Below are 115,343 nucleotides of genomic sequence, written 5' to 3' on the forward strand. Positions count from 1 at the left end.
GAAGTGGCGGAATTGGTAGACGCACCAGATTTAGGTTCTGGCGCCGCAAGGTGTGAGAGTTCAAGTCTCTCCTTCCGCACCATTATCGGAAAACCCAGCATGATTTTGCTGGGTTTTTTCTTTTTTTGGTTCTGGACTCGGGAAATCATTAGATTTGCCGAATTAAAAAAGCGAGCTCATGGCTCGCTTTTTTTCTATCTGTGGATTGAGTAACTTACTACATACCTAAAGCGTATTTCAGTACTTGAGCCTTGATCGGTCCTGAGTTTTCAGCAAACTTCAATGCAGCATTACGTACAAACTTCAATGGCCCAAGATCGTTGCTAAAACTTTTATAGAAAAAGTCCATGCCAGTCTGCATGAGTAAGTTGTCAGGTCGACGTGCACGTTCGTATTTCGCGAGTAAGGTATCTTCCAGCTTTTCTTGTTGTTCTGTTACCGAAAGGAGAACGTCTACATCTTTGAAGCCTAAGTTTACCCCTTGCCCTGCAAGCGGATTGATCGTATGAGCAGAGTCACCCACTAATACGCAATTTTTGCTTGAGTAGCTTTGCGCATGACGACGAGTGAGTGGAAATGAGCCAAACTGTAAAACTTCAATATCGCCCAATTCAGCAGGGAAATGACGTAAGATTTCTTCCCTTAGTTGAGGCTTACCCATCGCACACAGTTGTTTAATGCGTTTTGGCGAGTCATACCAAACCAACGAACCTTGGCCTACTTCTTGACCGTCTTCATTAGTCAAAGAGCACAAAGGTAAAAATGAACGCGGGCCTGAAGGAGTAAATTGTTGCCAAGTGATATCTTGCTGTGGCAATTCTGTTTTCACGTTAATCAACATGCAGTGTTGTCGGTAATCCCACGCAGTCACACCAATTCCAGCCAATTGACGAACTTTAGAGTTTGCACCATCAGCACCAATTACCCAGTTAGCTTCAAACTGCACCCCACTTTCTAGTGTCACAAGGTTTACATCTGCAAACTCAATGTCTTTTAATCGCTCGGGACACATCACGGTTAGATTGTCATACTGAGAGAAGACTTGCCAAAGACCTAATTGGACTAGGCGGTTTTCAACGATATAACCTAGTTGCTCCAATGACAGTTCATCAGAGTGAAAACGAGTACGGCACTCCGGGTGCTCCCAAGTCTCTAAACGCCGATAAGGGCAAACTCGCATACTTTTAATTTCTGACCATGCGCCGAGTGAATCAAGTAACTCCACCGACTGGTGCGAAATCGCAGATACGCGAATATCCATCACCTGAGCGGCATCAAAAGCTTTGGGTTTTGCACCTTCAACCAAGACAACGCTTCTGCCCTGCTTGGCAAATCCAACAGCGACGGCTGCCCCAACCATACCGCCACCGATCACGGCGATGTCATACTTGTTCATTTTTTACTCTTCATCGTGCTGATTAATTGGCGTTTTTTATTGTACTTTCCATGGCTATTTTTACAAAATTGTTTAACAAAAAACCTTGTTCTGCATAGGGCGAAAAACTAGATTTCATCAGGCTTTGCAGAGAATTAGCCAGATCACTAGTCAGGTGCTTTTTAAAGCAGTACAATACGCCGCTTACCGCCGTGATGGCGGCTATAATTTGAGCAATAGCTCTCCAATTTAAGTACAACTGAACGAGCGAAAGTGAGATGAGTAAGAAACTGCTAATTAAAACCTGGGGCTGCCAGATGAACGAATACGATTCATCAAAAATGGCCGACCTGCTTAATGCTGCAAACGGCTACGAGCTGACGGAAGAGCCAGAGGAAGCAGACGTACTTCTACTTAACACCTGTTCGATCCGTGAAAAAGCGCAAGAGAAAGTTTTCCACCAGCTTGGCCGCTGGAAAACACTAAAAGATAAAAAACCTGGCGTAGTTATCGGTGTAGGTGGTTGTGTAGCAACGCAAGAAGGTGACCATATTCGTGAACGTGCACCATACGTCGACGTTATTTTTGGCCCACAAACTCTGCACCGCCTACCTGAGATGATCAAACAATCTCAGTCGGATGACGCACCAGTTATGGACATTTCGTTCCCAGAGATCGAAAAGTTCGACCGCCTACCAGAGCCTCGTGCGGAAGGCGCGACAGCATTCGTTTCTATTATGGAAGGCTGCTCGAAGTACTGTACTTACTGTGTCGTACCGTACACTCGTGGTGAAGAAGTAAGCCGTCCAATGGATGATGTGCTGTTCGAAATCGCACAGCTTGCTGAACAAGGCGTACGTGAAGTAAACCTACTGGGTCAAAACGTAAACGCGTACCGCGGTCCAACACACGACGGTGAAATCTGTTCATTTGCAGAACTGCTTCGTTTGGTTGCGTCTATCGATGGTATCGACCGTATTCGTTTCACAACGAGCCACCCGCTAGAATTCACTGACGACATCATCGCGGTTTACGAAGATACGCCAGAGCTTGTGAGCTTCCTGCACTTACCTGTGCAAAGTGGTAGTGACCGTATCCTAACTATGATGAAACGCCCTCACACCGCTATCGAGTACAAGTCGATCATCCGTAAACTGCGTAAAGCTCGTCCTGATATTCAAATCAGTTCAGACTTTATTGTTGGTTTCCCTGGTGAGACAGACAAAGACTTCCAAGACACAATGAAGCTAATCAAAGATGTAGACTTTGACATGAGCTTCAGCTTCATCTTCTCTCCACGTCCAGGTACGCCAGCAGCGGATTATCCTTGTGATATATCAGAACAAGTGAAGAAAGAGCGCCTTTACGAACTACAGCAAACTATCAATGCTCAAGCGATGCGTTACTCTCGCTTAATGCTTGGCACAGAACAACGTGTTCTAGTTGAAGGTCCTTCGAAGAAAAACCTAATGGAACTGCGCGCTCGTACAGAAAACAACCGTGTAGTAAACTTTGAAGGTAGTGCAGACCTAATTGGTCAGTTCGTTGATGTGAAGATCGTAGACGTATTTGCGAACTCACTGCGTGGTGAGCTAGTACGTACTGAAAAAGACATGGATCTTCGTAGTGTGATTTCCCCAACGCAGATGATGGCGAAAACACGTCGCGAAGATGAGCTGGGTGTAGCTACTTTTACGCCATAAGCTCGTATAAATAGCCATGGAGAGCCTGGTCGTTATCAGGCTCTCACTAAGTGGCAAAAAATGAGAGGCAACATTGAGTAATAAAATCGTAACTCTAGAAATTAACCTAGAACCTTCCGACAACCGCCGACTTGCTAGCCTGTGCGGTCCATTCGATGACAACATCAAGCATTTAGAACGTCGTCTAGGCGTTGAAATTAACCACCGTAGTGACCATTTTACAATTGTCGGTAAACCTCATACCGCATCAGCTGCGCTGGATATCCTGAAAACTCTGTATGTTGATACCGCGCCTGTACGAGGTGAGATCCCAGACATTGAGCCTGAACAGATCCATCTAGCAATTAAAGAGTCTGGTGTTCTTGAGCAGAATACTGAGTCTAATATCGAGCATGGTAAAGAAGTCTTCGTCAAAACCAAGAAAGGTGTGATCAAACCACGTACGCCAAACCAAGCACAGTACTTGGTTAATATGGTCACGCATGATATTTCTTTTGGTATTGGCCCAGCTGGTACAGGTAAAACTTATCTTGCTGTTGCAGCAGCAGTTGATGCACTAGAGCGCCAAGAGATCCGTCGTATTCTATTGACGCGCCCTGCGGTTGAAGCCGGTGAGAAACTGGGCTTCCTACCTGGTGACTTAAGCCAGAAAGTCGACCCATACCTACGTCCGCTATACGATGCCCTATTTGAAATGTTGGGCTTTGAGCGTGTAGAGAAGCTGATTGAACGTAACGTGATTGAGGTAGCCCCTCTTGCTTACATGCGTGGTCGTACTCTAAACGACGCTTTCATCATTCTTGATGAGAGTCAGAACACCACGGTTGAGCAGATGAAGATGTTCCTAACGCGTATTGGTTTTAACTCTCGCGCAGTTATCACTGGTGACGTCACGCAAATCGACTTACCTCGTGGTGCAAAATCGGGTCTTCGTCATGCTATTGAAGTACTAAGCGAAGTCGACGACATCAGCTTTAACTTCTTTTTAGCAGACGACGTTGTACGTCACCCAGTGGTTGCTCGTATCGTTAACGCGTATGAGAAGTGGGAAGCACAAGACCAGAAAGAGCGTAAAGAGTTCGAGAAGCGTCGTCGTGAAGAACGCGATGCGAAGTTATTAGAAGCAGCGAAAGCCGAACTGAATGCACAAGTTGCTTCCACTAAGGAATAATCATGGCGATTGAACTTGATCTGCAACTGGCAGTCGAAAATGAAGAAGGGCTGCCTTCGCAGCAAGATTTCCAATTGTGGCTAGATAAGACGATTCCTCTCTTCCAGCCACAAGCCGAAGTCACCATTCGCATTGTGGATGAACAAGAAAGTCACACGCTTAACCATGAGTATCGTGGTAAAGATAAACCGACCAATGTGTTGTCTTTTCCATTTGAAGCCCCTCCAGGTATGGAAATAGATTTACTTGGCGACTTAATTATTTGCCGCCAAGTCGTTGAAAAAGAGGCAATTGAACAGAACAAGCCTCTGTTAGCACATTGGGCGCATATGGTTGTACATGGCAGCTTGCATCTGCTAGGTTATGATCATATTGAGGATGACGAAGCCGAAGAGATGGAGTCCCTCGAAACCGAAATCATGCAAGGTATGGGCTATGAAGACCCTTACATTGCTGAAAAAGAGTAGCCATTGGCTATTCAGCAGGGAAAGGCGAACCACCAAAATGATTCTCGTGTTCGCCTCTCTATGTGTGCTATCACACTTCTGATAGCGTTACTTAATTGAGAAACAATGAACGAAGATAATTCTCCCTCTTCTAACGAAGATAAGAAAGAAAAGGCAGAAGGTCCGAGTAGAAAGTCCTTCTTTGAACGTCTAGGTCAATTATTTCAGGGCGAACCAAAAGATCGCCAAGAGCTTGTGGATGTTATCCGTGACTCTGAAGTCAATGACCTGATTGACCATGACACCCGCGATATGCTTGAAGGTGTTATGGAAATCTCCGAAATGCGCGTGCGTGACATTATGATCCCGCGTTCGCAAATGGTTACGGTTGAGCGTACTCACGACCTTGATACCTTGGTTGCCTTGATTACCGATGCTCAACACTCTCGCTACCCTGTGATCAGCGAAGATAAAGACCATGTGGAAGGCATTCTTCTTGCGAAGGACTTACTTAAATACTTAGGCTCAGGCAGTAATCCATTTGATATCGAAGAAGTTATTCGACCAGCCGTTGTGGTACCGGAAAGTAAACGCGTTGATCGACTGCTGAAAGAGTTCCGTGAAGAACGTTATCATATGGCCATTGTTGTCGATGAATTCGGTGGTGTTTCTGGTCTTGTGACCATTGAAGATATCCTTGAAGAAATCGTCGGGGATATCGAAGATGAATTCGATGAAAGCGAAGAGACAGACATTCGTAAGCTTAGCAAGCATACGTTTGCTGTCAGAGCGCTGACAACCATCGAAGAGTTTAATGAGACATTTGGAACTAACTTCAGCGATGAGGAAGTAGATACCGTTGGTGGCATGGTCATGACTGCCTTTGGTCACTTACCTTCTCGTGGTGAACTGGTTGAAATTGAAGGTTACAACTTCAAAGTCACCGCTGCCGATAACCGTCGTGTCATTCAACTCCAAGTGACGATCCCAGACGAAGAAACCCTGGTTGAAGCCACTCAAGAGTAACGCGATACCCATTGGGAATCTCAGAAAATTATAATGATGAATGAACTCTTTCATCGCCTCAAGCGGCCCTTAGTGGCCGCTTTTGTTGGCGCCTCTACTACGCTCGCTTTTGCACCTTACCAGTTGTGGCCTATTGCCATTCTTAGCCCAGCTATTCTACTGATTCTTCTTGCTAACCAAACACCGAAACGCGCACTGTGGATTGGCTATGCTTGGGGGTTAGGTCAATTTGCAACTGGCGTTAGCTGGGTGTACGTCAGTATCTCCGGCTTTGGTGGCATGCCACTGATTGCCAATTTATTTTTAATGGGCTTGCTTGTCGCCTACTTGGCTGTTTATTCAGGCTTATTTGCTTGGCTCAACAACAAGCTATTTCCTCAATTCACACTCACAAAAGCGCTTCTCGCTGCGCCCGCTTTATGGCTAATCAGTGATTGGTTGCGTGGTTGGGTGATGACCGGCTTCCCTTGGTTATGGCTAGGTTACAGCCAGATTGATGCTCCACTAGCAAGCTTTGCGCCTATCGGTGGCGTGGAACTGCTCACTCTGTTTGTCCTTATTAGTGCGGGGGCATTAGCCTATGCTTGGGTTCATAAACAGTGGCTGATGGTGGTTATTCCCGCGGTATTACTCAGCACAGGCTTTGGGATTCGAAACTACGATTGGGTAACACCTCGGCCAGAAGACACGACTAAGCTCGCGCTGATTCAAGGTAACGTTGACCAAAACCTTAAGTGGCTGCCAAGCCAACGTTGGCCAACCATCATGAAATACGCCGATCTCACTCGTGAAAACTGGGACGCTGATATTATCGTCTGGCCAGAAGCTGCAATTCCTGCTTTTGAAATTGAAGTGCCTTCATTTTTGAGCAATATCGACAGCGCAGCAAAAATGAATAACAGCGCAATCATCACTGGTGTCGTCAACCAAGCTGAAGATCGACAGTTCTACAACAGTATCCTATCCCTTGGCATCACACCATACGGTGACTACAGTTTCGACTTGAGCGAACGCTACCATAAGCATCACTTGTTACCGTTTGGTGAGTTTGTTCCATTTGAAGATATTTTGCGCCCATTAGCGCCATTCTTTAACTTGCCGATGTCGTCGTTTAGCCGGGGAGCTTTTGTGCAGCCCAACATCGTTGCGAATGGCATGCACATGGCACCAGCGCTTTGCTATGAGATCATCTTTAATGAACAAGTGCGTCAAAATGTGACTGACGAAACGGACTTCATTCTAACGTTATCAAACGACGCATGGTTTGGTCACTCTATCGGCCCTCTTCAGCATATGGAGATCGCCCGTATGCGTGCCTTAGAATTAGGTAAACCGCTCATCCGCTCGACTAACAACGGATTAACAGCGGTAACCGATCACAAGGGAAAAATCGTTGAGCAAGTACCGCAGTTTGAAACTGCAGTGCTACGCGCAGAGCTCACCCCAACCAATGGGAAAACGCCATATCGAATCGTAGGTACTTGGCCATTGTATATTTGGGTTGGGTTAAGTTTAGCGCTGGCTTTCGGTTTAAGAAGAAAACAGAGTTATACCAATCACAGTAAATAAGTGCTCAGAAATAGCGTAGGAAAAATGCTTGAGAACAAGGCAAAAATTTTCGATAAGTAGTTATTCTACAATCAAAATTTTTAACGCAGTTATCGAGTATTTTAACAAGCTAGAATTACCAGTTATTTACTACGATTGGTATTAAGAGCAGCTTGAAAGTAGAAAAGACAAAAAAGAGGCGACCAAGCCTCTTTTTTATTCATTGCATTATACAGTCGTTACGCGCCATTTATGGCTTTAATGACTGGCGAGTAAAGCCTTTGTGACCACATTTAATACACGGAATGATTACAGTTGGGTGGTTATACGTTGTCTTGTGACCACACTCATCACAGACCAAAGTGCCTAAGCCTATCACCTCTCCTGCTTCATATAGCCCTTGATGCTCTAAGTCATCGAACAACTCAACCCACTCAACTTTAGTTCGGTCTGTAATCTCTAACAGCCCTTGCCATATCGAATCCGCAATCGTTAAGTAAAACGGGCCGCTTTTACTGTCCTCGTAACTCTCTGAAAACTCTTTTAAGTCTGCTTTAAGGTACGCTTTGATTAAAGCCAATTCATCTTTGGTCAAGTCATTAGCAGCATCCACCACTTTGCCCGACGTCTCAATCGCTTTGTTAACTTCTTCCGGACTGTGCTTCAAGGTTTCAATCACATCCTCGAGCATTTCCTCATAACCTGTTTTACGTTTAGGCATAACTGACCTCCATCTTTCTCCTACCTGCGTCACTTAAGGGCGCATGGGTACAGATTGGCTATTGTTGTGATCCCTAGCTTTAGGTATTCTATGACGATCTATTTAAGTCTGTTCTAACCGAACTCACAAATTCCAAGATAACGGATACCATCGATGCAAGAACAATACAACCCACAAGATATTGAACAAAAAGTTCAAAAGCACTGGGATGACAACAAAACCTTTGTTGTAAGTGAAGACCCAAATAAAGAAAAATTCTACTGTCTATCCATGTTCCCATACCCAAGTGGTCGACTGCACATGGGTCACGTGCGCAACTACACTATCGGTGATGTAGTATCTCGTTTCCAACGCCTACAAGGCAAAAACGTGATGCAACCAATCGGTTGGGACGCATTCGGTCTACCAGCAGAAAACGCAGCAGTAAAAAACAAAACTGCGCCAGCACCTTGGACTTACGAAAACATCGAATACATGAAGAACCAACTTAAGCTTCTAGGCTTTGGTTACGATTGGAACCGTGAATTCGCAACTTGTACACCGGAGTACTACCGCTGGGAGCAAGAGTTCTTCACTAAGCTTTACGAGAAAGGTTTAGTTTACAAGAAGACTTCTTCTGTTAACTGGTGTCCTAACGACCAAACTGTTCTTGCAAACGAGCAGGTTGAAGACGGTTGTTGCTGGCGTTGTGATACGCCTGTAGAGCAAAAAGAAATCCCTCAATGGTTCATCAAAATCACTGAGTACGCTCAAGAGCTACTAGACGACCTAGACAAGCTTGAAGGTTGGCCTGAAATGGTGAAAACCATGCAGCGCAACTGGATTGGCCGCTCTGAAGGCGTTGAGCTGAAGTTTGAAGTTAAGGGTCAACAAGACCTAGAAGTTTACACAACACGTCCAGATACGCTAATGGGTGTGACTTACGTGGGCATCGCAGCCGGCCACCCTCTTGCAGCTCTTGCTGCAGAGAACAATCCAGAGCTTGCAGCGTTTATCGACGAATGTAAGAACAACAAGGTTGCAGAAGCTGAGCTAGCGACAATGGAGAAGAAAGGTATGGCTACTGGCCTTACTGCCATTCATCCATTGAACGGCCGTGAAGTTCCTGTTTACGTAGCAAACTTCGTACTGATGGACTACGGTACAGGCGCGGTAATGGCAGTACCTGCACACGACCAACGTGACTACGAGTTCGCAACGAAGTACGGTCTAGACATCGTGCCAGTTATCAAGCCTGCTGATGGCAGCGAGCTAGACATCTCTGAAGCAGCATACACTGAGAAAGGCGTACTGTTCGATTCAGGTGAATTCGACGGCCTAGAATTCCAAGCGGCGTTCGATGCAATTGCAGCGAAGCTAGAAGCAGAAGGCAAAGGCACTAAGACTGTAAACTTCCGTCTACGCGACTGGGGTGTATCTCGTCAACGTTACTGGGGCGCACCAATCCCAATGGTAACGACTGAAGACGGTGAAGTTCACCCAGTACCTGCTGACCAACTACCAGTGATTCTTCCAGAAGACGTGGTAATGGACGGCGTAACCAGCCCAATCAAAGCAGATAAAGAATGGGCGAAGACCACATTCAACGGCGAACCTGCTCTACGTGAGACAGATACGTTCGATACGTTCATGGAATCTTCTTGGTACTACGCGCGTTACTGTTCACCGCAAGCAGACGACATCCTAGATCCAGAAAAAGCAAACTACTGGCTACCAGTAGACCAGTACATCGGCGGTATCGAGCACGCTTGTATGCACCTACTGTACTCTCGCTTCTTCCACAAGTTGCTACGTGACGCGGGCTACGTAACGTCTGACGAACCGTTCAAGCAGCTACTGTGTCAAGGCATGGTACTGGCAGACGCGTTCTACTTCGAGAACGAGAAAGGCGGTAAAGAGTGGGTAGCTCCAACAGACGTAGCCGTTGAACGTGATGGTAAAGGCCGCATTACTTCTGCTAAAGACACTGAAGGTCGCGATGTAACGCACTCAGGCATGATCAAGATGTCTAAGTCTAAGAACAACGGTATCGACCCTCAAGAAATGGTAGACAAGTACGGCGCTGACACAGTACGTCTATTCATGATGTTCGCGTCTCCAGCGGACATGACACTTGAATGGCAAGAGTCTGGCGTAGAAGGTGCGAACCGCTTCCTAAAACGTGTTTGGAAACTAGTGAAAGAGCACACAGCGAAAGGCGCAGCAGAAGCAGTAGATACAGCCGCGCTTTCTGGTGATCAAAAAGCACTTCGCCGTGACGTTCACAAAACTATCGCGAAAGTGACGGACGATATCGCTCGCCGTCAAACATTCAACACCGCGATCGCTGCGATCATGGAGCTGATGAACAAACTAGCGAAAGCGCCTCAAGAATCTGCGCAAGATCGTGCAATCCTTGACGAAGCACTGAAAGCTATTGTTGTCATGCTTTACCCTATCACTCCGCATATCTCATACGAGCTATGGGCAGCACTAGGTGAAACAGACATTGATAACGCAGCATGGCCGACGTTTGACGAAAAAGCGCTAGTTGAAGACGAAAAAACTATCGTTGTTCAAGTTAACGGTAAGCTACGTGCGAAGCTAACGGTACCAGCGGATATCTCTAAAGACGACATCGAACAACTTGGTCTAAACGACGAAAACGTGGTTAAGTTCACTGATGGCCTGACTATTCGTAAAGTCATTTACGTTCCAGGTAAACTGCTGAACATCGTTGCAAACTAATCACAGCTTGCAATTTGTCTCTGTTTAGCGAACTTATTTGTTAACCAAGAGTCATTAAACAGGGTAGTTCGCTACCCTGTTTATTTACCTCAAACCATTCACATGAGTGGTTTAAGGTAAATAACCCCTTCAATTTAGGATGAATACAATCAATGCGCTTTTTCTCTTTGATTAAACTACCAGTGGTATTGGTATTAGCGGGGCTTCTTTCTGCCTGTGGTTTTCACCTTCGCGGTGAGTATTCCGTACCGGAAGAGCTGCACACTATGTCTTTCTCCAGCTACGATGAATACAGTGAATTGACTCGCTATGTACGCTCTCAACTCGAACTGAACAAAGTTGAACTTGTTCAACCATCATCGACTGTACCCAACCTTCATTTGACGGAAGCGACTATCGATGAGCGTACACTGTCTCTGTATCAAAATAGCCGTGCAGCAGAAAAAGAGCTGACATACGTAGTAAAATACCGTGTGACGATTCCTGGCTATGGCTCTAAAAACTTTACGACAACAGTAAACCGCAACTACCTAGACAACCCGTTAACGGCACTTGCAAAATCTGTTGAACGTGACGTAATTGAAGACGAGATGCGCTTGCAAGCTGCAAAACAAATGATGCGCCAGTTGGGTCGTATTCGTGCCGAATATGAAGCAGGACAAATCTCTGAGCCAGCGAACACAAACTCTTAATCACTATGCGTATTTATGCCGATAAATTAACGGATCATTTAACTAAACACGTTAAACAAGTTTACCTAATCTTTGGGAATGAGCCGTTACTGATTCAAGAGAGCCGCCAAGCAATCCAAAAGGCAGCGTTTCAACAAGGTGTTGAGGAAAAACACCGTTTTGCGGTAGACGCAAGCATCGACTGGAATCAAGTTTACGATTGCTTCCAAGCGATGAGCCTGTTCTCAAACCGTCAATTGATCGAGCTTGAAATTCCAGAGAGTGGCGTGACAACCGCCGTCAGCAAAGAGCTGCAAACACTGTGTGATATGCTGCATGATGACATCATGCTCGTCATTGTTGGTAGCAAACTGACCAAAGCCCAAGAAAATGCGAAATGGTTCAAAGCATTAAGCTCAAAAGGCGACTGGGTAAGCTGTTTGTCGCCAGATCTACAACGCTTACCTATGTTCATTCAGACACGTTGCCGCACGTTGGGACTAAAACCCGATCAACAATCACTGCAAATGTTGGCTCAATGGCATGAAGGTAACCTATTTGCATTGTCACAAAGCTTAGAGAAATTGGCCCTACTCTACCCGGATGGTGAGCTGACTATCATACGTTTAGAGGAAGCCCTAAGTCGCCATAATCACTTCACTACGTTTAACTGGATCGACGCCTTACTGGCAGGTAAAGCAAACCGTGCACAACGTATTCTTCGCCAACTTGAGGCGGAAGGGGTCGAGACCGTGATCTTGATTCGAAGTGTACAAAAAGAGTTGAGCCAACTTTTAAATATGCATCAAGACTTAACTCAAATGGGAATGAACCAGGTATTTGAGAAATATCGAGTTTGGCAAAACAAGCGTCCACTCTATAACGCAGCACTGACCCGCTTATCGGCGAGTCGTATTTGTGCATTGCTCTCCTTGTTGGCTCAAGCAGAGATAAAAGCCAAAACTCAATATGACGAGTCTGTATGGCCAACTATTCATCAGTTGAGCTTAGAAACCTGCTCTCCTGATATTAAGCTGGCAATTTAAAAATCAAAGCGTGATATAGTGCGCGACCTGTTTTGCAAGCAAGAATGTAAAACACTGTAGAGATAAGAGACAAACCGAGGAAAACCGAGTGCTTCGCGAAGAACTGAAAGACTTTTTAGCTGATAAAGCCGACGACATGAAAGCGGAAGACATTATCGTCCTAAATGTGGAAGATAAATCAAGCGTTACAGATTACATGATCATCTGTACTGGCACATCCAAACGCCACGTTTCATCCATCGCTGACCACGTTGCAACAGAAGTGAAAAAAGCCGGTCTTGAGCCACTAGGAATGGAAGGTGAAAACGAAGGTGAATGGGTAGTCCTAGATATGGGCGACGCCATGCTTCACGTGATGCAAGAAGAGCACCGCGAACTCTACCAGCTAGAAAAACTCTGGGGTTAATCTTTTGAAAATTCAACTAATTGCTGTTGGCACAAAAATGCCAAAATGGGTTGAGGAAGGCTTTCAAGAATATCGTCGCCGTTTCCCACATGATATGCCATTGGAGTTGATTGAAATCTCTGCTGGCAAACGTGGAAAAAATGCCGATATCGCTCGTATCCTGCAAAAAGAAGGGGAAGCGATGCTCGCTGCGGTACCAAAAGGCAACCGTATCGTCACGTTAGATATCCCAGGTAAAAAATGGGACACTCCTCAACTCGCTGAGCAGTTAGAAGCTTGGAAATTAGATGGCCGTGATGTATCAATCTTAATCGGCGGTCCTGAAGGACTCGCTCCTGCATGCAAAGCTGCAGCAGACCAAAGCTGGTCATTGTCTGCCTTAACGCTACCCCACCCTTTAGTGCGTATCGTAATGGCAGAAAGCTTGTACCGAGCGTGGAGCATCACCGCGAACCATCCTTACCACCGCGAATAATCGTTGTTTAACTTTAGAGCCAAGCGTTAATGATTCGTAAGCGCCGCAGTCAAATCCGAGATTATCAAGCCGAAGCGCGTCTGTTTGCCAGCCGCGCTATTGTCGCTTTTATCGGCATTGTTCTCTTGATGGGAGCTCTGGTCGCCAATATGTACAACATTCAGGTGAACCAGTTTCAAGATTATCAAACCCGCTCGAACGATAACCGTATCAAAGTGGTTCCTATCGCGCCCAACCGAGGTCTGATTTATGACCGAAATGGTGTTTTACTGGCAGAGAACCGTCCCGTCTTTAACTTAGAACTGACTCCAGAAAAAATTAAAGACATTGATGCAACCATCCAAGAACTACAAACCATTCTGGAAATTACCCCAGATCAGATTGAACGTTTCCACCAAGAGCGTAAACGGACTCGTCGATTTAAGTCAGTCCCACTGCTTACCCAACTGAACGAAAAACAAGTAGCGGTATTCTCCGTCAATCAGTACCGCTTTCCTGGTGTAGAAATAAGTGCGACCTTAAAGCGCTATTACCCTTTCAGCGAAGTCTTAACCCACGTGATTGGTTACGTTTCTCGAATCAATGATCGCGACATGCAGCGCCTGATCCGTGAAGAAAAAGACGCAAACTATCAAGCTACTCGCGACATTGGTAAGCTGGGTATCGAAAAATACTACGAAGACCTCTTACACGGTACGGCCGGATATCAAGAAGTCGAGGTAAACAGCCGCGGCCGAGTAATTCGTACGTTAAAGTACGTTCCACCTGTACCCGGAAAAGACATCGTTTTAAACCTTGATATCAACTTGCAGCTGTACGTGCACCAATTATTGGATGGCCGCCGAGGCAGTGCTGTAGTGATCGATCCTAGAGACAACGGCGTACTGGCTATGGTTTCAAGCCCTAGCTACGACCCTAACTCGTTCGTGCACGGAATCTCGGGTAAAGACTACCGCGCCCTTTTGAACGATAAAAACCGTCCTTTGGTCAACCGTACTACACTTGGCATTTATCCACCCGCGTCTACCATCAAACCATTTATGGCGGTAGCCGCGCTACAAGAAGGTGTCGTCACACCGAACACTACGCGAAATGATCCAGGTTATTGGCGCATACCAAACTCCAACACACGCCCATTCCGTGACTGGTTGCGTTGGGGACACGGACGCGTCGATATCATTAAGTCGATCGAAGAGTCTGTTGATACCTTCTACTATCAAATCGCTTATGACATGGGCATTGACCGTATTTCAAATTGGATGATGATGTTCGGTTTTGGTGATTACACTGGCATCGATATCTACGAAGAAAGTAAGGCGAATATGCCGACTCGTGACTGGAAAATGTCTCGCCATAAAACCCCGTGGTACAAAGGCGATACGATCCCTGTGGGTATCGGCCAAGGTTATTGGACAGCAACACCAATGCAAATCGCCAAAGCGACCTCCGTATTAGTAAATGAGGGAGAAGTGATTGCACCTCACTTACTAAAAGCGACGATAGAGAACGGCAACGACTTCGAAGAACAACAAACAACAGAATACGTGACTTACCCGCCAATCAAGAATGTACCGAAAAAGTACTGGGATATGGCGAAAGAAGGCATGCGTCGTGTAAACCATGGCACGCGCGGAACAGCTCGCCGCTCATTCTACAAAATGAGTTATCAAACAGCGGGTAAATCAGGTACTGCGCAGGTCTTCGGTCTGGGTGAAAACGAAGAGTACAACGCAGATGAGATCGCCGAACACTTACGTGACCATGCGTTATTTACTGGCTTTGCACCATTTGATAATCCTAAAGTGGTCGTCACTGTAGTGCTAGAAAACGCCGGCGGTGGTTCTAGCAACGGAGCCCCGGTAGTGAGAAAGATCTTTGATCGAGTCGTACTTGGCCTAGAAGAAATTGAGCCTGATAACAATGCGAAGAAAGAGGTAAAACAGTAATGAAGATGGATCCCTCTACAGGTAAAAATCGCGCCCTGTTTGAACGCTTCCATATCGACTTACCACTCCTACTTGGCATATTGGCCCTGATGGGGTTTGGCCTAGTGATCATGTACAGCGCCAGTGGCCAAAGTTTACTGATGATGGATCGCCAAGCTATGCGAATGGTGCTTTCACTCGTTGTGATGATCGTTCTTGCGCAGCTTTCTCCACGAACCTACGAGAGCCTAGCACCTTTGATGTTCGTCGGCGGCGTCATACTGCTCTTTGGCGTGCTGTTTTTCGGTGAAGCATCTAAAGGCGCACAACGTTGGCTTAACCTCGGTTTTGTGCGCTTTCAACCTTCCGAGTTATTGAAGCTCGCGGTGCCATTAATGGTGGCACGCTATGTTGGTCGACAGCCCCTTCCGCCAACGCTAAAAACACTCATCGTTGCACTGATTATGGTCTGCTTGCCAACCATCCTCATTGCAAAACAACCTGACTTAGGGACCTCTATTCTAATCGCCGCTTCCGGTATTTTTGTTATCTTCCTCGCGGGCATTAGTTGGAAAATCATCACTGGTGCTGCGATTGCACTGGGTGGTTTCATTCCGATTTTGTGGTTTTTCTTGATGCGTGAGTATCAAAAAGTACGAGTTCGTACTCTGTTTAATCCAGAGTCTGACCCGCTAGGTGCGGGCTACCACATTATTCAGAGTAAAATTGCGATTGGCTCCGGTGGTATTTCCGGCAAAGGCTGGTTGCAAGGCACTCAATCACAACTGGAATTTCTTCCTGAACGACACACTGACTTTATCTTTGCAGTAATTGCTGAAGAATGGGGTATGATTGGCTTCCTTTGCCTTTTAGCCATCTATCTATTTATTATTGGACGAGGTTTATACCTCGCCAGCCAAGCGCAAACCGCATTTGGACGAATGATGGCAGGCAGTATTGTACTCAGCTTCTTCGTGTATATTTTTGTAAATATTGGCATGGTAAGTGGCATCCTACCTGTAGTAGGTGTACCGTTGCCACTCATTAGTTATGGCGGCACATCAATGGTAACCTTGATGGCTGGCTTTGGTATTCTGATGTCAATTCATACGCACCGAAAAGCATTCTCTAAGGCGACCTAGACATGCAAAAACGCGCTTTATATTCCTTGGTTTTCTCTGCTCTTATTTTGGCAGGCTGTTCATCAACTAGCCAAAAAGAACAAGAAGGCCGTTACGAACTCGAATCCGATGTTGCACCGGATACACCGCTTTCAGTCGAACACATCGAGGATGCGCACCCTAAATATGAACCGTACAGCCTAGGTGGGAACAAAGATTACCACTTGCGTGGCAAAGACTACAAAATAGTTCGCGATGCCAAAGGCTTTAAAGAAAAAGGCCGCGCATCTTGGTATGGGAAGAAGTTCCAAGGTCATTTGACTTCTAATGGCGAAATCTATGACATGTACTCAATGACAGCGGCTCATAAAACGCTACCGTTACCGAGTTACGTAAAAGTCACCAACACTGACAACGGCAAAACTACCGTAGTACGAGTTAATGACCGAGGTCCGTTTCACGATGGCCGTATTATCGATTTAAGCTATGCCGCAGCACATAAGTTAGATGTGATAAAAACAGGTACAGCTAACGTGGAAATTGAAGTAATCAGTATCAATCAGCCCACGGATAAAAAATCTTTAGAAGCGCACCCTAAGTACGTTATTCAGGTGGCATCATCAAAAAATGAAGAACGCGCACGAACTTTAGGGACAGAGCTTGGTCAAAAACTGGATACAGAAACTTTCCTAGAAAATGCGAAAGAGTCTTATCGCTTGTTGTTAGGGCCATTTACTGACTATTCCCTGACGCAAGCCACTCTAGATAAAGTAAAGTTGCTCGGCTATTCGTCTGCATTTATTAAAAAACACAACACTGGCAAATGACCTAGTGTCATGAATTTCTCCTCGATCCCCTCTTACATAGCTGGGGATTCTGATAAGATGTCCGCAGTTAACCCAAAAATTTGAATTACCATGAATAAAAATAAGTTTGTGAAATCTATTCTCGTTTCTTCGGTTGCCCTTTCTGCAACTTTCGCTCAATCTGCTCTTGCATCACCTATCGTTGTTCCAGATGCCCCTCAAATCGCTGCGAAGGGCTACGTTCTGATGGATTACCATTCAGGTAAAGTACTGGCAGAGAAAGAGATGAACACAAAGTTGTCTCCAGCCAGTCTGACTAAGATGATGACCAGCTACGTAATCGGCCAAGAACTAGCGCGTGGTAATATCTCAGAAGATGACGATGTCACCATCAGTAAAAATGCATGGGCGAAAAACTTCCCTGAATCATCAAAAATGTTCATTGAAGTGGGCACAACTGTAAAAGTACGTGACCTAAACCGCGGTATCATCGTCCAGTCTGGTAACGATGCCTGTGTAGCAATGGCTGAACACATTGCAGGCTCAGAAGATGCGTTTGTTGACCTAATGAACGCTTGGGCCAACACACTAGGTATGACGAACTCGCACTTTGCCAACGTTCATGGTCTAGATAACGCCGAGCTGTACTCGACACCATACGACATGGCATTGCTAGGTAAAGCCCTGATCCGTGACGTACCAAATGAGTACCGCGTGTACTCAGAGAAGAAATTCACTTACAACGGCATCACCCAATACAACCGTAACGGTCTACTTTGGGATAAGAGCATGAACGTTGATGGCATCAAAACGGGTCACACAAGCAATGCGGGTTACAGCCTAGTAAGTTCTGCGACTGAAGGCCAAATGCGTTTGGTTGCGGTCGTAATGGGCACGAAAGATGCCAATGCTCGTAAGTCAGAAAGCAAAAAGCTACTAAGCTACGGCTTCCGTTTCTTCGAAACAGTAGCGCCGCACAAAGCGGGTGAAACGTTCGTTGAAGAAAAAGTGTGGATGGGTAACAAAGACACTGTAGCGTTGGGCCTTGATCAAGATACTTACGTAACACTACCACGTGGTGAAGCGAAAAACCTAAAAGCCAGCTTCGTCCTTGAAAAAGAGCTAGAAGCCCCAATTAATAAAGGTGATGTAGTTGGTAAGCTATACTATCAGATCGATGGTGAAGATATTGCCGAATACCCACTAATGGCACTAGAAACCGTAGAGCAAGGTAGTCTATTTAGCCGCATGTGGGATTACATCGTATTGTTATTCAAGAGCTTCTTCTAACAGTCGCTTCTGACCAACAAACAAGTCTGCAAAGCCGCCAACTATGGCGGCTTTGTTAATCTTGAGTTCACCCTAATTTGACTGTACTATTTCTCACCGCAACGAATACCAACTGGAGTTACCGATATGCTAACCATCAACTCTGATGCAAAATTGAAAGACCTGCTTGAGTTCCCTTGTTCATTTACATACAAGGTAATGGGTCATGCAAAGCCTGAGCTTCCAGAGCTAGTTCTAGAAGTTATCCAGCGCCATGCTCCAGGTGACTACAGCCCAACAGTAAAACCAAGTGCTAAGGGCAACTACCACTCGGTGTCTATCAACATCACTGCAACGTCTATCGAGCAAGTTGAGACGCTATACAAAGAGTTAGGTGAAATTGACATCGTGCGCATGGTTCTATAATTTTTTGATAGATTAAATTTTTTTTGAAAGCAGCTTCGGCTGCTTTCTTTTTATTTATCAACCAGATAACAAAACTTTACATCGCTTTCAGTTAAAAATCTGTTACTCAGCGGTAGAGCATCAGGGTTATCCGGTTTATAATCCAAAAACTTTATATATTAGCAACAGGAATTCCCATGCAACACCAACTTGTTGTAAAACGACTTGGCCGCCAAGACTATGAGCCTGTATGGAAGGCGATGCATGAGTTCACCGACCAACGCACAGAAGAAACCCCTGATGAAGTCTGGTTGGTAGAACATAACCCAGTATTTACGCAAGGTCAGGCAGGTAAAGCTGAGCACCTTATTAACACTGGTGACATTCCTGTTGTACAAAGTGATCGCGGAGGCCAGGTTACGTATCATGGCCCTGGTCAGTTGGTCGCCTATTTCTTGATCAACCTACGCCGCAAAAAATTAGGTGTACGAGATCTCGTTACCACTATCGAGAACCTCGTGATCAACACGCTAAAAGCATACAATATCGATTCGGCCGCGCGACCTGACGCACCAGGCGTTTACGTTGACGGTAAAAAAATATGCTCTCTCGGTTTACGCATTCGTAAAGGATGCTCGTTTCATGGCTTAGCCTTGAACGTAAATATGGATTTAACACCGTTTCTGCGTATTAACCCTTGTGGTTATGAAGGTATGGAAATGGTTCAGGTCAGCCAATTTGGCGGCCCAGACAATGTAGAAGCCGTAGAAAAACAATTAATAGAAGAACTCGTTACTTTGCTCGACTATGAGCAAGTAGAATTCAGCACAGAAGCACCTTCTCAAGGTAATAAAGCATGAGCAAACCAATCCAGATGGAAAAAGGCGTTAAATATCGTGACGCCGATAAAATGGCATTGATTCCCGTAAAGAACATGCCTACAGAGCAGAAAGAAGTGCTACGTAAGCCTGATTGGATGAAGATCAAGCTACCAGCCGACAGCCAACGAATTCAAGACATCAAGGCGGCGATGCGCAAGAATAAACTTCACTCCGTATGTGAAGAAGCATCTTGCCCTAACCTAGCGGAATGTTTTAACCACGGTACAGCTACCTTCATGATCCTAGGTGCAATTTGTACTCGTCGTTGTCCTTTCTGTGACGTTGCTCATGGCCGCCCATTACCACCGGAAGCAGAAGAGCCTCAAAAACTGGCGAAAACCATCGCCGATATGAAGCTGAAATACGTAGTAATCACTTCTGTAGACCGTGACGATCTGCGTGATGGTGGTGCACAGCACTTTGCCGATTGTAACCGCGAGATCCGTGCGTTGAACCCTCATATTAAGATTGAAACTCTGGTTCCTGACTTCCGTGGTCGTATGGACGTAGCGCTTGATCTAATGAAAGATAACCCGCCAGATGTCTTCAACCACAACCTAGAAACAGCGCCACGTCTTTACCGTAAAGCTCGCCCAGGTGCAAACTACAAGTGGTCGCTGGAGCTTCTTAAGAAGTTCAAAGAGCAGCATCCAGATGTACCGACCAAATCTGGTTTGATGATGGGTCTTGGTGAAACCAAAGAAGAAATCATCGAAGTACTGAAAGATCTACGCGCACACGGCGTAACGATGCTGACTCTAGGTCAGTACTTAGCGCCAAGCCGTCACCACTTGCCAGTAGAGCGTTACGTTCCGCCATCAGAGTTTGACGAGCTAAAAGAAGTTGCACTAGAGCTTGGCTTCACGCACGCAGCGTGTGGTCCATTTGTTCGCTCTTCTTACCATGCTGATATGCAGGCTCAAGGCATCGAGATTAAGTAAGCTCTCGTTTGTTTTCAAAAGAAAGGTTGGCTCAGTGCCAACCTTTTTTGTATCTGTCAAATGATGATAAAAAGCCATTCTACCTCCGTCATTCTGAACAGCGAGGAACGAGCGTGATTGAGAATCAGTTTCCAACGTACTGATGATTTTTTGGGAAACGCTGAGTAAAAGAGTGTGCCTCAACAAGATTCCTGATCTCGCCTAGGCTCGTCGGAATGACGCGGTTGGGATATATTGAAAGGGACAAGTGTTGGTAGCCATCTCCTTATCACACACTCTTCGCTATATCTCATTCCAAACGCCAGACAAACAAAAAGGCCCTCAATTGAGGACCTTTAGTATATCAATGTTCAAAATAGACGAGTCGAGTTCTAGGAGAACACACGGAGTTTGCGCGAGCAAATGAGTATGTTCGACACCGAAATCGACTCATTCTATGAAGAACAGTTAGGCGTAAACCGGTAGACGCTTACAAATTTCGAGCACTTTCTGTTTAGTCGCTTCGATAACTTCTTCGTTGCCGATGTTATCTAGAACGTCACACATCCAGTTTGCTAGCTCTTTTGCATCTTCTTCAGTGAAGCCACGGCGAGTGATCGCTGGCGTACCTACACGGATACCAGACGTTACGAATGGGCTGCGTGGGTCATTTGGTACCGAGTTTTTGTTCACTGTGATGTTTGCTGCACCTAGTGCCGCGTCTGCATCTTTACCAGTGATGTCTTTGTCGATCAGGTCCACAAGGAACAAGTGGTTTTCTGTGCCGTTAGATACGATTTTGTAGCCACGCTCTTGGAATTGACCAACCATTGCTTTTGCGTTTTTCACTACGCGAGCTTGGTAAGCTTTGAACTCTGGCTCCATCGCTTCTTTGAACGCTACTGCTTTACCAGCGATAACGTGCATTAGAGGGCCACCTTGACCACCAGGGAACACTGCTGAGTTCAATTTCTTGTACATATCTTCGCCAGCATTTGACAAGATAAGACCACCGCGAGGACCTGCTAGTGTTTTGTGCGTCGTTGTTGTTACCACGTGAGCGTGTGGAACAGGTGTTGGGTATTCGCCTGCTGCGATAAGACCCGCTACGTGCGCCATATCAACGAAAAGGTAAGCATCTACTTTGTCAGCGATTTCACGCATGCGCTTCCAATCAACGATTTGCGAGTAAGCAGAGAAACCACCGATGATCATCTTAGGCTTGTGCTCAAGCGCTAGCTGTTCCATCTCGTCGTAGTTAATTTGACCCGCTTCATCGATACCGTAAGGGATAACGTTGTAGTGCTTACCAGAGAAGTTAACTGGAGAACCGTGAGTCAGGTGACCACCGTGCGCTAGGCTCATGCCTAGAACTGTATCGCCTGGGTTAAGAAGCGCCATGTAAACTGCGCTGTTTGCTTGAGAACCTGAGTGAGGCTGTACGTTCGCGTATTCACAACCGAACAGTTTGCATGCACGGTCGATAGCAAGTTGTTCCGCTTTATCTACGTACTCACAACCGCCGTAGTAACGCTTGCCTGGGTAGCCTTCAGCGTATTTGTTCGTTAGCTGAGAACCTTGCGCTTCCATTACACGTGGGCTTGTGTAGTTTTCAGAAGCGATAAGTTCAATGTGTTCTTCCTGGCGAAGAGTTTCTTCCTGGATAGCTGCGAACAGTTCCGCATCGTAATCTGCGATGTTCATATCACGCTTAAGCATCTGTATCTCCTGACTCAGATTAGTACTGAAAGTTGCAAAAAAACTGTCGAATGACCCTACGCAAACGTTTTCGTCACCCTAATGGCGCGCATTCTACATAATTTGATCTGGGTCATAAAGAGAAATTTACAATTTTTCTCATGCAGTTTTTTCATGATGGCAAGCAATCTGTATCACGCCCGCATTGCAATTGCATAACGACGCTCTATTGCCTGTCAATTTTGTGCTTTACACCCTGTAAAACAGCAATTACATAGGTTTACCGTAAATTTTACCCTCTAGCTACCGAAAAGATCATCTTTTTACTACTATGCACGCCTTATTTATCACTAATGACTGCAATATTGATGGAAAAACACTCATTAAAAGAAGACTGGATAGCGATTCTCACGGGTACCTTTTTGGTAGCTCAAGGCGTTTTCTTTCTCCAATCCGCAAACCTCCTAACAGGGGGGACGACAGGATTGGCTCTGCTTATTAGCCAATTTACACCTTTTACGTTTGGTGTGCTGTACTTTTTAGCAAACAGTCCCTTTTACTTGCTAGCATGGAAACGCTTCGGCCGTCATTTCGCCATTAATAGTGCCATTTCTGGCGCTTTGGTTTCTATCTTTGCCGATCATCTTTATTTGCTAATCTCGCTCGAATCGGTAAATGAAGTTTATTGTGCCGTCGCAGGTGGGCTTTTAATGGGACTCGGTATGCTGATCTTGTTCCGACATCGCTCCAGCTTAGGTGGCTTTAACGTGCTGTGTTTATTTATTCAGGACAAATTTGGCATTTCAGTTGGCAAAAGCCAAATGGCAATCGATGCGTGCATCCTGTTTGCGTCATTCTTCTTTGTCACTCCAGAAGTAATTGGTCTTTCGATTTTGGGCGCGTTTGCACTGAATGTCGTGTTAGCGATGAACCACAAGCCTCATCGCTATTCCGTGACCTACGGTTCATAAACTTTTGATGATAATTGGAGCGCAATTTATAAGATTTCGCGCTCCAATCGCTATATAATATTTCGCCATTTCCAAATAACGCGGTGCGGTATGCGCGATTTTTTGCAACAAGCCAAACAAACTCACAGTTGTATTGCGATTGGCGAGTTGGTCTATAATCCGAAGACACAAACTCTTCATCAAGACACTGTCGCGATTGATCTCGAACCTCGTACCATTGAGTTATTAGAGCAGCTGCTAACAAGCGTGGGACATCCGCTCTCTGCCGATACCATTATCGAAACCATTTGGCAGAGCAAATTCATCTCTAAGAATGTACTCACTAACCGCATTAGCACCTTACGTGCGCTGCTACAACAGCATCTCCCCGAGTACGATGCGACTAAGCTCTTGGTCACTTATCCTCGCAAAGGTTACTTTCTAAACCCAGCGAATATCCGTTTAGTGCCACCAGCGAAAAACCATCGACGTGCTATTACAGCTCAAGTTGAGAACCGTAAGAACATCAAGCTGATTTTGGCTTATAGCTTATGTGCCGTACTTGTGGTTTGTAGCGTGACGCTCGCAAGCTTGTTATGGCAACGCCAAGAGATTTCAACGCAGCAAACGCGTCATCAGTTACTTATCCCCAAAGTCGAGTTGCTGCTCAACCGTGTCGATGCAATCGGCTCTCAGGCGCGAAAATACCGCATACTGGTCAAAGCCGTCTTACTGCAACAACAGGTCGAATATCCATACACCGACATCGCCAACCAAGACGCTCCCAGTTACTTTCTTGATCCTATCGGTCATACGCCGTATTTCCCTGGCGCGCGAAACATGCAGACCAGTGATTACGAACTCAACATAGAGTTAAAAGACGGCGCAGAGCAAGGCACCTTGAAAGCTCAGATGAACCTTATTTATCCTGCGACAGGGAAACTGGCGTTTCGCAACGAATACACACTGCGCTTATCCGACCTACAATCGGATATCTTCCAAATTCACTCAGATGTCGCGCAATACTTCAACTTGCCTGCACCTTCGGCAAGCACATGGCAGCTGTCAGACGTTCACCAAAAAATGCTGTTTGAGAATGTCTTTTCTAACCAGCCTCTCCAACAAGCTGATGAGTTTGCAGCGATCACAACCGCAAGGCATCTCGCTTTGTACGAGCAAGAATCTCAAAAGCTGGAAGCGTATTTGACGCAAGTGCAGTCGTCGTTCGATGTTTTGCCAGATGAGCTAAGCCTCTGGTTGGGCGTATTGCATTTCAAACTAGGTAACCTAGACCGAGCAAAAGTTCTGCTGACCACTCCAGATGGCGACTCACGTATTCAAAACGCGCTGATTTATACGTTTGTGTCTCACATCGCTTATAAACAAAACAAACTCGAACAGTTCCGTCTCAACTACATGGAATCACTGGTGGCACTGCTGCGCGTTTTACCTTCCGAGACATTGTTTGAACGTCTTTCTCAATCTGAATCGAAAGAAACTTGCCTTCAACCATGGAAAACGTTGCATGTCAGTTTGACCGATCAAGAAATTATCAGCCGATGGAAAGCGCTCATCAACGAGTATTGCACCAACGTAGCTAACGAAATAAGCCCAAATAAAACAAAGACCTAAATATAAAATTAAGCTTTCGTTAAGCCCTATTAGCTTTTGTTTTTTGCCCTTTTTAGCTCACTAAACTTAGCATGCTCGCATTCAAGCAACGGCCCAACATGAAACGGCCTAATCAATCAGGAATGTAAACCATGCTAAACAAAATGACGCTTATCGCAGCAGCAACTCTGGCTCTTTACGGCTGTGGCGGCGGTTCATCTTCTGGCAGTGCTAATCCAAACAAAGTGCCTCAAGAAAGTTTCGACATCGCGATTCAAAACTCAATCTTCGCTCCCACGCCAAGCACACAACTAAACTACGCGTTTAGCCTGGATGGCCAACCTGAAGGCGAGATGAAACTGAGTTTCCAAGCGATGGATAACGAGCAATTGTTGGCAGCATTGGCACAAATCCCAAACAGCGAAGCAATGGTCCAGTTGGTTAATGACTTGGTGAACTACGGCGCCAAACAGTTCTACTATTCTGACGAACAGTACAACGACGATGAAGAGGGCAATACGCTTTATTTTGCAGGCTCTGATGGCACACTTCATGAAGTCACCGACGCTTATTCCATTAACCAGCAGTTTGTTGCCATGCTGATGCACAGCAGCCCTATTTTCCGTCTCAACGGTGACGACGTAAAAGAGAAAAGCCCGAACACTGATATCGGTGAAGAGACCATATCTCTGCAAACCACTCTAACAGGCTACGCAGTTCACAACCTACTAGACAGTTTTGAAGATCATGAGTGGGTGCAAAACCTGCCAATGACAGCATCTTGCCAAGTGGTTTGGCAGCAGCAAATCCGAGAGACTGGCGTACGTAAAACGTTCTCAATTTCAAGCAAGAAAATTGAAGCGGCGTACCTGACGGAAGAGAATACTTACAACCTAAACTGCGATGATATGGACTCAATGGAGTTCGCCACTTCGGCAGAACGTTGGTTTAACCCGAGCTTAGGTCTGATTGAGCAAATCGAGCTGCTAAAAGTACAACAAGTACAAATCAATGAAGAGAAAGTGCTGCTAACAGCAATTGAAACAAAATAAGCCTGTACTCCACAAGTATCTCGCATCTCAATAAAAAAGGCTTTGTGGAGCACACCAAAGCCTTTATCTCGAACATCAATCTTAGGGGGTGACACCCGAGTTTATTCTTCTATCAATAAAATACGAGTTTCGTAAGGTCGTAATACTTGATGGTTTGACGCGACTGCACTCGCTGAGTTTTGATAGTTGGATAGCAAGTTTTTCGCTTTATTCATATCAAAACGCTCTGGCAGAACGCATTCCACCTCTTCAGCGTAGTAGTTGTTGATACACAGCAGCGTTTGTTTGTCGTTCTGGCGAGCGTAAGCAAAAATGCGTTGATGCTCTGGCAATAAATCTTCATAACGGCCATCGGTGATCACCGGAACCTGTTTACGTAGCTCAATCAAACGTTTGTAGAAGTAGAACACCGAGTTCAAATCAGCAACCGCTGCTTCTGCGTTGATTTCAGAGTAATTCTGCGCCACTTCAAGCCACGGTGTGCCTTCGGTAAAACCAGCGTGCTTTTGGCTATTCCATTGCATTGGCGTACGTGAGTTATCACGCGACTTCTGCGCCAAAATCGCCATCATCTCCTCGTGTGATACACCATCGCGGTTAACCATGATGTCGTACATGTTGGTGCTTTCTACGTCGCGGTACTGGCTGATCTCAGTGTAACCTGGGTTGGTCATGCCAATCTCTTCCCCTTGGTAAACATAAGGTGTGCCTTGCATCATGTGTACAGACGCCGCCAACATTTTGGCTGATTCGACGCGGTATTGTTTATCATCGCCTAAGCGGCTGACCACACGAGGTTGGTCGTGGTTACACCAGAACAGCGCCCCCCACCCTTTGCCATTTAAGCCCGTTTGCCAATGGTTGAAGATCTGCTTTAACTGAATGAAATCAAAAGGCGCTTTAGTCCATTTTTCACCATTCGGATAATCCACTTTCAGATGATGGAAGTTGAACACCATGGATAGCTCTTTGCCGTCTAGCGAAGAATATTGCTGGCAGTGCTCTAGTGTGGTGGAAGACATTTCTCCCACCGTCACGCTGCCGTACTTTTGAAACACGGCTTCGCTGATTTCTTGCAGATATTCGTGCACGCGAGGACCATCAGTATAGAAACGGCGGCCATCGCCAATATCATCGCTTGGGAAATCTTGTTGTTTAGAAATCAGGTTGATGACGTCGAGACGGAAACCATCCACGCCTTTGTCTGCCCAGAAGCTGATGACTTCTTTGACTTCTTCACGCACTACTGGGTTTTCCCAGTTCAGATCCGCCTGCTCTTTAGCAAACAGGTGCAAGTAGTACTGGCCTGTTTTTTCATCCAGCGCCCAAGCGTTGCCACCAAACTTTGATTGCCAGTTGTTTGGTTCAGCACCATCTACCGGATCTTTCCAGATGTAGTAATCACGGTAAGGGCTGTTTTTGTCCCCTAACGCCGATTGGAACCACTTGTGTTCTGTCGAAGTATGGTTGACCACGATGTCCATGATGATTCGAATGCCCAACTGATGAGCCTCTGCCAACAGGGTATCGAAATCTTGCATCGTGCCGAACTCGGGGTTGATCGCGTAGTAATCGGAGATGTCATAACCGTTATCAACCATTGGAGACTGATACACTGGCGTCAGCCAAATCGCATCCACACCGAGATGTTTTAGATAATCCAGTTTAGAAATGATCCCTTTAATATCGCCCGTGCCTTTACTGCCGCTGTCACAAAAGCTTTTTGGGTAAATTTGATAAATGGTTGCGGTTTTCCACCAGCTCTCATCATGCTTGGTCATAGCCATTTCTAACACTCACTTACCAGTAATCGGAAACTTAAAATTTGAAAAGAAAAATAGGAGGAGGCAGCCAAGTCACTGCCTCAAATTGAATTACGCGTTTGCCGCCTCAAGCTCACCTTTGGCTTGTGCACGCTTATAAAGAATTAATGTTAATGCGGCAGGTACCACCATCGCGACTAACATCGCCAGAGCAAAGATGCCCCAGAACTGCGGCTGGATAGATAAGATACCCGGCAAGCCGCCCACACCGATACCGTTCGCCATGACGCCCGCACTACCACAGATAGCAGCAGCACATGCACTACCGATCATCGCACTCAACATTGGGAACTTGTATTTCAAGTTGATGCCGTACATCGCCGGCTCTGTTACGCCAAGGTAGGCAGAAATCGCTGCTGGCACTGAGATTTCACGCTCATCCTGCTTTTTACTGATGATAATGATGCCAACCACTGCCGATGCTTGAGCAATGTTCGATAGTGCAATCAAAGGCCAAATCGGCGTGCCACCCAATTCTTGCATCAACTGCAAGTCAACGGCGTTGGTTGTGTGGTGGATACCTGTTATCACAAGTGGCGCGTATAAGAAGCCGAAGATGGTTGAACCAATCATCGCGAAGTCACCCGTCATGGCTACTTTTGCTGCGAAAGCAACGCCGTCACCCAACATACGACCGAATGGGCCAATGATAGAGTGCGCAAGAATCACAGACACAATGATAGAAACAAACGGTACTACTACTAGGTAAAGGTAAGATGGAATGATACGTTTTAAGCGTGTTTCGATAAACGCTAGTGCGATACCTGCTAACATCGCGGGAATCACCTGCGCTTGGTAACCGACTTTCTCAATCGCAAACAACCCAAAGTCCCACACTTCAGGTACTTGCTTACCAATCAGGTAGGCGTTCATTAACTGAGGCGAAACCAATGTCACGCCAAGCGTGATACCCAGAATCGGTGTACCGCCGAGCTTTTTCACGGTCGACCAACACACACCAACGGGTAGGAAGAAGAAAATTGCTTCACCAATTAACCATAGGAATGAATGAACAGTCGCCCAAAACTGACTGATTTCCGTTAGGGTTTGACCATCAAACATCTTGATGTCGCCAATCACATTACGGAAACCAAGAATCAAACCACCAGTAATGATCGCAGGCAACAGTGGTACAAAGATTTCTGCAAGGTGGGAAATACCACGCTCAACGATATTCATGTTTTGGCGAGCAGCATTCTTGGATTCGTCTTTGCTCGCTTCACTTTTACCGCTAAGCTCGATCAGTACTTTGTAAACCTCATCAACTTCAGTGCCGATGACGACTTGGAATTGACCTGCGTTGGTAAAGCAGCCCTTCACCATCGGTAATGCTTCTAACTGTTTCGTGTCTGCTTTGTCCGTATCGTTTAGAACAAAACGCAAGCGAGTTAAACAATGGCTTACACTGGCAATATTGTCCGGCCCCCCGACCAGCTCAATAAGACGCTCCACGTCTTTACGCGCAATCTTACTCATAACTTTGTCCACCCTGTATTGGATACATTCGATTCATCATTTTATTTTTATAAATGGGAACATTCCCACTTCTTGATTTTAATATTGCCATTCAAAGACAAAAAACAAAATGGGAACAGTCCCATTAATTGAGAATGATCACAGTATAATTTTAGAGCAAACCGTTGTAGTGTGGATTAGCGGCAAATAGGTTGTTGAGTGAAGTGAACGACTTCTTCATCGCCATTTAATTGATTAATCAGCATTTTAGCGGACTTTTCCCCCGCAAGGGTATAACCTGGATCGACACTAAATACTTTAGGGAAAAGGAAAGAAAGCAACTCGTTACCACCCACGCCTGTCACGACCACGTCTTCACGACCTAACTCTTGAAGACGCTTGATTACGCCCAATGCAATGGTATCGCTGGCACACACAATGGCTTGCGTGTCTGCTTTCAGAACGTGGTCCACCAGCTGATAAGCACTTTCATGGCTAAGCTTACCGGTTTGGAAGCAAGGCGTAAGTTGCTTGCGCTGACACCAAGCTTTGTAAGCATTTAAACGCGCTAAGCCTGTGGTTTTATCTTCGGGATCAACACCAATATAAGCAATGCGAGATAAAGATTGCTGCTCAAGGTGAGACAAAGCCATGTCTATCACGCCTTGGTTATCATAATTGATGGAAGAGACGTTATCGGTATCCATCGCAATCACCACAATGCGATTGCCCCACTCGGCTAAGGCTTGCTCATCGCACCCAGTAAAGCCAAATACAATCACGCCATCCACATTGCGACGCTTAAGCACACTCAAGTGCTCATTGGTTTTGTCGCGGTCAAACTGACTCTCCATGATCACCGCATCATAACCAGCGGAATACAACGCATTGAGCATTGTACCAACGGCGCGATTTTCTGATGGAGAGTCTAGACGGGAGATGATAACACCAATGACTTTTTGGCTACCGCCACGCATTGATTGCGCAGATTTGGACGGTACATAACCAGATTCACGAATGATTTGCTCTACTTTCTCTCGCGTTTGAGGTTTCACTTTTGGATCGTTAGTAAGCACACGGCTTACTGTTGATTTGCCAACGCCTGCCAATTTCGCGATATCAAGAATGGTGAGTTTTTTGCTCATAAGTGATCAAACTAGAATGGATGAATGCTTAGGTGACTGAACTTTAACAGTAATAAGAGAAAAGGGAAGCAAACGCTTCCCTTAAATATGCGAATTGTGCAGATTATTTCTTTAGATATGCAGGCACGTCAGCAACACTATCAAGCACAACCGTTGCCAATGCTTCACCTTGCTCGGTGATTGGCTTACCTGTGCGAACCAAAATCTTGGTGCCAACGCCCGCTGCTTCTGCTGCCATCATGTCTTCGGCTTTATCACCAATCATCACAGATTTTTCCATGTCGATTTTCAAGAAGTCGCGAGCAGAGATAAACATACCAGGCTTAGGCTTGCGGCAATCACAATCCTGCTTGTAATCCCCAATGCCATGCTCAGGGTGATGTGGACAGTAGTAGATACCATCAAACTCAACACCATGATCAACAAAGTTCCAGTCCATCCATTGAGTCAGAGACAAGAAACGGTCTTCACTGAATTTACCACGTGCGATGCCCGATTGATTCGTCACTAGCACTAAGAGGTAACCTTGATCTTTCAGCGCTTTCGTCGCTTCAAATACACCATCAATGTACTCAAAATCATGTTCGTCATGAACGTAGCCGTGGTCAACGTTTATCACGCCATCACGATCGATAAAAACAGCAGGTTTTGCCAAAACGTATTTCTCTATTAACTCGGTTTAATCAGATTATTACATACCTTATAAACTTCAACACTATCTAATTCATTCTAGGCCTCGACAAAACAGTTGATTTGTTGGGCAAGAATCGGTAATTCTGAGTGGGCTCTCCACTTATCTTCTCCTCGTAACTTACTCCTCATTCTCTTCAAAACAGAACATCTATACATTTAGACGTCTAGACGTAAAAATATCTATTGACTTCATTCTGGTTAACCCATAGCATCAACTGAGAAGTGAGATAAAGCTCAACATTAAGTTCTGTCAAAGGCCGTTTTTGACAGCGAAGTTCCCCGTATCTTTGGGCAGGTTGAAACATGATAGAAATAAAAAACGTTAATAAAGTGTTCTACCAAGGCAGTAAGGAAATCCTTGCCCTGAAAGACATTAACCTACACATCGCCAAGGGCACCATCTTCGGTGTTATCGGTTCATCTGGTGCTGGTAAAAGTACGCTGATCCGCTGCGTAAACATGTTAGAAGCACCAACATCTGGCTCCATCATCGTTGATGGCATTGATTTAACAAAACTCAGCAAAAAGCAGTTGGTCGAAACGCGCCGTAACATCGGCATGATCTTCCAGCATTTTAATCTGCTCTCGTCTCGTACTGTGTTTGATAACGTGGCGCTACCACTGGAACTGGCAGGCAAAGACAAATCGCAAATCACAACAAAAGTCACTGAGTTACTAAAACTTGTTGGCTTAGCCGACAAACACGAAAGCTATCCGTCCAACCTAAGTGGCGGCCAAAAACAACGTGTGGCGATTGCTCGCGCATTGGCATCCGATCCAAGCGTACTACTGTGTGACGAAGCCACTAGCGCACTGGATCCTGCAACAACTCAATCTATCCTTGAGCTATTGAAAGAGATCAACCGCAAACTCAACATCACGATTCTACTGATCACCCACGAAATGGAAGTGGTAAAAAGCATCTGTCACGAAGTGGCGATCATCGGTGGTGGTGAGTTGGTGGAGAAAGGCACCGTTGGCGATATTTTCGCGCACCCTAAAACGGAGCTGGCGCACCAATTCATTCGCTCAACGTTGGATCTATCCATTCCTGAAGATTACCAAGCACGTCTGCAAGCAGAGCGTGTTGAAGGCAGCTACCCATTAGTTCGCTTAGAGTTTACCGGCGCAACCGTCGATGCACCGCTAATGTCGCAAATTTCTCGTAAATACAATATTGATGTGAGTATTTTGAGCTCCGATCTTGATTACGCTGGCGGAGTGAAATTCGGCATGATGGTCGCAGAGCTATATGGTAACGAAGAAGATGACAACGCAGCATTGGAATACCTGCGTAAGCACAACGTAAAAGTAGAGGTACTTGGTTATGTCCTTTAATACAATTTCTGAATGGCTGAGTTTAAACAGCAAACTACTTTTAGGTGCAACGTGGGAAACGCTTTACATGGTTGCGGTTGCCGGATTAGTCGGCTTTGCCGTGGGTATTCCATTAGGCGTAATCCTCCATATTACTAAGAAAGGCGGCCTACTTGAAAACACCAAACTAAATAGCAGCTTAGGCGCTGTCGTTAACATTGGTCGTTCTGTGCCATTCCTCGTCCTGATGGTTGCGATTATTCCAGTGACAAAAATGCTAGTTGGAACCTTTATCGGTACAACCGCAGCAATCGTCCCACTGACTATTGGTGCCATTCCGTTTGTTGCACGTCTTATTGAAGGTGCTTTGTTAGAGGTACCAACAGGCTTGGTGGAAGCGGCACAATCAATGGGGGCGACACCAACACAGATCATCACAAAAGTTCTACTACCTGAAGCAATGCCGACTATTGTTAACTCAGTAACGATCACCTTAGTCACTCTCGTTAGCTACTCGGCCATGGCGGGTACGGTAGGCGGCGGCGGACTCGGCGACGTAGCCATCCGTTACGGTTTCCACCGCTACGATGTAACTATCATGGCTGTGACTGTCGTGATGCTGATTGTTCTAGTACAGATTATTCAGTCTATCGGTGACGCAGTGGTGCGCCGTGTAGACCACAGATAAGCATTGAAAATACAAATTATAAGGAGATAAAGATGAAATTTAGCCTTAAAGGTCTTTTGACTGTAGCAACGGCCGCTTCTGCTCTTGTTCTAGCGGGTTGTGGCGACAAAGAAGTAGACGTAAATAAAGTAAAAGTTGGCGTTATTGCTGGTGCTGAAGCACAAGTTGCCGAAGTTGCAGCTAAAGTAGCAAAAGAAAAGTACAACCTAGACGTTGAATTAGTAACATTTACCGATTACGTAACGCCAAATGCCGCTCTGGATGATGGTTCAGTAGACGCGAATGCGTTCCAACATAAACCATACCTAGATCAACAAGTGAAAGACCGCGGCTACAAACTGGCTATCGCGGGTAACTCATTCGTTTATCCGATTGCTGGTTACTCTAAGCAAGTGAAGTCAATCGATGAAATCCAAGATGGCGCACGCATCGCAGTTCCAAACGATCCAACGAACCTAGGTCGCTCACTACTGCTTCTTGAGCAACAAGGTTTGATTACGCTACGTGATGGCGTTGGTCTACTCGCTACAGTACGTGACATCGTAGGCAACCCTAAAAATATCGAAATCATTGAGTTAGAAGCGCCACAACTTCCACGTTCATTGGATGACGTAACGCTATCTATCATCAACACCACTTACGCAAGCTCTATCGACCTATCGCCAGAGCGTGACGGCGTGTTCGTTGAAGATAAAGACTCACCATACGTAAACCTAATTGTTGCTCGCGAAGAAAATGTTAATGCGCAAAACGTACAAAACTTCGTAAAAGCTTATCAAACGGAAGAAGTTTACGAAGCGGCAAAAGAGCTATTCAAAGGCGGCGTAGTGAAAGGTTGGTAATCCCACTTTTCTAAACCGTACTGAAAATAATAGTCTGAACATAAAAGGGCTGATGTGAAAACATCAGCCCTTTTTATTTCTCTATCTAACCATTTAACTAACCTCAATTAGTTACTTTAGGTGGTCCCAAGAGATATTCGACACGATTCGGCAGTCATCACACTTAAAGTGAAATATGTCATGTAGTGGCTCATCGAGTAGCCACTCTCCACCGCATTTTGGGCACTTGCGCGCTTTCTCGCTCTCCAGCGACTGACCGCCCACGCGATACTGGTAATAGTATGTTGGAACCTTGGTGATGTATTCGATACGACCTCGCAAATCCCAACCTCTGCGGAACAACACGCTGTCTACATCGCAAATCTCGTGCAGCGCCGCATGCTCTGCACGGCACCCGCCAGCCATTTGGATTTCATCGCACGCTTGCCATTCTGTCTGCCATTTGATGACGGCTTTATGGTCACCATTTAGCGTCGGCTCATTGCGATACAAAGGAATCGGCAACAACGTTTCCCCACTGCGCAATGGCGAACACGTATGAACATAAGTCGTGTACAACACTTGCCAGCTAGGTGTCTCTTCTTCGGCCGCTTGTTCTGAATTTAAATCACGGCCAAGCATACGCATTTTCGGTGCAAGCAAAGACGCGTCTGACAAACGGTTCATGCACACTTTGACAAAATCTGAGTGATAACGTGGATGCAAACTGTCTTGCTCTGGGCAAACGACACGAACATAAAACTCGCCATCTCCCATCACTATCGGGAATTCACGGCCTAGTACTTGGCCGTTGTAACGCAACGCATCCATCAAGCCATTAATGGCTTTGTCTACCGCGCTGACGGTGGTGTTATCAAAACACTCAAACTGCAACTCAACAACGTACATATTTAGACAGCGGCCTCTAACTTGCTCAAGAACTCAGCCAATGAATCCGCCAGCACATCGCGTTTAGACGTACCTAAACGCTCTAAAATCACATTACCGGTGAGGTTACAAATAGAGATTACATCCATTTCCTCATCTGTCGCCGCGATAAATACCGTTGGTTTAAGTTTCAGGCGACGTTGCGTCACCAAATGACCAAGAATATTTTCTTGTAGGCGCACAAAATCATCATCGCTCCACACTTGCAGCAGCGTCAACGAATTACCTTGCCAAGTTGCCTCCATATCGGCGCTGTATTGAGAACCATAAAAGGCTTTTACATCATCTTGCAGTGACAACTCAATCGCATTTTCCACATTAGTGAAATCGGCCATTTCATCACGTGCGACCGCTTTCCAAAGCACCTTTCCATCACGCTTCTCTTCGACACAAGGAGAAACAAGATCTGCAAGCTCTTCACTGCTTGGCAACTCATTATATTTAGCTTGCCAAGCTTGTTGGTAGCGCAGGCTGAACTCTTGTAGCGCCTGAGTAACGTTTTGGGTCATGAAGGTCTCCTCATTCCTTATTTATCAGATAGCCGTGTTTGCCGGATGGCAATTGACCAGCGGATTCAGTAAAATTCTCGCCATTCTAATCGAAAACGACCACAAAGTATGAGCAAATATTCTGACGCTAAAGAGCTTGCTGGCCTAACACTAGGTAAAAAGACCGAGTATGCGAACCAATACGACCCAAGCTTGCTGCAACCAGTTCCTCGTAGCCTAAACCGAGATGACCTTCAGTTAGGCGACAGCCTTCCTTTTATGGGCCACGACATTTGGACGCTGTACGAGCTATCTTGGTTAAATAGTAAAGGCTTACCACAAGTGGCCGTTGGCGAAGTATACATTCCAGCCACCAGTGCAAACTTGATTGAGTCGAAGTCTTTCAAACTGTACTTAAACAGCTACAACCAAACCCGTTTTTCAAGCTGGGAAGAAGTTGAAGAGCGTTTAACGCAAGACCTATCTGAATGTGCAGGTGAAAAGGTGTTGGTCGAGGTGAACCCGGTTACTCACTACACCAATCAGCCTATTGTGACAATGGAAGGCGAATGCATTGATGACCAAGACATTGACATCACCAGTTACGATTTTGATGCCGATTTGCTTGAAGGCGCAGCAGGTGAAGAGCAAGTGGAAGAAATCCTACATAGCCATCTATTGAAGTCAAACTGTTTAATCACTAACCAGCCTGACTGGGGCAGTGTAGAAATTCGCTACCAAGGTGCGAAAATAAATCGCGAGAAATTACTGCGTTACTTGGTATCTTTCCGCGAGCACAACGAATTTCACGAACAGTGTGTTGAGCGTATTTTTACTGATCTAATGAAATACTGCCAACCAAGCAAACTGACCGTATTCGCCCGCTACACGCGCCGTGGTGGCTTGGACATCAACCCGTACCGCTCAACGGAACAAGACAAGCCAGATCACAACCACCGCATGGCTCGTCAGTAATCGCGTTAGTGACAGAAATAAGTTCGGTAATCTAAAGGGTTACCGGACGTTTTTATTGTCCAAGCATGTTACTATATCAAATGGCTTCAACCTGCATTTAAGAGGCTTGTTGAGGTCTTTTACCGTTATCCGCCATATCTAAAAACAGTTCGAGGGAACGAAAGGATGTTTTGGGACAGTTCGCGTCTATTCAAGTTGATTGGCTTTCTTTGCTTGCTGTTTGTACAGCCGCTTCACGCGACCATTTTATCGTCCGCGTTACTCAACGAAGCACAACAATTGGCGGAAATAGAGCCATCACAAGCAAAACAAGCGGCAACCAACTACTTGTCACAACGTGAGCTAACGGAACGCAAAGAGAGTGACAGCCCTTCTGCGATGTCTCGTGACGAGACCGATCGTAGCGTTCGCACACCAAGCAGCACCATCGAAGCACACAAGATTATCGCTCAGGCAGACTACGCCATGGGTAACGTTCGTTCGGCTATCGAACACCTAAACAAAGCCGAGCGCTTAGCGCAAGAATATCAATTGCCGTACATGGACTTAGATCTCCAGCTGATGCGCAACCAAATGATTTGGATGTACGACAAAAACTATTCAAAAGCGGAAGATACGCTTAACCAAATTGAGCAGCAACTCGATGAAGCCGATGCGGTATTGCAACGTACCGACAGCGTCCGCTATCGATTAGTGATGCAAAGAGCGCTCCTCGCTTCACATAGTGGCGATCTGATTAAAGCGGAAAGTTTGTATTCTCAAGCCAAAACTATGCTTGAAGACAGCCGATCTGACTTAGCCTTGATCGACTATTACACAGCCGTCGGCGAGTTTTATCTGAATAGCAAGAAATACAATTTGGCTTTGTCGGAACTGCTTTACGGTTATTGGCAATCTATTGAGAGTGACAGTGGCGCAAGGTTAGCAAAAGTTAATCGCCTGTTGGCGAGACTCTTCCAAGAGCGTCGAGTTTACGACAAAGCGATCGAATACTTATCTCAAGCCGCAGACTTCTATGACTCCTACCCTAGCTCTCCCATCCTAGCGGATGTCCTTGAGCAAATGGGTGACATTTATTTTTACCAAGGCAAGTTTAACCTTGCCTTGGTGCACTACTTCAACGTGCTGGACCATGAAAGCACCAGTAAGAACATTAATCGGATCATTAAGATTCGCTTAAGCTTAGCGGCTACCTATCTGCAACTCTACAACTACGCGCTAGCTGAACAATACCTAGACCGTTCTAAAGAGCTTTTAGAATACACTGACATTCCTAAGCTTGAAGCAAAGGCTGCGTTGCTTCAGTCAGGCCTGGCTTATCATCAAAACGACAGTAAAAACGTCATTACCAATGCAAAGCTGGCGTTAGCACTTGCTGAAAAGTCACCTGAAAATAACAACTTCATTAAGCAGCAGTCTTACCGCTTACTCGGGCTTGGTTACGAGCAGGCAGGCGAATACCAACTTTCTCTGCAGGCTTATAAGAAATACACCAACCTTGTGCGTTTAGAGCAAAAACAGCTCAACCAAATCAGTGAGGATGCATTCCGCCAACAAAAAGAGTTTGCTGAACAAACCATCCACTATATCGGCCAATCGGAACGCCTTGAGCAAGTGGAAAGGGAACACCGCAAATTCCAGAAAATCTCATTCGCATTGTTTATTACTGTGTTGGTGATGTTTTTGTTCATTATGCGCCGCGGCGTGATCATGCAGCGCCAAGCAAGTGAAATCGAAAAACTGCGTAATGATCTCTTCACTCACTCTCGTTCCCGTTTACGTAACTTGCGTATGCTGAACGTAAAGCTGTCTCGCTCATTGAAAAAGTCGAGCGAAACTTTCGAGCAATGGCAAATGGGCGAATTGATCCACGAGCCACTTAACGATCGCCTGCGCTTTGTCATGATCGACTTGCCATTCCTACGAAGCATGTACGTCCACAACGGTTATAAAGCAGGTCTAGAGCTGGAGCGCGCATTTGGCGACTTTCTAGCGGAAAAGATAGAAAAGCCATCGCGTCTTTACCATTTCTCAGATGCAAACCTACTCTATATCGAGCCGAACGCTGACCGTGATGCATCTGCCGAAGTCATGTTCGAGAAATTCCAGACTTGGGTGGATGAGTTCGCTCAGCAGCACAACGTCAACCGCATTATTCGCATGGGCATCAGCGATTATCCGTTCTTACCACGAGCCTACACTGCAATTAACGACGAGGAATTACTCGATCTGTTGCTGCTTGCGACTCACATTGCGCGAGAAGTCAGCTTGAAGGATAAGCAAAGCCACTGGGTTTTCTTGAAAGCCATCGATAACGCACCCGCCGCGAGCTTTGCAACGGGTAACATAAGAACCGCCTGTCAGCATGCCATTAGCCAAGGCCTGATTAAGATCCATTCGTCCTACAAGAATGAGGACGACATCAAGAAAATATTAAAAAATGGATAATTAAACGCCTGTTAGACATAATAACTAATGACGCTATAACGTTTTTTGTTATTATCGGATAATTGTCAGTAGTACATGGACTTAACCGTAGTCACTTCATGGGAATCTTGGAATCCGATATTCAGTCGCAGCTTCATCAGCTGAGTTGTCAACTTGACCAACTCAGACTGACACATCGTGATACTTCACTCAAATTCAAACGTGAACAACAAGTTCTTAAACGCGTTGTGGCATCATTGTCTTCAGCTTGCCAGGGTTCGAATACCCAGGTATCCAATTACCTGTTTGAAATCCAACAAGAGCTGCAACATCAAAAAGATATCAGTACTCTTATCCCACGTTTAGCGGTATTAGAAAGAATGCTCAAACAGCAGTCGAAGACGATGGACAAACAGAACGGCTACCTAGACGAACAAATCAAACACAGTGGTGAAACACTCCAACGTGTCACAGGTTTACCTGCGCAGTTAAAACGTGAACTACGGAACTTAATGAATTTCTCAGAAGCTCATGCCAGCAATAAAGCCGATCAAGCCACTAAGCTACTGAGCATTTACGAACGCGCTCTGAAAATCATCACTTCCAACTCGCGTTTGCATCTCAGTGAGTTTGAGAATAATCCTGATAAGTCTCAACTTGAGTGCTTAGCCAGCGATCTACAACATACCATCACCGAGCTGGATTTTGAGGGAGAAACGGGAGATCGATTGCTCGATATTCGGGCTAAGCTGCTTCTTGGCGTGAGTGCAGAGTCTCTCATTGAGCTTACGCTCTCAACGCTGAAATTGGTTGTCGAAGCAACCAAGTTTGAGCGCGAAGCGTCTAGCCAATTCCTTGATCAGCTGAACACTTCTCTCGCAAATAACCTAAAAACCGTTCATCAGAACGTCGACCAACATCATACCTACTTTGAGCACCGCCAAGAGCTCAACACAGAAATGAACAGTCTGGTTGAATTGAGTCAACTTTCGCTCGACCAAGCTCAAGATCTAGCGGATGTAAAAAAAGAAATCGCCCCGTTACTTGCGAAAATGGCGTCGCTGACAGAGCGACTTAAAATGACGGAAGAACGAGAACAAGCGCTGCAAGAGCGTTTGAATTACAGTAAGAACCAGCTCGAAGCCGTGTTTGAAACCACCCAAGATCATCGTCGACGCTTAGATGACCAAGCTCAGCGCATGTTGCTAGACCCTCTGACTAAAGTCTATAACCGCACCGCATTTAATGACCGACTAGAGCTAGAGTATCGCCGTTGGATTCGCTCTCAACAGAACCTGCGTGTAGTGTTGTTTGACGTTGATAACTTCAAAGCGGTGAATGACAGCTATGGCTATACGGCTGGTGATAAAGCGTTGAAGATCATCGCTCGCACCATTAATAAACGCGTATCAGAAACTGAAACGGTAGCTCGCTTTGGTGGTGAAGAGTTTATTTTACTCGTTCCAGAACAATCTGAAGAATACACACTGGATCTCATTAAACATATCCAGCGTGATATTAGCCAATTACCATTTAAGTTTCGTGAGCAAAATATCATGATCACCCTAGCGGCTGTGTCGACCTCTTTTAAAGAGTCCGATACGCCAGAGTATGTACTCGATCGACTCGGCAAGATGCTTGCGGACGCTAAAAAACGTGGAACAAATCAACTTAACTGGAGCTAGATTTCGTACAAAAAGCGAACAAACAAACCAGAATTGGCGAAATTTACGCTTTATAACCACCCATTTTCAACGAGTTATCACATTTCTTCCCTTTCAGTCTGCTAAGCTGTAAAAACCCAAGTCACTTCAAGATGATGCATTTACAGAACGCGAATGTACCATCTTGAGGTTGCTTGGGAGTCAATAACCATAAAACCAAATCGGCCAACTGCCTTTCATCAAACCATACGTATAACCCAAAAAGGTGAGTTGGTACTTTCCCTCAAAATAATGCAACACAAGGAGGCGTTATGATTACCCATATAAGCCCCGCTGGTAGCATGGACTTGCTATCTCAATTAGAAGTAGAGCGCTTAAAAAACACGGCCTCGAGTGAACTTTATCAACTGTACCGCAACTGCACGTTAGCGGTGTTGAACTCCGGCAGTCATACCGATAACTCGAAAGAGCTGCTCGATAAACACCAGTCGTTTGATGTCAACGTAGTGCGCCGCGAGCGTGGTATTAAGCTTGAGCTGACTAACCCACCTGAGCACGCCTTTGTCGATGGCGAGATAATTAAAGGTATCCAAGAGCATCTGTTCTCCGTGTTACGCGATATTGTTTATGTCAATATGCATTTAGCAGACGCACAACGACTCAACCTGACGAACCCGATTCACATCACTAACCTCGTGTTCGGTATTCTGCGTAATGCCAGAGCACTCACACCAGGTATCGAGCCAAACCTCGTCGTGTGTTGGGGTGGTCACTCTATCAATGGCGTGGAATATCAATACACACGTGAAGTCGGTAACGAGCTTGGCTTGCGTGAACTTAATATCTGCACGGGTTGTGGCCCTGGTGCGATGGAAGGGCCAATGAAAGGTGCCGCTATCGGACATGCGAAGCAGCGTTATACTCAGCAACGTTATCTTGGTTTAACCGAACCTTCGATTATTGCAGCCGAGCCACCAAACCCAATCGTGAATGAGCTGGTTATCATGCCGGACATCGAAAAGCGTTTGGAAGCCTTTGTACGTATGGCGCATGGCATTGTGATTTTCCCTGGTGGTCCGGGCACTGCAGAAGAGTTGCTGTATATTCTTGGCATTATGATGCACCCAGACAACGCCGATCAGCCAATGCCTATCGTGTTAACTGGACCAAAAGAGAGTGAAGAGTACTTCCGCTCTATCGACGATTTTGTTCGCGATACACTTGGCGAAGAAGGTCAAAAGCATTACGAGATCGTCATTGACGATCCGGCAGAAGTGGCACGTATCATGAAGCGCTCCATGGACTCTGTACGCCTTCACCGAAAAGAAAAAGGCGATGCTTATAGCTTTAACTGGTCATTAAAAATCGAGCCTAACTTCCAGTTACCATTCGATCCAACTCATGAGTCGATGGAGCAATTGGATTTAAGCTTAGATCAAGAACCTCAAGTCTTAGCGGCCAACCTGCGTCAAGCCTTCTCCGGTATCGTGGCTGGTAACGTAAAAGCCGAAGGCATTCGAGAAATCGAACGTCGAGGCCCTTTCACTATTCACGGTGATCCTGTGCTAATGAAAAAGCTCGATAAGTTACTACAAGACTTTGTCGAACAACACCGAATGAAATTGCCTGGCGGTTCAGACTACGAACCGTGTTATCGTATCGCTCACCCAGAAATTGGTGGTCGATAGTCAGGCTAGCATTCGTTACACTAGGGGCATTACGCCCCTTTTTTATTGCTAAGTCATTATGTCTATTCATCTTGTTATTATTGATGCCCTAAACCTGATCCGCCGTGTGCACTCTGCACAACCGGATCCAACCGACATAGCAAGAACCATCACCACGACACAAAGAACCCTCACTCGCATTCTGTCAGAAGCCAACCCGACACACATCATCGCGGTTTTCGATCACCATGAACAAGACAGAGGGTGGCGAGCTGAGATTCTCCCAGACTATAAGCAAAATCGAAAACCAATGCCGGAACCACTGATGCAAGGTCTAGATGCGATTCAGCAAGCATGGTGGGAACAAGGTATTGATTCATTGCTTTCTGAAGGCGATGAAGCGGACGACTTGGTTGCTACTCTCGCGACGAAAGTGGCCAGTCATGGTGAAAAAGTCACCATCGTTTCTACGGATAAAGGCTACTGTCAGCTGCTTTCTCCTACCCTACAGATCCGTGATTACTTCCAACATCGTTGGTTAGATGAACCGTTTATCGAAAAAGAGTTCGGCGTAAAACCGAGCCAACTGGCCGATTATTGGGGGTTAACGGGGATCAGCTCTAGCCAAGTGCCGGGGGTTCCGGGCATTGGACCAAAAGCGGCGAAAGAGATTCTTACTCAGTTTGAGAATATTGAAGCAGCCTACGCCAGTGAAGACCTCGCACCGAAATACCGTAAAAAATTAGACGAGCACATTGAGTCTGCACGCTTATGTAAACGCGTCGCGGCTTTAAAGTGCGACATTGAACTCGGCTTTAACTTACAGGACATTCGCTTTACAGGACCAAATAAAGCGGAATAGTGTCTGATGATGGTTTCAAACCATAAAGCTCTCAGACAATAAAAAAAAGCGCCATTTGAAGGCGCTTTTTTCTATTCTCGGGACTATCCCCAAATGACTAGGAGATAGAATTAGTACGGCGAAATGTTCGATAGACACTGGATATGAATCGTGATTTCTTCACGATCATGATACAAATGCTTAGCTTGTAGTCTGAACTTTACCTTATTATCAATCAGGAACTGCTTCAGGTTTTCAAGGTCTTGCAGCACCTCGTCATAGCGGCCTTTCATTGGCAGCTTAAGGTTAAAGATTGCCTCTTTCGCCCAACCTTTTAACAGCCACTGGCCCATAAGGTGAGCAACACGAGCTGGCTTTTCTACCATGTCACAAACAATCCATGTTACGTTCTTACGGTCTGGTTCGAATTTAAAACCATCCACCATATGATGCTTGATCTGGCCGGTTTCCATCAAGCTGTCTGCCATCATGCCGTTATCGACACAGTGAACGAACATCGAGCGCTTCACCAGTTGGTACGTCCAACCGCCTGGACATGCCCCTAAATCGACCCCCCACATTCCTGGAGCCAAACGCTCATCCCACTCTTCACGTGGAATAAAGACGTGAAATGCTTCTTCCAGTTTAAGCGTTGAACGACTTGGGGCGTCTGTTGGGAACTTAAGGCGAGGAATACCCATGAAGAACTGAGAGTTATTGTCTGTGTAAGAATAGCCGACATAACAGTGGCCAGGCTCCACAAAACAAATGTGCAGTACTGGCTTCTTCGCGTTGTCTTTGTTCAACATTAGACCTTTACCGCGCAACGCTTGACGCATTGGGACAGTAAATTTACGGCAGAATTTCAGTAGCTCTTTCGCTTCATTCGTATCCGGAGTTTCAATTCTCAAATCCCCACAGCGAGGAAACGCTTCAATGTCTGCTAGCTCATTCAAAATTGGGCTAATGCGGTCATCACTTGGCAGCGATTGAAACTCAGCCGCTACCGCAAACATTTGGCGAGCGAAGATTAACGACTTAAAGTCCAAACCTCTCGCAAGTTTGTCCGCATCTCCATCTTGGTAACACTCGAAGACAACATAACCTGAGTTTCTCTTCACACGAGGGAAGCCATACACTTCCAACTGTGTCGCTTTGTCCTGAATTTCACCAGCACACTCTTTCTCAAAGCCAGAACGGCAATAGAGCATTAGTTGTTTCACTTGGAGACCTCTTTGATATTGAACGCAGCAAAAAAGAACAGACACCAAGCAATCATGAACAGCAATCCTCCCATTGGAGTAATCGGCCCAAACCACTTAATGCCTGTCAGCGCCAGTGCGTAAAGACTGCCGCTAAAACAAAAGATGCCGATGATAAAGCAAATCGCTGCAATGAAAAAATATTTTTGTGCTTTTTGTCCCAAATTCAATAGCAATAAAACCGCACAAAACACAATCGCCAGCGTGTGAATAAATTGGTACAACACTCCGGTCTCAAATACGCCAAGCAAATACGGAGCCAGCTGAGCTTTTAGCCCATGTGCAGCAAAGGCACCTAGAGCGACAGAAACCAGCCCAGACAGACCAGAAAATGAGAGTAACCACTTACTTTTCACGGTACACCCCTTTGATAAACGCCGCTAACTGCTCTACCGCGAGCTCGATGTTACCCGCCTCGGTATGGCCTGAGCTCTTGCGCGGTTTAAAGCTGTGGTCACCATCGGGTAAAAAACTCACCTTAACTTGCGATGAAAGGACAAAGTCATCGAACTCCTCACGCTTACCAAAGGTGTCTCGCTCCCCTTGTAGAATCAGCGTAGGTTTCTCAATAGTTGCTAAGTGCTCGCCTTTGTATTTCTCTGGTTTTCCCGGTGGGTGAAATGGAAACCCTAAACAGGCAATGCCCGCCACCAGCTCATTTTCAGCCAGTAAACTCGACATACGACCGCCCATTGACTTACCACCAATAACCACGGGAGAAGAAGTAAAGTGAGCGATCACTTCGCTGTATGCTTCGAGCAACTTTGGTGCGCGATCGGGCGGACGCTTTTTGCCATCTTCCGAACGTTTCACCATGTAAGGGAAATTAAAACGCACTACACGAATACCTTGCTCCACTAATCCTTTGGCGACAGCTGTCATGAAGTCATGCTCCATCCCCGCACCTGCGCCGTGAGCAAAAATAAACAGCGGTCCGTTTTCAGGTCCCTCAGCTATCCAGTGATTCATCCAATACTTCCTCTTGTTCTTTTCTCGCGGTTGCTAACATCCAGTCTCTAAACGTTGCGATTCGGCCCATATCTGCCTGCTGTTCATGACACACCACATAGAATGCATTCTTAGATATCAACACCTCGTCGAATGGTGCAATGAGTCGTCCGGCTTCCATTTCAGGTTTGGCGAGTACGTTGTTACCGAGCGCGACCCCCTGACCGTGCGCAGCAGCCTGTAGCACCATCGTTGAGTGACTAAAAATAGGACCGTGGTTTACGTTGATGCCTTCAATGTTGTAATGACGAGCAAACTGCTTCCAGTCTTTACGCGAAGTATCGTGTAACAAAGTATGTAATTTGAGGTCACTTAAAGATTCTAATGGTTTGTTACCCAAAAGTAATGAAGGTGAACAAAGTGGGATCAAAAACTCTTGGTACAATTTATCTGCTCGCAAACCTGGCCAGTTCCCACGGCCATAGTAGATCGCCACATCAACATCATCAGTCAGTGAGCCTTCATCCATATCTACGGCTTTAATACGTACATCGATATCGGGCTCTTGAGCATTAAAATCGGCCAAACGAGGTACAAGCCATTGGATAGCAAAACTCGGCGGTAGGCTAATCGTCAAGGCCCCTTTTTCGCTACGTTCCAACACCTTATCTGTCGCTTCCGCAATCGAGGTGAAAATATCTTTGATATCGAGAAAGTAACTTTGGCCTTCTTCTGTTAACAACAAAGAACGATTACGTCGACGGAAGAGCTTCAATGATAAGAACTCTTCAAGCGCTTTAATCTGGTGACTGACCGCGGCTTGAGTAACAAATAACTCTTCTGCTGCTCGTGTAAAACTGAGATGACGAGCAGCCGCTTCGAAGACTCGAAGCGAATTTAATGGAGGCAATCTGCGAGACATATGGGACCTCTAATAGGATTAGTTTTTTTAATCTGAAACATTATAAAATGTCCGTTGTCGAACAGCCAGATAAATTCTATATTTCACCCCGCAACACGGGCCTGAACGGCTTGATTTCTTTGGAAATCAATTGGCTTCGTTGTTGCGATGTTGTGTTTGCAAACTCGTATTTCGAGTTAGGTAGATTTCTACCATAATGTTTTGTCCACACTCCCTGTGACAAAACATATACTTCCTGTATTTATTTTTGACCTGTCTGTCAAATTTGTTACACCGCCTAAATTAGGCGGTGTTTTTTTATCTATCAAAAATCTCATCCGCATATCTGGCAGCAATATCACTTTATTACTCTTCTTTCGGATTAATTATCGTTATATCAACACAAAGTGTATGGCTTTGCGATAAGCCTCAACATTATGCTAAGTAATGGTTGTCTGTAACGCGATCAAAAACAAAAAAGGCGCAAATTGATGTCTCAATTTGCGCCTTTTAACGTATTTTATCAGTCAGCTATGGACGGTAAACTTTTACGTTGCTGAAGCCTTGCTCTTGCAAGTAAAGCGCTTGCAGACGGCTCATCACACCGCGGTCACAGTAAAGTAGGTATGTCTTAGACAGGTCTAAGTCACCAAACTGTGTACCCAGCTTGTAGAAAGGGATATGTTTCACATCCACACCTTCGATTTCGAGTGGGTTATCGTCTTCCTCTTCAGGACTACGAATATCTAGCACAACCGCGTGCTCTTCTACCGCTTGAACTTGCTCTACTTCTGGTGCAGCTTGCTCAGACTCTTTCGCAATATCACGAATGTCCATCATGCGAGCTTCTTGAACCACTTGCTCAAGGATACTAAAGTCGAATTTCTCTTCTTCAGCTTCTAGCTTGCCTTTCACCGCTTTCACGGTTGGCTTCTTAGAGATAACACCACAGTATTCTGGCATTGTCTTCGCGAAATCTTCTGTGCCGATTTCACGTGCTAGATTGATGATGTCTTCTTTATCCCAGTTGATAAGTGGACGCAGAATCAGCGTGTCAGTTACGTTATCGATGTGGCGTAGATTGGTTAGCGTTTGGCTCGATACTTGACCTAGTGCTTCACCTGTTACCAATGCTTCGATCTTCATCTTCTGAGCGATCATGCCTGCTGCACGCATAAACATACGCTTCAAGATCACGCCCATTTGGCCGTCATCGACTTTCTCTAGGATTTCCGCAACCACAGGCTCGAAATCAACTGAGATAAAACGTACTTTTGCTGAAGAACCGTATTTGTTCCATAGGTAGTGAGAAACCTGCTTAACGCCGATTTCGTGTGCTGGACCACCTAAGTTAAAGAAGCAGTAATGTACTTTTGAACCACGCTTGATATGAAGATAGCTTGAAACACCAGAATCGAAACCACCCGAGATCAGGCTTAACACGTCTTCTTGCGTACCCAGAGGGAAACCACCTAGGCCTTTATGACGAGACAATACTTGGTTTAGCTTGTCGTTCGAGACTTCTACCTTGATCGTCACGTCTGGGTTTCGTAGCTTAACACTAGCGCTTTCAATCGCTTGATTTAAACCACCGCCTACATAACGCTCTAGTTCAATGGAGGTAAAGTCATGCTTGCCACGACGCTTCGCACGTACAACAAAGGTTTTATTTTCGAGTGCAGCACGGTTGAGTTCTAGCACTTGCTCGAAGATATCGTGCAAGTCTTTAAATTCAGTTTGCTTCACTTCCAGTACGTGGTGAATGCCTGGTGTATGAGTCAAAACCTCAAGAACTTCAGCGTGGAATTCGTTACTCTCAGAGGTCACTTCAATGTGATCACGACGGTTAAATACCGCGACAGACTCCGTGCGGCTCTTAATGATGTTACGAATGTTGCACTCTAAAATCTTTGTGAAGCGCTTACGCACAGATTCACTTTTTACAAAAATTTCTGGATGGGGCTTTACAATAAATTTCATAGTCTAATTCGCAGGTTAGTTTCGCAATCAACAAAGAGTGACACTCAACTTCAATACTTCATACGCAGTAAAACCGCGTTTCAGTCACAAAAAGTAGTCTGAGCTCACTTTTAAGGCGCAAGATTATACACCCAAGCGGATTGGAAAAACAAAAAAAGCGAGCAATCTGCTCGCTTTCTTATCTCTTTACTGACTTAAAATTAAAGCCTAGTTATTGAATTACCGGCACTTCTTCACTGTAGAGAGGCTCGCCTTGCATAATGCTGATTTCAACCCGTCGGTTAAGCGCGCGATTTTCATCAGAATCATTCGGTAACAAGGGTTCCGTATCCGCCATGCCTCGTACTCTTAAACGTTGATGAGAGAAGCCTCTCACTTTCTCCATCTCTTGCGCGACTGATACTGCACGCTGAGAAGAGAGATCCCAGTTAGAACGATAAAGTTCCGAGTCTAGCGGTCGATTGTCTGTATGGCCAGATACTCGAACAATGCCTGGCACGTCTTTTACTAGCTCTGCAATCTGACGAACTAAAGGACGAAACTTAGGCTGCAAGAAGGCCGAACCTTCTGGGAATGCACCTTTTTCACGCATACGTATAACAATCTGCTGACCGAGGTTTTCAACTTCAATGGCGCCTTGTTCAATCTCTCGCTCTAAGGCTTTCTTGATGCTTTCCATCAAGGTTTCCATCTCTTGCGACATCTCTTTAGATTGCTGTTGCTGCATGTCCGCTTCGGCAGATTCATTGTTTTGAGTTGACGTTTCTGGCGATTGCCCACCCGTTAACTTGCCTTCATCACGTTTTGTGCCACCAGCTCGATCAGACTCCCCTTCATGAAATTCGAGCGTCTGCTGAGTGATGTCCATGGTTTGCTGCATGATGACATCAATCGGAGTTGGTTCCGGCCGACCCGGTCGAAACTCTTGGGCAATAATGCTAGTACCTTTGGGAATGTCTTTCACTTCAAGCTGATTTTGCACACCGAAGGCAAATTTCATTGATCCTGCAATTTGTTTGAACTTCAGTACATCCATCTCAGAAAACGAGAGCAGAAGAACAAAGAAACACATCAGTAGCGACATCAAATCTGCAAATGTCCCCATCCATAACGGGAGGCCAGGTGGCGGACAATCGCATTTGTTATCTTCATCATCCATCACGACTCTCCAAGTTACTCGTCAATCTCAAGGGCACGTTTACCTTCATTGAGGTAGTTCTTCAAGTAACTATCGATCACTCGCGGGTTTTGGCCATCTTGAATCGCTAATACGCCATCCATGATCAAACGGCGATTTAGCGTTTCTTGGTCACGGCGAAGAGAAAGCTTATCCGCAATAGGGAAAAACACCATATTGGACAGGATCGCGCCATACAATGTGGTCAAGAGTGCAACGGCCATTGCTGGTCCAATCGCTTTAGGGTCATCCATGTTTGAAAGCATCGCAACAAGACCAACCAAGGTACCAATCATTCCCATCGCAGGAGCAACGTCGCCAAAGGCGCGAAATACACCAGTACCTTGCGTATGTCGTTCATCTGTAAGCGCGATGTCTTTTTTGAGTGCCGCTCTCACAACGTCGGCATCATGGCCATCAACCAGTAGATCAATGCCTTTCTGCATGAATGTGTTGTTTATTTCCATCTCTTCAAGAGCAAGAAAACCACCTTTACGCGCCGCGTCGGCCATTTCCACAATTTTTGCGATCAGGTCTTCGGGTTCATCCGCTTTAAACATGAAGGCTTTGCCAGCAATCTTTGTCGCACCAAAAAACTGTCCCATTGTGAACTTCATCAACACGACGAATATTGAGCCACCAACGACAATAAGGATCGACGTGACATCGACAAACATGCCGATGCTGCCACCAAGCACCATCGCCATAATGACGAATGCAAAACCACCAATCAAACCTAATAGGGTTGCTAAATCCACAAAGCACTCCTCACGCTATACTCAAATACTGCCATTGGGCGGATTATTACCTGTATCGACAACTCGCGCAGAATTTTTAGAAAAATCTTAGCTAATGGATCACAAATTACACCTAACAACCTCAACCAAAATATGGGGTTTCACCGCTTAGACTCGTTGAACGCTAATTTTGTGACAATTATATAAGGTTAAATTTGACCAAGTTACTAGGCTAAGGTAACTTTCGTGCATCTTACCCGAGGCTTGATTAAGGCAGAAAAAAGATGGCGGTCAAGAAACCAGAAAACATGACCTTTGAAGCAACCATTGAAGAGCTTGATAGCTTGGTTGATCAATTAGAAAATGGCGATCTTGCTCTAGATGATGCCCTGCGTAAGTTTGAACGAGGCATTGCCTTAGCTCGTGCAGGCCAAACTAAATTAAGCGACGCCGAACAGCGCGTGAGCATTCTTCTTAGTGAAGATGATGAAGCACCACTGAGTGACTTCAAACCAGATTCAGAATAACAATCAGTAGTGAGCAATGTGATGCAACAGACATTGACGTCTTTTCAACAAAGAAACAATCAGCAATTGAATTTGTGGCTCGATCAGCTTCCATATCAAGAGCAGCCATTGATTCAAGCAATGAAATACGGCCTTTTGCTAGGTGGAAAACGCGTTCGCCCTTTTCTTGTTTACATCACAGGTCAAATGCTCGGCTGTAAACCTGAAGACTTAGACACCCCCGCCGCTGCTATCGAATGTATACATGCCTACTCACTCATTCATGATGATCTGCCAGCCATGGACGATGATGAACTGCGTCGAGGTCAACCAACTTGTCATATTAAGTTTGATGAAGCAACCGCAATACTGACAGGTGACGCACTACAAACTCTTGCCTTCACTATTATTGCTGATGGTCAATTAAGCCCGGCGGCTGAAGCTCAACGCATCAACATGATCAAAGCCTTAGCGCATTCCTCTGGTGCCAGCGGCATGTGTGTAGGGCAAGCCTTAGATTTAGGCGCGGAAAATCGCCAAGTTTCTCTTGAAGAAATGGAAGAGATACACCGTAAAAAAACCGGAGCTCTGATTGATTGTGCGGTAAAATTAGGTGCATTAGCTGCTGGTGAGAAAGGTATCGAGGTTCTACCTCACTTGGAGCGCTACTCAAAAGCAATTGGTTTGGCGTTTCAGGTTCAAGACGATATTCTTGATATCATCAGTGACACAGAAACACTGGGTAAGCCTCAAGGTTCCGACCAAGGTCTGAATAAGAGCACTTATCCTTCCCTGCTGGGTTTAGAGGGAGCCATAGAGAAAGCTCACACTCTGTTACAGGAAGCACTTCAAGCATTGGAAGCTATCCCATACAATACTCAGTTACTCGAAGAGTTCGCCCGATATGTCATCGAGCGCAAAAATTAACACTATAAGCGCGCATTTATATGACTCTTGATATTTCAAAGTACCCAACACTGGCGTTAGCAAATACACCGGAAGAATTACGTCTTCTTCCGAAAGAAACATTACCAAATCTGTGTGATGAACTGCGAACGTATCTGCTAAATTCAGTGAGCCAATCTAGCGGACACTTAGCGTCTGGCTTAGGCACCGTAGAGCTAACTGTCGCTCTGCATTATGTTTACAACACCCCTATCGACAAATTGATCTGGGATGTTGGTCATCAGGCTTACCCGCACAAAATCCTCACCGGACGTCGCGATAAAATGCCAACAATTCGCCAAAAGGATGGTCTACACCCTTTCCCTTGGCGTGAAGAAAGTGAATATGACACCTTATCTGTCGGCCACTCTTCGACATCGATTAGTGCAGGTCTTGGCATGGCCATCAGCGCACAAAAAGAAGGTAAAGGTCGTAAAATCGTCAGTGTGATTGGTGATGGCGCAATTACAGCAGGCATGGCATTCGAAGCCATGAACCACGCTGGCGACGTTCATCCTGATATGTTGGTGATTCTGAACGACAACGAAATGTCGATTTCAGAAAACGTCGGCGCCCTGAATAACCACCTTGCGAAAGTACTTTCTGGCAGCTTGTACACTTCTATCCGTGAAGGCGGTAAAAAAGTGTTGTCTGGTGTTCCACCTATTAAAGAGTTGGTTCGCCGTACGGAAGAGCACCTAAAAGGCATGGTAGTGCCAGGCACTCTGTTTGAAGAGTTCGGCTTTAATTACATTGGCCCGATTGATGGACACGACGTCAATGAACTCGTCAAAACGCTAAAAAACATGCGTGAGCTCAAAGGCCCTCAATTCCTGCACATCATGACCAAGAAAGGCAAAGGTTATGAGCCTGCCGAGAAAGATCCTATCGGCTACCACGGTGTTCCTAAATTTGATCCAACGCATAACTGTCTACCGAAAAGCAGTGGCGGTAAGCCAACTTACTCAAAGATCTTCGGTGACTTTTTATGTGACATGGCGGCCCAAGATCCTAAGCTAATGGCAATTACGCCAGCAATGCGCGAAGGCTCGGGTATGGTTCGTTTCTCAAAAGAGTACCCAGACCAATACTTTGATGTGGCGATTGCTGAGCAGCACGCAGTGACACTGGCAACAGGCATGGCAATTGCGGGCGATCATCCAATCGTTGCTATCTATTCGACTTTCTTGCAACGTGGTTATGACCAATTGATCCACGACATCGCGATCATGGACTTACCAGTGATGTTTGCGATCGACCGCGCAGGTCTCGTTGGCGCAGATGGTCAAACTCACCAAGGCGCATTCGATCTAAGCTTTATGCGCTGTATTCCGAACATGGTGATCATGGCGCCAAGTGACGAAAACGAATGTCGACAAATGCTTTACACTGGCCATAAACATACTGGCCCTAGTGCGGTTCGATACCCTCGTGGTAGCGGGATGGGCGTAGAAATCGAAACTGAGTTTACGGCTTTAGAAATCGGTAAAGGACGCATGGTTCGACAAGGTGAAAAAGTTGCTATTCTGAACTTTGGTACTTTCTTGGGTAACGCGCTAGAAGCGGCAGAATACCTTAACGCCACTGTTGCTGATATGCGCTTTGTGAAGCCGCTCGATGAGGCATTGATTCGTCAACTAGCCGCAGATCATGACGTGCTCGTGACGTTAGAAGAAAATGTTATCGCGGGTGGTGCTGGTGCTGGTGTTGTTGAGTTCATGATGAAAGATAAAATCATTAAACCTGTGTTGAACCTAGGTTTACCAGATGAGTTTATTCATCAAGGAACACAAGATGAACTGCATGAAGAGCTTGGTCTCGATGCAAAAGGGATTGAAAAATCCATCTTGGATTATTTAGCAAAATAGAATTTAAAAAGGGATGCTCATGGCATCCCTTTTTTATGTCCAACGTTTAATTCATCCAGCCTGCGTATTTTGCGACTAGAAACAGGGCAACACCGGCCATAATTCCCGCCACGATATCATCAACCATAATACCCAGCCCACCGTGAACTCGCTTATCTAGCCACCCAATTGGCCAAGGTTTTACCATATCGAAAAAACGAAACAAGATGAAGCCAGTGATCAACCACTTCCATTCAGTGAGTGGAATATTCAGTGCAGGTACAATGCTCATCGTAATCCAAAAACCCGCAAACTCATCCCATACGATTGAACCATGATCATGTACTTTCATGTCTGCAGAGGTCACTTGGCATATTTGAATGCCGATCACACACGAAATCAGAACAACAATGACATACGCCGTAAATGGTAATTGTGCCAACAACAAAAATAAAGGCACGGCCGCCAGTGTGCCCATTGTTCCAGGGATAAACGGGGATAATCCACTGCCAAAACCCGTCGCCAATAGATGCCACGGGTTCTTTAATGAAATCAGAGAAAGAGGGTTGGTCATATCCTTAAACCTATACTGCTAGTTTGGTTTCAATCGTCATGCCTGCGAGTTACTCAATAGTAACAGGCTCTTGGCTAGAGCTTAGCTCAGATCATTTAAAGTGGTCGAAGCCACTTAAGTCCCAATCAAGTGGTTGATTGTTATCATGCAGCTCGAAGGTTCCATTTGGTCGGATTTGACCAATACATGTGACCTTACATCCAGTATGAGATAAAGCACTTTGTAACGAGCCTCGATTTTGCTCCGGCACGGTAAAACACAACTCGTATTCTTCGCCACTTGCTAAAGCATACTGCTGCGCGCTGATCTTATCATCTAAAAACTGGACTAATTCTGAAGAGATCGGTAACTGAGAGACATCAATACTCACCCCAACCTGAGATCGCTGTAAAATGTGCTTAATATCAGAGATTAAACCATCTGAGATATCAATCGCCGACGAAGCTAAGCCAACAAGAGCTTGTCCAGCAAGCACACGCGGAGAACTAAGGTAATGAGCTCGCTCTAATGCTTCCGCGCCGGCTCTGCTGCGCAGAGAGTCATCTAGAATCACATCCAAGCCAGCTTTTGCATCGCCAAGGTTTCCCGTTACGTATACCCAATCCCCAGGCTTTGCGCCGGATCGCGTGAGCGCTTTGTCTTCAGGTACAAAACCTTGCACCGTTAGTGTCAGACACAATGGCCCTTTGGTGGTATCACCGCCTATTAACTGAATACCATAGTAATCTGCCAGTTCGAAAAATGCATCACAGAAAGGTGCAAGCCATTCTTCATCTGGCTCAGGCATCGTTAATGCAAAGCTCACCCACGCAGGCGTTGCGCCCATCGCAGCCAAATCACTGATGTTAGAAGCCAATGCTTTGTGTGCGACCCATGCTGGGTTCGCGTCGGCTAAGAAATGCGTTCCAGCTACCAATGTATCCGTGCTAATCGCAATCTGAACATTAGCTGGCGCTTTGACCAAAGCGCAATCATCACCAGCGGCTAGATGGACATCTTTACGTTGGCTCTGACGACCGACGAAGTACTTGTCTATCAGATTAAATTCACCAGACATAATTCACTTACTTTTTGATGTAAAAGCTTTTGATACAAAAAAGGTCAGCATGTGCTGACCTTTTCATTGAAGAAATCGTTATTTCTTACGAATGTGAGGTGCTGCTTTATCAAGTACACCGTTCACAAACTTGTGGCTATCTTCTGCTGCGAAGACTTTTGCAAGTTCAATCGCTTCATTGATAACAACTTTGTAAGGAACATCTTCGCGACGAGTCATCTCGTACATAGCAAGGCGAAGAAGAGCAAGTTCCATCATATCTAAATCCTGCATAGGACGAGAGATGTATGGACGAATTTTGCTATCTAGCTCAGCGTGGCTAAGTACAACACCGCTTAATAGTTCCCGGAAGTAAGCTACGTCTGTCTCTGGAGCAGCAAGCGCTGGCTCAGATGCATGAAGTTCTTCTTCATCGTATTTGTCGCCAGACAAAAACTGTTCTTCAATCTTGGCAACATTCTCTTTAGTAATTTGCCATGAGTAGATCGCCTGTAAAGCGAATTGACGTGCGTTACGACGTGCGGCTGGTTTCACACTGGCCCCCATTAGGAATCAATTTCAGATAGTACATTAATCATTTCAAGTGCGCTTAGTGCAGCCTCTGCACCTTTATTACCAGCCTTGGTTCCTGCGCGTTCAATCGCTTGATCGATCGTATCAACAGTCAAAACACCAAATGCTACTGGAATGCTGAATTCCATAGACACTTGTGCTAGACCTTTGTTCATTTCACTACAAACATAGTCAAAGTGAGGCGTTCCACCGCGAATAACAGACCCTAGAGAAACAATAGCGTCGAATTTGCCAGTTTTAGCAACACGCTGAGCTACTAGAGGTAGTTCTACGGCACCTGGACAACGCACAACCGTGATGTTGTCTTCGCTTACTTGTCCGTGACGCTTTAGTGTATCGATCGCACCAGAAAGTAGGCTTTCGTTAATAAAACTGTTGAAACGAGAAATAACGATAGCAATTTTTGCATTTGGCGCTGGGAAGCCACCCTCGATCACTTTCATAAGCTTTCCTTTAACTCTATTTATAAGTGAAATATGTTCATCAAGTGAGAATCGCCGGATTCTAGCACAAATTTGTGAGCAATATCTAATGGAAATTGGAGGCAAATTACCGGTTCCTAGCCATTGACGAATTGAGTGCGTAAAAGACTAGGAACTTATTGTTCGGTTGTTACTCGCAGACGTACTCAACAACGTTCAGACCAAAACCACCTAACGCGTGGTACTTTTTGTTGGTCGATGACAGAAGGCGCATATCATGTACACCGAGATCCGCAAGAATCTGTGAACCAACGCCAACACGGCGAGACGTGCCTTGTTTTTTAGCAAGCGTTGGTGCTTCACCTTTGTCTTGCGCTTCAAACATCTTCACCCGATGAATAAGTAGATCGGTCGAATCTTCATGGCCAAGAACAACCAGCACACCACCTTCTTCACCAATGCGTTTCATTGCCTTGTCTAATGTCCAACTGCGCTCTGCGTTGCGATCGCTACGTAATAAATCAGTAAAGACATCTTGGAGGTGAACGCGAACCAATGGCGCTTTTTCTTTCAAATCGCCCTTGCACATTGCGTAGTGCACTTGGTTATCAATGGTGTCCTTGTACGTGACTAACGTGAACTCGCCAAACTCTGTCGGTAACTTGCACTCTGCCACACGTTCAATCGTTGTCTCAGTGTTATTGCGGTACTCAATTAGGTCGGCAATAGTGCCCAATTTAATACCGTGCTTCTCTGCAAAGATCTCTAGATCAGGGCGACGAGCCATGGTGCCGTCGTCATTTAAGATCTCAACAATAACCGATGCTGGCTCTAAACCAGCAAGGCGAGCCAAATCACAGCCAGCTTCAGTGTGACCTGCGCGAGTCAGTACACCGCCGTCTTGAGCTGCGAGAGGGAAGATATGACCAGGCTGCACCAAATCCGCAGCTTTGGCGTTTGGCGCAACTGCCGCTTGAACCGTACGTGCGCGATCCGCGGCTGAAATACCCGTCGTTACTCCTTCTGCCGCCTCAATAGAAACGGTAAAGTTGGTTGTGTATTGCGCATTATTGTCTTGCACCATTGGTGGCAGACCTAGGCTTTCGCAACGATCTTTGGTCATGGTTAAACAAATCAGGCCACGGCCATAGGTTGCCATAAAGTTGATGGCTTCCGGCGTAATATGCTCGGCAGCCATGATCAAGTCACCTTCATTCTCGCGGTCTTCATCATCCATTAGGATGACCATTTTGCCTGCGCGAATATCATCAATAATTTCTTGTGGCGTACTGATTGGCATAGTCTGTTTTCCCGTTATTCTAAATTTGTTATTGCGGCAGCAATGAAAAAATCATGTTGCAGTGAATGCTGGTGAGGTCAATAGTTTGAGCTTTGCACCAAGCAAGTCAATGAATCTCGCGGTGTTCTGTGAGTCTGCTCTTTATCGCATGCCTCACGCAGCCACTCCCAAGACTTATGCAAAACCGTTTTGCTGTAAAAAGTCCATCGAAATACGAGACTCGACCTTATCTTCTTGCTGTCCTTGCAGTAAACGCTCCATATAACGAGCAAGTACATCAACTTCTAAGTTTACTTTACGTCCCACTTGAAACTGGTCAATCGTAGTTTCTTCACTCGTATGAGGAACGATCGTCAGCTTAAAAGCATTTTTACGTAAGTCGTTGACAGTTAGGCTAATACCATCAACGGTAATCGAGCCTTTCTCTGCGACGTACTTGCTAATTTCCGCAGGCATTGCAACCCAAAACTCTATCGCGCGGCCAACTAAATTGCGTTCGACAATTTCACCAACCCCATCGACATGACCTGAAACGATATGTCCACCCAATCGCGTTGTTGGTAACATGGCTTTTTCTAGATTCACCTTATCGCCCACTTGGTATTCAGCAAACCCAGTTTTCTTCAAGGTTTCTAATGACAGATCAGCACTGTAATAGTGGCTTCCGAAGTCAACTACCGTTAAGCAAACACCATTGGTCGCAATGCTATCGCCTAACTTAACGTCTGACATATCAAGCGTACCAGTTTCAACCGTGACGGTGATGTCTTCACCCTTCGGCGTAATCGCAGCTAACTTGCCAACTGCTTCTACTATTCCTGTAAACATACTATTTCTTATCTAAGTTCTTTACGTTTGATGGTGGCGGTGATACGAATGTCTACCCCGACCATACGAACGTCTGTAATGTTTAAATCAATGACGTCAGCCATAGCGCTTAATCCTAAAGCACCGATAAGCCCCCGACCATCGCTGCCCATGAGTTTTGGCGCAAGGTAAACAATGAGCTCATCTACAAGATTAGCCTTTATCATCGCACTCGCTAGCGTGGCTCCAGCTTCAACCCATAAGTGATTGATGTGGTGCTCATCCGAGATACGCTTTAATGTTGTTGATAAGTCAATGTGGTCAGCGCTGTCCAATTGAGGGATACATTCTCCATCTGGGCTAACAATAACTCGCTCTCCATCGGTGTGGAACAGCTTGAGCGCATCCGTTAAATGGTTCTGACGGTCTAAGATTACACGTACTGGTTGACGAAGTTCTTCTCGTAAATACTGCGCTTGAACACTGGTAGGTAAGTCATCCCAACGCACATTGAGTGACGCATTATCATCAATCACCGTTTTGCTAGTAGAAAGAATGCCACCACTCATTGCTCGATAACGCTGCACATCTTGGCGGGCCGCTGGGGAGGTGATCCATTGGCTCTGCCCATTACTGAGCGCGCTTTGCCCATCCAAGCTGGCTGCCATTTTTAATTGAACAAACGGCATGCCTGTACGCATGTACTTTATAAAACCAGGGTTAAGGGCAAGGGCATCTTGCTCTAACAAGCCGACTTGTACTTCAACTCCGGCATCACGCAACATCTGGATACCCCGCCCCGCAACTTTAGGGTTTGGGTCTACCATTGCGCAAACCACACGTGCCACTTTGGCTTTAATTAGCCCTTCAGCACATGGCGGCGTACGGCCGTAATGAGAGCAAGGTTCGAGCGTCACATAAGCGGTTGCACCAACTGCTTTTTCACCCGCCATGCGCATCGCGTGCACTTCGGCATGCGGCTCACCAGCGCGGTGGTGATAGCCCTCACCAACAATTTCTTCATCACGAACGATGACGCACCCCACATTTGGATTTGGTGCGGTGGTATAAATGCCACGTCTCGCTAACTTAATAGCTCGTGACATCATGGCGAAATCTAAATCAGAAAACGCTCTTTCAGGAGTGTGTTGAGTCATGAGCTACTCAGTCTTCTAGGCGGGCAATCTCTTCGCCAAACTCGCGAATGTCTTCAAAGCTGCGGTAAACTGAGGCGAAACGGATATAAGCGACCTTGTCGAGCTCTTTGAGTTGGTCCATGACTAAATTACCAATCATTTCACTCGGAACCTCTCGCTCACCCGTCGCACGCAGTTGTGATTTGATCATACTGATCGCTAACTCTATAGAATCAGCACTCACTGGGCGTTTCTCTAAAGCGCGTTGAATACCGCCAACCATTTTATCTTCATCAAATGGTTCACGGTTACCATTCGATTTGATCACTTTAGGCATCACTAACTCTGCGCTTTCAAACGTAGTGAAACGCTCGCTACACGCCAAGCACTGACGGCGACGTCGAACTTGATGGCCATCAGCCACTAAACGGGAATCAATAACTTTGGTATCGTTCTCGGAACAAAAAGGACAATGCATATCACCTCCATATCTATACCCAAATAACCTCATGAGCAATCACGGCTAACCACGCGTTCATGGTTATACGGACTCTATTAAAGCTATTTGGGTATAACGCTTTCAAACCGAAATAAAAGCTCATGTAGTGTAGCGGAATTGGTATGTTAGACAAAACAAAAAGGGGCCCAAAGGCCCCTTTTTCACTCAAGATCTCGTTGAATGTGTTAACTGCGTGCTAAGTAATTCGCTTTACCAACCCACTTGTAGCTAGTTAGCTCTTCTAAGCCCATTGGACCACGGGCATGTAGCTTTTGCGTGGATACTGCGACTTCTGCGCCAAGGCCAAATTGCGCACCGTCTGTAAAGCGCGTTGAAGCATTCACATAAACCGCCGCGGAACCAGCAGAATTAATGAACAGTTCTGAGTTTTCCAAACTATTGGTCATGATCGCATCTGAGTGGCTCGCGTTATGAACACGCATATGATCAATTGCATCTTTCACATCAGACACAACTTTTACACCAAGGGTGTAGCTCAACCATTCCGTATCAAAGTCACCTTCAACAGCATCGCGAACTTGTTTCGCTTGCTCCATGAGTTCTTTTGCTTTTGGCTCTGCCACGAACGTCACTTTATCGTTCATGCGCTCTACGATCATTGGTAGGAATTGTGCTGCAATTTTTTCATGCACGAGCAGCGTATCTAGTGAGTTACACGCAGATGGACGTTGAACTTTAGAGTTCTCAACCACATTCAGGGATTTCTCTAGATCAGCGGATTCGTCGACAAAGATATGGCTAATACCAAAGCCGCCAATAATCACCGGAATCGTGCTGTTTTCTTTACACATTTTGTGTAGGCTAGCACCACCGCGTGGAATGATCATGTCGACGTAATCGTCCAGTTTAAGCAGTTGAGAGACTAGCTCACGATCTGGCTTTTCAATGTACTGAACCGAAGCGGCAGGAAGGTTCGCCTTTGCTAGCGCAGACTGAATAACCTTTACCAATTCCATATTCGAGAAAAATGTCTCTTTGCCGCCACGCAAAATGCTTGCGTTGCCGGTTTTCAAGCACAGCGCCGCAATATCAATAGTCACGTTAGGACGCGCTTCATAAATTACGCCCACAACACCCAGTGGTACGCGGCGGCGAGACAATGACATCCCATTTTCCAGTACCTTACTGTCGATTTCGCTGCCTACAGGATCGTTCAAGCTAATGACGTTGCGAACATCATTCGCAATTGCAGTCAATCGTTCTTCATTCAGCAAAAGGCGATCAAGCAGTGCGTCGGTTAAACCCGCTTCACGGCCAAGTTCGATGTCTTTAGCGTTTGCCGCCAAAATAGCAACGGAGTTTGCTTCTAGCTCATCAGCAATGATGGCTAATGCTTGGTTCTTCTGCGCAGTTGACGCTGTCGCTAATTCGAAAGCTGCATCTTTAGCAGCTTTACCCATATTCGTTAAATCCACTTTGCTTCCCTCTAATTCTATTCCTGAATGACAACCAAATCATCGCGATGAATCACCTCAGAGCCATAATCATGACCCAAAATAGAGATGATATCTTTACTGTGCTTACCAGTAATTTTAGTTAGGTCATCACTTGAGTAGGCGCTAATGCCACGAGCCACCAACTTACCGTGAGAATTTGTTATACGCGCCACTTCGCCTCGTGCAAAGTCACCACTTACTTTGATTACCCCTTTAGCAAGTAAGCTACTGCCCTTACCGACCACTGCATTTACCGCACCATCATCAATAATGATGTCGCCCGATGCCGCAGGTCCCGCCAGAATCCAGCGTTTACGGTTTTCTAAAGCTTCAGCGCAAGGTAGGAAGCGTGTGCCTTGTGGCTCTGCGCTCAAAGAGTCAAAGATAACATTCGGTGCACTACCGGCAGCAATAATAACCTCGATACCAGCGCGGCGAGCGATGTCTGCGGCTTGCAGCTTCGTTGCCATACCGCCTGTACCCAATGTTGTACCACTTCCTCCTGCGATTTTACGCAGCGTATCATCGATGGTTTTTACTTCCTTGATCAGCTCTGCGTTCGGGTCTTTACGAGGGTCAGCAGTAAACAGACCTTTTTGGTCAGTTAAAAGCAAGAGCTTATCTGCGCCACACAAAATGCCCACCAAAGCGGAAAGGTTGTCGTTATCGCCCACTTTAATCTCACTGGTCGCAACGGCATCATTTTCGTTTACGATAGGAATAATATCGTTCGCAACGAGCGCATTGATGGTGTCACGTGCGTTTAGGAATCGCTCGCGATCTTCTAAATCAGCACGAGTTAGTAGCATTTGGCCGATCTTGATGCCGTAAATACCAAACAAAGACTCCCATGTTTGAATCAAGCGACTTTGCCCCACCGCCGCAAGTAATTGTTTACTCGCCATCTCGTTGGGCAATGCGGGGTAACCAAGATGCTCACGGCCTGCTGCAATAGCACCAGACGAAACCATTACCACTGAATGGCCTTGTTTTTTAAGCTCAGCACACTGGCGCGCTAACTCAACCATGTGAGCACGGTCGAGTGCCAGAGTGCCGCCTGTCAGCACACTTGTACCCAGTTTCACAACGACAGTTTGTGGTTGTGAAACAACTGCATTTTGTTGATTCGTTGTCATGATGTCTTCTGAAGTGAAAAACAAATAAAGAGAGGATGTTTTAACAATCAAAGAGGGAATTAACAAGAGAAAAGGTGCGTTTTCGCACCTTTTTGTTTGGTATTAAATGAAAACAACCAAATTAAGCGAAATCGAAAGACTCCGTGTGATATTCGACTTCTAATTTGAAGTGTTCTTCTAAAGTATCAACCAGCTTTTGATGGAATGTGCTCTGCGTCAGATACACTTCCTCTACCGCTTTTTTAGGCAGGGCTTCAGATACCCATTGCCCTTCTTTGTTGTACTTGCCGATATGATATTTGGCAGTAAAGCCTCCTTCGATGGATTCTAAATCCATCCACCAGCCCCAAAATTCTCGCTTCTCAGGCGATTTTTTGTCGTCTACACAAACAGATAGACAATCAAAATAATAGCGCCCTTCTTGCGATTGTGGTTCGCGCAGGTAAGGCCCTATCGCCTTCAACTTTGACATCAAGCGAAAGTGAGTCGGGCCCTGAGTCGTCTCTGACATATGAATCTCCGTTTTCATAGTTAAAAGTAAACACCCAAGAATGATTATTATTTTTAATTATCATGAGCTTATTTTTTGCTCAGATATATCACTTTTAACTAATTTAGGAGAATTGTCACCCTAATAATTCATCTTCTAGCCACTTTATGGCTAAATCGAGGGATTGCTCATATCCTTTTGTAATCGTTTTGGAACTGATTTTTTTCGCTCTGCCATACTGGCTAAACAGCGCGACGAGTTGGTTATCACTGTGTGGAGACACCGGATCGCCTTCAAGGCTCAAAGCTAAAATAGGTACTTTGGTTTTTCTACTGCTCAAGAAGCCCTGAACCTTCAATGACCAGGCCATCATCTGGCCCGCCATGCTATTAATATCAACCGCGCTTTTCCCTAAGCGAGAAGCCAAAAGATCTAAGTACATCTTCGGCATTTTTTGCAGCTTCTCAGGGGAAGTAAAAATATCATGTACGGGTGCGCCGAGGGCTACACAAGCTTTGATCTTCTCTTGCTCAACAAAAGAGAGTCGGATCATGGCATTACCACCAAAACGAAATCCAACTAACCCCACTTTGTGATGATCCACCCAAGGCAATGAATACAGCTCATTTAGTACCGCTTGGTGCAGACAGCTTGAGTTCTCCGTCAAAGGCCAATGAGAACTGTGCCCTACCGAAGGCATGTCAACCGTCAACATCGCAATATCTCGTGGTGCAAGATGATTGCGGAACAAACGCCACATGTCGGTTTGTAACGTATCGAGACCAGCGCTCACCATCACCACAGGCAGTTGTTTGTCGGTTCTTGGCAAATGAAGGTTCGCGATGATTTTGCGATTTTGGTAAGGCACTTCAATTTGCTTGATGGTGTACTTGGTCTTCTCTGCGCCGTCAGAGTACGCTTTGTTTGCCAGCACTTGAGCCTGCAAGGCCAAATTATCATTCTTCAGATGTGGGTAGCCTGCGATACTAAAACACAAAGAAGCAGTGAAGAGTTCATCGGCGGCCTCCTCACCTTGCATTTCATTTGAACGCTTCTGATGCTCCATGCCGAGCTTAATCCACTCAAATGTCCAGTTGCCGTTGTGGTATCCCATTACGGTGTCTAACCAATCATCATTGGTTCGAGAGTGGGAAGAAGAAGCGATTTTAGAAAGCACACCTTCCATCTCTATCGGAGACAACCCTTGCCAAGCCCATTGCAAGCGGCGCAAATGACGATACCAAGCACGATCACCCTGCGCCTCTCGCTCATCAAGTATTTTTTGACTGGTCGGCATGTACTGGGTAAGCGCAGAGGTTTCTTTTGCTTGCTTATGTTTCACGAACAAAGTTTCGGAAAGATTTTTACTGACGTCTTCAGACATAGGAAGAACCTTAGGCTATTAGCATGAGTTGTTATAATAATAAAAAAAAAGCCCCTATACAGGGGCATTTCTCAATATTCTTTAATAGCGTTTATTTTTGCTTGCGGTTTACAGGCTCAGCGTACTGGATTGACATATCCCAAGGTTGTTCAATCCAAGTGTCTTGCGCGATATCTACCACATAATCATCTAGCAACGCTTTGCCTGAAGGTTTTGCACACACAGCGATCATCTTCGCTTTTGGATACATCTCACGTAGTTTGCGCGCCGTATCACCACTGTCTACTAGGTCTTCAACGATTAGGTAACCCTCACCATCGCCTTCAGGTGCTTTTAGTACCGTCATATCGCGCTGATGATCATGGTCGTAGCTTGAAATACAGATTGTATCAACGTAACGAATACCCAGTTCACGAGCCAAGATAGCGCCAGGAACCAAACCACCGCGGCTTACCGCCCAAATCCCTTTCCATTGCTCAGCTGGCATTTGTTTTTCAGCCAGTTCACGGCAGTAAGTCTGCATTGCATCCCAAGTGATAATGAATTTTTTACTCATTGTAATAACCTAATAATTTGAAAATATGCATCCTCAAAATCTAGCGAACTCACTCAAAAGCGGAATGCTCACTGACCTCTCCAAAACGTATGGAGATGAGGATTTCAAGCTGCGCAAACGATTATTCTACCGAAACACACCGCTAATACCAACGGTGATATCAAAATTCTCTGCCTATTCCGCAGAAAAACCGTCTTAAGTGAACAACGTGAAAATAGAAAAAGCCAGCGTGAATAAATCCACACTGGCTTTTTGCTCGAGAAATTAACCGACGAGGTATTTGACGATGAAGATGGCAGACATCACCCACACACTCATCGACACTTCACGGCCCTTGCCGCTGAATAATTTGATCGCCGAGTACGCGATAAAGCCTAACGTAATACCCTCTGCAATCGAGAACGTTAATGGCATTACCAAACAAGTCACAACAACTGGTGATGCTTCCGTTAGGTCACGCCAATCAATGCTTACCAGCCCAGACAGCATCAAAATCGCGACATAGAACAGAGCGCCCGATGTTGCATAAGCAGGGATCATTCCTGCTAGTGGTGAAAACAATAGAGCAAGTAGGAAGAGCACACCAACAACCACTGCTGTTAGACCAGTACGACCACCAGCCGCCACACCAGAAACACTCTCAATGTAAGATGTGGTGTTTGAGGTACCAAGTAGTGCACCTACTGACGTTGCTGTTGAGTCTGCAAGTAACGCTTTGTTTAAACGCGGGATGTTGCCATTCTCATCCGTGAGGCCTGCTTTTTGAGAAACACCAACTAGCGTACCTGCGGTATCAAACAAATCGACAAATAGGAAAGCGAACACAACGGAAATCATGCCAACTTCAAACAAGCCAGAGAAATCCAGTTGCATGAAAGTGGGTGCAATGCTTGGTGGCATAGACATAATGCCGCTCCACTGCACATCACCAAATAGAAGGCCAAGCGCTGTAACACCAAGAATGGCGATCATCACCGCACCTTTCACACCACGGTGAACAAGCGCGATAGTAAGGAAGAAACCAATTGCAGCCAATACAGATGGCAATGATGTGATGTCTCCCATAGAAACTAATGTCGCAGGGTTATCAACGACGATGCCTGCATTTTTTAATGCGATAAATGCTAAGAAAAGACCGATACCGGCTGAAATACCAGTTCGAAGAGAATGCGGGATCGAGTTAATAATCCACTCACGGATCTTAAATATACTCAAAAGAATAAACAGCAGGCCTGAAACAAACACCGCCGCTAACGCAACTTGCCACGTATAGCCCATTCCCAACACAACAGAGTAAGTGAAAAATGCGTTCAGCCCCATTCCTGGTGCTTGTGCAATTGGGTAGTTGGCAACAAATCCCATGATGAAACAGCCGATAGCGGCCGCAAGACAAGTTGCAACAAAAATGGCACCACGGTCCATACCGGTATCCGACAGGATCGCTGGGTTTACAAAAATAATGTAAGCCATAGTTAGGAAGGTGGTAACACCTGCAATGATCTCAGTGCGCACATTTGTGCCATTGTCACTGAGCTTAAAAAGCCTCTCGAGCATGATCGAATCCTGTAAAGGTAAAAAGTAAACGGTTGCGTAATCGATTGGCGGGAATTATAAAGTTATCAAATAGCAAATTCTAGATAGAATCTTCACTCTAATGCGATTTTTTTCTTTGGATATGAAACCCATTCGCTAATTTTTAAAAGCAAAACAGGAAATATATTCTTGTAAAACAACAATTAATAATTATCGCTCAGAACCCAACAACAGAATAAAAACTGAACAATGTACTAAACTTTCAAATAGAAACTGGGCGTTTTAAGCGTCATATCTAGGTGGATTTGACGGGAAAATCGATAAAACTGAAGAACGGAGAATAGAATCCAGCCTTGATGGCAGAAAATGTGTCAGAAAGAGAAAGTGGAGATAAAAAAACGCCACCCAATTTGGGTGGCGGCGAATCATGTCAGCACTATCACTGAAAAAAAATTCCAATTTATAGGGGTGAACAAACTGTTCGAGTCACATGCGTTGACTTCACTTAGTAGCCAAAGCTTGTTGGGTATACAAAGTTGCCGGTGTAAACAGACTTGCTATTCCAGAACATTGTACTTGGTAAACCTTTCATAACTATCACCTTTTAAATCAATTAAACATTCGTTGATTTCTCAGTTCCTTGGAGGCGATAAAACGGACTCATCCTTTGAGCATTTCATTCTTCTCTCAGAAGCTGGTTACAAATATACCACCAAGAAATTTAATTACAAGCATTTTAGTGATTGAAATCACAAAAAATGTATAAATTGACCTTCATCAAAGTTTAAATGTAATTAAATTACAGTTTTGTGAATTAAAAAATAAAGCCACTTTCAGAATGTATGATAAAGAACACATAGTGCCTGTTATTGTGTTCACAAACTGTGACAGTTCTGAGAGAAATCCTTGTGCACGCGACTACTCGTACTCCTTATCTGGTGGTATGCTAAACGGCAATTTGAAGCCAAATCGTCTAGCATTTAATGCTATTTTGACAATATTTTTACGGTATATATTTGGCAAAGCACATCAAAAGGAGTCCTCCGTGTCTGAGTTCCATTCTGAGATCAGTACCTTATCACCTGCTCCACTTTGGCAGTTTTTCGATAAGATTTGTTCTATCCCTCACCCATCTAAACATGAAGAAGCATTAGCACAGTACATTATCAACTGGGCAACAGAGCAAGGCTTTGACGTTCGCCGTGATCCAACCGGTAACGTGTTCATCAAAAAGCCCGCGACACCTGGAATGGAAAATAAGAAGGCTGTTGTACTTCAAGCACACATCGACATGGTGCCGCAGAAAAACGAAGACACCGAACACGACTTCACCAAAGATCCAATCCAACCTTACATCGATGGCGAATGGGTAACGGCGAAAGGCACGACGCTTGGTGCAGATAACGGGATTGGTATGGCTTCTTGCCTTGCTGTATTGGCATCTAAAGACATTAAGCACGGTCCACTCGAAGTTCTGCTTACGATTGATGAAGAAGCAGGCATGACTGGCGCATTTGGTCTTGAGGCTGGTTGGTTAGAAGGTGAGATCCTTCTAAACACAGACTCTGAACAAGAAGGCGAAGTCTACATGGGTTGCGCCGGTGGTGTTGATGGCACCATGACTTTCGATATTTCTCGAGAAACAACACCTGCAGGTTTCGTAACACGCCAACTGACGCTGAAAGGCCTAAAAGGTGGTCACTCAGGTTGTGACATTCACACAGGTCGCGGCAATGCCAACAAATTACTTGGTCGTTTCCTCGCGGGTCATGCGCAAGAGCTTGATTTACGTTTGGTAGAATTCCGTGGTGGTAGCTTACGTAATGCAATCCCTCGCGAAGCGTTTGTCACTGTCGCGCTTCCTGCTGAAAACCAAGACAAGCTTGCTGAGCTGTTCAACCACTACACTGAGCTGCTTAAAACTGAACTGGGTAAAATCGAAACAGGTATCGTAACCTTTAATGAATTGCTCGCTACTGACGCGCAAGTATTTTCAATCGCCGATCAGCAACGCTTCATTGCCGCACTTAACGCATGCCAAAATGGCGTCATGCGCATGAGCGACGAAATTGAAGGTGTGGTCGAAACGTCACTGAACGTTGGCGTGATCACTACTGAAGAAAACAAGGTGACAGTTCTGTGTCTGATTCGCTCTTTGATTGACTCTGGCCGCAGCCAAGTTGAGAGTATGCTACGTTCAATTGCTGAATTAGCAGGCGCACAAATTCAGTTCTCAGGAGCTTACCCTGGCTGGAAGCCAGATGCAGATTCCGAGATCATGGCAATTTTCCGTGATATGTATGAAGGCATTTACGGTCATAAGCCGAACATCATGGTCATCCATGCTGGTCTTGAGTGTGGCCTGTTTAAAGAACCATACCCACACATGGATATGGTGTCTTTCGGTCCAACAATTAAATTCCCTCACTCACCAGATGAGAAAGTGAAGATTGATACCGTTCAGCTGTACTGGGACCAAATGGTAGCGCTTCTAGAGGCAATTCCAGAGAAAGCGTAATTCAACCACGAAAAACGACAAAGGGTGCTTTACGGCACCCTTTTTTGTTTGGCTGGACCAAATTACACGCGATTTTGCGTATAAGCAGCTAGCTCATCCATTGAGGTTTGTGCAACGACTTCGCCATCAATGTAGTAAGTGACAAACTCACCATCACGCACACCCATGAGTGTCGCCTTCTCGCCGTTATTGTAAGTAATATCCATTTGAACAGTATTCTCATCGATTTGCTGCATTCGACCCTGCTCAATAACACGGTTATTCGCTAACGGTGCAATTGGCGCCGTCGTTAACGATTTATCTAACTGGTGGTTTACATCGATGTAAGTATCCATCTTTGTATCGAAGATATGTGGCTTACCATTTAAAGGGTTCTTACCCGTCCAAAACTCTAGAGAGTTAAACACGATGTAGTCCGCTGCGATTGCGACACCATAAACAGGTGCTAAAAGCATGTTTAGACCACCTCGAGCGTAACGGTTATCTACAGCTTTCAAGTTAAACCCCATGACATAACCTGTCACGGCATTACTGCCAACGCAACCTGAAAGTGAAACTGCTACAGCAGTCAATGCACCAATTTTAGCAATTGCCTTTTTCATCAAAACCTCTAGTTAGAAATGTTAGACCTCAAATTCGGCGCGGATATTATCGGATAAAAAGTAGGGTTAAAAGTCCGTTTTTTTGTCCTTCATTATCAGTATTATTTTTAATACAGTCACATTTTTTAAGCCTATGATTGCTCTTCCTTCTGTACCTCTCGTTATGTATTAAACTGATAGAAAAGATCATATTGAAAACAAAAACTTCACACATGTTGAGGTTTCGCGCATGACGATTAAAGTAATTTGTCGTGTCCTTAATGAGAATGATTAGTGCGATTTTGCAGCAATTGTTACATTGCTGATAACGCATTTGACAGAGATGGTTTATGGCCAGAAGTAAAAAAAGCAAAGTGTTTGAGCTCTTAGGGCATCAAATACAACCAGGACAACGATTAGAGATCGAATTTGAAGCAGCGAAGCTATACACACATTCGCCTTTATCTATTCCTGTGGAAATCATCCATGGGAAACAAGAAGGGCCTGTGTTAATGGTCAATGCTGCTATCCATGGTGATGAGCTTAATGGCGTAGAAATCGTTCGTCAGATCATTAACCAACTGGATCCACAAAAACTGAAAGGCACTGTCATTGCAGTACCTATCGTTAACGTTTTTGGTTTCATCCATAAATCACGGTACTTGCCCGATCGACGAGATCTCAACCGTTGCTTTCCTGGCAGTGAAAAAGGCGCGCTTGCATCTCGAATGGCACACGGGTTCTTTAACAACATTGCCAAGCGTTGTGACTACATCTTGGATCTGCACACCGGAGCCATTCACCGCACGAACCTGCCACAGATTCGCGCAAACTTAAGCAACCCAGAAACTCTGCGTATTGCTCAGGCGTTTGCTACGCCAGTAATTGTTGATTCAGCATTGCGTGATGGCTCTTTACGCAGTGAAGCAGAAAAATGTGATATCCCCGTGCTCACCTACGAGGCTGGCGAAGCATTGCGTTTTGATCCACTGTCAATCAGCGCTGGTGTACTCGGGGTTCGGCGCGTAATGCAAGCCATTGGCATGTTGCGCGCTAGCCGAAAAAAGCTGCCTGAGCCTATCATAGCGAAGTCCACCAGCTGGGTTCGTGCGTCAGGTAACGGTATTTTGCGTACTGTCGTTAATCTGGGAGACAAAGTGGAACAGGGTGAAACTCTCGCCTATATCAGCTCTCCTCTTGGACATGATGAGGTAGAGCTCAAAGCGCCTAAGCGTGGCTTGGTGATCGGTCAACAAACTTTGCCACTGGTTAATGAAGGCGATGCGATCTTCCACCTTGCTTACTTCAACCAAGGTGATGATTCGGTAGAACAAGCCGTTGAAAGTTACATTGAAGGACTGACCGAGTTCGATGTCGAGCCACTGACTACCGGACAGATCCCGTTAGAAACTCAGTAATTCCTACCAAGTACGCACTTGATTAGCTCGAAAGGAGCAACAGTGCTCGCACCATTTTGTTTAAAAGCCAATGAGCTCAGCGTCCATGATGCTGGGCTTTTTGTTTTCTGTAAGCTAACGATACTCATCGTAGTTTCCACGAATGGATAAAAAACTTTACAAGCCATCGCAAAAACACATTTGATAATTAATCTCATTATCATTTATTAATCGTAATAATGTTCTTATAATCCGAGATTCATAAAAACACTATAAATCATCAATATGAAACGATTAAAAAGTCATCCATTCAAAGTAAATCTCATTTCACTGACTTTGCTCTTCCCTCTTTATTCATATGCCGAGACAACGCCAAATGAAGAGCTCGAAGTCATCGGTGTGCGTTATGCCAAACCCATCACCGTTGCTGAGCCTGCGCAAACCACCATTAATTGGTCAGAGATTGAAGAGCAACAGTACTCCAATTTTGCCTCAATGATCGATGCCGTTCCGGGCGCATCATTAGATGGCGGCGGCCGTTCCGGCGGCGAACGTATTAATATTCGTGGTTTTGATGATCCAAGCGATATCGCCGTATTTGTCGATGGCGCTCCAATTGGCTTTCAACAATACCGCTACGGAACTTTCTTTTTTGATCCGTTCTTGATTGGTGAAGCAGAAATTATCAAGGGCGCGCACGACTATCGAGCACTCAACGGAAAGTTTGGTGGCTCAATTCGTATTAAAACCAAGAGTGTCGATGACCTACTGTACGGCAATAGAAACTTTGGTGCTCGCATCTCAAGTGCATATAACACCAACGGCGATGAGAATGCCTACACGCTAACACTCTATGGTAAAAACGATGCTGGTTTTTATTTTCTAGCGAATGGCTCTGTAAAAGATTCTGATGACATTAAAGTCGGTGGTGGTGAAACGCTGGATTACTCAGGTTACGAGCAAGAAAACATGCTCGTAAAAGTCGGTTATGAAAACAACGATCACGAGTTTGAAATTAGCCACACTCGCTACAAAGATGAAGGTCGTAAACCTTGGGCTAACCGCCGCGGAAAAATGCCTAACATCACTGAGTACAACATCAAGAAATACGGATCATTAGAAAAAGCCAAATACGCATACACCGTCGATAATAAATACACGGATAACACCACGACCATCTCTTACCACTACATGCCGACTAACCCGTATATTGATTTCAATATCAAAATGGCACGTTCTGAAAACGATCGTCACTGGGTTCGCCCTGACGTGGCATTCGAGAAAATGTTCGTGTCTGTTGGCAGTTATGGTCACGAGTCTTGGCTGAGTTACGAGCGTGACTATGCTGATGTGTTTAACCAAGCGCAATTCGGAGACCACACTCTAGTCACTGGGCTTCAATATCAAAAAACCGATAGAGACTCGTTAGTATTCAACGCATCATACGACAGTAATGAAGCCAAAAACTACGGTTGGTACACCCCTTACTACGAACCATCTGGCACTCAGTCAATTTATGCCGCTTACATTGCTGATCACTATCAAGCAACAGACCGCCTAACAATCACACCTTCTCTGCGTTACGAATACATCAAGAGTGAAGGAAAAGGGAACGCAGCGCCGGATTATAATGATCCAGCTGCCGGACATGACTACGGTGAAACGACGCATAAAGGCTTTAGCCCACGTTTGGATATCGACTTTGATGCGACCAATAATACGCGTTTAAACGCCTCCTACGCCTACGCTTTAAAAGCACCAACCGTTGATAACATCTACTCAGTGCAATATGCGCGAGCTACCGCTACGGCTACTGCTTTGAATCTGGACGTGTCTCGTATCCATGCTTATCAAGCAAGCGTTATCAACTTAACGGAAGGGCTAGTGAACTCTCGCGATAACCTCGCAACAGAGTTAACTATGTTCTATAACGATGTTAGCGACACCGTTGATATACGAACGGGCGAAAACCTCGACAAAAATACTACTGAGTTACAAAGCTGGAATACAAACCTAGATGGCTTTAAAAACTACGGCTTTGAGCTAATTTCACAATACCGGATTGAAGATTTCTACAGTAATTTCTCAGCAAGTTACATTCGCGGCAAAAACAAAGGTAGCCTATCTGACTCTACAGGTTCAGATGATGATCATCCTGATGTACCGCCATTAAACATTAATCTGGGTTTAGGTTACGAATGGATTCCTGGTTTACGTACTGGCTGGGAAGTCCGTTGGTATGATGCGCAAACCAAAACCAAGGCAAGCGGTAACAATTTAAAAGTGAAATCGCCAAGTGAGCAATACACGCTACAAAACGCTTACGTGGTTTGGGAAATACAACAAGTCGAAGGCTTGAGCGTTGGCGCGGTTGTGAAAAACTTAACTGATCGTTACTACGAAGCATACCTGTCTAATGGCGTGCCTTCGCCTGGTCGCGAAGTCAAACTGCACCTCACTTATCAATACTAACCATACCTAAAAGATGCAGGGCAGACATTAACTGCCCTGTTATATCGTATCCAATGGCCATAATTGCACGCCGTTTTATTTATCAGTATTATCATTTCCTTTTGCTTGCATACACATTATGAACAATCTAAAAACACGGCTTCTTCTGATTTGCCTCTTCCCTGTAGGTAGCCTAGCGCAAGCTTCTGAGAACATTGCAGACTACTTACAAGAACAAAGCAGGCACCAAGTTTCAGAAGATTTTTACGCACAGCCAACAACAAATAATCTGAATCTAGACGCCAAAACAAACGCGTTAACTTGGCACGAAGATGGTAAGCCGGATCACTGTCGTTACGCCAAGCAGCCCAAAGACGTCGCAACACATTTCGACTACGGTGAAGCAAACGATCTATCTGACGGCTTACAACACTTTGATTTACCAGAGAGACATTCTGCAAAGGTCAAATCAACACATCGCACTTATGCTAATAACCCTCACCTTCTTCCTGGCAATAAACAATTTGCAGCCCCTGAAGACGGTACGTTTAGCCTGTCCGTATCGTCGGATTGTTTTTAAGTCGATACAATAAAAAATGCCCTGAGACAAAGCTCAGGGCATTTTCACTTTTTGTTTGATGGGTGACGTAACCATCTCACCGACTTGAATCTATTCTTCGTCAGCGTCTACTTCAGCGTCACGTGCTTTGCGGGCTTCTTCTTTACGAACTTTTGCCGCTAGTTGTTCTGCTTCACGCTCTTGACGTTGCGCTGCTTTACGCTCGTTACGAACCACTTGGTTTTGGATAAAACTAGCCAGTTCTTGTTCAGCCCAAGCTTGTGCTTTCTCTTCGCTGTCAAAGCCAGTTTCACGCTTTGATACTACAGTCTTACGAGATGTCACTTGGCGAGTGATTTCTGCGCTCCAGCCGTTACGTTTTTCAGTGACGCGGATAGCAAATTTTGGATTCTTAGACATTTCTTTCATTTCCTAAGGGATTTAGGGATCAATCAGGGATTCGGTCAACTTGATAACTCCATCTAAGCTGAGCTGTTTAACACCATCCCTTGGTAAGCGCGGTATTAGAGCATAAAAGTAATCTAAACGCTGCAAGTTTTTTACGCGAGATAATAGATGACAAAGAAGAGGCAGAACAAAGCAACGTTTAGCCTAGTCACGAGAAAGAGCGACGAAGAAAAAGAGCAATAAGAAAAAAGAAAGCGCTGGTCTCTCAATCAACGCTTTACTTAAGCTAGATTAACCTTTGGTTAATTAACCGATATTCTTACGTGCATTTTGGAACATACGCATCCAAGCACCATTTTCACCCCAACCTTCCGGAGCCCAAGAGTTTGCAACTGTGCGGAATACACGCTCTGGGTGAGGCATCATGATAGTTACGCGACCGTCTGCTGTTGTTAAACCGGTAATCGCGTTTGGCGAACCGTTCGGGTTGTTCGGGTATTGTTGTGTTGGGTTACCGAGGTTATCCACGTAACGAACCGCAACCGTACCTGATGCCTCGATCGCTGCTAGGTGCTCTGCATCACGTACTTCTACACGCCCTTCTCCGTGGGAAACCGCGATTGGCATGCGCGAACCTGCCATACCGTCGAAGAATACAGAATCAGATTTCTGAACTTCAACTAGGCTAAAGCGCGCTTCAAAACGCTCAGATTCGTTACGAACAAAACGTGGCCACAAGTCTGCACCCGGGATCAGCTCTTTCAGGTTAGAAAGCATCTGACAACCGTTACATACACCTAAAGAGAACGTCTCTTTACGGTTAAAGAAGGCTTGGAACTGTTCACGAGCTTGTGCGTTAAACAGGATAGACTTAGCCCAACCCTCACCCGCACCTAGTACGTCGCCGTAAGAGAAGCCACCACAAGCTACTAGGCCATGGTATTCATCCAGTACCGCTTGACCCGTTAGGATATCGCTCATATGGATGTCGGTTGCCTCAAAGCCTGCGCGGTCAAACGCTGCTGCCATTTCAACGTGGGAGTTAACACCCTGCTCACGTAGAATCGCCATCTTAGGTTTAGCACCTTTCGCAATGTACGGTGCTGCAACGTCTTCATTTACGTCGAAGCTGAGCTTAACGTTTAGACCCGGGTCAGAGTTGTCTTTCTTAGCTTCGTGCTCTTGGTCAGCACACGCTGGGTTATCACGTAGACCTTGCATCTTATGCGTTGTTTCAGCCCAGATAACGCGTAGTTCGGTACGTGAACGTTCAAGCACAACTGCATCACCAGAAGTGATAATAAAGTCGTCTGAAGCTTCAACAGAACCAATCACATGTGAACATGCCTCTAAACCGTTTGCCGCCAGAGTAGATAGAACTGAATCCAGATCATCATTCTTAACTTGAACAACCGCACCTAGCTCTTCGTTAAATAGAACGGCTAGCGCATCATCACCCAGCTCTGCGATGTTCGCTTTTACGCCACAATGACCCGCGAACGCCATCTCAGCCAGTGTAACAAACAGACCACCGTCGCCTTTATCGTGGTAAGCCACTAGCTTGTCATCACGTACTAACGCTTGCATTGCATCAAAGAAGCCTTTTAGCTGCTCAGCGTTATCTACGTCAGCAGGTTTGTCACCCAGCTGTTTGTATACTTGTGCCAATGCTGTCGCACCTAAGCGGTTTTTGCCGTTACCCAAGTCAACAAGAACTAGAGAAGTATCGCCGTTGTCAGTGCGTAGTTGTGGAGTCACGGTCTTACGTACGTCTTCCACACGACCAAATGCCGTGATAACTAGCGACAGTGGAGAAGTGACTTCTTTATTCTCGCCGTTCTCTTCCCACTTGGTTTTCATCGACATGGAGTCTTTACCAACTGGGATCGTCAAACCTAATGCAGGACAGAGCTCTTCACCCACCGCTTTGACTGCTTCATAAAGACCTGCATCTTCACCTGGGTGACCCGCTGGCGACATCCAGTTCGCAGACAGTTTAATGTGTTTAATATCACCGATGTCTGTTGCCGCAATGTTCGTTAGTGACTCACCAACCGCTAGGCGAGCCGATGCACCAAAGTCTAGTAATGCCACTGGCGTGCGCTCACCCATCGACATTGCTTCGCCGTGGTAAGTGTCATAGCTTGCCGCTGTTACTGCACAGTTTGCTACTGGTACCTGCCAAGGGCCAACCATTTGATCACGAGCAACCAGACCCGTTACTGTTCGGTCACCGATAGTAATTAGGAATGTTTTTTCTGCAACCGCTGGAAGACGAAGTACGCGATCCACCGCTTCATTAAGCTCAATACCATCACGAACAATGGCAGGGCTTTCCACTTTTAGTGTGGTTGCGTCACGGTGCATCTTCGGTGGCTTACCAAGTAGGATATCCATTGGCATATCGATTGGCGTATTGTCGAAGTGAGAATCTTCTAACGTTAGATGACGCTCTTCTGTCGCCACACCCACCACTGCATACGGTGCGCGTTCACGCTTACAGATTGCGTCGAATGCTTCCATGTTTTCTGGCGCTACCGCTAGAACGTAACGTTCCTGTGATTCGTTACACCAGATTTCCAGTGGGCTCATGCCCGGCTCATCGTTTGGTACATCGCGTAATTGGAACTTACCGCCACGCTCACCGTCGTCGACAAGTTCAGGCAATGCGTTAGAGATACCGCCTGCACCCACATCGTGGATAAATGCGATTGGGTTGTCGTCGCCTAACTGCCAACAACGGTCGATCACTTCCTGACAGCGACGTTCCATCTCTGGGTTTTCACGCTGTACTGACGCGAAGTCCAGATCTTCTGCTGACTGACCAGATGCCATGGAAGATGCCGCACCACCACCAAGACCGATGTTCATTGCCGGACCACCAAGTACGATTAGGCTCGCACCCACAGGGATCTCTTTCTTCTGTACGTGTTCATCGCGGATGTTACCCATACCACCAGCAATCATGATTGGTTTGTGGTAACCACGGATTTCTTCACCCGCATGAGAAGTGACTTTTTCTTCGTAAGTACGGAAGTAACCCAATAGATTTGGACGACCAAATTCGTTGTTGAATGCCGCGCCTCCTAGAGGACCTTCAAGCATGATGTCTAACGCATTCACAATACGACCCGGCTTGCCGAAGTCGGTTTCCCATGGCTGTTCAAAACCAGGAATACGTAAGTTAGAGGTTGTAAAACCAACCAGACCCGCTTTTGGCTTACCGCCGATACCCGTCGCGCCTTCGTCACGGATTTCACCGCCTGAGCCAGTCGATGCGCCCGGCCATGGAGAGATTGCCGTTGGGTGGTTGTGCGTTTCTACCTTCATCAAGATGTGCGTATCTTCATGGTGGTACGTGTATTGACGAGATTTAGGGTCAGGGAAGAAACGCCCCGCTTTAGAACCTGTCATAACGGCTGCGTTGTCTTTGTATGCAGACAGCACATAGTCAGGTGTCGTTTCAAAAGTGTTTTTGATCATTTTGAACAAAGACTTAGGTTGATCTACCCCGTCGATAGTCCAATCTGCGTTAAAAATTTTGTGGCGACAATGCTCTGAGTTCGCCTGAGCAAACATCATCAATTCAATGTCGTTTGGGTTACGCCCAAGCTTAGTAAAGTTCTCTACCAAGTAATCAATTTCATCTTCTGCGAGTGCCAAGCCAAGGGAAGCGTTTGCCTCTTCAAGCGCAAGACGACCGCCAGCTAAGATATCAACATGTGCGACAGGCTTAGGCTCTGCAACAGTAAATAATGCTGATGCGGCTTCAAATTCTGTGAATACTGTTTCCATCATGCGGTCGTGAATTAACGCTTTAACAGCGCCAACTTGAGCTTCTGATAGAACAACTGAAGATTCGACATAATAAGCCGTACCGCGCTCTAGACGTTTCACTTTATCCAAGCCACAGTTAACAGCGATATCGGTAGATTTAGAAGACCAAGGCGAGATAGTGCCTGGACGAGGCGTAACAAGAAGTAGAAGACCTTCTGGCTCATGCTCTTCGATGGTTGGGCCGTAAGTTAGTAACTTTTCAAGTTTTTCTAACTCTTGGTCATCAAGGTCAGACTTTAGATCGGCAAAGTGCATAAACTCGGCATAAATGCCAGTTACAGGCAGATCTTGTTCACGACAAAGTTCCAGTAGTTTATTAACACGAAACTCAGAAAGAGCTGGGGAGCCACGCAAAATTCTCATGTGCTTAGGTCTCTTATGCAATTGATTAAGGTGATATTGGAATAAATTCAGACACTTAAAATAAGCCCTGTCGAACCTATGCCGATTCCACCTCGTCATTGCGAGCGCATTATATAGCAATTGTTTTTGTGATGTAACACCAAAAGCAACCGTTTGCGTCATTTTTTTTGTCAAATTTGAATTACGACTAAAATGTCGATAAAACACACAATGTCACGCTATAAGTGTGTGATTCACTTTGCCCCATGAGCTCGCTTTGATATAAAGGCAAATAGAAATTTCCTAAGATGTACCTATTAATGCAAATAAGCCAGCTCAACCGACTCAAGCGCAGCGCCCTAATTTTTGTTTCTGTGCTACTACTCTCTGCCTGCCAGATTGAGTCGGAACCCAAAAGTGAATTCGAAAAGATTCAGGAACGTGGCGTGCTTCGTGTTGGCACGCTAAACAATCAGCTTTCCTATTATATTGGTCCCGATGGTCCCGCTGGGTTGGATTACGAATTGGCGCGTCAGTTTGCGGAGCAGCTCGGCGTCAAGCTCGAGATTAAACCTGCCTTTCGTCAAGCCGAGCTTTTTCCTGCTCTTAAGAAAGGAGATATTGATCTCATCGCCACGGGCTTAAATCAAACATCACAAGCGGTAAAACGCTTTAGACCGGGCCCTGCTTACTATTATGTAAGCCAACAAGTTGTGTATAAAAAGGGGCAACTTCGACCACGTGATATCGAACAGCTGATTGAATACCAAGCATCGAAAGACAGCGAATCTGACGAAGATACAAATGCAGGCGCACAAACATTAAAGATCGTCGAACAATCGCAATATGTTCCGACCCTAACCGCATTAAAGAAGCAATACCCAGAGCTACAGTTTGAAATTGTTGGCGATGCTGATACGAGAGACTTACTTAAATATGTATCCACTGGTGAGTTGCGTTTTACTGTGACTGACTCTGTAGAACTTTCCCTAGCTCAGCGCCTTTACCCCGATCTTGCGCTCGCGTTTGAACTTACAGAAGATCAACCAGTATCGTGGTTTACTCGACGCTCTGAAGACGAAAGTTTGTATGCGATGCTGATAGAGTTTTTCGGTAACATTAAACAATCAGGAGAACTGTCCACTCTCGAAGAGAAGTACATTGGTCATATTGAAGCATTTGACTACGTTGATACTCGCGCATTCATTCGAGCTCTGGATGACAAATTGCCTAAGTGGGCACCTTTATTCCAAAAGTACAGCGAAGAGTTCGACTGGCGCTTAATTGCAGCATTGGCGTATCAAGAATCACACTGGAAGCCAGCAGCAAAATCGCCAACAGGTGTTAGAGGGATGATGATGCTTACTCTGCCAACAGCGAAAAGCGTTGGGGTAACAAACCGTTTAGACCCTGAGCAATCTGTTCGTGGTGGTGTCGAGTACTTACGTCGCATTGTAGGTCGCGTGCCTGATAGCATCAACGAGCATGAAAAAATATGGTTTGCCCTGGCTTCATACAACATTGGCTATGGCCACATGATGGACGCACGACGACTTACTAAAGCGCAAGGTGGCGATCCAAACGCTTGGGCGGATGTAAAAGACAGATTGCCTTTACTGCGTCAGAAGCGTTACTACAGTCAAACTCGCTATGGGTACGCCAGAGGTGATGAAGCGCGTAATTACGTAGAAAATATTCGACGTTACTACCAATCCATCATTGGTCATGTCAGCCAAAGACCAGCGATTGATGAGAATAGCGATGACTTGCAAGTTATCCCGCCGCTCAACCCTGACATTTTGATATCAGGAGCAGTAGAGACCGTTGTAGAGCAAATATCTGGCGCTTCTGACGTCACGGTTGAAGAAGACACCGAACAAGAAAGCCCTGAAGAATAGACCCGCTGTAAACTAAAAAATGACGAGCCCATGAGCTCGTCATTTTTGTTGAGTCCTAGCGAAAACTTATCTAGAATCCCAGACTCTGCGTGACACCAACCACACTCAACCATTCCTTTGGTTGGTCGCCTTTTTTTCACCGTTAGTTAAACTGATTGCTTCGCAACCACACGGTTTAGCTCACTGATGAAGCGGCGCTTTCGGCTACACTCGGCCGAAGTAACGTCACTCCTATTATTAAGTATCGTATTGAAATTGTTTGCTGGCTCTGTGCAATACAGAAGTCAAATGAAGAACGTTAAACCATCAAATGTTTAGTGCGATTATCGAGCCTATTGTAAAGCATCGATGAACCGCTATTTACTGGTATAAGTCTTGTCTGCAGGAGGTTTTGAATATGAGAAGACGTAGAGTGCAGTCAAAGCGTTTAAATAACACAGTAGCTGCTATCCGACGTAAACGTAAACTGACATGTATGAAAAAGAAAGTAAGTTCACGTAATCGTGTTTTTGTACACTTAGTCAATCACTAGTACGTTCAGGCAAACATCTACCCCGTAGTAGATGTTTGCTAACTCTGACTATTTCCATAGTTTTGTCCACTCTCTCCATTTTCTAATGCTTTTTGTGCTTGTTTCTTCGCTTTAATTTCCTTACGGCGACGCTTAAAAAACGCTTGTAGCTGAGTGCGGCACTCATCTTCTAGCAGCCCCTTTTCAACTATGGCGTAATGGTAAGCAGCTTGGCTTTCAAACAAATTAAGCACTGTTCCTGCAGCTCCAGCTTTTAAATCTGGCGCTCCAAAAACGACCCGCTTAACGCGGCTATGCAATAAGGCTCCGGCACACATTGGACATGGCTCAAGTGTTACATACAAAGTCGTATCCAGAAGGCGGTAATTTTCTAGCTTTTGGCCTGCTTTACGCAGTGTTTGAATCTCAGCATGTGCGGTAGCGTCATTAGTACCAATAGAGCGATTCCACCCCTCAGCGATAATTTCACCATCTTTGACAAGCACTGCGCCGACAGGTACTTCCCCCTCTGCTTCTGCTTGCTCAGCAAGCACCATCGCTCTGCGCATAAACAATTCATCTTGAGGGGTAAACGGATGGTTAGACAAAGGAGGCTCCAAAGAAACAAAAAACGATTGAATTCAGGAATTTTATCACTAACTTCGGTTTCACTACAGCAACACATCACGGGGCAAAGTTTGCTACTCCAAAAAGCCTAGTTACAAGATCTATCAATGCTCGTTTTGCGATAACAAAAAAGCGCAGATCGAAGACCTGCGCTTTTCGGCTGCCAATTAGCGGCTTTCACACCCTACACGTTTTTACATTGTGTAAGTGTAAGGAGCTTGAATGCCTAGCGGGATACCTACCATCCAATAAGCAACTAGGAAGATAGACCAACCGATCAGCATTGCGATCGAGAATGGCATCATTAATGACGCAAGCGTACCGATACCAGCCGACTTCACATAACGCTGACAGTAAACCACTACAAGAGGGAAAAATACCATTAGAGGCGAAATGATGTTCGATACAGAGTCACCCACACGGTAAGCCGCTTGAGATAGCTCAGGCGAGATACCAACCGCCATTAGCATTGGCACTAGGATTGGACCAATTAAAGCCCATTTTGCCGATGCCGAACCAATAAGTAGGTTTACAGACGCGGTTAGAAGGATCATACCAATGATGGTCACTTCACCAGGTAAGTTCATCGCTTTCAGACCTTCTGCACCATATAGCGCCAGCATCGTCCCAATGTTCGATTGAGCAAACGCAGACAAGAATTGGGCACAGAAGAACGACATTACAATGTAAGCGCCCATGGTTGACATGGTGTCAGCCATTGCTTTGATAATGTCGTTGCTGGTCTTGAACGTACCTGACACTTTACCGTAAACGTAACCAGGAATGATAAACAGAATAAAGATCAGCGGCACGATAGATTTCATGATCGGTGCTGAGAAGGCCGTAATTTCACCTTCAGGCGAGCGTAGCGCTGATGTTTCTGGAATTAATGCTGCAACAAGTAAGGCAATACCCGCCATCATTGCCCAACCTGCATAACGGAATGCTTTTGATTCCAGTTCAGTAAATGAACCTAGGTTTGGCGCGGTTTCCGCATCGTCATCAATTGGCATTTTTGACAAACGAGGCTCGATGATTTTTTCTGTCACGTACCAACCAATCGCTACAATAATGATGGAAGATAGGCCAGTAAAGAAGATGTTCGCTAATGGGTTAACCACGTATTCAGGATCAAGAACCTGCGCCGCGGTTTGCGTAAAGCCTGCTAGTAGTGGATCGATACCTGAAGGAATAAAGTTTGCAGAGAAGCCACCAGATACACCTGCAAATGCTGCCGCAATACCCGCTAAAGGGTGACGACCTGCCGCATGGAAGATAATACCGCCAAGAGGAATAACCAGAACATAGCCTGCATCTGCCGCAGTATGCGACACAATAGCAACCAAAATAAGCATTGGAGTAAGAAGCTTAGCTGGCGTGAAGTTCAGCATCTTCTTAAGACCCGTCGTAATAAAGCCCGAAGAGTCTGCAACGCCCACACCTAGCATCGCGACAAGTACGATACCCAGTGGCGCAAAGCCAGTAAACGTCGTCACCATGTTAGCAAGGAAACTTGCTAGCGCTTCGCCCGTAAGTAAGTTGGTGATAGTAAGAGCTTCGCCCGTTCGAGGGTTTGGAAGATCGAATGATACATTCGACAAAAGTGCTGACGCCGCCCAAGTAATGATCAATGCCCAGAAGAACAAAATCGCAGGATCAGGGATTTTGTTACCTGTCCTCTCGATAAAGTTTAAAAAGCGCTCCATCCCGCTCGGCTTCGATGATGGTGCCTTATTTACAGCTTGGTTACTCATGGTAACTCCATAGTGAATGATGTTGGTGCCAAGGCCTATTTGAGTAATTATGACGGCCTACTATCCAACGAGTATTCTAGTAAACACTAATGGAGAAAGCACAAGGTTCTATATTTTTTTTCATAATTGGAGACATATTTTGCAAAAACACCACTTCAATTAAACATAATAAAAACAGTAGCACATCAACTCAATTAACAGTTCAAAAACCATTTATTAACCGTGACAAATCCGGTATCAAACAGGAATTACACCCGCATTTGTCTCAGCCCATGTATGCAATTGAACTTAGTTTTCGAATTCACTGTACTGTGAAATCATAGTTTTCAGCTGGACGGATTGCGTCTGCCCCATTCTATCTTCCCAACTTGTTGTGATGATGATCGTCTTTAGTGAACCTGATACAGTAGCAGGTGGCACATCCCACTCCACCGTGTACGCTCCAGTGGCGGAAGATCCTGTCACGATAGAGGCAAAACTGGCAGTAGAAATCGTAGAAAGCGCATCCGAAGCACCACGCGTTCGGAACCATTCAAGCTGGTTTTCTGCTAGACGAAGTGCTTCAATACTTTTTATGGCATATTCGGATTCACGTTCTAGATACACGTTTAGCTTCGTTAAGCCTAACGCGCCTACGCCAAGAAGCAGGAAAGAAATTAAGACTTCTAGAAGGTTAAATCCTTTTTGTTTAGAGATCATTCCAAGAGCCCTTTTTCCAATGTGCTTTCTTCAGCTTCTCTTGAGGCTCCTCAATTACATCGCGATTGTATTGGAATGATAACGCTGCATTAAAGAGTGCAAATGTTCCTGGTGCATCCATGACAAATCCTCCTAACGGGTTAAATGCACCGTGCTGAAAATAGCCAACCTTTGTCTTTTCCATAGGCACTGTTGTTTTTAAAGCCGCTATGACGCCATCCAATGCGGCATCATTGGCAGAGCCAGACCAGTCGGTAAAATCAAATGTAGCCCCAGTTGTAGGTTCGGTATATAGCGGAGAAATAAAGTGGTAAAGCATTCCTTTGAAATCCTGCGTGCCTATCGTAGAAAAAATACCGTCTTGAACGACTAAAATTATCCCGCTCCCACCTAGGCTATTATCTATTGCGTTCTTTATACTCGTAAAATCGGCCGTATTAATTTCACAGCCACCATAAACCCAAATAAGATCTTTCCCATTTTCGATATTGCTAACAATCCCCTCCGCGCATGTCTCGTTGAATACAGGAGAAGGGAGATCTGCTTTTGAGTTCAATTTCATACTATTTAATGACAAGGGTACATATCCGAACAGGGAATTATCCGACATCACATCGAACCACTCACTTCGAGGGACATCAAATACATCTTTAAACGGATCCATATCCGAAGACTGACGATAATCACTCTCAGATGCAGCAACACTTGTTCCCCAACTATAGTGAGTAGATGCGCACTTTTGTTCTTGTCCTGCAGGACTGTCAGGGAAACTCGAATAAGGCTTATCAGATAGCTGATAGGGGTGAAAAGTGTTTACACTTGTTGCATAAAAAAAGTTGTAGTAAAGAACAGAAGTGCATTCCCAGAAATTATTACCGAGACTTTTACTCGGATCTGGAGAGCTCGTATATGAGCCATTAATCACGAGGTCGGATTTAGATTTTATCGCTCCAGCCCCACTGCTTGTAGGTAGTTTAATGGTCTTTTTAATTTCCCGATTACCTATCGTTGAAGTCACTAGACTTGAAGAGCCCGAGGAATATGTTAAGGCATCAAGCCCCATAGCTGTGATGCAATCATTCACATTAGTTGGCAATGTTTTATTTATTTTTGTCTTGCTATAGACGCACTCTAGCCCTCCTTCTGCACGCCAATGTTCCTGTCTTGCTTCAATTTGATTATTGGCTCGTTTAATTTGGTAAAAGAGGGATTTATAGCTACCGAGAGACATCATTAATGCCACAACTAGCAATACGCTCACAACTAACAACGCAGCTGCACCTTGTTGTTTCTTCATTACTGCCAGTTCCTTTGCATCGCAGTAAACGACTGCTGAGTGTGAATATCAGTCGCATCTTTCAATTCGGTTCCCAATGTAACGGTCACCAGTACACTTTTTGCATCAGTGCTTTCTAACAGTTCACTGGTAAGGTCAAAACGATTAACGTGAATAACTTTCTTATCAAAAAGATTTTTACATGAGCCAGTGCCTGCAAGGTTAATCACGTCATCAACATCCCATATCGTTGTTTGCTTTTTTTCACAAACAAATAGCGACTCTGGCGTGCTAACTCGTTGCTCATAAGCTACGTTTTTATATAAAGGAAAAGAGCTAGCGCCAGCGCCAGAAACACCTATGTAATAAGCATAAGCAATCACCCCTCTATCAACATCATCGAGAGTGTAAATTGTGTTTGATGAGCCAGATATTTTTATAGAATTGCCATCGTTACCATCAAAACCAGCACGCTGAATGTCACTCTTGAGCATTTGCACGACACTTTCAGAGTTCTGTAACAACATTAGCTCTTTCGACCGTTCCATTATCACCCTTTGACCACTCACATAAATTGCCCCCACTGTCGCAAGAGAAATAAGCCCAAGTGCAGATGCGATCATAAACTCAACAAGGCTTGCCCCTTTTTGTTTAAACATAATCATCCTTTTAAGAGCAAGTTGAATAACCGTAATATTCTGTATTGCTGCTATCACTACACACTCGCACGCGAGCAGACAAAGTGTGGGAAATAAGTTTGAGGACTTTTGAAGGTTCCCCTACGGGATAAAAACGAATACTGCCTGATGACGGACGGCCATAAACGTCGTCAAAACTGATTTGGTCTGAAGCGTAGCTAGGTGTAACGACGATCCCCTCATAAGGTGCTCCTGAAAAAGAGAACAAAACTGTCCCTTCTCCCTCCGTTCCGTTATCAGTAAGCTCGATACGCCAATTACCATCACTGGATGCACTACCGGGCATGATGATGTGTGCCCAAAGTCTTTCACGCTGTAATACTGCTTCAGACTTGCCTTCAATAACAAAGCCATGCAATTCATTAGCTAAGCGCTGCATTTTGTTGGTTTCAAAAACATTTTGGAAAGATGGTGCTGAAAACGCCAATATAATACTCAGTACAGCCACAGTAATAAGAAGCTCCAACAACGTAAACCCGCGAGGCATTTCCCAAATTCCTATGTAAACGGCAAAAGGGCCGTAATTCATCTTGCACAGATGCTATCACCTGCCAAAAATAGGCGGAAAAGTGAAAAGGAAACTACTCGTGATGATTCGAATTTCTCGCTGTAACAGCTACAAAAAAAGATTGGGAGGGATGACATTGATCGAATTACTGATAGCCGTAGTGATTGTTGGGATCATTGCGGCTGTCGCCTACCCTTCTTACACCAATCATGTGCTCAAGTCTCATAGGACGGTTGCCTTGAGCGATCTTAGTCGAATTCAGCTAGAGCTAGAGACATCTTATGATGGTGGGTACGACTGGAGTCATATTATCTCTGGAGGCACATGCACTCTATGTGATTCAGACACAGATAGATTTTCTTTCAATATTGCGAGCTCTGCAAGTACGGCCTATACCATAACAGCGACAGCAAAATCGGCTCTGGGACAAGACGACGACGAGTGCTTGACTGGCGCTAAAACGATTACTTTAACGTCAACAAATGTCGAAGAGCCAAGTGATTGCTGGAATTAGAAAGAACACCGAGATGCAAAAAGGCCTGCATTTTAGCAGGCCTTTGTATTTGTGCTTTTCACTAACGTCTTAGCTGGTTAAATCATCAAAGAACTTTTTCACACCGTTGAAAAAGCCTTCTGATTTAGGCTTGTGCTTTGTCGCCGCTTCACCACCACAAGACTCTTCAAACTCTTTGAGCAGTTCTTTTTGGCGAGAGCTTAGGTTTACTGGTGTTTCAACAACCAACTTAACAATCAAGTCACCGATACCGCCACCGCGAACGCCTTTCACACCTTTACCACGCATGCGGAACATACGACCTGTTTGCGTTTCTGAAGGCACTTTTAGGCTTACGCGACCATCTAGAGTTGGTACTTCAACTTCACCACCTAGAGCCGCCATCGCAAAGCTTACAGGCACTTCACAGTATAGGTTGTTACCATCACGTTCGAAGATATGGTGCTCTTTCACGTGCACTTGTACATACAAGTCACCCGCTGGAGCTCCCATTTCTCCCGCTTCACCTTCGCCAGATAGACGAATACGGTCGCCAGTATCAACACCTGCTGGGATCTTAACGTTAAGTGTTTTGGTTTTCTGTTTACGACCTTGACCATGACACTCATTACAAGGGTCTTTAATGATCTTGCCTTTACCGTGACAGGTTGGGCAGGTTTGTTGCACTGCGAAGAAGCCTTGGCGCATCTGTACTTGACCATGACCATGACAGGTACCACATGTTTCAGCAGATGAACCTTTCTTCGCGCCACTACCATCACAGGTATCACAGTGTACTAGTGTTGGTACTTCGATCTCTTTCGTTACACCACGAACCGCCTCTTCTAGCGTCAGTTCCATGTTGTAACGTAAGTCCGCACCACGTTGAGCACGGTGACCACCACCGCCACGACGACCACCACCAAAAATGTCGCCGAATACATCGCCAAAGATGTCGCCGAAATCAGCACCGCCGCCACCAAAGCCGCCGCCACCGAAACCACCGCCGCCTTGTTCAAAAGCAGCATGACCGTACTGGTCGTACGCCGCTTTCTTTTGAGGGTCGGTCAGAACTTCGTACGCTTCTTTTACTTCTTTAAACTTGTCCGCCGCAGACTCATCACCCTGGTTTCGGTCTGGGTGGAATTTCATCGCTAGACGCTTGTACGCCTTTTTGATATCGCGCTCTGAGGCATCACGGCTTACGCCTAATACTTCGTAAAAATCACGTTTTGACATGTTCTTCGTCACCAGTTAATTACTACAAACGGCATCGATTCACCGCTTGGTGTTTGTATCGTTCTAGGTAAGTGCACTTATCCGCAACATACTTAACTAGAAAGACAGCGTTTACAAACAGACGGGCGTAAGAGTTGCCCCAAACGCCCGCACACGAAGTCTTATCGACCCCAGATGGCTTTGCAGCCATCTGGTTAAGAAATATTATTTCTTGTCGTCTTTAACTTCTTCGAACTCAGCATCTACAACGTCGTCTTCTTTAGACTGTGCATCGGCGTCAGCACCTTGTGCTTGCTGCGCTTGAGCCTGTTGTTGAGCGATTTCCATCAGTTTTTGAGAAGCAGTCATCAGTGCTTGAACTTTAGCATCGATAGCTTCTTTGTCTTCGCCTTTGCGCGCTGTTTCTAGCTCAGAAATTGCTGCTTCAATCTTCTCTTTCTCTTCTGCAGGTAGTGCTTCACCAGCTTCTTCTACTTGCTTACGAGTACCGTGAATCATTTGGTCAGCTTGGTTACGTGCAGTCGCTAGCTCTTCGAACTTTTTGTCCGCTTCTTTGTTAGCTTCTGCTTCTTGAACCATTTTCTCGATGTCTTCATCGCTTAGACCGCCAGAAGCTTGGATAGTGATCTTCTGCTCTTTACCAGTCTGCTTGTCTTTCGCTGACACGTGTAGGATACCGTCCGCATCAAGGTCAAAAGTAACCTCGATTTGTGGCATACCACGTGGTGCAGGCTGGATGCCTTCTAGGTTGAATTGACCTAGAGACTTGTTGTACATCGCTTGCTTACGCTCACCTTGTAGAACGTGGATAGTAACCGCGCTCTGGTTGTCTTCCGCTGTAGAGAAAACTTGGTTCGCTTTAGTTGGGATAGTTGTGTTCTTCTCAACTAACTTAGTCATTACGCCACCCATTGTCTCGATACCTAGAGACAGTGGAGTTACGTCTAGTAGTAGTACGTCTTTAACGTCACCAGCAAGTACACCACCTTGAACTGCAGCACCCATTGCTACTGCTTCGTCAGGGTTTACGTCACGGCGCGCTTCTTTACCAAAGAACTCAGCAACTTTCGCTTGAACCATTGGCATACGAGTCTGACCACCAACTAGGATTACGTCAGTGATGTCGTTTACTGATAGATCAGCGTCAGCTAGAGCTACTTTTAGCGGCTCAAGAGAGCGTTGTACTAGGTCTTCAACTAGAGATTCTAGTTTTGCACGAGTCACTTTAATGTTCATGTGCTTAGGACCAGTTGCATCTGCAGTAACGTAAGGTAGGTTTACGTCAGTTTGAGAAGTAGAAGAAAGCTCGATTTTCGCTTTTTCTGCTGCTTCTTTAACACGCTGCATTGCTAGTGGATCGTTCTTAAGATCGATACCTTGCTCTTTCTTAAACTCGTCTACTAAGTAGTTGATTAGGCGGTTATCAAAGTCTTCACCACCAAGGTGAGTATCACCGTTAGTCGCTAGAACTTCGAATGTTTTCTCGCCTTCAACTTCATCGATTTCGATGATAGAGATATCGAATGTACCACCACCAAGGTCGTATACCGCGATAGTGCGATCGCCGCCTTTCTTATCAAGACCGTAAGCTAGCGCTGCTGCTGTTGGTTCGTTGATGATACGTTTAACTTCTAGACCTGCGATACGACCAGCATCTTTTGTAGCTTGACGCTGAGCATCGTTAAAGTAAGCAGGTACTGTGATAACTGCGCCAGTTACTTCCTCACCAAGGAAATCTTCAGCAGTTTTCTTCATTTTCTTAAGAACTTCAGCAGAAACCTGAGGAGCCGCCATTTTTTGGCCTTTTGCTTCTACCCAAGCGTCACCGTTGTCAGCCTTAACAATTTTGTAAGGCATGATTTGGATGTCACGCTGAACTTCTTCGTCTTCAAAACGACGACCGATTAGACGCTTAATTGCAAATAGCGTGTTTTCTGGGTTAGTTACTGCTTGACGTTTCGCAGGTTGACCTACTAGCGTCTCACCGTCAGTGTAAGCAATAACCGATGCAGTAGTACGTTCGCCCTCTGCGTTTTCAATTACACGTGGTTTGTCGCCGTCTAATACAGCAACACATGAGTTAGTAGTACCTAAGTCAATACCAATGATTTTACCCATCTGGCTATCTCCGAATAAATTCTATTTTCGTTTGGTTATAACCCCAATGTGGGGGGAGGAGAATCGGGTTTCAACCCTTGCTCACAAACAAAAATAATCAATGTTTGCTTCTCTATGCCACATAGATAAGGGCGGCAAAATGCTTTTCAAGGGCAGAATTAAAAAAAAGCGTCTTTTTTCGAAATTTATGTGTTTCTTTCTGATTAGTTGGGAACTCGTCACACTGCTGTAGCGCAACAAAACGCCATTTCCCAGATGAATTTATTTATGCCCGACTCTTCCTAAACAAAAAACGAGCTCATAAGAGCTCGCTTCAATATTAGGGTTAAAATAAATGATTCAAGACATTATGCGTTCGCTTGAGCAGGCTCAGCGTCAACGCCTTCTTCTTTACCAATCTCACCTTCTGTTTTTGCAACAATGGTGTTTACCGCCGTGTCGCCCACAACATTTGAAGACGTACAGAACATGTCATTAATACGGTCAACCGCAGCAATAATTGCCAAGCCTTCAGGTGGTAAGCCTAGTTGGTGAAGCAAAACGCCTACCATTACCACGCCGCCTCCAGGAACGCCACCAGCACCAATAGATAATAGAAGAATAGTTAAACCAAGCGTGAAGATGTCTGCGGTGTTAATTGGCTGGCCAAAAGCGTTCGCAACAAACATCGTTGCTAGAGCAATATAGATAGACACACCAGACATGTTCATCGTTGCGCCCAGTGGTACACCGAAGCCAGCAACCGATTTAGAGACCTGAAGCTTTTCTGTCAGTGTACGCATCGTTACCGGGATAGTCGCGTTTGAGCTCGCGGTAGATAGAGAGAACAGAATCTGCTCACGAGTTGCACGTAGGAAAGTCTTTGGAGAGGTCCCTGTCGCAAGACTTACTGCCATTGGATAGAAGAAGAAGATCCAGAACACCAACATCGCAACCACCAAGACCACATAACCAGCCACGGACATCAATGTATTGGCGTTTAGTGTTGCACCCAATTGAATCATTAGCGCGAACACACCATATGGCGCAAGACTCATCACTAACCCAACCAGTTTCATCATGATTTCATTTGCCATTTTGAACGTGCGGATGGCAGGACCACCACGAGAATCCAAAGCTTGAATTGCAAGACCTGTCAGAATTGCCATGAAGATGATTTGCAGCATGTCGCCGTTAGCAAACGCTTGTACTGGGTTGCTAGGAACAATGTTAACAACTAGAGAGAAAATGTCCGGCGTTTCTGTCGTCGTCAGCTGTACGGCCTCAGATACCGTTCCTGCCAGATTAGCACCAGCTCCTGGCTGGAAAATCAAACCAACAGTCAAAGCCGCCGTAATCGCAATGATGGTGTTAAGAATGTAGAGGGTAAAAGTTTTTCCACCAAGACGACCAAATGCACTGATGTCTTTCAAGTCAACAATGCCGCATACGATTGAAACGTAAACTAAAGGAACAACAAGCAATTTGATCAGCGAGACAAACATGCCGCCAACGCCTTCTGCTGCTCCAAGTAGGTATGTATCAAAAATCGCAATACCGCTAAATAAGTACTGAATTGCTGTTCCGAGCACAAGGCCGGCAAACAAGCCTATAAAAATCTTACTAGAAAGCGATTTATCCATTATAAATCTCCGATATGTTGTGTTTGCTATTTACATCTTTGTAGTTATATATGCTTACTTTTAAAGCATTAGTCGCAAATCATACACACGAAGGTTACAAAATAAAGTGATAATTTACATTTTTGTTAACGAAACTATTGTAGAAAAAATGACTATCTTTACATTCCTATGCAGGACAAACATTCACACAACGAATAATTACAATTACTTATAGCCCTCTTCGTTCATAAACACGCAGTGAGATGAGAAGAAATCTCCTATAGGAAAATAATTAACCAATAAGAAAAAATATGAAGGGGATCAAACTTCCATTTTATCGATATACAATGAAGCTCATTACAACAACTTACGTTTAAAACAAAAAAGCGCCCATCAAAAAATGATGGGCGCTTTATACTTGAAAACAGGCAGTTAAGGTTATTTAGCAACCATTACCATTGCCGGACGAATCACACGGCCGTTTAGTTCGTAACCTTTTTGCATAACAAACATAACTGTGTTTGATTCATGATCTGGGCTTTCCTGAATCGACATCGCTTGATGGAACTCTGGGTTGAATGCTTCACCTTCAGGGTTGATTGCTTTCAAGCCAAATTTCGCCACAACGTCGACAAACGTTTTGTGTGTTAACTCAACACCTTCTAGGAACGGCTTAACCGTTTCATTCTCTGTATCTGCCGCTTGAATTGCACGCTCTAGGTTATCAATAACAGGAAGCAACTCTTCGGCAAACTTGTTCAACGCAAACTTACGTGCTTTATCGATCTCTTGCTCGGTACGACGACGCATGTTTTCTACTTCAGCTTTAGAACGCAACACCGCATCTTGCTGCTCTTTTACTTTTGCCTCGCTAGACAATAGTGCCGCTTCTAGTTGAGCAATCTTAGCGTCTGTCTCATCACCAATTTCTTCAAGCTCAGCTTCTACTTCTTGTGCTTCAGCTTCTACTTTTTCAGCCTCTTCGATGATTTGATCAAGCTCTTCTTCTGTAACTTTGTTTTCTTCGTTGCTCATGATATCTCCAGAATTCAACATAATGCCCTTAAAGCCATGCGCGTTTTTGCGGGCTTTAACCACATAAAAATTCGCATATTTAGGTGACTTGCCATTATTATGGGGATGAAGATTCCTGATTCAAGCCTCTTTAATGCGGAAATGCTATGAAAAATCCATGTAACGTGATCGCGATTATCGGAAAACCAAGAGATCAACAAGCAATTCAAACTCATAAAGAGTTGTACCAATGGCTGACCTCTGAAGGCTATAAAGTATTTATTGACGATCGCCTTGCCGCAATACTGGATGATATCCCGCAGAGTCAATTTGCCAGTTTAGTTGAACTAGGAAAAAATGCCGATCTAGCCATTGTGGTTGGTGGGGATGGCAACATGCTAGGCGCGGCAAGAATTTTATCCCGATTTGATGTACCAGTCATAGGGGTGAACCGTGGAAACCTGGGCTTCTTAACTGACTTAAACCCAGACGAGTTCCAAGCGTCTCTGCAAGCGGTACTCGACGGTGAGTATATTGAAGAAGAGCGCTTTCTCTTAGAAGCGGAAGTACACCGTCACGGGCAAATTAAAAGCCACAACGCTGCGCTAAATGAAGCTGTACTTCACCCAGGGCAAATTGCCCATATGATTGAATTTGAAGTGTACATTGATGAAAGCTTCGCCTTCTCTTTACGAGCCGATGGTTTGATTGTCTCCACACCAACGGGCTCGACCGCATATTCGCTTTCTGGCGGTGGTCCAATTCTTTCGCCTAGCTTGAATGCCATTTCACTCGTGCCAATGTTTCCTCATACCTTGTCGAGTCGACCTTTGGTGGTTGATGGAAAGCGTCGAATTAAATTGGTGGTGTCACCAGAGAACCGAGGAACACAAGAAGTTAGCTGTGATGGACAAGTGTCTCTCCCTGTTTCTCCAGGAGACGAAATCCACATCTATCAAAGTCCAAATGTGCTCAAACTCATCCATCCCAAAGACTACAGCTACTATCACGTTTTACGTAACAAGCTTGGTTGGTCTAGTAAATTGTTCTAACACTTGTTACTCAGGGAAATGACTTCAATAAAAAAGCCAGTAGCTTAATTGCCACTGGCTTTTGGCTTTCTTAGACAAGAAATAGACACAAAGTAGTGAGGCGACACGATATTTGCTGTCATTAAAGAGAAGTTTATAAATTTTGATCCTGTGGGCAAAGTTTACACAAAAGATAGAAAAGCAAATTCAATGATCTATGTCCGGTGATATTCTCACCATGAATAGAGTATTAACTCTATTTCATAAAATCAATAAAGGACATATTATGAAGAAAACCATCATTCTGTCTGTTCTCAGTACATTAGCACTTATTGGCTGCCAATCAGAGGAAACGCAAGTCAACAGTGTATCCAACGCAAAAGCGGAAGATATCACTAAGACGAAGCGTGCCCTCGCTCAACAATTGAGTGAGAACTATGCTGCCATTGAACCCATGTTGAGAAGAGATATTACTCCTCAACAGACTAACGTCTCTGTATCAGCATTTGTTCAACAAAACCCCAACTCCGAGTTTAGCCGTCAGCTTGTACAAGCTGACACTCAAATTCGTAGCTGGAAAGGTATTTCTGAATACTCAGATCAGTTGCTGGAAGTTCGTTTAGCGAATGAGAGCATGATATCAGCATGGCAAAGTGGCGAGGTCGAGCCATTATTTGCATTTGAACCAAGTGGTGATGATGAGAATTGGCAATACATCGAAGCATTTGATGTGTATGGCAACATCCATCAACTCGATGTTTACCAGCTCCCTGATGTACCTGTACTTGTCGTTGATAACAACAGCTCTGCAGAGCTAAAGGCTGGCTTGCAAGCTATGCAGGCTGAAATGAAAAAACTCGGTCAGCCAGCTTTAGTTCAACCATACGTTGCTGATGAACAACGCCAAAATGCACCGCTATTGTCAAGTAGCACAGTGGGCGAAGCGGCTCCAATTCAAACAACGCAGTTGAAAAAGATCCGTCTCGCCGATGACAAAGAACCTTGGATCTCTGGCAAGGCAGAAATCTACGCTATCGTAACGGGCGTCAATCCAAGTCGTGATGAACCAACTCTCGATTTAGTGGAGCTTCCATACTTAGACTACGATAACCAAGATTACTACCCGAATCAGATCATTATTCACTGGTCTCGTTACCGCTGGGGCGCTGCAGACATCGTGCTCATGGAACAAGATGATGGTACAGACTATAAACAGTTGGCAAAACTCCTCGTTCAAGTTGCTGGAGAAGTGCTGAAAGCGATTCCAGATCCAGAAGTTCAGGCTTACGCGATTATTCCGCAAATCACGAATAAGATCATCGACACTATCCCTGACGGCGTCCTAACGAATGATGATGACTTCGTCGACGTTTACTACACACTAATGCAAGACACATCATACGTGGATCATCCAGGTGCTGGTGTGAATGCAGTAGTCACATTAGAGCCGCTCACGATTAACCCAACTCGTCCGTAACCTGTTCAATTTTAATGAGTCGTTGTAATCACTTCGGCTCATTTTTCCCACTTCATCACAAAAAAGCACCCCACACAGAAATTTTTTCTCACCTGTCTTTACTGTATAAGAGAACAGTATATACTGTTCTCTTATACAGTATTGTTCAGTTATACAGGTAAATAAAAATGCTGGCTCATCTAAGTGTTAATAATTTTGCGATTGTTAAGTCTTTACAACTCGAGCTGTCTAAGGGCATGACCACCATCACAGGTGAAACAGGCGCGGGTAAATCCATTGCTATCGATGCACTTGGGCTCTGCTTAGGCGGACGAGCCGAAGCTGGCATGGTTCGACAAGGTGAAGAAAAAACCGAAGTTAGTGCCGCTTTTTTACTGGACAACAACCTACATGCAACGCGTTGGCTAGAAGATAACGATCTGCTTGATGGCAGTGAATGTATTTTGCGTCGCATCATCACAAAAGAAGGTCGATCAAGAGCCTTCATTAATGGCAGTCCTGTCCCACTTTCACAACTCAAATCTCTAGGGCAACTGCTGATCAATATCCATGGGCAACACGCTCATCATCAATTGATGAAAAGCGAACACCAAATGGCTATGCTCGACCAATATGCAGGTCATCTAAACCTACTAAAAAGCACACGAAGTGCTTACCAACATTGGCGTCAGGCAGACAATAACCTCAAGCAACTAAAAGAAAATAGCCAGCAAAACCAGGCGCAAAAACAGTTGCTTGAATACCAAATCAAAGAACTAAATGAGTTATCGCTAGGTGAAGAAGAATTTGCAGAGCTCGAGCAAGAGCACAAACGACTATCCAATAGTGGTGAACTCGCCACTACCTGTCAGCAAGCCATCGAACTTATTTACGAAGGTGAAGAAGTCAATGCGCTTGGTATTTTGCAATCGGCCAATCACTCCCTAATTCAACTAGCTGAGTTAGATGCAAAGCTATCTGAGCTACCCAACATGTTGTCAGAAGCGATGATTCAACTGGAAGAAACGAAGAACGAATTACGCAGTTATCTAGATGGCATAGATGTGGATCCTGCTCGTATGGCTTATGTAGAAGAACGTTTTTCTAAAGTGATGTCTGTTGCTCGCAAACACCACGTGATGCCAGAAGAACTATACCAACATCACCAAGATCTTCTGGCCCAAGTAGAAGCGTTAGATTGCTCTGATGAACGTTTAGATGAACTCGCGCAAGAAGTGGAACAAAAGTACCAAAGCTTCCTAAACCAAGCAGAAAAACTACACAAATCACGCAGCCGTTACGCAAAAGAACTGAACAAACTGATCACACAAAGCATGCACGAATTGAGCATGGAAAAAGCGGTATTCAATATCGATGTCAGCAATGAAAACACGCACCCATCACCACTTGGCATGGACAGTGTGTGCTTCTTAGTATCGACTAACCCAGGGCAACCATTGCAACCTATAGCAAAAGTTGCGTCAGGCGGTGAGCTATCACGCATCTCTTTAGCTATCCAAGTGATTACCGCTCAGAAAGTGGATACACCAAGCTTGATCTTCGATGAGGTGGATGTCGGTATTAGTGGTCCAACAGCAGCAGTCGTCGGCAAAATGTTACGCAAGCTTGGCGAGTCTACTCAGGTATTGTGTGTCACTCACCTCCCTCAAGTTGCGGGGTGTGGCCATCAACAAATGTTCGTGGCTAAACAAACCAAAGCTGGCCAAACCGAAACACAAATGCACGCATTAGATGAACAACAGCGTGTGGCAGAATTAGCTCGCCTACTTGGAGGTAGCCAAATTACAGATTCTACCCTTGCAAACGCCAAAGAGCTCCTCATCGCCGCTTAGCCATGCTCTTCCAAAGATAGAGTCACGAACACTGCTCCGTGACTCTACCTCCCCCATCACCATATCAAAGTGCTTGGGTGCTGATTCCCTTTCGAAATAATGGTCAGTGCAACCCCATAGCTCAATAACTTGGCTATTTGTCATTAGTTACCGCTTAAACTGGATAGAAAACCGCTCATCGACATAAACATACATGTGAGAGAATCAATAAATGCAACTCAACTCAAAATTCGTTGTCAGATTTCCTATCATACGACGCATAGCTTTTTACATCTGCGTCGAGCTTGTTTATTATCAGCGCAGTATTTTAAAGGTTACTAAGAAATTATTATGCAATTAAAGAAGTGGTTAGTTGCCGTACCATTAGCAATGACATTGCTGACAGGATGTTCGGTATTGGAAAAACTGGTTTATCGCATTGATATCAACCAAGGCAACTATGTAGAACAAAGTGCGGTAGATAAATTAAAGTTTGGGATGACTAAAGCACAGGTTCGCTTCGTACTAGGGTCGCCAATGCTTATTGAAAACGGCTACCCAAACACTTGGTACTACATTTATCACCATACTCCTGGTCACGGTGATCCAGTGCAAAAAGACCTGATCGTTAACTTTAACGATCAAGGCACACTCGCAGATATCAGTGGTGACTTCCCAAAAAGTGACGCTTTTTACGAGCAGATTCAGTAAACGACTTTTGCAAAAAACCTCTCACATGAGAGGTTTTTTATTATCTAGATATCGCGCAATCACACTTTGAATCAATGACGCCATCCATTGGGATTGATATCAAGTCTACTTATTCTTACGTACAGAGCTAGGCTTACCACCGGTGACTGGGTCTGCATTCCCCTCGGCTTTAGCCTGCTCCGCCCGCTTACGACGAATCTCTTTCGGGTCTGCGAGTAACGGACGATATATCTCTATTCGATCTCGATCTCGAACGGTCGCATCTAACTTCACATTACGACTAAACACACCCACTTTATTCTTAGATAAATCAATTTCAGGGTATAACTCTAACACGCCAGATTGTCGAATGATCTCTTCTACCGTTGCGTGATTATTCACCACTAAATTAAATACACGCTGTTCATGAGGAAGAGCATAGACAACCTCTACGTGAATCATATCTGACTCAATACTCATAACACTCGTAGACCTGTTTTGCGCGTTTAGTGAATGCATTTACCATGTTACTGGTAAGCTCGTTAAAAACCTTACCGAAGGCCATCTCAATCATTTTACTTGAGAATTCAAACTCAAGCTTTAGCTCAACCTTGCAAGCTTGCTCATCTAGCGCGGTAAAAATCCAACCACCACGCAATGTCTTAAACGGACCATCCACCAAGTTCATCATAATTGCTTGGCCTGGGATCAGCTCATTTGAAGTAGTAAACGTTTTGCTGATACCAGCCTTCGCCACATCGACAGAAGCCACCATACCATTACCCGAAGACTCAATGATTCTAGAGCCCGAGCAACCAGGCAGAAACTCAGGGTATTTAGCAACATCGTTAACCAGATTGAACATCTGTTCAGCACTAAAAGACACAAGCGCAGAACGGCTGACTTGCTTCATACATACTCCTATCGATACATGTACAGATTTAAAGCTCCTGCCAATTTTACTTTTATTCCACGATTGCGCAAATAAAAGGATTTCCTATCCGATATCCAACCCGTATAATGTCGCTATTATGGCAAAGAAAAAAACGAAACAAAAAGCGGGTAGCAATACTATCGCGCTGAATAAAAAAGCTCGCCACGAGTATTTCATCGATGATGAAATCGAAGCTGGCTTGGAGCTCCAAGGTTGGGAAGTGAAAGCCCTTCGCCAAGGTAAAGCCAATATTTCTGAAAGTTACGTATTTATGCGTGACGGTGAAGCCTTTGTGAGTGGCATGACAATCACTCCTTTAAATCAGGCATCGACACACGTTGTGGCGAACCCCACACGTGTGCGTAAACTACTAATGAGTCGTCGTGAACTAGACAACCTATTCGGACGTGTGAACCGTGAAGGTATGACATTAACGGCGCTCTCTCTGTACTGGTCTCGCTCTTGGGTGAAACTAAAAATTGGCGTAGCAAAAGGTAAAAAGCTGCACGATAAACGTACGGATTTAAAAGAAAAAGACTGGGCAAGAGAGAAAGCACGCGTAATGAAGAGTACACTGCGTTAATCTTGACCACTTAAACGCATAGTACTGGACAGCCAATGCTTTTCTGTTACTATGCGAATATTACCTGGGGCTGATTTAGGATTCGACGGGAATTCAGAAGTCTGAGGTGCATGCCGAGGTGCGGTAGGCCTCGTTAACAAACCGCAAAAAAATAGTCGCAAACGACGAAAACTACGCACTAGCAGCTTAATAACCTGCTCAGAGCTCTCTCGCCCTAGCTTCCGCACGTAAGACGGGGAATAACGAGGGATCAAACCCAAACGCGCTAGCCCGGATTCTCCCGCCTGAGAGATGAACGGCGAATTTTAATTCAGGCTAGTCATTCATTAGCGTGTCGGTTCGCAGGTGGGTGGCGAAATTAAAGATCGACTAAGCATGTAGTACCAATGATGAACGGTTTTCGGACGCGGGTTCAACTCCCGCCAGCTCCACCAAACATCATGTAAGCCTCTGATTTTTCAGGGGCTTTCTTTTTATATATGCCTATGAAAAGAGAAATTGAGGTACATCCTGTTCTACATATGGACGGAGATGACACTTTGCACATGACACAACGGGCAAACGGTAACTGGTACTATCAACGCCGTATCCCAACCCACTCTCAGCCATTCTTTGGCAACAAAAAGTCCATCAAAATCTCACTGCGCACCAAGTCTGTCGCAGAGGCTCGTGTTAGAGCGCGTCAGCTATCTGTAGAGCATGACGTCCTATTTGCGCAGCATGAGACTCTCGCAACAACGACAAGCAAACCTAAAGGCTACGCAAGTAACCCACTTGAGGTGCTCGTTGACGTCAAAGCTAGCCAAGCTCAACACAAAGAAATCACTCAAGCGACGTCTGGCAACCTAGTAGGAACTCAGAGCTTACTACACGCACAAGTCTTTACTGCGCCACTAAAGGAGCGTGAGAGCGTCTTTACGGGTATTGAGGCAATGAGAGATGATTTATGCGAACTAATGTGCGACCTTGCCGAAAATAGATTGAGTGAGTATGACGCCAAGCTTTCGCGCTCATGGCGTATCATTGAGGGTGCGATGGAGTCAGAGCACTACGAGTACTTTGTAGAGCAACCATTTGAAACTCAAAGACAACTTGTCATCGAGAGCTGTAGAAAGTCGATACAAGGATTATCCTCATTAACTACTCAGCTCACAGATGTGATGGCAGAGCGTCTTGAGTTACCTAATGCGTCTGATACCTACCTTCATGAGCTAAGGGGAACGCAAGCTCCTACGGAGAGCGAACATCAAAGCTTGCTGTTATCTGAATGCGTAGAGCTTTACCTCAAGGATAGAGAAAAAGACAACATGCAACCCAAGACCTTTGAAAGCTACAAGGCTCGTATGCGACTCATGCTATACATCTTGGGCGACCGTCCTATTGACTCTCTCAAGCGTGCTGATGCTTTGATGTTCAAGGATAAACTCTTGCAGTTACCAGCGAACCTCAACAAAGTGTCGAGCTTTAAGGGCTTACCTGTTGATGATGTCATTGCTCTCAAACCGACACCGATGGCAGTGAGCACAGCAAATGACACAATGACTGGTGTTAGCTCATTCTTCGACTGGTGCGTGTTGAATGAGTACGCGTCCAAGAATGCCTTTAAAGGACTCAAAGTAAAGACCAAGAAAAAGGCATCTGATGAGCGTAGTGCGTTCACTGAGTCTGACTTAAAGACCCTATTTCAGCATCCATACTTCCAAGGAGGTGAGAGTAAACACCCACACTATTACTGGCTACCTGTACTAGGGCTTTATACAGGTGCTCGTCTCAACGAGTTGTGTCAGTTGCATGTATGTGACGTTCGTAGAGATGATGAGAGCGGACTTTGGACTATGACCATCACCAATACTCAAGAAGACCAGAAAACCAAGAATATGAGTTCAATTCGCACTATTCCACTGCACCCTAAATTAATTGAACTAGGGTTCGTTGACTACGTACAGAACCTCACTCATGAGCGCGTCTTTCCTGAGCTTAAGAGAGGAAGAGATGGGTATGGACAAGCACCATCCAAATGGTTTGCTCGCTTCCGTGACAAAGTGCTGCCTAACGCCAAGAACGAACATAAGGCTTACCATTCTTTCAGGCACACTTTCATCAACGCCCTGAAGCAATCAGGCGTATCCCGCAGTCATGCAGCAGCCTATGTGGGTCATGGGGACGGAAGTGAAACGTTTGGACGGTATGGTAAAGCTTATGTCGCATCAGCATTAGCTCCTATATTGGACAACATTACGTTCGACTTCGACATAAAGCCCTATGTACTACCTAACTAGTACAAATTAAAAGGTAACACCTGACGTCTACCCAAGTGTTACCTTTCATTTTACATTTTACCTTCGGCTGCTTGTCTCGCTAAGCAGTCTGAATGCTCATTACCTTTGATGCCAGAGTGACCAGCTACGTGCTCAACGCTAACACGTGGACGAATAGCTTTAAGCTCGTCTATCAGCATCCATAAGTCCTGATTAGCGACAGGCTTCTTGCTTGAGTTGCGCCAAGCGTTACGCTTCCAGCTATCAAGCCATTCATTGAAGCCCCGCACACAGTACTGACTGTCACTAAAAACATTGTCCCCCTCACCTGCTACAAGTAAGGCAATGATGAGAGCCAGAAGCTCAGCCCTTTGGCTGGTGACACCGCCAGTCCTGCGAACCGAGGATGAGTACTCATAGACGCATTGACCAAGAGCGTCGTAAACCGCGATACCAACCCCCCCTTGAAGACACCCGTGCTGATTGTCTGGTGCTGAACCATCGCAATAGATACTTAGTGGGTGCTGAGCGTTGTGTAATAGATGTGTCGTTTGAAGTTGTGTGTTCATATTGAGTCCTTAATCGTAAAGCCACACCGAAAGCCCCACATAGCCAACTACACCAACGAAAGACTCGTAGTGACTAGCTGACAGCATGGCTTTGCGGTTAAGCGTTGGGTTTGAAGTGAAGTAGACCTTGTGGTGGCCTATTGTGGGTTGTGGAGATCTGAGGGTTAATCAGGCAGCTTGGAGTGATAGCGCTGATGTGGCATGTATCGAGCGTTTAAAGGTAATGCTGTAGTTCGCACCTTCATCACCACCTAAACACACGATATAGCCGTGGTGGTCAAGCCGCTTTAGCGACTCTCGAATAGTACGAGGCTTGAGCCTTAGAGCTTCTTCAAGCGTCGACATCGACACGATAAGATACTTTGCCCCTTTCGGTAGCATTCGTTCTGCAACAGTAAAGACTCGCTTGTCACTAACACTGAGCCTGTACTGAGACTCACTTTCAGGGATTGTTGTCTCATGACGAGGTATCCCATACATTTGTGCTAACTGAGACGCTACCTTACGGCAAACAGATAAGTACAACGCAATGGTGCGCTTTGAATACGACTCGCGGCTTAGTGCTTTGAGACTGACATTAAGACGCCTTTCAAGACTGTCATAGGTAAGTGTATCGAGCGTCTGAAGCAATCGAAAGATTCGGCTTCTAGACAGCCCTCGACCTACCCCAGACAAACGACAGGCGTTATCAAAGACGGCCATCTGGCGACGACTAAGGTCTGAGTACTCAAGTGCACAAGCAAGCTTAGCTTTCAGCTTTGAGTTGTTTACATACGTCATATCAAGTCCTTTAAAAACAATCAATTACAGAACAATCCTGCAAGACTGCAACATATATAAGAAAGGCATTGAGTAGTTACTTAGGGTTGGGTAGAAAGGACGATGATTGATAGGAAGACGCAGAGCTTAAAGTCTCTCTAAGAACTACTTTAAGTTAGGCTCTAAGTAAGTGATTGTTATTGTTAATAACTACAATCACATCTTAAAGACAGACTTTAAGTATCCACGCCCTACACCAGCACGTCTTACAAGCTTAAAGCTTCCCTTAAAGAGAACTCTTAAGCTTTGCGTCTGGTGCATGTGTTGCTCTTTGTCTCTCTGCTTGCCCAAGGCATTAAGACTCACTCTCTATGAAGCCGAGAGGTTACGAGGTGATGGCCTTGAAGCCCACTCAGTGCGTGACTCTGATGTGTGACTTCTTGCTGTGGTTTGGCGGCTACAGTCCGCATTGGGTTTGTTCTTATAGGCAGTCGTAATTACAGGTTATTAACATCCTGTCAGACTCACCGTATCGGGCTGCGCCCTATAGGCAGTCGTAATTCGATTGGCATTGCGTTGAGACTCAAAGAGAGCGTAAAGGCAGGGGATGAGAGCGTTGATACCTCGATGGTTTGACCCAACTAAAACAGACAAGGGCAGGCGTTGCACCCGCCCAAGTGACCTAGATAAGCTCGGCGTTAACCTCCGCCATGTAAGGCGCTAAGACATTCTCAATGCCATTTGTAGCGTCCTCAAAGACACCAAGCTCTACTAACGCTTTAACATGCCCCCACACCTCTTGGTGCAGCTGCGAGTCTTGCGTTGTAAGCAGCGTTTGAGTATCAAGATGATTAGAGGCTTTAATAGTTAAGACGTCGTTCATATCAATGCTCCTTTGTGCTTAAGGTGAGCTAAAGATACCGAAACTCAACTTGGTTGTGTTATGTGTAGTCACTAGTGAGTGCAATAACTTGAATATGGTCACGCAAGAGCTTGCTAAGTGAGCACTTATTGTTCAACCAGCCGACACTTAGAACACGGTGCCAGCTTCAACCGCCTTCTTCTTCACTCTCTGTACGGTACTTGCATTACAGCCAAGCTCCTGAGCGACACCACGGATAGACTTTCCCTCAAGTAACAACTCAATGATACGCTGATGCTGCTTGGTATTAGCTTTGCGTCCTTGGAACTTCTCAGCCCACTTCGCAGGGTTAGCTTTAAGCGCTTGTCTTCCAGCCTCAGCCGACGCTAAGCGATTCTTACGCTCTGCCGCAGCCATAGCCGTGAGCATGGTAATCTGGATGTCAGTGACCATGTTCTGCATGTCATCATCTTTGCTTGAGTATGAGAACGTCAGACCTTGGTTGATAGTCTTAATGCACACCCCCCTGTCGAGAAGCTCACGTATAGTCGATTCAGCGTCTCGATAGTCACGCCCTAAACGGTCAACCCACCATACGACTAGAGTATCTCCTTTGCGTAGCTTACCAAGAAGAACCGATAGCCCTGCCCTCTCTTTAGCTGGCACAGTACCCGACACTTTCTCTGTCGTAATCTCCGCATCAGGGTAAAGCTTTGAGATGTCACTCAATTGGCTGTCCACGTTCTGTTCCTTAGTCGACACACGGACATAAGCAAAGACCATTGAGTTGCTGTCATTGGATTGAGTTGTCATTGTCATACCTCGAACGAGTGCTTTAGGTTGCTGTGTGCTTAACTTATTGTATGCATATCGACAAGTCAACACCTAAAGCACACAAAAATAACACCCTTAGAATGTATGCATTTGGGCATAACCTATTGCACTTGACCTATAACAAGAGTATTCCAACTCATACCTTTAAAGTTAGATATGAGCTGGTAGTAGTTCTATCGAAATGTAGTTCCCAAGCGAGGGTGAAGGGGGTATGGGGGAAAAGCTGGCAATCTCACTATGTATATGGGTGCTCAGATTTTTTACAGAAAAATAAAGCCTCTGACAATCAAACCGGATATTCCTCTAAAAACTCCGATTCGGTCAAAACCTCAACCCCTAGCTTTTGAGCATTTAATAGCTTAGCGCTATAGTCAGCCTTCTTATCGCCTACAACAAGTAACTTAGTATCCTTTGCTATCGCTTTTTTACACACAAAGTTATATTTTTGGGCCAAAAGACGCTCTAACTCTTTACGTTGCATTAGCTCAAACGTTCCCGTAAGCGCGATCCGCATGCCATCAGCTTGTACCACCTCACCGCTGTACAAGTCATCAATGCTTATAGACACACTCATTGGGTGATTGTTATTTTTCCGCGTAGGCTTGTGCTCACGCAACTCTATTGGAGCATCAGACATTTCACCAACACTAGAGGCAAACATTTTTTCGTTCATAAAAAAGATGTCCGCCCCAGCATTTCTCATTTCGATTGCTCTTTCAACTTTTAATCCAAAAGCTCCATGCTTCCAACCATGACTAGGCTTATCAGCAATAACAACCACCCTGCAAAGCTTGCTTATATTCCCCTTTACGCGAAGCCCCTTACGTCGAGCGGCATCCTCATGGTCTCTTAGCCTATCCCCGAAGTCACCACTAAAGACAACACCATCACCTAAGGACAAATAACACTCACCTTGATTTAGACTCATTAGACTATTGACTAGTGATGTATGAGCATCCTCTTCCTTCTGCTCAATACCCTTAACGAGGAAACTCAAGAACTCCATCTGATTTAGCTTCCCTTCCGAGATAAGAGTTAGCGACTCTCCTGGACCTTTTTTGAATAACTCATAACGCACGAACCCAAAGTCCATCTCTCGATAGGTTTCATAGTCACCACTATCCCCTATACGAGATTTCACAACGAGCCCCATAGGGTCAGCGTACTTGACAGAAACAACATGCTTCCCATTAGTACTTGGTATGGTATCTCCGCGCTTAAACGCAATAACTGCGCCTTGGGTCCACACCAACCTTTGGCTTCTCTTTGCCATACAAAACGTCAAGTACAAGTAGTCATCTTCTGACAAGCCAACTCGCTCAACTGTAGGCTTGTGCCCTGCCCAAATGCGTGAGTTCGAGGAAGATATAAGAGCTTTTTTTCTCTTGGCCTTGTCGTTTGTACGGATATTGAGACGGCTTGGCAACGCCATCTTTTGACCAACCTTAAAATACTCTCTCACAACTCTAGGTGTAAACTTAATATCTAACGCATCTCTCATACCAAAGGGGACTCGAAAGCCCCAATCGTCAAGATGTAAATCACCAGACCAAGCCGAGGTCGTAATTCTAGGTACTATGAGTTTGTCTGAGCGTTTGCCTGCCATTATACGAGACAGTGCATTTGTGACCTTATTGTGTAGTTCCATGTCGTCCTTGCCTATAGTTAAGCCTAAAGCATTACGACACCAACTCTAATAGCTCAGGGGCTGTCGTGTCTCGCCCATCAGAGTTGATATGTGAACATAATCATACAAACTGCATGCACTTAATCCAAAGTTCAATAGAGAGCAGAGCCGTTCAACTCCCAAAGTGGGAACTGAACCGAACTAGCAGTGTTCTACAAGGTGTGCTACATTTCGAGTAAACCACTGGTGTACCTTCCTTGTATATCAGAGACTTACAAAGGAAAAGGCGACGAACTCTCGAATCCCGCCAGCTCCACCAAACGTTTGGAAAAGGCCACCTTCGGGTGGCCTTTTTTGTATCTACTATCAGTACTTATGTTGCAACAGTACACGATCTACTTTTACGATGTTACTTTCTATTAGTGCACGGCTTCTTTTATAGCCTATAGAAAAATAAGCAGACGATCTCTAATAATCAACACTTCCAACTTTATAAACATTTTATTCATTAGTAATTTTATGCAGATAATTAAATCTCTTAAAAAATAAAAATGCGAAGCCATTTAGCTTCGCAATTTTATTGGATTAAACATGGTTAACAATATTAGAAACGATATTCCACACCTAGCGATGCTTGGTTAAAATCAGTTTTTGTGCTTGCACCATTCGCGACGTTCTCTGCATTCAGTTCTACGTCGTACCACATATATTCTGCGTTAACTAAGAAGTTATCAGTAACTTTAAAACCAACACCGGCACCAGCGAATACACCTTCGTCATCTTTGTTGCCTTGGAAGCCCGCAACGTTGTAATCCGTCGAGTACCACATTTGACCGCCTTTTGCGTAAAGATCGACACGATCAGCAATAGGGGCTGTAACTTTTAGTGCTGCGGTGTAACCGTCTGTTTCGGCATTTGCTAAGTTATTACCATAGCTACCAAAATCAATGTAACCGCCCTCTAACGCTAAGTAAGGGTTAAAACGGTAACCAACCAAACCTTGAATAGCATCACTGTCATCATCAAAGTCATCTTGTCCATCAACTTTTAAGTAACCATAATTAGCGCCGACATAAACACCATGATCTTTGGAGTCCGCTGCGTGAGATAAAGTACTAAACGTTGCTAAAGAAAAAAGGCCAATCAAAGTAACAACATTGCTTTTCATTTCGTTCTCCTAATATAAGTGCCATTGAAAGTTCGAATTATACAAAGCAAATGCAATGCCAATTTTAATTTAATGAAAAACACTTTCTACTTTATAAAAAATTGACATTATTTTGAAATTAGAACAACAAAACTAAAAGTTATACCGTTTTATTTGCCTTGAGAAAACAATATTAGATTTCTGTAAATACTAATGATGTAAAACATTCTATTTTATTTGTAGTTTTTTCAAAAGATAGGAGAAATCAATAAACAAACCCCAATCATCAATTATTTACATACCCATTATATTTAGGATTCTTTATGAACGAGTAAGGAAGGTAATCACACATCGGCTTATTCTCTCTTTGCTTCAATAGGTAAATCTCCTACTCTGTGAAGAGGCTATCTCCATGGGACTGAAGTATGTTAAAAGGCAGTGAGTACCCTTCTATCCGAGCATTAAGGACGTTTGTCGCGGTTACAAATTACCTCAGCTTCTCTAAAGCGGCGGATGCCCTATGCATTACACAAAGCGCAGTAAGCAAACAAATCGCCGTGCTTGAACAACTAGTGGGCTTACCTTTAATACAAAGAGGCTCGAATGGTATTGAGTTAACTGAGGAAGGAAAACGCTACCTACCGCAAGTCACAGAAGCACTAGAACTTATTCAGAATGCAACCGCTAACTTAATCCAATCAGATTCAAAGCAAGAATTGCTCACCGTGGATGTTACTCCTTCTTTCGCTAGCCTTTGGTTGGTACCTCATATTGATGACTTCCACCAGCGACATCCCAATATCCGTGTAAGAATCTGTACCGGAGATGGGAACGTCAAAGGCTCAAGCGGTGAAAGCGACTTGCATATTCGTTGTCTTCCATTGTCCACGCATTATGAATACAGCCACTTGCTATGCGAAGAAATACTACTATTGGTCGGTTGTACTAACGCTCCTGCACTCAAGAATGTGCACGCTGTTAGCGACTATCCGTTGATACCTCAAATCACTCGCCCTCAGTTGTGGGAGCAATTTAAGGCTGCACATGCAGTAGAATCAACCGTTACCTATCACTCTGTAGGCTTTGAACATTTTTACCTAGCTTACGAAGCCGTCAAAATGGGAAAAGGACTCGCCTTACTTCCTGATTTTATGGCGCAGAATTCTATTTTAAGAGGGGATATCCAACGTATTCTCAACCTATCTTTACAGAGTGGTTATGGTTATTACGTGATGATCCCGAATTATCGCCTATCGGCTAAGAAAGTGGCGGCGTTTTACGAATGGTTGAAGAGCAAACTAAGCTAATATTGTTTTCTTGAAATGCTTTTGGTAAACCAAAACAACTCAAAGACTTCAGTATCTGTCTGCTCCAAATTGTGGCATTCTCATTAACACTGTTTCAAAAGGATAAATGGATTGAAAGATATGGACAGCAATTCGCCCAAACTCTCATTACGTACCATTGAGCCAACGGATTACCCTGAACTTGCAGAACTAATGGACTTAGTGTTTCCTGATGTTGGCGGCTCATGGCCACGGCTGACGATTATGGATCTCATTCATCAGTTTCCTGATGGCCAAATCTGTATTGAAGATAACGGCAAAATAGTCGGTGCAGCATTAACCATTAAAGTGGACTACAACCGCTTTTCTCTTCCTCACCTGTATACCGACATCATTACCGAAAACAACGTTATACAGAATCAAGTAACTGGTGATGCAATGTATGGTCTCGATGTATTTGTCCACCCAGACTATCGAGGGCTACGTTTAGGTCGCCGTTTATATGATGCGCGTAAAGAGCTTTGCCGTAGTAAGAACTTCAAAGCCATTTTAGCCGGTGGTCGCATTCCTAATTACCACCAATACGCAGATGAACTGAGCGTTGCAGAGTACATCGACAAAGTAAAACGCCGTGAGCTTCATGACCCTATTTTGTCTTTTCAGCTTGCTAACGACTTCGATGTAAAACGTATCATGCGTGGATACTTGCCAGAGGACAGTGCTTCTAAAGGTTACGCGACACTGCTGGAGTGGGATAACTTTTTCTACGAAGAGGATATTCAATCCGTACACGATGTAGAAAAAACACTGATTCGGATTGGTGTCGTCCAGTGGCAAATGCGCGCGATGAATGACCTGGAGGATTTGCTCGATCAGGCTGAGTTCTTCATCTCTTCTCTTGCGAACTATAAAGCCGATTTCGCCCTATTCCCTGAGTTCTTTAACGCACCGCTGATGGGCTTGCAAAACGACAAAAATTCCGTTGAAGCAATCCGCTTTTTGGCTAGCTTTACAGAAGAGATCAAAAACCGTTTCTCGCAGATGGCGGTCACCTACAACATCAACATTATTGCAGGCAGTATGCCCGTTATCGAAGATGGCAAACTGTATAATGTGGCCTACTTGCTGCAACGAGATGGTGAAATTAACGCTCAATATAAAATCCACATCACGCCTCATGAACAAAGAGACTGGGTGATCGACGGTGGTGACAATGTTCAAGTGTTCGAAACCGATGCGGGCAAAGTCGGCATACTTATTTGTTATGACAGCGAATTCCCTGAATTGGGAAGAATGTTAGCAGAACAAGGCGCTCAAATTGTATTCGTTCCTTTCTGGACGGACACAAAAAATGGCTACCAACGAGTACGAATTTGTTCCCAATCGCGAGCCATTGAAAACGAATGCTATGTTGCAATTGGTGGCAGTGTCGGTAACTTACCTCGTGTTGATAACGTGGACATCCAGTACGCACAATCTGCCGTATTCTCACCGTCGGATATCTACTTCCCGCACGATGCGACCTTGACAGAAGCAAGCGCCAACACCGAAATGATGATCTTCGCCGATGTTGATTTGACTAAGTTGAAGCAACTGAATACCGAGGGTTCAGTAACCAACTTACGTCACCGACGTCTTGATTTGTATGGCGCATTTACTAAAGCTAAAGAGTCATAAAGGTGTGCCTTATTCGTCGCCACACGGGAGCGTGGCGGCGAATAAAACAAGCAGCAGATTTATTCCGCACAATAATCAGAGGCATGTCAGTTTTTCTCAGCGGTGAGAAACAAGAATTGACCCAGTAGGACATTCGGAGTATCACTCCAACTTCGTTCCGCTTTTATTAGGGGAAAGCTTTTGGAACACATTAACGAACTTCTCATGTCAATGAAGCCTTTGCTCGAGCAATACGGCTACTTGGCGCTGATTGTCAGTATATTTCTAGAAGGGATAGGTGTACCGATGCCTGGTCAATCGCTGATGATCGCGGCATCTTTGCTCTCTTCAGAACAAGTCATGAATCTAAGTATGGTTATGATGGTATCGTGGCTAAGCTGCTTTTTTGGGAATACCTGTGGTTACCTAATCGGTTATTACTTTGAAGGCTGGTTGGATAAAAAAGGCTATATCTCTGGCCCGAAGATGCAAACACTTCAACTGACTATCCAGAAATACGGCCCTACATGCTTGGTCGTCAGTCGCTTTATTGAAGGAATGAAACAATTTATGCCTCTTGCATGCGGTATCGCGAAAATGCCACGTAGAGAGTTTTTGCTCGGTAACGCCCTCGCGGCGACAGTTTGGGTATTGGTATTCAGCTTGTTAACTCACTTTGCATTTGAACATTTAAGCGTGTTGAGCAACCTGTACACCGAATACAAATACCTGGTATGGGCATTTGCTGCTGTCTTATTTACGTGGATGGTTTTAGGTATTGTTAAACGCAAAAAAGCCAAATCAATGCAATAACGACAGTCTCTTCATTAGCGCATAACTAAAGCTCGTGGTATCAGTGAGATACGTAATACGAGCTTTTATCTTTTTCTTTACGTGCAAAATTTAAATAGCCATTTAGACGTCTAGACGTTGACAATGCGTAAATGTGATATTAGTCTGCTCTTCTCTCTTATTATTAACATTGTCGTTTACATGTCCGGTTCCCAACAAACAACTAAAACAGTTGCACCTTCTGCGGTCGCACTGATCCCATTGATTGTATTCCTTGCGCTGTTTATTGGCGTAGGCACTTACTTATCTTTGCAAGGCGTTGAATTTGCCTTCTACCAGCTGCCTGCACCCATCGCGGTATTACCAGCCATCATCATTGCGTTTCTTTTAAGTAAAGAGAAACTTAACCGCTCAATCGAACACTTCATGCGTGGTGTTGGCCACCCAGACATCATCGCAATGTGTATGATCTATCTGCTTGCTGGTGCCTTTGCTGCGGTAGCAAAAGCCTCTGGCGGTGTTGATGCAACGGTGAACCTTGGTTTATCCGCAATTCCAACCAGCATGATTTTGCCGGGCATTTTTCTGATTTCTGCTTTTATCGCAACAGCGATGGGCACATCGATGGGTACCATCGCAGCCGTTGCCCCCGTAGCGTTGGGGATTGCTGAATCAGCAGGAATGAGCTTACCGTTAACCGCAGGCGTTGTGCTGAGCGGCGCTATGTTTGGTGATAACCTTTCTATCATCTCTGACACCACCATCGCGGCGACACGCTCTCAAGGTTGTGAGATGAAAGACAAGTTTAAAGAGAACATTCGTATTGCTTTGCCTGCGGCGTTGATCGCGATTGCAGTGTTCGCTTTCAACAGTACAGCGACTCAAGTGCCTGCAACTGGCCATATTGAGTGGCTAAAAGTCCTGCCGTACATCACTATTTTGATCCTAGCGGTATCTGGTGTGAATGTGTTTGTGGTTCTGTCGATTGGTATCCTTTTGGCTGGCGGCGTGAGCTTGGCATCGATTGACAATTACGGACTGACTAATCTAGCCCAAGACGTTTATAAAGGCTTTGGTAACATGCAAGAGATCTTCTTGTTATCCATGCTAATTGGAGGTTTGAGTGAACTGATGCGTCGTCAAGGCGGTCTTGCTTTCCTAACCAATTTCGTTAGCAGCCTTATCCACGCGTTTGGCTCTAGCCACTCTAAGCATGCCAACAGCCGCGCGAGTGAGCTAGGTATCGCGGGTTTGGTTTCTATGGTGAATGGTTGCACGGCAAACAATACGGTCGCCATCATTGTCTCGGGCAGCGTGGCGCGCCAGTTGGCGGAAGAGAACAATGTCTCTCCTCGCCGCTCAGCAAGCTTGTTAGACATTTTCTCATGCGTGGTGCAAGGCGTGTTGCCTTACGGCGCTCAAGTGTTGCTGCTAGGTTCCGTATTCAACCTATCGCCAATTGAAGTAGTTGCTAATTCTTACTACTGCTTTGCATTAGCGATAGCGGCTGTTGTCGCGGTATTTATCAAACATCCCGCGCGTCAACCTGTAGTGCAAACTGAGAACTAACGACAAATACCGAAAAGGCTCCGATGGAGCCTTTTTACTTTCTTCTTTATTTTCCTTGCTGCGAACAGATTTACTTCAAAACTGAACGCAAACTTTGCGCACTGTGTAAAGGAATCGCGAAGCAATGCGCCACATCGCGTAGAGCTTCCACCTGAGCCGCGTTACTGATTGCTAATTCGCCTGCCACATCGAAGTGGTTATTCTCAAACCCCACTCTCACATCGAATCCAAGTAACATCGCACTCGCTAAACAGTCTTGCTCTCGCGCGCCAAAAGCACAAATGGCACATCGAATTTCTTCCTCGACAAAACGCGCCAAATTCAAACCTCGTAAATCCCATGGTGAAGACTGCTGAGCTTGGTGATAACGCCCTAACACCACTAATGCATGCTGATGCGTTTTAGGTAACACGCCCGCATCACGCAGTTGGAAATAACGTTCAATGTCGGTTGCATCGTAGAGAATAATTTGGCTCACGATGTTGTTTTCAGCCACCCAATGGAAAAAGGCATGCCCTTCTTTCTCACTTGCTCGATCGGGGATTAACTCCCTCAATGCGAAAGAAGCCGCTTCTGGTTTCACAGCTTTAACTAACGCCATCTGTTGTGACGGAGAATATAAACCCACCGCCTCTGTGGTGAGCTGAACCATCATGTTTTCTCCCACCGCTTCTTTCACGGCATGGTAAATTGCCATGTTGTCGTCGATGTCTAGTGAATGACGTCCGTTAGCGTCCCTAGCATGCAAATGGATCATGGCAGCCCCTGCCGTTTGACAAGCAATAGCCTCTGCAACCAGTTCGTCTGTTGTCATGGGTAAGTTGACGTGATCGTGCTTGGTTTTTCTTGCGCCGTTTGGAGCCACGATAATAGCGATAGGTTCTCGCAAATATTGGTTTGCTACTTCCATGTCTTCGTCACCTCTTTTAACGTCAGTGAGAGTTTACCGACTAGTTCATCAATATGATGAGACTGAATAATGAATGGCGGTGCGAGCAAAATATGGTGCCCATTAACGCCATCAATCGTTCCGCCCATTGGATAGCACATTAAGCCATTTTCCATTGCTCGCTGTTTGATGCGTTTGTCTGCCAATGTGGCTTTACTCAGCGGCGCCTTGCTTTCTTTCTCCGCCACCAGCTCAATGCCCAAAAACAAGCCTTTACCACGAATGTCGCCAATGTATGGTAAATGGGCCAATGTAGAAGTAAGCTCTTTACGCAGCAAAACACTTTGCTGATTCACCGCTGTTAATAAATCATCTTGGAAGATGGTTTCAATGGTTGCCACGGCGGCAGCGCACGCCACAGGGTGCGCCATAAAGGTATGACCGTGTTGGAAAAAACCGCTTCCATCAGCAATAGCTTGATAGACTCGATCATTCGCAACCACCGCGCCAATAGGTTGATAACCCGCACCAAGCCCTTTAGCCATACAAACCAGATCGGGCTCTGCCTCTTCTTGCTCAAACGCAAAAAAACTGCCACTTCGCCCAACGCCACACATGACTTCATCCAAGATCAATAACACATCGTATTGGTCGCATATTTCGCGAATACGTTTGAAGTAACCTTGAGTCGCTGGCACAGCTCCAGCTGTGGCTCCCACAATAGGCTCGGCGACAAAAGCCATTACATTCTCAGCCCCCAACTCAAGAATTTTTGCCTCAAGTTCATTCGCCGTTCGCAATGAGTAATCCAATTCCGACTCATGAGTCTGCTGATACCGATAAGCGTAGCACGGGGCGATATGATGGCTCGGGTGCAAGATAGGCTTGAACGGTTCACGTCGCCATTCATTGCCACCGACCGCTAGAGCTCCCAACGTATTGCCGTGATAGCTTTGCTGACGCGCGATGAATTGCTTCTTCTCTGGCTTACCTGATTCCACGAAATACTGCCGTGCCATTTTTAGTGCCGACTCCACCGCTTCTGACCCGCCACTGAGTAAATACACATGGTTGAACTGCTCAGGCATGTACTGACAAATCAATTCCGCTAGGTGCTCACTGCTGTCACTAGTAAAAAATCCAGTATGAGCAAACGGCACTCGCTCGATCTGTTCCAACATGGCTTTTTTAACGGCGTGATGACTGTGGCCAAGGTTTGATACCGCAGCACCACCACAAGCATCGAGATACTGCTTTCCATGCTTATCGAATAGATAAACACCTTCACCTCTATCGATGATTGGTAGCGTGGCATGGCAATGACGGTGAAATACGTAAGACATTTGAGTCCCTTCCAATGTGTAATATTTGCACACATCATCAGGAAAAACCCCATACGTGACAAGGGAATAAATTTCACCCTCTATGAGCTTTTGGAATACCACAAACCAAAAGAACCAAAGCCTTTGATATTTAAATAATAAAATAAAAACAGGCCAGCTTTTTTAAAGGCTGGCCTATGGGTAACCAAAAGCTAAAAACAGAATCGTTTACGCGTTTAGTGCCTGTTCTAAATCGGCTAGAATATCGTCAATATGCTCAATACCTACAGATAAACGAATCATCTCTGGTGACACACCAGCTTGTTTTTGTTCTGCTTCGCTCAACTGACGATGAGTCGTCGATGCTGGATGGCAAGCCAATGATTTTGCATCGCCAATGTTCACCAAACGCTTAAAGATTTTCAGAGCGTCATAAAAGCGCACACCTGCGTCATAGCCGTCTTTTAAACCAAACGACAAAATCGCAGAAGGCTTACCTTTCATGTATTTTTCGGCGAGATGGAAGTGTTCAGAACTTGACAATCCGGCATAACTCACCCAACTGACTTTGTCATTCTGTTCCAAG

The 115,343-nt window shown here is 45.2% G+C and carries 102 protein-coding genes and 1 other RNA gene (1 of these 103 running past the window's edge); 49 read left to right on the forward strand and 54 right to left on the reverse strand.

The genetic code is table 11. The features are described from left to right. Positions 1-213, forward strand: a 213-nt coding sequence (locus tag NB463_RS16175; protein ID WP_258516016.1) for a hypothetical protein, incomplete at its 5' end; no start/stop codon positions are given. Between the two features lie 4 nt (positions 214-217). Here NB463_RS16175 and NB463_RS16180 read toward each other — a convergent pair. Next, on the reverse strand, positions 218-1,396 hold the full coding sequence (locus NB463_RS16180; RefSeq protein ID WP_203346577.1) for a 2-octaprenyl-3-methyl-6-methoxy-1,4-benzoquinol hydroxylase: 1,179 nt from the start codon (positions 1,394-1,396) through the stop codon (positions 218-220). A gap of 257 nt (positions 1,397-1,653) precedes the next feature. Between NB463_RS16180 and miaB the strand changes: the two genes are divergently transcribed. The 5 genes from miaB to lnt all read left to right on the forward strand — a co-directional run bounded on the left by miaB (position 1,654) and on the right by lnt (position 7,290). After that, positions 1,654-3,078, forward strand: coding sequence for a tRNA (N6-isopentenyl adenosine(37)-C2)-methylthiotransferase MiaB (gene miaB / locus NB463_RS16185; RefSeq protein ID WP_258431782.1), 1,425 nt, complete (start codon positions 1,654-1,656; stop codon positions 3,076-3,078). A gap of 73 nt (positions 3,079-3,151) precedes the next feature. Beyond that, complete coding sequence (locus NB463_RS16190; protein WP_005373033.1) at positions 3,152-4,249, forward strand: PhoH family protein; 1,098 nt, start codon at positions 3,152-3,154, stop codon at positions 4,247-4,249. Between the two features lie 2 nt (positions 4,250-4,251). Continuing rightward, positions 4,252-4,716, forward strand: a complete 465-nt coding sequence (gene ybeY / locus NB463_RS16195) for an rRNA maturation RNase YbeY (protein ID WP_005391311.1) — start codon at positions 4,252-4,254, stop codon at positions 4,714-4,716. A gap of 105 nt (positions 4,717-4,821) precedes the next feature. After that, positions 4,822-5,721: a CNNM family magnesium/cobalt transport protein CorC gene (gene corC / locus NB463_RS16200; protein ID WP_005384118.1), complete on the forward strand. Its 900-nt coding sequence runs from the start codon at positions 4,822-4,824 to the stop codon at positions 5,719-5,721. A gap of 33 nt (positions 5,722-5,754) precedes the next feature. Beyond that, complete coding sequence (gene lnt, locus NB463_RS16205) at positions 5,755-7,290, forward strand: apolipoprotein N-acyltransferase (RefSeq protein ID WP_258431784.1); 1,536 nt, start codon at positions 5,755-5,757, stop codon at positions 7,288-7,290. Between the two features lie 229 nt (positions 7,291-7,519). Here lnt and NB463_RS16210 read toward each other — a convergent pair whose 3' ends face one another. Continuing rightward, positions 7,520-7,990: a zinc ribbon-containing protein gene (locus NB463_RS16210; RefSeq protein WP_005373024.1), complete on the reverse strand. Its 471-nt coding sequence runs from the start codon at positions 7,988-7,990 to the stop codon at positions 7,520-7,522. A 153-nt stretch (positions 7,991-8,143) separates the two neighbouring features. Between NB463_RS16210 and leuS the strand changes: the two genes are divergently transcribed. The 12 genes from leuS (at position 8,144) to lipA (ending at position 20,663) form a co-directional block, all read left to right on the forward strand. Next, positions 8,144-10,717: a leucine--tRNA ligase gene (leuS, locus tag NB463_RS16215; RefSeq protein ID WP_005391313.1), complete on the forward strand. Its 2,574-nt coding sequence runs from the start codon at positions 8,144-8,146 to the stop codon at positions 10,715-10,717. Between the two features lie 152 nt (positions 10,718-10,869). After that, the gene (locus NB463_RS16220; protein ID WP_005373019.1) at positions 10,870-11,409 is read left to right on the forward strand and encodes an LPS-assembly lipoprotein LptE; all 540 of its coding nucleotides are present in this window, start codon (positions 10,870-10,872) and stop codon (positions 11,407-11,409) included. A gap of 5 nt (positions 11,410-11,414) precedes the next feature. Next, positions 11,415-12,434, forward strand: a complete 1,020-nt coding sequence (gene holA / locus NB463_RS16225) for a DNA polymerase III subunit delta (RefSeq protein ID WP_256951874.1) — start codon at positions 11,415-11,417, stop codon at positions 12,432-12,434. An 88-nt stretch (positions 12,435-12,522) separates the two neighbouring features. Next, positions 12,523-12,840 carry a ribosome silencing factor gene (gene rsfS / locus NB463_RS16230; protein WP_005373015.1) on the forward strand — a complete coding sequence of 106 codons (318 nt, stop codon included), beginning with the start codon at positions 12,523-12,525 and terminating at the stop codon, positions 12,838-12,840. A gap of 4 nt (positions 12,841-12,844) precedes the next feature. Beyond that, complete coding sequence (gene rlmH / locus NB463_RS16235; RefSeq protein WP_017821762.1) at positions 12,845-13,315, forward strand: 23S rRNA (pseudouridine(1915)-N(3))-methyltransferase RlmH; 471 nt, start codon at positions 12,845-12,847, stop codon at positions 13,313-13,315. Positions 13,316-13,344: 29 nt separating this feature from the next. Beyond that, a complete protein-coding gene (gene mrdA, locus NB463_RS16240; RefSeq protein WP_258431786.1) occupies positions 13,345-15,261 on the forward strand; it encodes a penicillin-binding protein 2 in 1,917 nt (638 codons plus the stop codon). Further along, positions 15,261-16,382 (forward strand): rod shape-determining protein RodA, encoded by a 1,122-nt coding sequence (rodA, locus tag NB463_RS16245; protein WP_258431787.1) that lies wholly within the window; start codon positions 15,261-15,263, stop codon positions 16,380-16,382. Before mrdA ends, rodA begins: the two co-directional genes overlap by 1 nt. Before the next feature lie 2 nt (positions 16,383-16,384). Further along, positions 16,385-17,188: a septal ring lytic transglycosylase RlpA family protein gene (locus tag NB463_RS16250; RefSeq protein ID WP_258431788.1), complete on the forward strand. Its 804-nt coding sequence runs from the start codon at positions 16,385-16,387 to the stop codon at positions 17,186-17,188. Between the two features lie 90 nt (positions 17,189-17,278). Then, entirely contained in the window at positions 17,279-18,457 is a 1,179-nt protein-coding gene (locus tag NB463_RS16255) for a serine hydrolase (protein WP_012842069.1), read from the forward strand. A gap of 126 nt (positions 18,458-18,583) precedes the next feature. Continuing rightward, positions 18,584-18,862, forward strand: coding sequence for a DUF493 family protein YbeD (gene ybeD / locus NB463_RS16260; RefSeq protein WP_005384135.1), 279 nt, complete (start codon positions 18,584-18,586; stop codon positions 18,860-18,862). Between the two features lie 176 nt (positions 18,863-19,038). Then, entirely contained in the window at positions 19,039-19,701 is a 663-nt protein-coding gene (lipB, locus tag NB463_RS16265) for a lipoyl(octanoyl) transferase LipB (protein WP_005391320.1), read from the forward strand. Beyond that, on the forward strand, positions 19,698-20,663 hold the full coding sequence (gene lipA / locus NB463_RS16270; RefSeq protein ID WP_005391329.1) for a lipoyl synthase: 966 nt from the start codon (positions 19,698-19,700) through the stop codon (positions 20,661-20,663). The genes lipB and lipA overlap by 4 nt, the downstream gene beginning before the upstream one ends. Before the next feature lie 447 nt (positions 20,664-21,110). On the opposite strand, the gene glyA is transcribed toward lipA, so the two are convergent. Then, positions 21,111-22,361 (reverse strand): serine hydroxymethyltransferase, encoded by a 1,251-nt coding sequence (glyA, locus tag NB463_RS16275; RefSeq protein WP_005391333.1) that lies wholly within the window; start codon positions 22,359-22,361, stop codon positions 21,111-21,113. A 347-nt stretch (positions 22,362-22,708) separates the two neighbouring features. Here glyA and NB463_RS16280 point away from each other — a divergent pair, with 347 nt between their 5' ends. From NB463_RS16280 to NB463_RS16290, 3 genes are all read left to right on the forward strand, one after another. Beyond that, entirely contained in the window at positions 22,709-23,311 is a 603-nt protein-coding gene (locus NB463_RS16280; protein WP_031780204.1) for a YitT family protein, read from the forward strand. 90 nt (positions 23,312-23,401) lie between these two features. Further along, complete coding sequence (locus NB463_RS16285) at positions 23,402-24,922, forward strand: winged helix-turn-helix domain-containing protein (protein WP_258431790.1); 1,521 nt, start codon at positions 23,402-23,404, stop codon at positions 24,920-24,922. 131 nt (positions 24,923-25,053) lie between these two features. Then, positions 25,054-25,953 (forward strand): hypothetical protein, encoded by a 900-nt coding sequence (locus tag NB463_RS16290; protein ID WP_258431792.1) that lies wholly within the window; start codon positions 25,054-25,056, stop codon positions 25,951-25,953. A 101-nt stretch (positions 25,954-26,054) separates the two neighbouring features. Here the strand turns inward: NB463_RS16290 and treC are convergent, their stop codons facing one another. From treC to gmhB, 4 genes are all read right to left on the reverse strand, one after another. After that, a complete protein-coding gene (treC, locus tag NB463_RS16295; protein ID WP_258431794.1) occupies positions 26,055-27,740 on the reverse strand; it encodes an alpha,alpha-phosphotrehalase in 1,686 nt (561 codons plus the stop codon). A gap of 87 nt (positions 27,741-27,827) precedes the next feature. Continuing rightward, positions 27,828-29,252 (reverse strand): PTS trehalose transporter subunit IIBC, encoded by a 1,425-nt coding sequence (gene treB / locus NB463_RS16300; RefSeq protein ID WP_258431795.1) that lies wholly within the window; start codon positions 29,250-29,252, stop codon positions 27,828-27,830. Between the two features lie 176 nt (positions 29,253-29,428). Next, on the reverse strand, positions 29,429-30,376 hold the full coding sequence (treR, locus tag NB463_RS16305) for a trehalose operon repressor TreR (protein ID WP_006743211.1): 948 nt from the start codon (positions 30,374-30,376) through the stop codon (positions 29,429-29,431). A 103-nt stretch (positions 30,377-30,479) separates the two neighbouring features. Continuing rightward, entirely contained in the window at positions 30,480-31,031 is a 552-nt protein-coding gene (gene gmhB / locus NB463_RS16310; RefSeq protein ID WP_005391350.1) for a D-glycero-beta-D-manno-heptose 1,7-bisphosphate 7-phosphatase, read from the reverse strand. Between the two features lie 341 nt (positions 31,032-31,372). On the opposite strand from gmhB, the gene metN reads away from it, so the two are divergent. From metN to NB463_RS16325, 3 genes are read left to right on the forward strand one after another with little or no spacing between them, the layout of a single operon-like run. Then, the gene (gene metN / locus NB463_RS16315) at positions 31,373-32,407 is read left to right on the forward strand and encodes a methionine ABC transporter ATP-binding protein MetN (RefSeq protein WP_258431796.1); all 1,035 of its coding nucleotides are present in this window, start codon (positions 31,373-31,375) and stop codon (positions 32,405-32,407) included. Continuing rightward, positions 32,397-33,074 carry a methionine ABC transporter permease gene (locus NB463_RS16320; RefSeq protein ID WP_005391355.1) on the forward strand — a complete coding sequence of 226 codons (678 nt, stop codon included), beginning with the start codon at positions 32,397-32,399 and terminating at the stop codon, positions 33,072-33,074. Before metN ends, NB463_RS16320 begins: the two co-directional genes overlap by 11 nt. Positions 33,075-33,106: 32 nt before the next feature. Next, positions 33,107-33,916, forward strand: coding sequence for a MetQ/NlpA family lipoprotein (locus NB463_RS16325; protein ID WP_005391357.1), 810 nt, complete (start codon positions 33,107-33,109; stop codon positions 33,914-33,916). Between the two features lie 111 nt (positions 33,917-34,027). Here NB463_RS16325 and NB463_RS16330 read toward each other — a convergent pair whose 3' ends face one another. Both NB463_RS16330 and syd read right to left on the reverse strand, forming a co-directional pair. Continuing rightward, on the reverse strand, positions 34,028-34,804 hold the full coding sequence (locus tag NB463_RS16330) for a Zn-ribbon-containing protein (protein WP_048626099.1): 777 nt from the start codon (positions 34,802-34,804) through the stop codon (positions 34,028-34,030). A 2-nt stretch (positions 34,805-34,806) separates the two neighbouring features. Then, the gene (gene syd / locus NB463_RS16335; protein ID WP_053808745.1) at positions 34,807-35,352 is read right to left on the reverse strand and encodes a SecY-interacting protein; all 546 of its coding nucleotides are present in this window, start codon (positions 35,350-35,352) and stop codon (positions 34,807-34,809) included. Between the two features lie 108 nt (positions 35,353-35,460). Here syd and queF point away from each other — a divergent pair, with 108 nt between their 5' ends. From queF to xni, 5 genes are all read left to right on the forward strand, one after another. Then, a complete protein-coding gene (gene queF, locus NB463_RS16340) occupies positions 35,461-36,306 on the forward strand; it encodes an NADPH-dependent 7-cyano-7-deazaguanine reductase QueF (protein WP_199803771.1) in 846 nt (281 codons plus the stop codon). Positions 36,307-36,471: 165 nt separating this feature from the next. Beyond that, the gene (locus tag NB463_RS16345) at positions 36,472-38,754 is read left to right on the forward strand and encodes a tetratricopeptide repeat protein (RefSeq protein ID WP_005391368.1); all 2,283 of its coding nucleotides are present in this window, start codon (positions 36,472-36,474) and stop codon (positions 38,752-38,754) included. Between the two features lie 98 nt (positions 38,755-38,852). Next, positions 38,853-40,418: a GGDEF domain-containing protein gene (locus NB463_RS16350; protein ID WP_258431797.1), complete on the forward strand. Its 1,566-nt coding sequence runs from the start codon at positions 38,853-38,855 to the stop codon at positions 40,416-40,418. 290 nt (positions 40,419-40,708) lie between these two features. Further along, the gene (ppnN, locus tag NB463_RS16355; protein WP_104971356.1) at positions 40,709-42,085 is read left to right on the forward strand and encodes a nucleotide 5'-monophosphate nucleosidase PpnN; all 1,377 of its coding nucleotides are present in this window, start codon (positions 40,709-40,711) and stop codon (positions 42,083-42,085) included. Positions 42,086-42,143: 58 nt separating this feature from the next. Continuing rightward, positions 42,144-42,926, forward strand: a complete 783-nt coding sequence (gene xni / locus NB463_RS16360) for a flap endonuclease Xni (protein ID WP_005391374.1) — start codon at positions 42,144-42,146, stop codon at positions 42,924-42,926. Between the two features lie 110 nt (positions 42,927-43,036). On the opposite strand, the gene rlmM is transcribed toward xni, so the two are convergent. The 7 genes from rlmM to pomA all read right to left on the reverse strand — a co-directional run bounded on the left by rlmM (position 43,037) and on the right by pomA (position 49,931). Further along, the gene (gene rlmM / locus NB463_RS16365; RefSeq protein ID WP_161442836.1) at positions 43,037-44,128 is read right to left on the reverse strand and encodes a 23S rRNA (cytidine(2498)-2'-O)-methyltransferase RlmM; all 1,092 of its coding nucleotides are present in this window, start codon (positions 44,126-44,128) and stop codon (positions 43,037-43,039) included. Next, a complete protein-coding gene (locus NB463_RS16370; RefSeq protein ID WP_161442838.1) occupies positions 44,125-44,523 on the reverse strand; it encodes a DUF423 domain-containing protein in 399 nt (132 codons plus the stop codon). The genes rlmM and NB463_RS16370 overlap by 4 nt, the downstream gene beginning before the upstream one ends. Then, a complete protein-coding gene (locus tag NB463_RS16375; protein WP_258431799.1) occupies positions 44,513-45,136 on the reverse strand; it encodes an alpha/beta fold hydrolase in 624 nt (207 codons plus the stop codon). Before NB463_RS16375 ends, NB463_RS16370 begins: the two co-directional genes overlap by 11 nt. Beyond that, complete coding sequence (locus NB463_RS16380; RefSeq protein ID WP_005383616.1) at positions 45,117-46,037, reverse strand: transcriptional regulator GcvA; 921 nt, start codon at positions 46,035-46,037, stop codon at positions 45,117-45,119. Before NB463_RS16380 ends, NB463_RS16375 begins: the two co-directional genes overlap by 20 nt. 510 nt (positions 46,038-46,547) lie before the next feature. Further along, positions 46,548-47,996: a tRNA uracil 4-sulfurtransferase ThiI gene (thiI, locus tag NB463_RS16385; protein ID WP_258431800.1), complete on the reverse strand. Its 1,449-nt coding sequence runs from the start codon at positions 47,994-47,996 to the stop codon at positions 46,548-46,550. Between the two features lie 211 nt (positions 47,997-48,207). Next, the gene (locus NB463_RS16390) at positions 48,208-49,155 is read right to left on the reverse strand and encodes a flagellar motor protein MotB (RefSeq protein ID WP_042521210.1); all 948 of its coding nucleotides are present in this window, start codon (positions 49,153-49,155) and stop codon (positions 48,208-48,210) included. 14 nt (positions 49,156-49,169) lie between these two features. Further along, complete coding sequence (pomA, locus tag NB463_RS16395; RefSeq protein WP_005381564.1) at positions 49,170-49,931, reverse strand: flagellar motor protein PomA; 762 nt, start codon at positions 49,929-49,931, stop codon at positions 49,170-49,172. Between the two features lie 263 nt (positions 49,932-50,194). Here pomA and xseB point away from each other — a divergent pair, with 263 nt between their 5' ends. Genes xseB through dxs form a run of 3 tightly spaced genes read left to right on the forward strand, consistent with a single transcriptional unit; the run spans position 50,195 to position 53,229 of the window. Further along, positions 50,195-50,437, forward strand: coding sequence for an exodeoxyribonuclease VII small subunit (gene xseB / locus NB463_RS16400; RefSeq protein WP_005381566.1), 243 nt, complete (start codon positions 50,195-50,197; stop codon positions 50,435-50,437). Positions 50,438-50,458: 21 nt separating this feature from the next. Then, positions 50,459-51,343: a (2E,6E)-farnesyl diphosphate synthase gene (gene ispA, locus NB463_RS16405; RefSeq protein WP_005383621.1), complete on the forward strand. Its 885-nt coding sequence runs from the start codon at positions 50,459-50,461 to the stop codon at positions 51,341-51,343. 20 nt (positions 51,344-51,363) lie between these two features. Continuing rightward, complete coding sequence (dxs, locus tag NB463_RS16410; RefSeq protein ID WP_047010153.1) at positions 51,364-53,229, forward strand: 1-deoxy-D-xylulose-5-phosphate synthase; 1,866 nt, start codon at positions 51,364-51,366, stop codon at positions 53,227-53,229. Positions 53,230-53,275: 46 nt separating this feature from the next. Here dxs and pgpA read toward each other — a convergent pair whose 3' ends face one another. The 14 genes from pgpA to NB463_RS16480 all read right to left on the reverse strand — a co-directional run bounded on the left by pgpA (position 53,276) and on the right by NB463_RS16480 (position 66,153). Beyond that, positions 53,276-53,782, reverse strand: coding sequence for a phosphatidylglycerophosphatase A (gene pgpA, locus NB463_RS16415; protein WP_213886771.1), 507 nt, complete (start codon positions 53,780-53,782; stop codon positions 53,276-53,278). Between the two features lie 91 nt (positions 53,783-53,873). Beyond that, positions 53,874-54,839: a thiamine-phosphate kinase gene (thiL, locus tag NB463_RS16420; protein WP_005381570.1), complete on the reverse strand. Its 966-nt coding sequence runs from the start codon at positions 54,837-54,839 to the stop codon at positions 53,874-53,876. 78 nt (positions 54,840-54,917) lie between these two features. After that, positions 54,918-55,385, reverse strand: coding sequence for a transcription antitermination factor NusB (gene nusB, locus NB463_RS16425; RefSeq protein ID WP_005381571.1), 468 nt, complete (start codon positions 55,383-55,385; stop codon positions 54,918-54,920). After that, a complete protein-coding gene (gene ribH, locus NB463_RS16430; protein WP_005381572.1) occupies positions 55,385-55,855 on the reverse strand; it encodes a 6,7-dimethyl-8-ribityllumazine synthase in 471 nt (156 codons plus the stop codon). The genes nusB and ribH overlap by 1 nt, the downstream gene beginning before the upstream one ends. 169 nt (positions 55,856-56,024) lie before the next feature. After that, positions 56,025-57,134, reverse strand: a complete 1,110-nt coding sequence (ribBA, locus tag NB463_RS16435; RefSeq protein ID WP_114323819.1) for a bifunctional 3,4-dihydroxy-2-butanone-4-phosphate synthase/GTP cyclohydrolase II — start codon at positions 57,132-57,134, stop codon at positions 56,025-56,027. A gap of 174 nt (positions 57,135-57,308) precedes the next feature. Further along, the gene (locus tag NB463_RS16440) at positions 57,309-57,962 is read right to left on the reverse strand and encodes a riboflavin synthase (RefSeq protein ID WP_258431806.1); all 654 of its coding nucleotides are present in this window, start codon (positions 57,960-57,962) and stop codon (positions 57,309-57,311) included. Positions 57,963-57,970: 8 nt separating this feature from the next. Beyond that, on the reverse strand, positions 57,971-59,098 hold the full coding sequence (gene ribD / locus NB463_RS16445) for a bifunctional diaminohydroxyphosphoribosylaminopyrimidine deaminase/5-amino-6-(5-phosphoribosylamino)uracil reductase RibD (RefSeq protein WP_258431807.1): 1,128 nt from the start codon (positions 59,096-59,098) through the stop codon (positions 57,971-57,973). Positions 59,099-59,105: 7 nt separating this feature from the next. Then, positions 59,106-59,555, reverse strand: a complete 450-nt coding sequence (gene nrdR / locus NB463_RS16450; RefSeq protein ID WP_005381578.1) for a transcriptional regulator NrdR — start codon at positions 59,553-59,555, stop codon at positions 59,106-59,108. 206 nt (positions 59,556-59,761) lie between these two features. Further along, the gene (locus NB463_RS16455; RefSeq protein WP_257082781.1) at positions 59,762-61,012 is read right to left on the reverse strand and encodes a glutamate-5-semialdehyde dehydrogenase; all 1,251 of its coding nucleotides are present in this window, start codon (positions 61,010-61,012) and stop codon (positions 59,762-59,764) included. A gap of 17 nt (positions 61,013-61,029) precedes the next feature. Then, positions 61,030-62,169 carry a glutamate 5-kinase gene (gene proB, locus NB463_RS16460; RefSeq protein ID WP_145474374.1) on the reverse strand — a complete coding sequence of 380 codons (1,140 nt, stop codon included), beginning with the start codon at positions 62,167-62,169 and terminating at the stop codon, positions 61,030-61,032. 121 nt (positions 62,170-62,290) lie between these two features. Continuing rightward, the gene (gene crl / locus NB463_RS16465; protein WP_005391414.1) at positions 62,291-62,680 is read right to left on the reverse strand and encodes a sigma factor-binding protein Crl; all 390 of its coding nucleotides are present in this window, start codon (positions 62,678-62,680) and stop codon (positions 62,291-62,293) included. 115 nt (positions 62,681-62,795) lie between these two features. After that, complete coding sequence (gene frsA / locus NB463_RS16470; RefSeq protein WP_005391416.1) at positions 62,796-64,043, reverse strand: esterase FrsA; 1,248 nt, start codon at positions 64,041-64,043, stop codon at positions 62,796-62,798. Between the two features lie 91 nt (positions 64,044-64,134). Further along, positions 64,135-64,599, reverse strand: a complete 465-nt coding sequence (gene tet(34), locus NB463_RS16475; protein ID WP_005391418.1) for an oxytetracycline resistance phosphoribosyltransferase domain-containing protein Tet(34) — start codon at positions 64,597-64,599, stop codon at positions 64,135-64,137. A 264-nt stretch (positions 64,600-64,863) separates the two neighbouring features. Then, on the reverse strand, positions 64,864-66,153 hold the full coding sequence (locus NB463_RS16480) for an NCS2 family permease (RefSeq protein WP_258431810.1): 1,290 nt from the start codon (positions 66,151-66,153) through the stop codon (positions 64,864-64,866). Positions 66,154-67,177: 1,024 nt separating this feature from the next. Here NB463_RS16480 and NB463_RS16485 point away from each other — a divergent pair. After that, positions 67,178-68,650, forward strand: a complete 1,473-nt coding sequence (locus NB463_RS16485; protein WP_047010161.1) for an aminoacyl-histidine dipeptidase — start codon at positions 67,178-67,180, stop codon at positions 68,648-68,650. Between the two features lie 62 nt (positions 68,651-68,712). Here NB463_RS16485 and NB463_RS16490 read toward each other — a convergent pair whose 3' ends face one another. Then, on the reverse strand, positions 68,713-69,252 hold the full coding sequence (locus NB463_RS16490; RefSeq protein WP_047010162.1) for a DUF3332 domain-containing protein: 540 nt from the start codon (positions 69,250-69,252) through the stop codon (positions 68,713-68,715). Positions 69,253-69,581: 329 nt separating this feature from the next. On the opposite strand from NB463_RS16490, the gene NB463_RS16495 reads away from it, so the two are divergent. From NB463_RS16495 to NB463_RS16505, 3 genes are all read left to right on the forward strand, one after another. Beyond that, positions 69,582-70,649 (forward strand): succinylglutamate desuccinylase/aspartoacylase family protein, encoded by a 1,068-nt coding sequence (locus NB463_RS16495; protein ID WP_005391426.1) that lies wholly within the window; start codon positions 69,582-69,584, stop codon positions 70,647-70,649. Between the two features lie 264 nt (positions 70,650-70,913). After that, positions 70,914-73,100 carry a TonB-dependent receptor domain-containing protein gene (locus tag NB463_RS16500; protein ID WP_258431812.1) on the forward strand — a complete coding sequence of 729 codons (2,187 nt, stop codon included), beginning with the start codon at positions 70,914-70,916 and terminating at the stop codon, positions 73,098-73,100. Between the two features lie 118 nt (positions 73,101-73,218). Continuing rightward, entirely contained in the window at positions 73,219-73,659 is a 441-nt protein-coding gene (locus tag NB463_RS16505) for a DNA-directed RNA polymerase subunit beta (RefSeq protein ID WP_145474378.1), read from the forward strand. A 90-nt stretch (positions 73,660-73,749) separates the two neighbouring features. On the opposite strand, the gene NB463_RS16510 is transcribed toward NB463_RS16505, so the two are convergent. Both NB463_RS16510 and purL read right to left on the reverse strand, forming a co-directional pair. Further along, a complete protein-coding gene (locus tag NB463_RS16510) occupies positions 73,750-74,058 on the reverse strand; it encodes a DUF3622 domain-containing protein (RefSeq protein WP_145474379.1) in 309 nt (102 codons plus the stop codon). A gap of 294 nt (positions 74,059-74,352) precedes the next feature. Further along, positions 74,353-78,246: a phosphoribosylformylglycinamidine synthase gene (gene purL, locus NB463_RS16515; RefSeq protein WP_258431813.1), complete on the reverse strand. Its 3,894-nt coding sequence runs from the start codon at positions 78,244-78,246 to the stop codon at positions 74,353-74,355. A gap of 299 nt (positions 78,247-78,545) precedes the next feature. Here purL and mltF point away from each other — a divergent pair, with 299 nt between their 5' ends. Then, entirely contained in the window at positions 78,546-80,123 is a 1,578-nt protein-coding gene (gene mltF, locus NB463_RS16520) for a membrane-bound lytic murein transglycosylase MltF (RefSeq protein WP_182033352.1), read from the forward strand. A gap of 570 nt (positions 80,124-80,693) precedes the next feature. Here the strand turns inward: mltF and tadA are convergent. The 6 genes from tadA to NB463_RS16550 all read right to left on the reverse strand — a co-directional run bounded on the left by tadA (position 80,694) and on the right by NB463_RS16550 (position 86,175). Beyond that, positions 80,694-81,203 carry a tRNA adenosine(34) deaminase TadA gene (gene tadA, locus NB463_RS16525; protein WP_405054833.1) on the reverse strand — a complete coding sequence of 170 codons (510 nt, stop codon included), beginning with the start codon at positions 81,201-81,203 and terminating at the stop codon, positions 80,694-80,696. Between the two features lie 252 nt (positions 81,204-81,455). Then, positions 81,456-83,015 carry an AbgT family transporter gene (locus tag NB463_RS16530; protein ID WP_005383758.1) on the reverse strand — a complete coding sequence of 520 codons (1,560 nt, stop codon included), beginning with the start codon at positions 83,013-83,015 and terminating at the stop codon, positions 81,456-81,458. Positions 83,016-83,303: 288 nt separating this feature from the next. Beyond that, positions 83,304-83,714, reverse strand: a complete 411-nt coding sequence (locus NB463_RS16535; protein WP_053808730.1) for a type IV pilus modification PilV family protein — start codon at positions 83,712-83,714, stop codon at positions 83,304-83,306. Continuing rightward, a complete protein-coding gene (locus tag NB463_RS16540; RefSeq protein ID WP_237309623.1) occupies positions 83,704-85,011 on the reverse strand; it encodes a hypothetical protein in 1,308 nt (435 codons plus the stop codon). Before NB463_RS16540 ends, NB463_RS16535 begins: the two co-directional genes overlap by 11 nt. Beyond that, positions 85,011-85,649, reverse strand: coding sequence for a PilW family protein (locus NB463_RS16545; RefSeq protein ID WP_139059803.1), 639 nt, complete (start codon positions 85,647-85,649; stop codon positions 85,011-85,013). Before NB463_RS16545 ends, NB463_RS16540 begins: the two co-directional genes overlap by 1 nt. Positions 85,650-85,659: 10 nt before the next feature. Then, complete coding sequence (locus NB463_RS16550) at positions 85,660-86,175, reverse strand: GspH/FimT family pseudopilin (protein ID WP_258431817.1); 516 nt, start codon at positions 86,173-86,175, stop codon at positions 85,660-85,662. Positions 86,176-86,278: 103 nt separating this feature from the next. Here NB463_RS16550 and NB463_RS16555 point away from each other — a divergent pair, with 103 nt between their 5' ends. Further along, positions 86,279-86,710 carry a type IV pilin protein gene (locus NB463_RS16555; RefSeq protein ID WP_054867884.1) on the forward strand — a complete coding sequence of 144 codons (432 nt, stop codon included), beginning with the start codon at positions 86,279-86,281 and terminating at the stop codon, positions 86,708-86,710. A 69-nt stretch (positions 86,711-86,779) separates the two neighbouring features. Here the strand turns inward: NB463_RS16555 and dnaJ are convergent, their stop codons facing one another. The 4 genes from dnaJ to grpE form a co-directional block, all read right to left on the reverse strand. After that, positions 86,780-87,928, reverse strand: coding sequence for a molecular chaperone DnaJ (gene dnaJ / locus NB463_RS16560; protein ID WP_005391453.1), 1,149 nt, complete (start codon positions 87,926-87,928; stop codon positions 86,780-86,782). 204 nt (positions 87,929-88,132) lie between these two features. After that, complete coding sequence (dnaK, locus tag NB463_RS16565; RefSeq protein ID WP_005391455.1) at positions 88,133-90,046, reverse strand: molecular chaperone DnaK; 1,914 nt, start codon at positions 90,044-90,046, stop codon at positions 88,133-88,135. Positions 90,047-90,393: 347 nt separating this feature from the next. Next, the gene (locus tag NB463_RS16570; RefSeq protein ID WP_258431819.1) at positions 90,394-91,668 is read right to left on the reverse strand and encodes a dicarboxylate/amino acid:cation symporter; all 1,275 of its coding nucleotides are present in this window, start codon (positions 91,666-91,668) and stop codon (positions 90,394-90,396) included. Positions 91,669-92,085: 417 nt separating this feature from the next. Continuing rightward, positions 92,086-92,682 (reverse strand): nucleotide exchange factor GrpE, encoded by a 597-nt coding sequence (gene grpE / locus NB463_RS16575; RefSeq protein WP_012842091.1) that lies wholly within the window; start codon positions 92,680-92,682, stop codon positions 92,086-92,088. A 146-nt stretch (positions 92,683-92,828) separates the two neighbouring features. Between grpE and nadK the strand changes: the two genes are divergently transcribed. The 4 genes from nadK to bamE all read left to right on the forward strand — a co-directional run bounded on the left by nadK (position 92,829) and on the right by bamE (position 97,691). Further along, entirely contained in the window at positions 92,829-93,713 is an 885-nt protein-coding gene (nadK, locus tag NB463_RS16580) for an NAD(+) kinase (protein WP_005391462.1), read from the forward strand. A gap of 265 nt (positions 93,714-93,978) precedes the next feature. Next, entirely contained in the window at positions 93,979-95,169 is a 1,191-nt protein-coding gene (locus NB463_RS16585; RefSeq protein ID WP_080936705.1) for a DUF3103 domain-containing protein, read from the forward strand. A gap of 167 nt (positions 95,170-95,336) precedes the next feature. Further along, the gene (gene recN / locus NB463_RS16590; RefSeq protein WP_053808725.1) at positions 95,337-97,001 is read left to right on the forward strand and encodes a DNA repair protein RecN; all 1,665 of its coding nucleotides are present in this window, start codon (positions 95,337-95,339) and stop codon (positions 96,999-97,001) included. A gap of 330 nt (positions 97,002-97,331) precedes the next feature. Then, positions 97,332-97,691 carry an outer membrane protein assembly factor BamE gene (gene bamE / locus NB463_RS16595; protein WP_005391468.1) on the forward strand — a complete coding sequence of 120 codons (360 nt, stop codon included), beginning with the start codon at positions 97,332-97,334 and terminating at the stop codon, positions 97,689-97,691. 105 nt (positions 97,692-97,796) lie between these two features. Here bamE and NB463_RS16600 read toward each other — a convergent pair whose 3' ends face one another. Together NB463_RS16600 and NB463_RS16605 are read right to left on the reverse strand one after the other, a co-directional pair. Further along, positions 97,797-98,150 (reverse strand): RnfH family protein, encoded by a 354-nt coding sequence (locus NB463_RS16600; protein ID WP_005391471.1) that lies wholly within the window; start codon positions 98,148-98,150, stop codon positions 97,797-97,799. Continuing rightward, the gene (locus NB463_RS16605) at positions 98,140-98,583 is read right to left on the reverse strand and encodes an SRPBCC family protein (protein WP_005391473.1); all 444 of its coding nucleotides are present in this window, start codon (positions 98,581-98,583) and stop codon (positions 98,140-98,142) included. The genes NB463_RS16600 and NB463_RS16605 overlap by 11 nt, the downstream gene beginning before the upstream one ends. A gap of 118 nt (positions 98,584-98,701) precedes the next feature. On the opposite strand from NB463_RS16605, the gene smpB reads away from it, so the two are divergent. The 3 genes from smpB to NB463_RS16620 all read left to right on the forward strand — a co-directional run bounded on the left by smpB (position 98,702) and on the right by NB463_RS16620 (position 101,466). Next, on the forward strand, positions 98,702-99,187 hold the full coding sequence (gene smpB, locus NB463_RS16610) for an SsrA-binding protein SmpB (protein ID WP_005391476.1): 486 nt from the start codon (positions 98,702-98,704) through the stop codon (positions 99,185-99,187). A gap of 66 nt (positions 99,188-99,253) precedes the next feature. Further along, positions 99,254-99,621, forward strand: a transfer-messenger RNA (tmRNA) gene (ssrA, locus tag NB463_RS16615). 111 nt (positions 99,622-99,732) lie between these two features. Beyond that, a complete protein-coding gene (locus tag NB463_RS16620) occupies positions 99,733-101,466 on the forward strand; it encodes a site-specific integrase (RefSeq protein WP_241771828.1) in 1,734 nt (577 codons plus the stop codon). A 50-nt stretch (positions 101,467-101,516) separates the two neighbouring features. Here the strand turns inward: NB463_RS16620 and NB463_RS16625 are convergent, their stop codons facing one another. The 6 genes from NB463_RS16625 to NB463_RS16650 all read right to left on the reverse strand — a co-directional run bounded on the left by NB463_RS16625 (position 101,517) and on the right by NB463_RS16650 (position 107,264). Continuing rightward, positions 101,517-102,014 (reverse strand): ribonuclease HI, encoded by a 498-nt coding sequence (locus NB463_RS16625; RefSeq protein ID WP_025507102.1) that lies wholly within the window; start codon positions 102,012-102,014, stop codon positions 101,517-101,519. Between the two features lie 168 nt (positions 102,015-102,182). Then, complete coding sequence (locus NB463_RS16630; RefSeq protein ID WP_024700124.1) at positions 102,183-102,794, reverse strand: hypothetical protein; 612 nt, start codon at positions 102,792-102,794, stop codon at positions 102,183-102,185. A gap of 661 nt (positions 102,795-103,455) precedes the next feature. After that, positions 103,456-103,656: a hypothetical protein gene (locus tag NB463_RS16635; protein WP_005479249.1), complete on the reverse strand. Its 201-nt coding sequence runs from the start codon at positions 103,654-103,656 to the stop codon at positions 103,456-103,458. A 147-nt stretch (positions 103,657-103,803) separates the two neighbouring features. Further along, positions 103,804-104,448: a recombinase family protein gene (locus tag NB463_RS16640; protein WP_025553968.1), complete on the reverse strand. Its 645-nt coding sequence runs from the start codon at positions 104,446-104,448 to the stop codon at positions 103,804-103,806. 307 nt (positions 104,449-104,755) lie between these two features. Beyond that, the gene (locus tag NB463_RS16645; RefSeq protein ID WP_047010175.1) at positions 104,756-106,117 is read right to left on the reverse strand and encodes a BRCT domain-containing protein; all 1,362 of its coding nucleotides are present in this window, start codon (positions 106,115-106,117) and stop codon (positions 104,756-104,758) included. Positions 106,118-106,700: 583 nt separating this feature from the next. Beyond that, positions 106,701-107,264, reverse strand: a complete 564-nt coding sequence (locus NB463_RS16650) for a porin family protein (protein ID WP_012842100.1) — start codon at positions 107,262-107,264, stop codon at positions 106,701-106,703. 404 nt (positions 107,265-107,668) lie between these two features. Here NB463_RS16650 and NB463_RS16655 point away from each other — a divergent pair, with 404 nt between their 5' ends. From NB463_RS16655 to NB463_RS16670, 4 genes are all read left to right on the forward strand, one after another. Further along, entirely contained in the window at positions 107,669-108,550 is an 882-nt protein-coding gene (locus NB463_RS16655) for a LysR family transcriptional regulator (RefSeq protein ID WP_258431363.1), read from the forward strand. Positions 108,551-108,670: 120 nt separating this feature from the next. Beyond that, positions 108,671-110,206, forward strand: coding sequence for a bifunctional GNAT family N-acetyltransferase/carbon-nitrogen hydrolase family protein (locus tag NB463_RS16660; RefSeq protein WP_005391488.1), 1,536 nt, complete (start codon positions 108,671-108,673; stop codon positions 110,204-110,206). 204 nt (positions 110,207-110,410) lie between these two features. Beyond that, positions 110,411-110,998, forward strand: a complete 588-nt coding sequence (locus NB463_RS16665; protein ID WP_005391489.1) for a DedA family protein — start codon at positions 110,411-110,413, stop codon at positions 110,996-110,998. A gap of 180 nt (positions 110,999-111,178) precedes the next feature. Then, entirely contained in the window at positions 111,179-112,546 is a 1,368-nt protein-coding gene (locus NB463_RS16670; protein WP_258431385.1) for a Na+/H+ antiporter NhaC family protein, read from the forward strand. Between the two features lie 70 nt (positions 112,547-112,616). On the opposite strand, the gene NB463_RS16675 is transcribed toward NB463_RS16670, so the two are convergent. From NB463_RS16675 to NB463_RS16685, 3 genes are all read right to left on the reverse strand, one after another. Continuing rightward, a complete protein-coding gene (locus NB463_RS16675; RefSeq protein ID WP_258431365.1) occupies positions 112,617-113,456 on the reverse strand; it encodes a 3-keto-5-aminohexanoate cleavage protein in 840 nt (279 codons plus the stop codon). Next, the gene (locus tag NB463_RS16680) at positions 113,447-114,778 is read right to left on the reverse strand and encodes an aspartate aminotransferase family protein (RefSeq protein ID WP_258431366.1); all 1,332 of its coding nucleotides are present in this window, start codon (positions 114,776-114,778) and stop codon (positions 113,447-113,449) included. Before NB463_RS16680 ends, NB463_RS16675 begins: the two co-directional genes overlap by 10 nt. 207 nt (positions 114,779-114,985) lie before the next feature. Then, positions 114,986-115,343 carry the 3' portion of an O-acetylhomoserine aminocarboxypropyltransferase/cysteine synthase family protein gene (locus tag NB463_RS16685; RefSeq protein ID WP_258431367.1) on the reverse strand. 911 nt of this gene lie beyond the right edge of the window, so 358 of the gene's 1,269 nt are visible here — the last part of the coding sequence; the start codon falls outside the window, past its right edge; the stop codon is at positions 114,986-114,988.

Source organism: Vibrio sp. RM-41-2B (assembly GCF_024744415.1).
In the GTDB taxonomy this organism is placed as follows: Bacteria; Pseudomonadota; Gammaproteobacteria; order Enterobacterales; family Vibrionaceae; genus Vibrio; species Vibrio diabolicus.

Bases quoted from the DNA above. Each gene is read 5' to 3' on its own strand.
- dnaK (WP_005391455.1), bottom strand. From the start codon at position 90,046: ATGGGTAAAATCATTGGTATTGACTTAGGTACTACTAACTCATGTGTT.
- NB463_RS16480 (WP_258431810.1), bottom strand. From the start codon at position 66,153: ATGCTCGAGAGGCTTTTTAAGCTCAGTGACAATGGCACAAATGTGCGC.
- holA (WP_256951874.1), top strand. From the start codon at position 11,415: ATGCGTATTTATGCCGATAAATTAACGGATCATTTAACTAAACACGTT.
- NB463_RS16650 (WP_012842100.1), bottom strand. From the start codon at position 107,264: ATGAAAAGCAATGTTGTTACTTTGATTGGCCTTTTTTCTTTAGCAACG.
- NB463_RS16505 (WP_145474378.1), top strand. From the start codon at position 73,219: ATGAACAATCTAAAAACACGGCTTCTTCTGATTTGCCTCTTCCCTGTA.
- lipB (WP_005391320.1), top strand. From the start codon at position 19,039: ATGCAACACCAACTTGTTGTAAAACGACTTGGCCGCCAAGACTATGAG.
- NB463_RS16440 (WP_258431806.1), bottom strand. From the start codon at position 57,962: ATGTTTACAGGAATAGTAGAAGCAGTTGGCAAGTTAGCTGCGATTACG.
- proB (WP_145474374.1), bottom strand. From the start codon at position 62,169: ATGACAACGAATCAACAAAATGCAGTTGTTTCACAACCACAAACTGTC.
- nrdR (WP_005381578.1), bottom strand. From the start codon at position 59,555: ATGCATTGTCCTTTTTGTTCCGAGAACGATACCAAAGTTATTGATTCC.
- treB (WP_258431795.1), bottom strand. From the start codon at position 29,252: ATGAGTAAGATTGCGCGTAAAGACGTGGAGCGTCTTATTGAGCTGGTC.
- NB463_RS16545 (WP_139059803.1), bottom strand. From the start codon at position 85,649: ATGTTTAAACAAAAAGGGGCAAGCCTTGTTGAGTTTATGATCGCATCT.
- ribD (WP_258431807.1), bottom strand. From the start codon at position 59,098: ATGACTCAACACACTCCTGAAAGAGCGTTTTCTGATTTAGATTTCGCC.
- grpE (WP_012842091.1), bottom strand. From the start codon at position 92,682: ATGAGCAACGAAGAAAACAAAGTTACAGAAGAAGAGCTTGATCAAATC.
- NB463_RS16680 (WP_258431366.1), bottom strand. From the start codon at position 114,778: ATGTCTTACGTATTTCACCGTCATTGCCATGCCACGCTACCAATCATC.
- NB463_RS16670 (WP_258431385.1), top strand. From the start codon at position 111,179: ATGTCCGGTTCCCAACAAACAACTAAAACAGTTGCACCTTCTGCGGTC.
- NB463_RS16665 (WP_005391489.1), top strand. From the start codon at position 110,411: ATGTCAATGAAGCCTTTGCTCGAGCAATACGGCTACTTGGCGCTGATT.
- NB463_RS16570 (WP_258431819.1), bottom strand. From the start codon at position 91,668: ATGGATAAATCGCTTTCTAGTAAGATTTTTATAGGCTTGTTTGCCGGC.
- glyA (WP_005391333.1), bottom strand. From the start codon at position 22,361: ATGCTTAAGCGTGATATGAACATCGCAGATTACGATGCGGAACTGTTC.
- NB463_RS16500 (WP_258431812.1), top strand. From the start codon at position 70,914: ATGAAACGATTAAAAAGTCATCCATTCAAAGTAAATCTCATTTCACTG.
- NB463_RS16640 (WP_025553968.1), bottom strand. From the start codon at position 104,448: ATGACAACTCAATCCAATGACAGCAACTCAATGGTCTTTGCTTATGTC.
- miaB (WP_258431782.1), top strand. From the start codon at position 1,654: ATGAGTAAGAAACTGCTAATTAAAACCTGGGGCTGCCAGATGAACGAA.
- NB463_RS16655 (WP_258431363.1), top strand. From the start codon at position 107,669: ATGTTAAAAGGCAGTGAGTACCCTTCTATCCGAGCATTAAGGACGTTT.
- NB463_RS16630 (WP_024700124.1), bottom strand. From the start codon at position 102,794: ATGACGTATGTAAACAACTCAAAGCTGAAAGCTAAGCTTGCTTGTGCA.
- dnaJ (WP_005391453.1), bottom strand. From the start codon at position 87,928: ATGTCAAAACGTGATTTTTACGAAGTATTAGGCGTAAGCCGTGATGCC.
- NB463_RS16220 (WP_005373019.1), top strand. From the start codon at position 10,870: ATGCGCTTTTTCTCTTTGATTAAACTACCAGTGGTATTGGTATTAGCG.
- NB463_RS16555 (WP_054867884.1), top strand. From the start codon at position 86,279: ATGATTCGAATTTCTCGCTGTAACAGCTACAAAAAAAGATTGGGAGGG.
- NB463_RS16290 (WP_258431792.1), top strand. From the start codon at position 25,054: ATGCTAAACAAAATGACGCTTATCGCAGCAGCAACTCTGGCTCTTTAC.
- ribH (WP_005381572.1), bottom strand. From the start codon at position 55,855: ATGAAAGTGATCGAGGGTGGCTTCCCAGCGCCAAATGCAAAAATTGCT.
- NB463_RS16390 (WP_042521210.1), bottom strand. From the start codon at position 49,155: ATGGATGATGAAGATAACAAATGCGATTGTCCGCCACCTGGCCTCCCG.
- queF (WP_199803771.1), top strand. From the start codon at position 35,461: ATGAGCAAATATTCTGACGCTAAAGAGCTTGCTGGCCTAACACTAGGT.
- syd (WP_053808745.1), bottom strand. From the start codon at position 35,352: ATGACCCAAAACGTTACTCAGGCGCTACAAGAGTTCAGCCTGCGCTAC.
- bamE (WP_005391468.1), top strand. From the start codon at position 97,332: ATGCAATTAAAGAAGTGGTTAGTTGCCGTACCATTAGCAATGACATTG.
- NB463_RS16320 (WP_005391355.1), top strand. From the start codon at position 32,397: ATGTCCTTTAATACAATTTCTGAATGGCTGAGTTTAAACAGCAAACTA.
- xni (WP_005391374.1), top strand. From the start codon at position 42,144: ATGTCTATTCATCTTGTTATTATTGATGCCCTAAACCTGATCCGCCGT.
- leuS (WP_005391313.1), top strand. From the start codon at position 8,144: ATGCAAGAACAATACAACCCACAAGATATTGAACAAAAAGTTCAAAAG.
- NB463_RS16510 (WP_145474379.1), bottom strand. From the start codon at position 74,058: ATGTCTAAGAATCCAAAATTTGCTATCCGCGTCACTGAAAAACGTAAC.
- NB463_RS16380 (WP_005383616.1), bottom strand. From the start codon at position 46,037: ATGTCTCGCAGATTGCCTCCATTAAATTCGCTTCGAGTCTTCGAAGCG.
- thiL (WP_005381570.1), bottom strand. From the start codon at position 54,839: ATGTCTGGTGAATTTAATCTGATAGACAAGTACTTCGTCGGTCGTCAG.
- nadK (WP_005391462.1), top strand. From the start codon at position 92,829: ATGAAAAATCCATGTAACGTGATCGCGATTATCGGAAAACCAAGAGAT.
- mltF (WP_182033352.1), top strand. From the start codon at position 78,546: ATGCAAATAAGCCAGCTCAACCGACTCAAGCGCAGCGCCCTAATTTTT.
- thiI (WP_258431800.1), bottom strand. From the start codon at position 47,996: ATGAAATTTATTGTAAAGCCCCATCCAGAAATTTTTGTAAAAAGTGAA.
- lipA (WP_005391329.1), top strand. From the start codon at position 19,698: ATGAGCAAACCAATCCAGATGGAAAAAGGCGTTAAATATCGTGACGCC.
- ispA (WP_005383621.1), top strand. From the start codon at position 50,459: ATGCAACAGACATTGACGTCTTTTCAACAAAGAAACAATCAGCAATTG.
- NB463_RS16375 (WP_258431799.1), bottom strand. From the start codon at position 45,136: ATGAATCACTGGATAGCTGAGGGACCTGAAAACGGACCGCTGTTTATT.
- NB463_RS16635 (WP_005479249.1), bottom strand. From the start codon at position 103,656: ATGAACGACGTCTTAACTATTAAAGCCTCTAATCATCTTGATACTCAA.
- ribBA (WP_114323819.1), bottom strand. From the start codon at position 57,134: ATGCCAATCAGTACGCCACAAGAAATTATTGATGATATTCGCGCAGGC.
- NB463_RS16180 (WP_203346577.1), bottom strand. From the start codon at position 1,396: ATGAACAAGTATGACATCGCCGTGATCGGTGGCGGTATGGTTGGGGCA.
- NB463_RS16530 (WP_005383758.1), bottom strand. From the start codon at position 83,015: ATGAGTAACCAAGCTGTAAATAAGGCACCATCATCGAAGCCGAGCGGG.
- treC (WP_258431794.1), bottom strand. From the start codon at position 27,740: ATGGCTATGACCAAGCATGATGAGAGCTGGTGGAAAACCGCAACCATT.
- NB463_RS16255 (WP_012842069.1), top strand. From the start codon at position 17,279: ATGAATAAAAATAAGTTTGTGAAATCTATTCTCGTTTCTTCGGTTGCC.
- NB463_RS16645 (WP_047010175.1), bottom strand. From the start codon at position 106,117: ATGGAACTACACAATAAGGTCACAAATGCACTGTCTCGTATAATGGCA.
- pgpA (WP_213886771.1), bottom strand. From the start codon at position 53,782: ATGACCAACCCTCTTTCTCTGATTTCATTAAAGAACCCGTGGCATCTA.
- lnt (WP_258431784.1), top strand. From the start codon at position 5,755: ATGATGAATGAACTCTTTCATCGCCTCAAGCGGCCCTTAGTGGCCGCT.
- tadA (WP_405054833.1), bottom strand. From the start codon at position 81,203: ATGCGCAGAGCGATGGTGCTTGCTGAGCAAGCAGAAGCAGAGGGGGAA.
- xseB (WP_005381566.1), top strand. From the start codon at position 50,195: ATGGCGGTCAAGAAACCAGAAAACATGACCTTTGAAGCAACCATTGAA.
- corC (WP_005384118.1), top strand. From the start codon at position 4,822: ATGAACGAAGATAATTCTCCCTCTTCTAACGAAGATAAGAAAGAAAAG.
- NB463_RS16495 (WP_005391426.1), top strand. From the start codon at position 69,582: ATGGCCAGAAGTAAAAAAAGCAAAGTGTTTGAGCTCTTAGGGCATCAA.
- nusB (WP_005381571.1), bottom strand. From the start codon at position 55,385: ATGGGGGCCAGTGTGAAACCAGCCGCACGTCGTAACGCACGTCAATTC.
- NB463_RS16550 (WP_258431817.1), bottom strand. From the start codon at position 86,175: ATGCCTCGCGGGTTTACGTTGTTGGAGCTTCTTATTACTGTGGCTGTA.
- NB463_RS16585 (WP_080936705.1), top strand. From the start codon at position 93,979: ATGAAGAAAACCATCATTCTGTCTGTTCTCAGTACATTAGCACTTATT.
- NB463_RS16620 (WP_241771828.1), top strand. From the start codon at position 99,733: ATGACACAACGGGCAAACGGTAACTGGTACTATCAACGCCGTATCCCA.
- NB463_RS16250 (WP_258431788.1), top strand. From the start codon at position 16,385: ATGCAAAAACGCGCTTTATATTCCTTGGTTTTCTCTGCTCTTATTTTG.
- rodA (WP_258431787.1), top strand. From the start codon at position 15,261: ATGAAGATGGATCCCTCTACAGGTAAAAATCGCGCCCTGTTTGAACGC.
- NB463_RS16535 (WP_053808730.1), bottom strand. From the start codon at position 83,714: ATGATCTCTAAACAAAAAGGATTTAACCTTCTAGAAGTCTTAATTTCT.
- metN (WP_258431796.1), top strand. From the start codon at position 31,373: ATGATAGAAATAAAAAACGTTAATAAAGTGTTCTACCAAGGCAGTAAG.
- NB463_RS16540 (WP_237309623.1), bottom strand. From the start codon at position 85,011: ATGAAGAAACAACAAGGTGCAGCTGCGTTGTTAGTTGTGAGCGTATTG.
- mrdA (WP_258431786.1), top strand. From the start codon at position 13,345: ATGATTCGTAAGCGCCGCAGTCAAATCCGAGATTATCAAGCCGAAGCG.
- NB463_RS16660 (WP_005391488.1), top strand. From the start codon at position 108,671: ATGGACAGCAATTCGCCCAAACTCTCATTACGTACCATTGAGCCAACG.
- smpB (WP_005391476.1), top strand. From the start codon at position 98,702: ATGGCAAAGAAAAAAACGAAACAAAAAGCGGGTAGCAATACTATCGCG.
- NB463_RS16625 (WP_025507102.1), bottom strand. From the start codon at position 102,014: ATGAACACACAACTTCAAACGACACATCTATTACACAACGCTCAGCAC.
- NB463_RS16285 (WP_258431790.1), top strand. From the start codon at position 23,402: ATGCGCGATTTTTTGCAACAAGCCAAACAAACTCACAGTTGTATTGCG.
- NB463_RS16600 (WP_005391471.1), bottom strand. From the start codon at position 98,150: ATGAGTATTGAGTCAGATATGATTCACGTAGAGGTTGTCTATGCTCTT.
- crl (WP_005391414.1), bottom strand. From the start codon at position 62,680: ATGTCAGAGACGACTCAGGGCCCGACTCACTTTCGCTTGATGTCAAAG.
- ybeD (WP_005384135.1), top strand. From the start codon at position 18,584: ATGCTAACCATCAACTCTGATGCAAAATTGAAAGACCTGCTTGAGTTC.
- NB463_RS16350 (WP_258431797.1), top strand. From the start codon at position 38,853: ATGGGAATCTTGGAATCCGATATTCAGTCGCAGCTTCATCAGCTGAGT.
- NB463_RS16345 (WP_005391368.1), top strand. From the start codon at position 36,472: ATGTTTTGGGACAGTTCGCGTCTATTCAAGTTGATTGGCTTTCTTTGC.
- NB463_RS16490 (WP_047010162.1), bottom strand. From the start codon at position 69,252: ATGAAAAAGGCAATTGCTAAAATTGGTGCATTGACTGCTGTAGCAGTT.
- NB463_RS16325 (WP_005391357.1), top strand. From the start codon at position 33,107: ATGAAATTTAGCCTTAAAGGTCTTTTGACTGTAGCAACGGCCGCTTCT.
- NB463_RS16210 (WP_005373024.1), bottom strand. From the start codon at position 7,990: ATGCCTAAACGTAAAACAGGTTATGAGGAAATGCTCGAGGATGTGATT.
- dxs (WP_047010153.1), top strand. From the start codon at position 51,364: ATGACTCTTGATATTTCAAAGTACCCAACACTGGCGTTAGCAAATACA.
- treR (WP_006743211.1), bottom strand. From the start codon at position 30,376: ATGAGCAAAAAACTCACCATTCTTGATATCGCGAAATTGGCAGGCGTT.
- NB463_RS16280 (WP_031780204.1), top strand. From the start codon at position 22,709: ATGGAAAAACACTCATTAAAAGAAGACTGGATAGCGATTCTCACGGGT.
- recN (WP_053808725.1), top strand. From the start codon at position 95,337: ATGCTGGCTCATCTAAGTGTTAATAATTTTGCGATTGTTAAGTCTTTA.
- NB463_RS16675 (WP_258431365.1), bottom strand. From the start codon at position 113,456: ATGGAAGTAGCAAACCAATATTTGCGAGAACCTATCGCTATTATCGTG.
- purL (WP_258431813.1), bottom strand. From the start codon at position 78,246: ATGAGAATTTTGCGTGGCTCCCCAGCTCTTTCTGAGTTTCGTGTTAAT.
- frsA (WP_005391416.1), bottom strand. From the start codon at position 64,043: ATGTCTGAAGACGTCAGTAAAAATCTTTCCGAAACTTTGTTCGTGAAA.
- ppnN (WP_104971356.1), top strand. From the start codon at position 40,709: ATGATTACCCATATAAGCCCCGCTGGTAGCATGGACTTGCTATCTCAA.
- NB463_RS16605 (WP_005391473.1), bottom strand. From the start codon at position 98,583: ATGAAGCAAGTCAGCCGTTCTGCGCTTGTGTCTTTTAGTGCTGAACAG.
- ybeY (WP_005391311.1), top strand. From the start codon at position 4,252: ATGGCGATTGAACTTGATCTGCAACTGGCAGTCGAAAATGAAGAAGGG.
- NB463_RS16330 (WP_048626099.1), bottom strand. From the start codon at position 34,804: ATGTACGTTGTTGAGTTGCAGTTTGAGTGTTTTGATAACACCACCGTC.